A 112,323-nucleotide genomic window follows, 5' to 3' on the forward strand; every position below is an offset into this window, starting at 1 on the left:
GATCAAACTCTCCGTCAAAGAACACGCCAACCAGGAACCCCAGGAAAATGAGGCACACCCGGCCAGCAGAAAATGATCCGGCATCAAACACCCACCACTGTGCACGGGGGTGCACAGCAACAGGCACATTTGACAACCATAAAAAATGGCATCAACAAACTTGGCACACTATTGAGTTCTCAAACAACACGCCGCACCCGGTAACAACCAGAACGAGTCAGGCCCTCCCGGAGCAACTTCTCAAACCTACCAGAGCGTCTTTCCCGGCGCAAATCCGTGTATTTCGGATTCTCTTCGTGGAAAGCCACCCGAACCGCGTTTCCGGCCGCGACTCATCGCTTCCGTTTCCGGTTCGTCTGGTGGGGTTTGGCCGTCTGTGTCCTCCGCGTTTCCGCGGCAACCCCCGACGACTTCGAAAACATTACCGGTGGGGCAGGTGCCGGGCAAATCGGCTGCATCCCGGGCGTGTCGCACCAGCCTCCCGCAGGCACCCCCGGGGCCGGCGGCCCACTCCCCTCCCCCAAGGCGGCATCCAACGGCGCCCCAGCCTCCCGTGACCGACCCCGGGAACGCCGAAGGGCGGCACCCACGCGGGGTGCCGCCCTTCGGACGGGTCTGGTACTTCGCCGGAAACGGCGCAGTACCTACCAGGACGACTTGGTAACGCCCGGAAGCTCGCCCTTGTGGGCCATCTCGCGGAAGCGGACGCGCGAGATGCCGAACTTCTGGAACGTGCCGCGGGGGCGGCCGTCGATCTGGTCGCGGTTGCGCAGGCGCACCGGCGAGGCGTTGCGCGGGAGCTTCTGCAGACCGAGGCGAGCGGCCTCGCGGGCCTCGTCGGTGGCGTTCTCGTCGACGAGGGTCTTCTTCAGCTCGGCGCGCTTCGCGGCGTAGTGCTCAACGATGGCCTTGCGCTGCTCGTTGCGGGCAATCTTGGACTTCTTGGCCATGTTTAGCGCTCCTCTCGGAAGTCAACGTGCTTGCGGACAACCGGGTCGTACTTCTTCATGACCAGGCGATCGGGGTCGTTCCGGCGGTTCTTGCGGGTCACGTAGGTGTACCCGGTGCCCGCCGTGGACTTGAGCTTGATGATGGGACGAGCGTCCTTGTCCTTCTTGGCCATCAGAGCTTCACACCCTTCGCAAGCAGCTCGGAGACAACCGCGTCAATGCCGCGGACGTCGATGGTCTTGATGCCACGGGCCGACACCGTCAGGGTGACGTTGCGGCGCAGGGACGGGACCCAGTAGCGCTTCTTCTGGATGTTGGGGTCGAACCGACGCTTGGTGCGGCGGTGCGAGTGGGAAATGCTGTGACCGAACGAGGGCGATGCCCCGGTCACCTGGCAATGCGCTGCCATGTTCGCTCCTCCAAGGTGTAGTCAAACAGTTGCAGTAAAAATGGCGTTCCGCATGAGCGTCCCGCCACCTCGATGCACCGTTCGCCTGCAGCTTTCCGGAGGGTGAACCAGGCGGGGTGAGAGCCAGCCGAAGTTCCCTCGCCGCGGTTTGACGGTGACTTCAGTGCCGATAGTGGAAACCACTGCATACGACAGCGTTAAATACTAGGCGGCGCGCCCGGGTGCCGCAAATCAGCGCGCCCCGCCCACCGTCTCCTTGAGCCTGGCGAGGATGCGGCCACCCCAGCCGCCGCCCATGATCGTACGCGCCATCTGGTCTCCCGGGTGGTCCGGGCGGTAGCCCGCCTGGACGATCGTGAGGCGCGTGCCGCCGTCGTGCGCCTCGAGGCGGAAGGCGACGGTCGTGTCCATGTCGTTCCCCTCCCCGTCGTCCGCCCAGGAGATGACGAGCAGGTCCGGCTCGCGGAGCTCGAGGACCTCGCACGCGATGACCCCGGAGAAGCGCGCGGCCGGGATCGGCTCGGTGCGGAAGTGGAAGCGGTGGCCCACCACGGGGGCGAAGTCGTTGGGCATGAGCCACTGGGCGAGCAGCTCGGGCGTGGTGAGCGCGTGCCACACCGCGGCCGGCGGCTGCGGCAGGAAGTCCTCGACGCGGGCGGCGGTCCGGTCCTCGGTGGTGTCGGTCATGGTTCCTCTTTCTCCAGCAGTGCGGCGAGCCGCGGGACGCGGCCTCGCCAGAAGTCCTCGTACGGCTCGAGCCAGGCCCGCAGCAGCGCGAGGGGCTCCGGCGTGAGCGAGTAGTAGCGGTTCCGTCCCGCCTGGCGCTCGGCGACGAGGCCGACGCCGCGCAGCACCTTGAGGTGCTCGGCGACGCTGGGCCGGGCCATCTCGTAGCGGTCGGCGAGCGCCTGCGCCGTCTGCGCGCCCTCGAGGAGCGCCGCGAGGAGGTCCCTCCGGACCGGGTGGGCGAGGGCCGCGAACACGTGGTCGGTGGTGGTTTCCCGGCGCTGACGGGGCATGCGGACAGTTTACGTAGGAAATTTCCTACGCGTCAACCAGCGCGAAGGGGCGGGAATGGATTTGGCACGACTTTAGTTGTAGCTTCAAGTAAGGCCCTGGAGCACACAGCCTTACCCACACAGAAGGAAGACCATCATGAGCGACATCACCATCATCGGAACCGGCAGCATGGCGCGCGGCATCGCCTCCCGCGCGGTCGCCGCGGGCAGGACCGTCCAGCTCCTCGCCCACGAGGACCGCGCGAAGGCAGAGGCGCTCGCCGCGGAGCTCGGCGGGACGGTCACCGCGGGCGTGCTCGGCGACGACATCACGGGCGCCATGGTGGTCCCCGCCGTGTACTTCGACGCCTCGAAGGCCATCGCCTCCCAGTACGGCGACGCCCTCGCCGGCAAGGTCTACGTGGACATCACCAACCCGGTCGACTTCTCCACCTTCGACGGCCTCGCCGTCGCGGCGGGCACCTCCGCGGCCGAGGAGATCCAGAAGCTGACCTCGGCCAAGGTCGTCAAGGCGTTCAACACGACCTTCGGCGGAACGCTCGTCTCCGGCGCGGTGTCGGGCCAGGAGCTCGACGTGCTGATCGCGGGCGACGACGAGGCCGCCGTGCGGTCCGTCGCGGACTTCGTCTCCGCCGCGAGCCTCAACGCCGTGGTAGTCGGGCCGCTGCGCCGCGCCCAGCAGCTCGAGCAGACCGGCTTCCTGAACATCCTGCTCTCGGCCAACGACTCGCTCCCCGAGTACCAGTGGAACTCGGCGCTGAAGTTCCTCCCGGCCGTCTGAGGCGCGCCCGCAGCTCGCGCAGGGGACCGCACCGGGTGTGGTCCCCTGCGCCGCTCCCGCGCGGTGGCCCCTAGCGGCCCTCGGCGAGCGCGGCCAGCCGGTCCACGGAGGCCCGGAGCTTCTCCGGCGTGGTGGCGCGGGCCCGGGGAAGGCGCTGCGGGTCCTCGAGCCGGGTCCAGTCGTAGGTGTGCCGCACGAGCGTGCGCCCCTGCCCCTGCGGCTCGAGCTCCCAGCGCCACAGCTGGCCGATCGGCGCCTTGCCCTCCTCGGCCGGCATCCACGCGATGCGGCGGCCCTCCTCGAACTCGACGACGTGGTTCTCGCGGACCGCTCCCTTGGTCAGGGTCATCCGGAAGACGTCGCCCACGCCCGTGACGCGCTGCCCGGCGGCGGCCTCGCCGAGGTTGTCGTTGCCGTCCCACCGCGGCTGGGCGGCCGGGTCGGCGATGAGGTCGAAGATGGCGGTGTCCGGCGCCTCGATGACGCGCTCGGCGCTCACCACGCGGGACTCTGCGGAGGGGGATTCAGTCATACCGCCAGTCAACCAGCCTGCGCGGACCCGCGGAAGGCGGCGCGGACGACGCCGGCCCCGCGCCTTTCGCTCGCAAGGAGCCGAGGGCGCGGGGCCGGCGTCGTGCATCGAGGGGGAACGGGACTAGGCGCAGACCGGACGGTAGGAGGGGTCCGCGGGACCGGCCTGCAGGAGGGCATTGGAGACGAGGGCCCAGACGTTCGGGTCGTTGGGCGACTGGTCGTGCTCGATGGTGTCGAGCGGGCAGTAGTCCTGGAGCACGAGGTTGGTGACCTGCTTGGACGAGCCTGCCAGCGCCTGGGACGTGTACGGGGTGACCACCTCGTCGTAGCGCGTGGAGATGACGGTGTACGCCGGCCCCGCCACGGTGTCGCCGATGGAGTTGAGCTGGGCCATGAAGGCCGAGCCGGCGTACTGGTCGGCACACGCCTGGCACGCCGTGCTCGTGGCGGTCGTGTCGAGGACCATGCCGGCCGGCGACGGGGCGATGAGTCCCTGCGTCCCGTGGTTTGACGGGGCGATGCCGATCAGCTGGTGCACGTACTTGGCCCCGCCGAGGAAGCCCATGTAGTAGCGCGGCATCATGCCGCCCTGGCTGTGCCCCACGAGGTCGACCTGCTTGGCGCCGGTCGCGCCGAGCACGGACTGCACGAACTGCCCGAGCTGGGCTGCGGAGTCCGTGACGGGGCCGCTCGCGGGCACGCCGTTGACCACGCCGTAGTTGAGGGAGAACACGCAGTAGCCCTGGTCCTTGAGGACCGGCGAGAGCAGGGCCCAGTTCTTGTACATCGTCTCGAACGTGCCGGGGACGAGGACCACCGGGTAGGGGTGCACGGCGGAGGGCTTGCACGTGAAGTCGTTCGCGCCCGGCGGGTCGGGTGAGACCGAGTCTGCCTGGGCGGCGGGCGCCGCGACGAGGCCGAGGGCCAGCAGGGCGGCGGAGAGCAGGGCGGTGAGGTGGATTCGGCGCATCGGCGACCTCCAGTGTCTCGGGCCGCGGGCTCCGTTGCCCGCGGACTGCAAGTTACCCTCCAGTAGGTCCCGCTCGGGCCGCAAGGGTGATCCACGTCATATGCACGGATGTGCAGGAGCCGCCGAGAGCCCAGTCCCAGTTTCCCGCCGCAGCTGCCGGATTCCTGCACATCCTCGCGCCCCCGAGCCGCGCACCCTGGGACCTTCGGCCCCCTTACCCGCGAGTAGCTCCGCGGCGTACCATGGGTCAACAGCTGAAGGGTCACCGGCCCACGGCGGCCCCTGGACGCTAGGGGAACCGCCATGAGCACGGACATCGACCCTGCCAGCGCCGAAGCAGCCAGCACCGAAGCAGCCGGTACCGAGGCGGCCAGTGCTGAAGCGGCCCGCATCTCGGCGGCCAGCGCGGCCGAGGGGAAGGCCCCGGGCTGGGAGGAGTCCCGCGCGGTCGCCGAGGCCAGCCGGCAGACGGCATGGGAGCGGCCGAGCTTCGCCAAGGCCCTCTACCTGGGCGACTTCCAGTGGGACCTCATGCACCCTGTCCCCGAGTCCTCGTCCGAGGACTCCGAGCGCGGGGAAGCGTTCCTCGCCCGGCTCCGCGGGGTGCTGGCGGGGATGGACGGCGGCCGCATCGAGGCCGAGGACCGCGTCCCGGACGAGTACCTCCGCTCCCTCGCGGACATCGGCGCCTTCGGGATGAAGATCCCCACCGAGTACGGCGGCCTCGGCCTCTCCCTCGCCTACTACGGGCGGGCGCTCATGCTCATCGGTTCCCTCCACCCCTCGCTCGGCGCGCTCCTGTCCGCGCACCAGTCCATCGGCGTGCCCGAGCCGGTGAAGATGTTCGGCTCGGCGGAGCAGAAGCGGCAGTTCCTCCCGCGCTGCACGGCGGGTGCCGTGACCGCCTTCCTCCTCACGGAACCGGACGTCGGCTCAGACCCGGCCCGGCTCACCACCACGGCACGGCTCTCCGAGGACGGCCTCAGCTACGTCCTGGACGGGTCCAAGCTGTGGACCACCAACGGCGTGATCGCCGAGCTCGTGGTCATCATGGCCACGGTCCTCCCCCACGGATCCGCCAGCACGGCGGGAGGGGAAGCCGTCCCGGCCGGCAAGGGCGGGATCACGGCGTTCGTCGTGGAGATGGACACCCCCGGGATCACCGTGGAGAACCGCAACTCCTTCATGGGGCTCAAGGGCCTGGAGAACGGCGTGACCCGGTTCGACGGCGTCCGGGTGCCCGCCGCGAACCGCGTGGGCCGGGAGGGGCAGGGCCTCAAGATCGCGCTCACCACCCTCAACACCGGCCGGCTCTCGATCCCGGCCATGTGCGCCGGGGGCGCGAAGTGGTCCCTCAAGATCGCCCGCGGCTGGTCCTCGGCCCGCGTCCAGTGGGGCCGCCCGATCGGCGAGCACGAGGCCGTCGCCACGAAGATCGCCTTCATGGCCGCAACCACGTTCGCGCTTGAGGCCGTCTTCGAGGTCTCCGCCGCGCTCGCCGACGCGGGCATGAAGGACGTCCGGATCGAGGCGGCGCTGGCCAAGCTGTGGTCCTCGGAGATGGCGTACACCGTCGCCGACGAGCTCGTGCAGATCCGTGGCGGCCGCGGCTACGAGACCGCCGAGTCGCTGAGGGCCCGGGGAGAGCGGGCGGTGCCGGCCGAGCAGCTGCTGCGCGACCTGCGCATCAACCGCATCTTCGAGGGCTCCACCGAGATCATGCGCCTGCTGATCGCCCGCGAGGCGGTCGACGCCCACCTCGCCGCCGCCGGCGACCTCGCCCGCGCCGACGCGACCCTCTCCGAGAAGGCCCGCGCCGCCAAGGACGCCTCGGGCTTCTACATGAAGTGGCTCCCCCGGCTCCTGGCGGGCGAGGGCAACGACCCGCGCGCCTACCGTGAGTTCGGCACCCTCGCCAAGCACCTGCGCTATGTGGAGCGGGCCTCCCGCCGCCTGGCCCGGCACACGTTCGTGGGCATGGGCCGCTGGCAGGCCGCCCTCGAGCACCGGCAGGCATTCCTCGGACGGATCGTGGACATCGGCGCCGAGCTGTTCGCCATGGCGGCCACGTGCGCGTGGTCCGAGCACCTCCGCTCGGCCGGGGCCAACGGGGCGGAGAGCGCCCGTGACCTCGCCGAGGCCTTCTGCGAGCAGTCTCGGCACCGGGTCGAGGCGCTCTTCGCGGCGCTGTGGGACAACACGGACGACGCCGACCGGCGCCTCGCGCGCCGCGTCCTCGCCGGCGGGTTCACGTGGCTCGAGGACGGTGTGCTCGATCCGTCCGAGGGCACCGGGCCGTGGATCGCGCCGCGCGGCGATGGTGCGGCCACGCGGCCGGACCTGCACCGCGACGTGCGGTGAGCCGGACGCGCCCGGCGCACGGCCGGCGTCGTGCGCCCGGCCTTCACCCCGCGTCGGCGAGGATGAGCTCCAGAAGGGCGCCCATGAGCCCCTCGTCGAGCCCCAGGCCCGCGAGCGCGGCCACGACCGCGGCGGGCGGGGCGCCTGAGGCGACGAGCGCGTAGACCTTGCCCTTGACGGCGAACTCCGCGTGCACGTCGGTCAGGAGCCGCTCGACGGCGGGGACGGTCTGGTTGGGCGCGAGGCCGAAGCCGTCGCCTGCCGTGACGGTGAGGGCCTCGGAGGCGTCGATGCCCTCGGCCGCCACGCGCAGGGTCGCGGCCTGATCGTCGTACTCGGCCACGGCGTCCAGCTCCCTGCCGCCCGCCGTGACGCGCACGGCACCGGGCCGGCTGATCCCCTCGATCGCGATCTCCCAGGCCCGGGTGCGCGGCACGCCGTCGGCGCTCCCGTGCGCGGGCCCCACCCGCAGGCTGCCGGCGTCCCAGTCGAACACGATGGGCGTCCGCACCTGGTGCTCGCGCCGCCCGGCGGCGCCGCTGCCGTCGTCCTCGACCAGCTCGAACGTGCCGGAGGCGCCCCCGAAGACGCGCACCGCGATCCGCTCGGGGCAGGCGGCCCCGTTCGCGGGCGGCCCTGCGGCCAGCGGCAGGATCGCCCCGGCCCGGGCCAGGACGGGGATCGACTCGAGCGTGCGGAACATCTGCACCCGGCGGCCGCCCCGGTAGCGCGTCCCGGTGAAGACGTCGAACCAGTCGCCGGGCGGGAGCCAGGCCGTGACGCTCGCGCGGTGGAGCGCCCGGTCCCGGGGCGAGACGATCGGGGCGACCATGAGCTCGGACCCGAAGAGGAACTGGTTCGGGACCTCGTACGCCTCGGCGGCCTCGGGATGCTCGTAGTACAGGGGCTCAACGAGGGGCCGGCCCTCGCCGGCGGCCCGGTGGTTCATCGTGTGGAGGTAGGGCACGAGCCGGTGCCGCAGCCGCAGGAACTCCTCCATCGCCGCCTCCGCGTCGGGCCGGAACCGCCAGGGCTCCTTCCCCGTGAACGGCATCGACGAGCTGTGCAGGCGCGTGATCGGCGAGAAGACCCCGAGCTGGACCCACCGGGCCGCGAGGTCGTCGTCCTTGTAGCCGCCCATGTGGCCGCCGATGTCGTGGCTCCACCAGCCGTACCCGACGTTCGAGGCGGTCGCCGTGAAGTAGGGCTGGAACGCGAGGGACTCCCACGTGACGATCGTGTCTCCGGAGAACCCGATCGGATACCGGTGGCTGCCGGGGCCGGCGTACCGGGAGAAGGTGAGGGGCAGGCGCCCCCCGCGGGCCGAATCGAGGAAGTGCACATGGTTGAGCACCCACAGCGGGTCGAGGCCGCGCAGGCGCGAGTACGGTCCTGACTGCCAGTCGAGCCACCAGAAGTCCACCCCCGCCTCCTCGAGCGGGTGGTGGACCTCGCGCAGGTAGGCGCTGAGGAACTCCGGGTCTGCGGGGTCGAACGCGATCGCCTCCCCGGCCGCAGGGTCGAGGCCGAGGGCGAGCGCGGCGCGCTCGTACGCCTCCTCATGGGCGGCGATCCCGTCCGCGGGGTGGACGTTGAGGGTCAGCGCGAGGCCCCGCCCGTGGAGCCACCGGGCGAAGCCCTCCGGGTCGGGGAAGAGCTCGCGGTTCCAGGTGTAGCCCGTCCAGCCGGACCCGTGCGCGGGATCGATCTCCGTGAGGTGCCAGTCCATGTCCAGGACGGCGACGGAGAGGGGGACCTCCGCCGCCGCGAACCGCTCGATCACGCCCCGGTACTCCTCCTCGGAGTACCGGTGGTACCGGCTCCACCAGTTCCCGAGGGCGAAGCGGGGCACGAGCGGGGTGGGGCCGGAGATGCGGTAGAAGTCGCGCAGGCAGGCACGGTAGTCGCGCCCGTAGCCGAAGAAGTAGAGGTCCACCCGCCCTCCGGCGTTGCCGTCGGAGCCCGGGCGGCTCCGGGGGGCGAGCCAGCCGTCGTCGTCGAAGACGAGCGTGCCGCTGTCGTCGAGGACCGAGAAGCCGTAGCGGGACATCAGTCCCGGCTCGAGCGCGCACGCGCCGTCCACCCCGTCGAGGGTGCGCGCCGTCCCGCCCAGGTTCCGCTCGCCCTCCTCGCCGTAGTGCCACACGCTGTGGTAGTTGCTCACCCCGCCCAGGACCTTCACCGAGAGCCCGTGCGGGGCGAACTCGCCCCGGTCGTAGACGAGGTGGAGGTGCTCGGTGAGGATCTCGAGCCGGCCCTCCGAGTCGAGGACCCTGAACTCCGGCGGCTCCAGGTCGCGGTGCAGGACCGCCTGGGAGGCACGGTCCTCGAAGTCCCCGTCGGGAGAGTACTCGAGGCGCAGCAGGCGCGAGGTCAGCACGGTGATCCTGTAGTGGGGACCGCGCACGACGGCGGCGGGCCGGGCGCAGGGCGAGGTCACCGGGCGGAGGTGGTCGGGCAGGCGGACGGTCCTCGTGGTCTCGGTCACGTGCTGGAGCCTACCCGCGGAGGGCGGGGCCGAACCGCTGGGCACGACGGCGGCGGGCGCTGTGCCCTGGCCTGGACTGCGACGTGAGGTGGGCCGGGCTCGGCAGGCGGGCGGCCGGCGTCGTGCGCGGCGAGCGCGGTCAGCGGTCCAGCGTGACGGTGCGCAGGTCGAGGCGCCGCAGCACGCGGTCGACCAGCTCGGGGTCGTTGCCCGGCTCGTTGCGCGCGGCGAGCATCTCCCGCCGGGCCGCGGCCAGGGCATCGCGCTGGGCGCGCTCCATCGCGGCGAGCACGGCCTGGATCCGGCGCATCTTCTCGGGATCCTCGGCGTAGTCCGCCTGGAGGATGGTGTGCAGCGAGGACATGCGCCGGGCCAGTGCCCGGCGGCGCCCCTCCGGGAGCTTCTGCGCCGCCGGCGAGGTGCGCAGGGCCTCGAGCGCCACCCGCTCGGCGCGGCGTGCGAGGGCCCGCTGGGCGCGCTGCTCGGCAGCGCGGTCGTCGGGCAGGTGCAGCATGCGCATGAGCCACGGCAGGGTCAGGCCGGGCAGCACGAGCGTGACCACGAGCACCGAGGCCGCCGCCGCGACGGCGAAGTTGCGCCCCGGCGTCGGGGAGCCGTCCGCGAGCGTGGTCGGCAGGGCCAGTGCGAGCGCGAGGGTGGCCAGGCCGCGCATGCCGCACCAGGTCAGGACCACCACCTCCCTGAGCGAGCCGGGCGTCTTCTCCCGCCGCTCGGCCCCGCCGATCCAGTACATCGCGTACATCCACACGAAGCGCACGGCGACGGCGGTCGCGCAGATTCCGGCGATCCCGGGGACGAACGTCAGCAGGTTGGCTCCCTCGGCCTCGACGACCGAGCGCATCTCGATGCCCACGAGCCCGAAGGCCACCCCGGTGGTCAGCAGCTCGAGGACGTCCCAGAAGGCCGACCGGGTGAGCCGCTCCCCCGAGTCCTGGGGCCGCGCGCGCCGCCCGAGCTCGACTGCCGTCACGACCACCGCGACGACACCGGAGCAGTGGACCACCTCGGCGAGCAGGTACACGGCGTACGGCGCCACGAGGGACGCCGCGCTGCGGGCCACGAGGTCCGGGACGAAGCGGGTGAGCGCCCCGACGACCCACGCCATCGCGAAACCGAGCAGCGCTGCGCCGGCGGCTCCGACGAGGAACTGCGGGACGACGCTCCAGCCCACCCGGCCATGGCTGACCGTCGCGGACACCGCGGCCTGGAAGATCACGATGGCCATCGCGTCGTTGAACAGGCCCTCGGTCTGGAGCACCGTGAGCAGCCGGCGCTGCATGCTGACCTTGCCGGCGATCGCCTCGACGGCCACGGGGTCCGGCGGGGCGACGATGGCTCCGAGGGCAAGGGCGAGCGGAAGCCCGACCGCCGGGACCAGCCACCAGGTGACCGCCGCGACCGCCGCCACGGTCGCGGCGACCAGCAGCACGGCCAGGAGCACGAGGGAGCGCCAGCGCAGCCTGAACACGGACCAGCTCGAGCGCTGGGCCGCGGCGAACAGCAGCGGCGGCAGGAAGAGCGGCAGGATCAGCTCGGGGTCGATGTGGACGTTCGGGACGAACGGCAGCGACGCGGCGAGCGCCGAGAAGACGAGCATGAGGATCGGATAGGGCAGGCGGATCCGCTCCCCGACCCCCACGATGAGGACCGTCCCGAACAGCAGGCCGACCACCAGCAGCAGAAATTCCATGGGCCCCCTTCGCCTCAGGAGCATCTTTCCACGCTGGGGGCCGGCCCCTGCGCCTCAGAGGGGCCGGCCCTCAGAAGGGTCCGCGCCTCAGAGGGGCCGGGCGGGCGACGGCGACCACTCGCCGTCGTGCGCCGGCGCCGCCTCCGCTGCGGCCTCCGCAGCGGCTACGGAACCGCTCCCCGCCGCGGCCTGCGCGGCCATCCGGCCGGAGGCGCGCCGCCGCACGAACGGGTACACGACCAACAGCAGCGCGAGGGCGCCCAGGCTCAGCCAGACCTGCGGAGCGGCGTCCGGGTCGAGGGCCATGAGGACCACGATGAGCACCACCGCCGCCAGGACCACGGCGTTGAGCCACGGGTGCAGCCACATCTTCAGGGCCAGTCCTGCGCGCTCCTGGGCGCTCATCCGGTTGCGGAGGCGCCACTGCGTGAGCGCGACGAACGCGTACACGAACAGCGCGACGCAGCCGGCCGAGTTCATGATGAAGTCGAAGACGTCCTTGGGGGCGGCGTAGTTCGCGGCGATCGCCCCGTAGCCGACCACGGTCGAGAGCAGGATGGCCTTCCACGGAACGCCCGCCCGGTTGCGGTCCTCCACCCAGCGCGGAGCGTAGCCGTGCTTCGAGAGGGCGAAGAGCATCCGCGAGCCCGAGTACAGGCCGGAGTTGAGCACCGAGAGCGCCGCGGTGAGCACCACCGCGTTCATCACCTGCTCGGCGCCGGGGAGCCCGAAGCGGCCGAACGCGAACGCGAACGGGCTGGCCTTCGCGGGAAGCTCGTCCCAGGGGACCACCATGAGCAGGATCGCGACCGAGCCGACGTAGAAGAGCAGGATGCGCCACACCACGGTGTTGGTCGACTTGGCCACCGCGCGGGCGGCCTGGTCCGACTCGGCGGCTGCCATCGTGACGATCTCGGTGCCGAAGTAGCTGAAGATGACCACGGCGACCCCGTTGAAGACGGCCGCCCATCCGTGCGGCATGAAGCCGTGGGCGGTGAGGTTCGCCGCCGAACCGGTCGAGCCAGGGATGACGCCGAGGACGTAGAGGGCGCCGACCCCGAGGAACACCACGATGGTGGTCACCTTGATCGAGGCGAGCCAGAATTCCGTCTCGCCGAAGGAGCGCAGCGACATGAGGTTGGTGACCGTGAACACGAGCATGCCGGCGAGCGCGAACGTCCAGTCGGGCACGGCCGGGAACCACTCGTGGAAGATCCGGCCGACGACGACGGCCTCGAAGGCCACCACCCCGACCCAGAAGTACCAGTAGAGCCAGCCGATCGTGAAGCCCGCCCAGTTGCCGAGCCCGTCCCGGGCGTACTCCATGAAGGAGCCCACCACCGGCCTGTTCGTGGACATCTCGCCCAGCATCCGCATCACCAGGACCACGAGCGCGCCGCCGATCGCGTAGGACAGCAGGGCGGCCGGGCCCACGCTGCGGATCACCGAGCCGGACCCCACGAAGAGGCTCGCGCCGATGATGCCGCCGAGGGCGATCATGGTCAGGTGCCGCGGTTTCAGGCTCGCGCGGTGCGCGGACTCCGTCGTCCTGCTCGCGCCGGCCTCGGCGGCTCGTCGGGTGGGCCCAGCGGGGTTCCCAGGTGCCTGCATGCGGATCTCCGTTCCATCCGGGGGGGCGATCGGCGTGGTGCCGATCACAGTGCCCCGTCAGGATGCGGGATGCAGGTCAGGCCCGGCGATGGTCGGACTGCACCACGTGCGCGGGGATCGCTGGACTGTTCGTCCCGAGAGTGTCCGTCCCGACGGCGCTCAGCCCTTGCCGAGCCACGCGGAGGCCGCGACCACGAGCGCTGCCGTGCCGGTGGTGAGGGTCGGCTGGAGGACCGGGGCGAACATCGGCGAGTGGTTGGCGGGCAGCGCGCTGACCGTGCCGGCGGCCTCCGCCGCGGCGTACACCTCGGGGTCGGTGCCGCCCACGCCCCAGTAGGTGTAGGGCACTCCGAGCGCGGTGGGGACGTCGCTGAAGTCCTCGCTCGCCGTCTGCCGGCCGAAGTCCTGGATGGCGCCGGCGGGGAAGTAGTCCTCGAAGGCCTCGGCGACGTCTGCGGTCGCCTCGGCGCTGTTGTCGGTGAGCGGGTAGCTGTTGTAGACCTCGAACTCGGGCTCCTTGGGCGAGCCGGATGCCGCGGACTCCGCCGTGGCGATGCGCTCGATCGCCGCGAGGAGCTGGTCGCGGATGGGCCTGCTGTACGTGCGGATGTTGAGCTCGAGGACGGCGTGGTCGTCGATGATGTTGCTCTTCGCGCCGACCGCGATCCGGCCGACCGTGAGCACGGCGAACTCTCCGGGCTGGACCTCGCGGGCCACGACGCCCTGGAGGCGCACGACCACCATGGACGCGAGCACGGCCGGGTCGATGGACAGGTGCGGCATCGAGCCGTGGCTCCCGCGCCCGTAGAGGGTGATGCGGACGCTGTCCGCCATCGACAGGAAGGGGCCCGCGTGCGGGCCCACCGTGCCGGCGGGGTGGACCAGCACGTGCTGGGCGAGGGCGACGTCCGGGGTGGGGATCAGGCCCGCCAGCCCGGCGTCGACCATGCCCCTCGCCCCGTCGCCAAGCTCCTCCGCGGGCTGGAACAGGGCGATCAGCGTGCCGGACCAGGCCTCCCGCTGCTCGGCGAACAGCCTCGCCGCGCCGAGGAGCGTGCTGATGTGGACGTCGTGCCCGCACGCGTGCATCACGGCGGTCTGGCTGCCCGCGTCGTCGACCGCGGTGACGGTGCTCGCGTAGTCGAGCCCGGTCGCCTCCCTGACCGGGAGCGCGTCCATGTCCGCGCGGAGCAGGACGGTCGGGCCGTCGCCGTTGGAGAGGAGGCCGACGACGCCGGTGCCGCCGATCCCGGGGTGGACCTCGAAGCCGAACTCCCCCAGCTGGTCCGCGACGACCCCGGCCGTGCGGACTTCCTGATGGCTCAGCTCAGGATTGCGGTGGAAGTCCTTGTAGAGCGACTCCTGCCAGTCCCTGAGGGAATCCTGGCCGGACAGGATCGTGCGTGCGGATCCGGTGGGTGCCATGGCCTGTGTCCTCCTGCGCGGGTGGTCCAGTCGTAGGCTCCCGAGCCTAGTTGCGCCGCCCCGCCGACACACCGGTTGGCGCGGCCGGGCAGCGCAGCCTACGTCCGCAGGGCAAGCCAGAGGTGCGCGGCGACGTCCGGATCGTCGAAGTCGACGCCGAGCAGCTCGCCCGCGCGGGCCATCCGATGCCGTACCGAGTTGCGATGCACGCCGAGGTCCCGCGCGCTCGCCTCCCAGTGGCCGCGATTCTTCAGGTAGGCGCGCACGGTCGGGAGCAGCTCCCCGCCCGCGGCGGCGAGCGCGGCGGCCCACTCGTCTGCTGGCAGCTCGAGTCCGTGGCCCACCCGGACCACCTTCCCGACGGGTGCCTGCCGGGCGGCATCGGCCACCTGGCCCGCGATCTCGCGGACGCGCCGCAGCGGCACCGGACCGCCCCAGGCGCCGTGGGCCCCCGAGGGCAGCCGCGGCCGCGGCGCATCGGCAGGGAGCAGGAGGTGCAGCAGGCTTCCGGACTCGACCGCGAGCGCCGCGGCCGCCCCGTCCGGAAGACCCGGCGTGGCGAGCACCGCGAGGTACACCGACTCGGGCAGCGCCGTGCCCATCTGCCCCGCGAGGAGGCGGGCCGCGTCGTCGTGACCGGCGAGGACCAGCGCCACGAGCATCCCGTCGCCCCGGGCCCGTTCCTCCTCCGCCCGGCGCAGCGCCGCAGCCCGGTGGGCCAGCAGCGTGGACGCCGTGAGGAACAGGTGGCGTTCCGGCGGGGCGAGCTGGCCGCCGCGGCCCACGGCAAGGTAGGCGCGCCCGGCGCCGGACTCCACCGGGTACAGCGCCGCGGGGCCCGCCGAGATCTGGACCGTCGCCGTGGCGCCCCGGCCGGCGGCCCGCAGCGCGGCCGCCTCCCGGCGCAGCTCGTCGAGGAGGCCCGGCGCGGGCACCTCCCCCGCGGGCCCCGCGCACGAGGCCCGCCGCTCGCCTCCCGGGAGGTAGGCCACCCAGGTGCCCAGGGCGTGGGCGAGCTCGCGGACGATGGAGGGCTCGGCGTCGTCCCCCGACGCGGCCCTTGTGAGGGCCACCTGGAGGCCCAGCAGGGCAGTCAGCTCGGCCTCTCCCCCGCGGCGCACCAGCTCCCAGTAGGCGCGGGAGACCGCGAGGAAGGGCGACTCACGAGGGACGGTCAGCAGCGGCAGCCCCGCCTCGGCGCACGCCTCGCGGAGCTCGTCGGGGACCATGCTGTGCCCCGAGCCGAGGCCCAGCCCGAGCGCCGCAACCCGGCCCGCCACGAGCCTGGCCACGTAGGCCCGGGCAGCCTCCGCGCGCTCAGGGCCGTCCCGGCCCGCCAGCTGCATGCCCACCGTGAGGAGCAGCTCCCCGCCGTCGAGGAACACGGTGGGGTCCTCGAGCTCGGACACGTGCACGCCCGTGAGCTCGACCCGCGGCAGCGGGACGGGCCAGTACGGGACCAGGTCTCCGCGGGCGGCCTCGGCGAGCTGGGCGAGCGTGATCATCGCCGGGCCCCACGGCGGCCCGGGCCGGGTGTCCATTCCTGCCCACCTCGTTGTGCAATCAGTCTCATGGGAACCAAGTATGGGCCAGAACGTCCAAAGACTCTGAGCCCCCGGCTCTCTACTGTGGTCGCAACCACACCAGCCCCACGCCGGGAGGACCCATGACCGCCACCACCGTAGCCCCGTCCGCCGATCCGGCCGCCGTGCCGCAGCGCGCCCGCCGCCTGGCCACCGCGCTGCCCGGGCCGCGCTCGCGGGAGCTCGAAGCCGAGCGCCGTCGCCACGTCACCGAGGGCTTCGGCGTCACCCTGCCGGTGTTCATCGACCACGCCGAGGGCCCGCTGCTCGTGGACGTGGACGGCAACCGGATCATCGACTTCGCCTCGGGCATCGCCGTGACCAGCGTCGGCGCCGCGAACCCGCGTGTGGCCGAGCGCGCCGCCGCCCAGCTGGGCCGCTTCACCCACACGTGCTTCATGGTCACCGAGTACTCCTCCTTCGTGGAGGTGTGCCGCTGGCTCAACGAGCACACGCCCGGCGACTTCGACAAGCGCACCGCGCTCTTCTCGACCGGCGCGGAGGCGGTCGAGAACGCCGTCAAGATCGCCCGCTCGGCGACCCGCCGCTCCAACGTCCTCGTGTTCGACGAGGCCTACCACGGCCGCACCCAGCTGACCATGGCCATGACGGCCAAGGAGAACCCGTACCGGCTCAACTTCGGCCCACTCCCGGGCTCGGTGTTCCGCGGCCCGACGGCGCCCGCGCACCTCGCGCCGGCCGATCCGGCCGCGGCCGCGCAGTTCGTGGCCGAGGCGCTCGGCGGCGTCGAGACAGTCCTGGCGGAGGCAGGCCCCGAGACCTTCGCGGCCATGGTGATCGAGCCGATCCAGGGGGAGGGCGGCTTCGTGGTGCACGCGCCCGGCTTCCTCGCGGGGCTGCGGGAGATCGCGACGCGGCACGGGATCGTCCTCGTGGTCGACGAGATCCAGGCCGGCATGGGCCGCACCGGCGCCCTCTTCGCGTCCGAGCACGACGGCGTGGCCGGGGACATCACCCTCTCCGCGAAGGCCCTCGGCGCGGGCCTGCCGCTCTCGGCGGTGACCGGCCGGGCCGAGCTCATGAACGCCGTCCACGCAGGCGGCCTCGGCGGCACCTACGCCGGCAACCCCGTAGCGTGCGAGGCGGCGCTCGCCGTCTTCGAACTCCTCGAGGACGGCTCGCTGCTCGCCGGGGCCCGGGACATCGAGGCGGCGGTCCGCGGGCGCTTCGAGCCGCTCCTCGCGCACGACGGCGTGGCATCCGTTCGCGGCCGCGGCGCCATGATGGCGGTCGAGTTCGGGGACGCCTCCGGCCCACGTGCCGACGTGGCGAAGGCCGCGGCCGCAGCCGCCAACGCCGCCGGGGTCCTGACCCTCACGTGCGGGACCCACGGGAACGTGATCCGGCTCCTGCCGCCCCTCGGCGTCGAGCCCGAGGTCCTCGATGAGGGGCTGGCGGTGCTCGAGGCCGCGATCCGCGGAGCGCTCTCATGACCGCGGCGGAGAATGCCCGCCCTTTCGGACAGGACCCCCGTCTGGGGCGCAGGGCAATGACCGAAGCGCGGGGTGTTTCCGCCGCGACCGCCCCGCTCGACGGCGTTCTGGTGGCCGACTTCTCGCGGGTGCTCGCCGGGCCGCTGGCAACGATGACCCTCGCGGACCTCGGCGCGCGGGTGGTCAAGGTCGAGCGGCCCGGGTGCGGGGACGACACGCGGCACTGGGGACCGCCGTTCTCCGCCACCGGGGCCACCTACTTCGAGAGCGTGAACCGGAACAAGGAATCGGTCGAGCTGGACCTGGCCGATCCGGAGGGGCTCGGACTCGCCCGGGAGCTCGCGCTCCGCGCCGACGTGCTCGTGGAGAACTTCAAGCCCGGCGGCCTCGAGAAGCTCGGGCTCGGGTACGAGGCGCTCGCTGCAGTGAACCCCGGGCTGGTGTACGCCTCGATCTCCGGGTTCGGCTCCACGGGCGGCCGCGACCTGCCGGGCTACGACTTCATCGTGCAGGCGCTCGGCGGCCTCATGTCCATCACCGGGGCCCCGGACGGAGTGCCGGGGGCCGGCCCGATGAAGGCGGGGGTGGCCCTCGTGGACGTGCTCACGGCCAAGGACACGACGATCGGGATCCTCGCCGCCCTCGCCGAGCGGAACCGCACCGGGCGCGGGCGCCGCATCGAGGTGAACCTGCTCTCGTCCCTCCAGGGGGCGCTGGCCAACCAGGCCCAGGCGTACCTGGGGGCGGGGGTGGTGCCGGGGCGGATGGGCAACGACCACCCCTCGATCGTCCCGTACCAGCTGCTCGCGACCGCCGATGCGCCGCTGGCCGTGGCCGCCGGCAATGACTCCCAGTTCGCGCGGCTGTGCGACGCGATCGGGTCCCCGGCCCTGGCCGCGGACCCCCGGTTTGCCACGAACAGGGCCCGCGTCGCGCACCGCGCCGAGCTCGTGGCGCTGCTCGAGCGGGGACTCGCGTCGGCCTCGGCCCAGGTGTGGCAGGACAAGCTCTCCGCCCTCGGCGTCCCGTGCGGGCGGGTGGCCGGGATCGGGGAGGGCCTCGACTACGCCGAGTCGCTCGGGCTCTCGCCCACGGTCGAGGTCCGCGACCGCTCGGGCGCCGTGGTGGCCCGGCAGGTCCGCCACCCCATCACCTGGACCCCGCCGCTGCCGCCCCGCACCCAGGCGCCCCCCGCGCTGGGAGCCGACACGGCCGACGTCGTGCGCTGGCTGCGCACGTGACTCCCCAGCCCCGCGTACGTGACTCCCCAGCCCCGCGTACGTGACTCCCCAGCCCCGCGTGCGTGACTCCCCAGCCCCGCGTACGTGACTCCGCAGCCCCGCGGACGTGCCTCCCCAACCCGACGGAGGTGACTCCTCAACGTTGAGGAGGCACCTCCGCACCGTTGGGGAGGCACCTCCGCAACGTTGGGGAGGCACCTCCGCCCCGCTCCCCCGAATCCTGAGCACCGAAAGGAACACCCTCCCGATGACGACCGCCACCGCTAGCCTTGCGGGCATGGACACCGCCGCAGGCACCCACAGCTCCCCCGACCCCACGGACCTGATCTCGTTCGACTCGCTCCTCTCCGACGAGGAACTCGCTCTGCGGGACCGCGTGCGCGCGTTCGTCCGCGCGGAGGTCAGGCCGAACATTGCCCGCTGGTACGAGGACGCGCACTTCCCGCTCGAGATCGTCCCCGAGCTCGCCAAGCTCGGCCTGCTGGGCATGCACTTGACCGGGTACGGCTGCGCGGGCCGCTCGGCGGTCGAGTACGGCCTCGCCGGCGCCGAGCTCGAGGCCGGCGACTCGGGCCTGCGCACCTTCGTCTCCGTCCAGGGCTCCCTCGCGATGTCCGCGATCCACAAGCACGGCTCCGCGGAGCAGAAGGCCGAGTGGCTGCCGCAGATGGCCGCGGGCGAGGCGATCGGCTGCTTCGGCCTCACCGAGCCCACCGCCGGCTCCGACCCCGGGGCCATGAAGACCTACGCCCGCCGCGACGGCTCCGGCGAGGACGCGGACTGGATCCTCACCGGCACCAAGCGCTGGATCGGCCTCGCCAACGTCGCCAAGGTCGCCGTCATCTGGGCCATGACCGACGCCGGCGTGCGCGGCTTCCTCGTCCCCACCGCGACCCCCGGCTACACCGCCACCCCGATCCAGCCCAAGCTCTCCATGCGCGCCTCGATCCAGTGCGAAATCGAGCTCGATCAGGTCCGCCTCCCCCACGATGCGGTCCTGCCGAACGTCACCGGCCTCAAGGGCCCCTTCTCCTGCCTGAACGAGGCCCGCTACGGCATCATCTGGGGCGCCATGGGCGCCGCCCGCGACGCCTTCGAGGACGCGCTCGCCTACTCCAAGGAGCGGCTCCAGTTCGGCCGCCCGCTTGCCGGCTACCAGCTGACCCAGGCCAAGCTGGTCGACATGGCTCTGGAGATCAACAAGGGCTTCCTCCTCGCCCTCCACCTAGGCCGGCTCAAGGACGCCGGGAAGCTCGCCCACCACCAGATCTCCGTCGGCAAGCTCAACAACTGCCGCGAGGCCATCGAGATCTGCCGCGAGGCCCGCACCATCCTCGGCGGCAACGGCATCACCCTCGAGCACTCCCCCCTGCGGCACGCCAACAACCTCGAATCCGTGCGCACCTACGAGGGCACCGACGAGGTCCACACCCTCATCCTCGGCCAGCAGCTCACCGGAGAGGCGGCCTTCCGGTGACGGCGGGCATGGACACCGCCGCGGCGCACGACGCCGGCCCCGTCACCTCATCCGCACAGGCTCCCGTCCCGCTGCGCCTCCTCATCGGCGGCGAGTGGGTGGCGGGCGACGGCGAGCCGCTCGCCTCCCGCAACCCCGCCCGCCCCGAGCAGGTGGTGGCGGAGGGCACCCAAGCCGTGCCGGCCGACGTCGACCGCGCGATGCACGCCGCCCGCACCGCCCAGCGCGAGTGGGCGCGCACGCCGATCCATGAGCGCGGCGCCGTCCTGGCCCGGGCAGCCGCGGCGCTCGAGGAGCGCGCGGACCAGCATGGGCTCGAACTGGCCCGCGAGGAGGGCAAGAGCCTCGCCGAGGGCACGGGCGAGGTGCTGCGTGCGGCGCAGATCCTGCGCTACTGCGCCGGAGAGGGCGACCGGGCGGCCGGCGAGCACTACGCGTCCCCGCGCCGCGGCGAACGGATCCTCGTCACGCGCAAGCCGCTCGGCGTCGTGGGGGTCGTGACGCCGTTCAACTTCCCGATCGCGATCCCGGCGTGGAAGATCGCGCCCGCGCTCGTGCACGGCAACGCAGTGGTCTGGAAGCCGGCCTCGACCGTGCCGCTGCTGGCGACGCGGCTCGCGGAGGCCCTCGACGGGGCGGGGCTGCCCGCCGGGGTGCTCAACCTGCTCATCGGCCCCGGTGCGCTCGGCACGGAGCTCGTGCGGCACCCCGGGCTCGACGGGCTCTCCTTCACGGGCTCGACCGGGGTGGGCCGGGCGCTCGCCGGCGAAGCCGCCTCCCGAGGGGTGCCGTTCCAGGGCGAGATGGGCGGGAAGAACGCGGCGATCGTGCTCGCGGACGCCAACCTCGACCTCGCCGCCGAGCAGGTGCTCTTCGGCGCGTTCCGCTCGACCGGGCAGAAGTGCACGGCCACGTCACGGCTCGTCGTGGCCGAGGAGGTGGCGGACGCGTTCCTCGCGCGCCTGGCGGCCCGGCTCGACGCGTGGAGGGTGGGCGATCCCAGCGACCCCTCCACGCACATGGGCCCGCTCGTGACGGAGTCCGCGGCGCAGGGCGTGCGGGCCGCGGTCGCCGCTGCCGAGGCCGAGGGCGCCCGTGTGCTCTACCGCGGGCAGGCGCCCGGGGCGGAGGCGCACGACGCCGGTGCCGCGCCTTCCGCCTTCGTCCCGCCGACGGTCCTCGAGGTCGGCCCGGACAGCGTCGCCTGGCGCGAGGAGCTCTTCGGGCCGGTGCTCGCGGTGCGCCGAGCTGCCTCGGTTGAGGAGGCCTTCGCCCTCGCGGAGGACTCGGAGTTCGGGCTCTCCGCGGCCCTCTTCACGCGGGACATCGCCACGGCGCTCGAGGCGGTGGACGCGCTCGATGTCGGCATCCTGCACGTCAACTCCGAGTCGGCGGGCGCGGACCCGCATGTGCCGTTCGGCGGGGCGAAGAAGTCCGGCTACGGCCCCAAGGAGCAGGGCGCCGCGGCGCGCGAGTTCTTCACGCACACCACCACGGTGTACCTGCGGGGGTAGCGGTTCAGGGGCGCGCCGTCCTCCGCCGCCGCCGGAGGACGACGGCGCGCCCGGTCAGGCCGAGGGCGAACATCACCACGCCCGCGACCACGGACTGCCAGGGCAGGGTCGCGACGAGGATGAGGCAGCCGGCGGCTCCGAGCACGTTGAGGGTCCGCGGCCAGCGCCGGTCCGCGGCCGGCTGGGTGAAGGCGGAGGCGTTCGCGACCGCGTAGTACACCAGCACGCCGAAGGACGAGAAGCCGATGACCCCGCGCAGGTCCGTGGTCAGGACGAGGAGGCTGACCACCACGGCGAGGGCCAGCTCGGCGTGGTGCGGGACCCGGTGCACGGGGTGGACCGCGCCGAGCCACGCGGGGAGGTCGCGCTCGCGGGCCATCGCGAGGCTGGTGCGCCCGATCCCGGCGATGAGCGCGAGCAGCGCGCCGAGGCTCGCGACCGCGCCGCCGATGCGCACCACGGGACCGAGCCCGTCCAGGCCCACGGCGTGGGCGGCGTCGGCCAAGGGCGCGGAGGAGCCGGCGAGGACGCCGGGGCCGGCCGCGGCGAGCGCCGTGACGCCGACGATCGCGTAGACCACGACCGCGATCCCCAGCGCGAGCGGAATGGCCCGGGGGATCGTGGTCCTCGGGTCGCGGACCTCCTCCCCCATGGTGGCAATGCGGGCATAGCCGGCGAAGGCGAAGAACAGCAGGCCCGCGGCCTGCAGCACTCCGTAGACCCCGCCGGAGCCCGCGGGCTGCCCCGCCGCGAGGGTTCCCGGGCCCGCGTGGCCGCTGGCCCAGAGCCCGATGACGAGCACCGCCAGGGCAGCGAGGGTGATGGTGACGAGGACGCGTGTGAGCTGGGCGGTCCGGGTCACCCCGCGGTAGTTCAGCCCCGCGAGCGCGAGGACCGCGGCCACCGCGACGAGCCGCTGGATCCACCCGGCCCCGGGGACCGACGCGGGCACCGCGTAGCTCGCGAAGGTCAGGGCCATCGCCGCGCACGAGGCCGTCTTGCCGACCACGAACCCCCACCCGGCGGTGAACCCCCACCACGGGCCGAGTCGCTCGCGGCCGTAGACGTAGGTGCCGCCCGAGGTCGGGTAGGCGGCGGCCAGCTGGGCGGACGCCGTCGCGTTGCAGTACGCGACGAACGCCGCGACCGCGAGGCCCAGGAGCAGCCACGAGCCGGCCGCGCGGGAGGCGGGGCCGAACGCGGCGAACACGCCCGCACCGATCATGGAGCCGAGGCCGATCACCACGGCATCGAACAGCCCGAGCCTGCGGGCGAGCCGGGGATGGGTCACAGCACCACCCTAGCGGGGCCAGGGCGCTGGCAGTCCCTCGCTCCGGGGACGGCCAGCGCCGGCTCGCCGCAGCACTATGCCCCTCGGGTCCTGCCTTGGATCGCCATGGCGCCCGCAAGGGAGAGGACAACGCCGGCGATGGCCACTGCGAGCATCGGGCCGAATCCTCCCGAGGCCTCGATGAGCGTCCCGCTGAGGATCGGGCCGATCGCGAAACCGCCGCCGATCATCAGATTCGTCGTGTTCATGACGTGGCCGCCGCCGCCGAGATCGGAAAGGGAGGAGAGGAGGTACGGAAGGATGAACGTCCAGGCGAACTTGAACACGAAGGCCGCAATCGCGAATTGGACGACACCGGGGCCGCCGAACAGGAGGGCGACGCCGACTGCGAGCGCGATGTACCCGCCCAGCAGGAACCACCGACGGTGAGGGCTGTCGCCCAGGATCGTCGCGATCAGCGGTGAGATGATCCCGGGGATGGTGGCGAGCGCGAGGACGATGCTCGTCGTCGAGAGTCCGATTCCCGAGCCGCCGGCGATCTGGCCCATGAAGGACCACACGCCGCTGAGCCCCACGTAGAAGAGAAGCACCGCGATGAGGCCGACCCCGAACTTCACCTTGTTCACCGGCCGGACCTCGGTCGATGTCGCGTCGCTGCCTGCTCCCTCCGCCTGCTGGGGGCGGCGCAGGGCTTCGCCGTCGATGAGGCGGACGAAGGGCAGGCAGCAGGCGGCGAGTCCTGCGAGCGTCCAGTACATGGCTCCGACCTTCGCAGCGGCGAAGAGGGCCGGGAAGACCGCCAGGATGATGGCACCCATGATGAGCTGGAACACCACGAAGATGCCGAAGGCACGGCTCGGGTTCGAGGTCTTGCCCGAGAGCGTGAGGATGACCACCGTGATGGAGCCCGCCGCCAGTGACGTCACGAAGCGCAGCGCCATCAAGAGAACGAAGCTCGTGGCGAACCCCGAGGCGACATTGCCGGCAATGACGATGCCAGTGAACACGTACACGGCGGTCACCAGATTGACCCGGCGTAACCACAGGTACGCCGGCACGGTGGCGAGGCTGAACGCACCGAGCTCAAGGGAGAAGAGCGATCCGACCTCGGTCGGGGTGAGGCCGAACTGCTGCACGAGTTTGCCGGCGATCACCGGCGCGATGAGCAGCACGGTATAGAGCACGGCGCTGAACACGGCGATGAACGTGTAGATGCCGCGGTCGCTGCCCACTCGTGGGCGCGCAGAAGCAAGGGTTGCCATGGCTGGGCCTTTCCAGGAAGAAGCTGGGGTAGCGGTGGTTCTCGGTGCCGTCAGGCGCGCCTGGCGGCGGTGGCGACTTCGGCGGCGTCGTACACCTTCCGCCCTGCGAACCAGGTCTCGACGGCACGGATGTTGCGGACCTCGTCGAGGGGGATGTCGTGGGGGTTGTCTGTCAGGAGGATGAAGTCTGCGGACTTGCCCGGCGCCAGGGACCCCGCAACGTCGCTGATGCCCATGGCCTCTGCGGAATCAGTGGTGTAGGCGCGGATCGCTTCGTCGAGCGTGATCGCCTGCTCCGGCCAGAGCTCCCCCGGGAACTGGCCGCTCGGGTCCTGACGGGTGACGAGACCGTAGATCGCCTCCCACGCGTTCGGCGAGACGCTGACGGGCCAGTCGGAGCCGCCCGCGAGCCGGGCACCGGCGTCGAGCAGAGTGCGGTTGGGCTGCATCCTCGAGGCCCGCTCCGGGGGAAGGACCGTCGCGATGGCTTCCGAGATCACTCCGGGGAACCACAGCGCGGGCGAGATGTCAGCCGTGACGTCGAGCTCGGCGAAGCGGGCGATGTCGTCCGGGTGGACGAACTGTCCGTGGGCAATGTGATAGCGCGGGTCCCTGAACCCGGCGGCACGCACCTTCGCGACGGTGTCGAGCACCAGACGGACCGATGCATCACCGGTGCAGTGGATCTTCGCCGAGATGCCCCGACGAGCTGTTCCCAGAAGCCACCCCTCCAAGTCCTCGGCAGGCATTGTGGTGGTGCCGCAGTGGCACTCGGGGAAGCCGACGCCGTCGAGATACGGCTCGAGGAACGCGCCCGTGCCCGCTGGGGGCACGCCGTCCAGGAAGATCTTGATGAAGTCCGGGCGATGGTGGGGCGAACGGGTCTCCTCGCGATGCTCGATGATGCCTTCTCCGAGGGGAGTGGTCCCGAAAATGAAGTCGTTGGCCTGCATCGACGTCACCACCCATGCGCGGAGGGCGCCGGCGTCGTCAAGCTCCTTGAGGGCACGCATGGTCTGCAGCGACGCGGCTGCATCCTGGAAGGCAGTGATGCCGTAGGAGTGGAGGATCTCAATGCCCCGCGACGAGGCGCGGGCAAGGTCGGCGGTGGTGGTGGGCTGGAGGCGGGCCAAGGTCTGCTCCGCGATGACGCCGGCCGCCTCGATGAGGACCCCGGTCGGGCGGCCGTCCCCCGAACGTAGGATCTGGCCTCCGTCCGGATCAACGGTGGTCTCACCGATGCCCGAAAGCTCGAGTGCCCTCGAGTTCGCCCACCGGTTGTGCTTCGAGTCGTCCTTGAAAAGGGCCGGACGCCCTCCTGTGGCGGCATCGAGGCGTGCAAGGGCCTCCGGAGTATTGATCTCCTTTAGGAGTCCGGAACCCCAGCTTCCGCCTACCACCCAGCGGTCCGAGGGAAGTCCCGCCGCGTACTCCGAGATAGCGGCGAGGAATTGGTCGAGAGTCAGAGTCGGCGGGGCATCCAGCTCGAAGAGGTCCATGTGGCCGGCGATGAGATGGTGGTTGTGCACGTCGAGCAGACCCGGCATGACGTAGGCGCCTTGAAGGTCGACCACCTCTGTCGCGGGTCCACGCAGCGCCTCGGCCCCTTCTCCCAGTGCCGCGACACGGCCGCCCACGACGGCGAGCGCGTGGGTCCGCCTGACGCTCCCGTCTAACGTCTCAATGGTTCCGTTGACCAGCAGCAGCTCTGCGAACGTGTGTGCCACGGCGACCTCCTCGTCCATGATGTGGATCACACCACGACGATAGATGCGTCAACGGATACGGCCCTTGACCGCCAGCGACCGCTCCTTGTGTTTGCGCGCTCAGTCCCCGCCGAAGGCAGCCTCGACCTCGCGGGGGTCGACGTCCTCGATCCTGGCCGGGTGCCACCGCGGCGCGCCGTCCTTGTCGACCAGGAGCGCCCTGATCCCCTCGCGCATGTCGCCGCGGGCCACGAGCGCTGCACCGAGCCGGAGGTCCTGCGCGAGCACGTCGACCACGTCCATGACGGCCGCGCGCCGCAGCGACTCGAGCGTGACCACGGCCGAGAAGGGGCACACGGACCGGATCGCCTCCTCGGCCGCGCGGGCGCCCTCGTGGCCCTCGGCGGCGAGCTCGACCAGCCGGTCCAGGATCGTCTGGGCGTCATCGCCCGCGTACGCCTCGTCCACCCATTCCCTCTCGGCGGCGAGCGGCGCCTCGGGGGCCGGCAGCGCGAGGGACCGCACGGCGTCGTGCGCGGCCCCCAGCGCCGTCTCCTCGGTCACCTCAGGGGCGCCGAGCCTCGCGCCCAGGAGCTCCACGAGCTCGCCAAGCCGATCCGACGGCACGAGGTGGTCCGCCCAGCCCAGGTACACGGCATCGGCGCCGGTCGCGGTGGAGGATGTGAGCGCGAGGTGCGTGCCGAGCTCGCCCGGGGCACGGGCGAGCAGCGCGGCCATGCCGACGTCCGGGGTGAACCCGATCCGCGTCTCCGGCATCGCGACCGAGGTCCGCTCCGTCACGACGCGCACCGACCCGTGCGCCGAGATGCCGAGGCCGCCGCCCATCGTGATCCCGTCCATGAGCGGCACGTACGGCTTGGGGTAGCCCGCGATCAGGGCGTTGAGGCGGTACTCGTCGGCCCAGAACGCGACCGCGGCCTCGTCGGGGCCGTCCCGCAGGGCACGGACGTCGCCGCCCGCGCACAGCCCGCGGCCTTCCCCGCGCACGACGATGGCGCGCACCTCGGGCTCCTCGGCCCACCGCTCGAGGGCCTCCTCCATGGCCAGGACCATGTCCCGGTCGAGGGAGTTGAGGGCGCGGGGCCGGTCCAGGGTGATGATGCCGAGGGGCCTCCGGGTCTCGGCGCGGACGTGCTGGCTCATCGGGCTGGCTCCTCTTCGCGGACGGTGGGGCTGCTCTGGCGGGTCCGGTCGGCGGCAGCCCCGCGGCAGGCCCCGACGAAGGCGCTCATGATGGCCTCGAGCTGCCCGGGCGCGGCGCCGGCGGTCTGCCGGTCCTCGGGATGCCACTGGACCGCGACGAGCCAGGTCGCCGGGTCGGCGGCCTCGAGCGCCTCGACCACGCCGTCGGGAGCCGTGGCGGCGACGCGCAGGCTCGCGCCGAGCCGGGCCGCCGCCTGGTGGTGGCCCGAGACCACGCGCGCCCGCTCCCCGAGCATGCCGGCCAGGCGGGTTCCGGGCTCGATCGCCACGTCGTGGAGGACCATCGGTCCGGTGGGGTCGACGTGGTTGCGGTGCATGCCCGGCGCGCCGTCCGGCGCGGTGGGGGGAAGGTCCTCGTGCAGGGACCCGCCGAGCACCACGTTGACCAGCTGCAGGCCGCGGCAGATCCCGAGGACGGGACGGGCGCTGGCGAGCGCCGCGCGCACGAGGCGCGCCTCGGCGTCGTCCGCGGCCCGGTCCACCCCGTCGATCGAGGGGTGCGCCGCGTCCCCGCCGTACAGGGCGGGGTCCACGTCGCCGCCGCCCATGACGACGACGCCGTCGAAGTCCTCGGCCGCGGGCAGGGCGCCGGTGGCGGCGTCGAGCACGACCGGTTGCGCCCCCGCGGCCTCGAGCGCGCCAGCCGCGCTCGCGGTGAGGCCCGCGAGTTCGGCGTGGAACCACGGCTCGTGGGAGGGCGCGGTGTCCGCCCAGGTCACGGCGATGCGCGGCGCCGCGCCCGGCGTGCTCATGCGTGCCCGTCCCCGCCGGCAGCCGGATAGAGGGGGTTGTGGCCGGCGGCGATGCGCTCGGCCTCGGGCGGCGGCCCGGGCGGGGTCCCGTCGCCGAACGGCCGGCCGCCGAGTTCCTCGCGGCCGTGCGGGGTGAGCCAGTTCGACAGGTCCGGGCCGTCGGGAACGATGCCGGTGGGATTGATGTCCTCGTGGACGATGTAGTAGTGCCGCTTGATCTGCACGAAGTCGATCGTGTCGCCGAAGCCGGGCGTCTGGAACAGGTCCCGGGCGTAGCCCCACAGGGCCGGCATCTCGCTGAGCTTGTTCCGGTTGCACTTGAAGTGGCCGTGGTAGACCGGGTCGAAGCGCGCGAGCGTGGTGAAGAGGCGCACGTCGGCCTCGGTGATGGTGTCCCCGACGAGGTAGCGCTGGCGGCTGAGGCGGTTCTCGAGCCAGTCCATGGCGTCCCAGAGGCGGGCGTAGGCGCGGCTGTAGGAGGCCTGGGAGCCGGCGAAGCCACAGCGGTAGACGCCGTTGTTGACGTCCGCGAAGACCCTGGCGTTGACCTCGTCGATTTCGGCGCGGAGGGGCTCGGGGTACAGGTCCGGGGCGCCCTCGCGGTGGAAGGCCGTCCACTCGAGCTCGAAGTCGAGGGTGATCTGCGGGTAGTCGTTGGTCACGACGGCGCCGCTGGGCACGTCCACGATCGCGGGGACGGTGATGCCGCGGGGGTAGTCCGGGAAGCGGCGGAAGTAGGACTCCTGGAGCCGCTCGACGCCGAGCACGGGGTCGAGGCCGTCCGGGTCGAGGTCGAAGGTCCACGAGCGCGCATCGTGGGTGGGGCCGGGGAGGCCGAGCGAGAGGGCGTCCTCGAGGCCGAGCAGGCGGCGCACGATCACGGTCCTGTTGGCCCACGGGCACGCGCGGGCGGCGACGAGGCGGTAGCGCCCGCTCTCCGCGGGCCACGCCCTCGCCCCGTCCGGCGCGGGGCTGCCGGGCGGGAACGTGCCGTCCCGCGTGATGCGGTCCTCGATGTAGTTGGTGTCCCGGGTGAACTCCTCGCCCGTGTGGACGTAGGCGCCCTTGGTGCTGAATGCGTCGCTGCCAGCCATGCGGCCAGCCTAGCGGTCCGCCTCAGCCGATGCCCGCCGGTGCCGGTTCCTGCTCCGGCAGCCCGGCCGGCTTCCCCGCGCGGGCCGTGCGCCCGGAGACCCGGCGTTCGAGGTACCGGGCGAAGTGGGAGATGAGGATGTTCGTGACCACGTAGACCGCCGCGATGACGAGGAAGGTCTGGATGAGGTGGTTCGTGTAGGCCGTGAGGTTGTTCGCGGTCTTCATCAGCTCCGGGTAGCTCACGGCGTAGCCGAGCGTCGTGTCCTTCAGGAGCACCACGAGCTGGGCCACCATCGAGGGCACGACGATCCGGACGGCCTGCGGCAGCACGACGAACCGGGTCGCCTGCGACTGCTGCATGCCCAGGCTCAGGGCCGCCTCGGTCTGGCCCGCCGGCAGGGCGAGGATGCCGGCGCGGAAGATCTCCGCCATCACCGCCGAACTGCACAGCGTGATGGGGATGACGAGCTTCCAGAAGATGTCCGGATTGATCCCGTAGGACGGCAGGCCGCTGACGAAGACGTACACCACGAGCAGCAGCGGCACCGAACGGAAGAACTCGATGTAGGCGGTGGCCGGCCAGCGCAGCCAGGGGCGCCGCGAGGTGCGCCCGAGGGCCATGACCAACGCCGTGGGGATCGCGAAGAGCGCCGAGGCGGCCGCCGCGAGCGCCGTGTTGCCGAGCCCCGCGAGCAGGAACTGGATGTAGGGCCACTGGGTGAACTCGGCCCAGCGGTCCGCCGCGAGCTGCCCCGCCTGGCCGAAGCGCTGCACGACGAGAAAGGCCACGGCCAGGATGGCGAGGACGCTCAGCGCCGTGACGATCCGGATGGTGCGCCGGCCGCGGGGGCCGACGGCGTCGAAGATGTGCTCCTGGGTGCTCACCGCTGGACCCTCCACCGCTTCTCGAGCCGCGCGCCGACCCCGCCCGCGAGCAGCGAGATGATCACGTAGGCGAAAGCGACGACGACGTACGCCGTGAGGCCGAGCGCCGCCTGGTTGTTGATCTCGGAGACCTGCAGCGTGAGGTCCTTGACGCCGATCACGCCGGCGAGCGAGGAACTCAGCAGGATCCCGATGAACACGTTCACGAGCGGCTGGACCACGCTCCGGTAGGCCTGCGGGAACAGGACGTGGCGGAGCACGCCGGAGAAGTCGAGGCCGATCGAGCGTGCGGCCTCGATCTGCCCGACCGAGACGGCGTTGATGCCGGTGCGGATCGCCTCGCAGGTGAAGGCTCCGCCGAGCAGCGTCATGGACAGGGCCGCGCAGGTGAAGAGGTCGAACGTCAGCCCGATGTCCGGCAGCCCGAACGTCACGACGACCAGGAGGCTGATGAGCGGGATGTTGACGAACAGCTCCACATACACCCGCCCCACCGCGCGCAGCGGCACGATGGGGCTGATGCGGAAGGCTGCCATCACCGTGCCGAGCACGAGCGAGCCCAGGAAGCTCACCGCGGTGAGCCTGAGCGTCATCCACAGCCCGTCGAGCAGCTCCGGGAGGTAGGTGGTGAACAGCTCCTGCATGGCGGCCGGGTCAGGAGGCGATGGCCGGCGGCTTGGGCGGATCCGTCTTGACGACCTGGCCCACGGTGGCCTTCCAGAGCGCGGCCCAGGTGCCGTCCTCCTCGATGGACTTGAGCCAGGCGTTGACGAACGCTAGCGCGTCGCTGCCCTTGTGCAGCCCGATGCCGTACGGGTCGGAGTTGCCGAACGGGTCGCCGACGATCTTGACGTCCTTGTTCTTGGCCACGTCCGAGAGCAGGATCGACTGGTCGATCACGTAGGCGTCCACGCGGCCCTGCTGGACGGCGGCGAGGCACTTGGGGTTGTCGTCGAAGGTCTGCACGTTCGCCTTCGGCGCGTACTTCTGCAGGAGGGCGACGCCGGTGCTCGCGGCCTGGGTTGCGACGTTCTTGCCGGCGAGGTCGTCGACAGAGTTGATGCTCGAGTTCGTCGACTTCACGAGGATGGCCGACTTCGACTCGTAGTACGGCCCGGCGAAGTCGACCTTCTGCTGCCGCGCCGGCGTGATGGAGTAGGTGGCGATGACCAGGTCCACGGACTGGTTCTGCAGCAGGGTCTCGCGGGTGTCCACCGTGACCTGGCTGAGGTTCTCCTTGGGCTGGCCGGTGATGTACTTCGCGAGCAGCTGGGAGATGCCGGCGTCGAAGCCCGCCACCTTCCCGGTGGCCGGATCCCGCAGGGAGAACAGCGAGGACGTGTCGGTGCCGCCGCGGTTGATCGCGCCGCGGGCCTTGATGGCCTTGGCCCACGCGTTCCCGTCCACGAGGGAGGCGTCGGCGACCTTGCCCTTGGACAGGACCGCGTCGTACGCCGCGAGGTCGATCACGGACCCGGAGGCGCCCGCCGAGCCCGAGCCGGACGGCGCCGGGAGCGAGGGGCTGCTCGAGCATGCTGCCAGGGCGCCCGCGCCCAGCGTTCCCAGGCCGATGCCGAGGAGCTTCCTCCTGCTGAGCTGGAGCCCGGCGATCTCGATCCGTTCCATGGCTGTACCTCCACGACGTCTGGCCCGCGAGCGCGGGCCGTCCAATAGCGGGGCCGGCGCCCCTCGACGATCTACGATTCGCAAGTCTAAGCATGATTTCCGTCACGCACGCGGGTGCACCGCGGGAAACGTGGGACTACTGTGAAATTCCCGAGACCCTCCGAACGCTAGGACGTGGACGTGGACCTGGACGTTGAAGCGACCGAACCGGCCGTCTCGAAGGAGACGATGGCGTGGATCACGCGGCTGATCGGGCTCGACACCACGAGCCGGGACACGAACCTGCCGCTCATCGACCTCGTCGCCGCTCAGGTGCGCCGCCACGGCGTCGAACCCGTCCTCGTCCCGAATGCGGACGGGAGCAAGGCCAACCTCATCGCCACCTTCCCGGCCACGGACGGCTCCGTCCACGGCGGGATCGTCCTCTCGGGCCACACGGACGTGGTCCCCGTGGACGGCCAGGAATGGTCGAGCGCCCCGTTCACGCCCGAGGTCCGCGAGGGGCGGCTGTACGGCCGGGGCGCGTGCGACATGAAGGGGTTCGTGGGCGCCGTCGTCGCCCGGATCGGGCAGATCGCCGCCGCAGACCTGCGGGAACCGCTCCACCTCGCGTTCTCCTACGACGAGGAGATCGGCTGCCTCGGCGCGGAGGACCTCGTCAAGGACATGGTGGGCCGGGGGCTCAGGCCGAGGGCGTGCATTGTCGGCGAGCCCACCGGCATGCGGGTGATCCGCGGCCACAAGTCCATCAACCTCGTCCGCGTGGACTTCCGCGGGGTCGCCGCGCACTCCTCGCTCACGCCGAACGGCGTCAACGCCATCGAGCACGCCGCGGCGTTCGCCCGCTTCGTGCGCTCGGTCGCGGACGAGTTCCGCGAGCAGGGCCCGTACGACGACGCATTCGACGTCCCGTACACGACCTGCACCGTGAACCTCATCGAGGGCGGGATCGCCGTCAACACGATCCCGGCGGACTGCAGCCTCCACTTCGAGTTCCGCTCCATCGGCGGGGTCGATTCCCGCGCCCTCCTCGAGCGCTTCCGGACCGAGCTCGCGCGGATCGAGGGCGAGATGAAGGCGGAGCACCCGCAGGCGGGCCTCGACGTGACCATCGTCGCCGCCGCACCCGGTCTCGAGACCGCCGTGGACGCCGAGGTGGTCCGCCTGGCCGCGGCGTGGGGCGGGGAGCCGAGCACGGAGAAGGTCGCCTACGGCACGGAGGCGGGCCTGTTCGACCAGGGCGGCATCCCCACGGTGGTGTGCGGCCCGGGGGACATCGCCCAGGCCCACTCCGCCGACGAGTACGTCGACCTGGACCAGCTGGCACGCTGCGAGGCGTTCCTCGACCGCGTCATCGCCCATCTGACCACCTGAGAGGCCCGGACCCACCCGAAGGAGCGCCATGCCAGCCACCCCCGCCACCGCCGCGGTCACCCCGGAACGGCTCGCCGCGGCCCGCAGGGCCGTCGTCAGCAGCTCGATCGGCGCCGCCCTCGAATGGTTCGACATCATCGTCTACGCCTCGTTCGCGATCGTCATCGCCGAGAACTTCTTCCCCGAGGGGGACAGCACCCTCGGGCTCATCCTCACCTTCGCGACGTTCGCCATCTCCTACCTCGTCCGGCCGCTCGGCGGGATGTTCCTCGGCTCGTACGGCGACCGCCACGGCCGCAAGAAGGCCCTGACCGTGACGCTCGCGCTCATGATGGTCGGAACCCTCATCATGGCCATCGCCCCGACCCACGCGCTCGTCGGGGCATGGGCGGGGATCATCATCCTCGTCTCGCGGCTCGTCCAGGGCTTCTCCGCCGGCGGCGAGTTCGGCACGGCCACGACCTTCCTCGTCGAGACCGCCCCGCACCGGAAGGCCTACTACGCCTCGTGGCAGGTCGCGGCCCAAGGCATCTCGATGTTCCTGGCCTCCGCGTTCGGGTTCGCCCTGTTCAGCTGGCTCTCCAAGGACCAGCTGTACTCGTGGGGCTGGCGCATCCCCTTCATCCTGGGGATCTTCATCGGCCCGGTGGGCCTCTACATCCGCTCGCGCCTGACCGAGACGGAGGAGTTCGAGCGGAGCGAGAAGCACGCCGCGCCGATCCGCGCCGTCTTCTCCACGCACCTCGGCCGCCTCCTCACCGCCTCGGCGAGCATCGGCGTCGCGACGATCTCGATCTACCTCATCCTCTACATGCCCACGTTCGCGGTGAAGAGCCTGCACGTGCCGGCGAGCGCCGCGTACCTCGGCGGCGTGGTCGCGGGGCTCGTGATCCTCGCCGGGACGCCGTTCGTCGGCAGCCTCGCGGACCGGGTGGGGCCGGCGCGGCTCATGCTCTGGGCCGCCGTGGCGGCCCTGGTGCTCGCGTGGCCGCTGTTCCAGCTCCTCATCAGCGCGCCCACCCTGCCGGTCTTCATCCTCGTCATCACGGTCCTCGGCGTCCTGTGCGCGCTCTACTTCGGCCCGCTGCCCACCCTGCTCACCGAGATCTTCCCCATCAACGTGCGCACCACGGGGGTCGGCGTGGCCTACAACGTGGGCGTCACCGTGATGGGCGGCCTCGCACCCCTCGTGCTCACGTGGCTCCTGGGCATCACCCACGCGCTCAGCGCGCCGAGCTTCTACTACATGGCGGTCGCCGTGATCTCCCTGATCGGGCTCGCCGTCGCGAAGCGCCGCTACCACGCACGGTGAGACTGGGTTTCACCACCGCGCCCGAGACCGCTAGCGTGGGTGGCGGAACACACCATCGACGGCGAGGACGTGACCCATGGCCCCCACCAGCAGCGATCCGGGCAGCACTGATCTGGGCAGCTACGCAACGCTCGAGCTCGACCTCACGGACGGCATCCTGACCCTCACCGTGAACCGCCCCGAGGCCCTCAATGCGCTCTCGCAGCAGGTCATCTCGGACCTGTGGAAGGCCTTCACGGCGATCGAGGACTCCTGCACGCACGACGCCGGGTGGCCGGTGCGCGGCGTGATCCTCACCGGGGCGGGGGGCAAGGCCTTCGTGGCGGGCGCGGACATCCGGGAGATGGCGTCGATGGAGCCCGACGACGCGGCGGAGTACGCGCGCTCTGCCCAGGGCGTGACGCTCCTGATCGAGAAGGTGCCCGTGCCGGTCATCGCGGCCGTGGACGGGTTCGCCCTCGGCGGCGGCTGCGAGCTGGCGCTCGCGTGCGACTTCATCTACGCCTCCGAGGCGGCCCAGTTCGGCCAGCCCGAGGTGAACCTCGGCCTCGTGCCCGGCTTCGGCGGGTCCGTCCGCCTCCCCCAGCGCGTGGGACTGGGTCCCGCGCGCGAGCTGATCTACACGGGCCGCCGGATCGACGCGGCCGAGGCGCTGCGCCTCGGCCTCGTCAACCGCGTCCTTCCGACCCGCCAGGAGCTCCTCGCGGCGGCGCGTGCCACCCTCGGCGAGATCGCCCCGAAGGCCCCGCTCGCCGTCGGCCTCGCCAAGCAGTCGATCACGGGCGCCTACGGGCTGCACACGGGCCAGGGCCTCGAGATCGAGGCCGGGCTGTTCCGGGAGGCGTTCACCACCGAGGACATGCGCGAGGGCACCACCGCGTTCCTCGAGAAGCGCAAGGCCTCGTTCTCCGGGAAGTAGGGCGCGCGCTGTGGCCCGGGGCACAGCCGGTTGAGATTTCAACCAACGCACGGCTGAGGGCAAGGACCGCCACAGCAAAACGACAGGGTGCGCCGCGATGGTTGAACCATGACGGCGACACTCCCCACTCCCCAGCCTCGCACCGAGGCGCTGCCCCGGGTGACCCGGCGCGCGGCCCTGAGCCGTGAGCTCAGGGCCCGCGGCCGGCGACGCCTCGCCGGCGCGGATCTGCTCACCGTGGCCGCGTGGGGCTCGGCGGCCGCCGCCGTGGCCCTGTACCTCGCGGACGGGGCGGCCGGCCAGTTCGGCTCCGTGGCCTCGGCGCTCACGGCGATCGGCATCATCGCCGGGCTCATCGGCACGGACCTCGTGCTCGTGATGCTCCTCCTGGCGGCTCGGCTGCCTTGGATCGACCGGGCGATCGGCCACGACCGGGCCATGGCCGTCCACGGCAGCCTCGGCAAGCCCTCGCTCTACCTGCTCCTGGCCCACATGGTCTTCCTCCTGCTCGGCTACGGCGCCTCCGAGGGCCTCAACCCGATCGCCGAGGCCGTGAGCCTGTGGAACCTCGTGCCGGACATGTGGCTCGCGTTCGTCTCGATCGCGCTGTTCATCGCCGTGGTCGTGACCTCCCTCGTGGCGGTGCGGCGCAAGATGCCGTACGAGTTCTGGCACGCCATCCACCTGCTCTCCTACGCCGCTGTCCTCACGGCCATCCCCCACCAGTTCAGCGTCGGCTCGCTCTTCGCCGAGGGGCACTGGCAGCGGCTCTACTGGGAGGTCTTCTACTGGGGCGTGGTCGTGTCCCTCGTCTGGTTCCGCGTGGTCACCCCGGTGGTGCGCACGTGGCGCCACCAGCTCACGGTGAGCCGCGTGGTGCAGGAGGGGAACGGCGTCGTGAGCATCGAGATGACGGGCCTGCGCCTGCACGAGCTCACCGGGGAGGGCGGCCGGTTCTTCGTCTGGCGCTTCCTCGCCCCCGGCCTGTGGTGGCACGCCCACCCGTTCAGCCTCTCCGCCGAGCCGCACGGCGAAGCCCTGCGCATCACCGTCCGCAACCTCGGCCGCGGCAGCGCCGCCCTCGCCCGGCTCCGCCCGGGCACCAAGGTGGCCCTCGCGGGGCCCTACGGCAACTTCGCCCACAGCTCCCGCACCCGCCCCGGCTTGGTCCTCGTGGGCTCGGGCATCGGCATCACCCCGATCCGCGCCCTGCTCGAGCGGGCCGAGTTCGCCCCGGGCGACGCGACCGTGATCCTGCGGGCCAGCGCCCCGCACCAGCTCTACCTGCGCGAGGAGATCGCCGCCCTGTGCCGGGCCCGCGGCGCAGTGCTGTACGAGCTCGTGGGCCGGCGCGCCCGCGGCAGCTCCTGGCTCCCCCGGCACCAGACGGGGCTGCACCTGACCGACTACCTCCCCGCCAGCGCCCCCACGCTGGCCGACTCGGACGTCTACGTCTGCGGGCCCCGCGAGTGGTCCGACGCCGTCCTCGCCGACGCGAAGGCCGCCGGCGCCCGGGACGAGACCCTCCATCGCGAAAGGTTCGACTGGTGAGAAAACGCGCAGCACTCTCCGCCTCCGTCGCCTCCCTCGGAATCCTCGCCATCGGCTGGCAGGCCGGCGCGCACGCCCTCGAGGCCAGCCAGCCCACGGCCGCCGGCACCACCGGGACCGCGGGCACCACCGGCACGGGAAGCACGACGGCGGGCTCCGCCTCGGGCGCGTCCGGCACCTCGGGCGGCACGGCCTCGGGCTCGGGCACCGCGTCCCAGGCGACCGCCGGAGCCCAGGCCAAGGCCCAGGCCACGTACGCGGGACAGGCCGTCTCGACCCGCTACGGCGACGTCCAGGTCCAGATCACCGTGCAGAACGGCAAGATCACCGACGTGACGGCCCTGCACCTGACCGACGCCGAGATGCGCTCCCAGATGATCAGCGCCAACGCGGCGCCGATCCTGCGCTCCGAGGTCCTGCAGGCCCAGTCGGCCAACGTCCAGACCGTCAGCGGCGCCACGATCACCTCCGACGCCTACCTCCAGTCCCTCCAGGCGGCCCTCGATGCAGCCCATCTCTGATCCGATCCCCGCCCTCCCTGCGCCCGGTACCGCGGCGCCTGGCACCCCGGCGTCCGGCGCTCCGGCCCTGCGCGCCCGGACGTTCGTCTGCATGGGCACCGTGGTCAGCCTCACGGTCCCCGTGCGTCCCGGCGACGGGCTGCAGGCCGACCTCGACCGGCTCGAGGCCGCGACCGCCGTGGTGGAGGACCAGTTCGCGGCCCTCGACGCCCAGTTCAGCCTCTACCGGCCGGACTCAGAGGCCAGCCGGATCGCCCGCGGCGAGCTGACCCTCCTGCAGGCCAGCCCGCTCATGCGGGACCTGTACGCGGACGCGGTTCGGTGGCGCCGCCGCACCGAGGGCGCCTTCACCCCCGAGCGCCCGGACGGGCTCCTGGACCTGAGCGGGCTCGTCAAGGGCTACGCCATCGCCGAGGCGGGCCGATCGCTCGCCGCGCTCGGGCTGCACGATTGGTGCCTCAATGCCGGGGGCGACGTGCTCGTCTCCGGTTCGCCGGCGCCGTCGCCCGCAGGTGCGTCCCCGTGGCTCGCCGGGATCGTGGATCCCGCCGACCGGCGGACCCTGCTGGGCGCCTACCCGCTCGGCGCGCAGGCCCCCGCCCAGCTCGCGCAGCCCCTCGCCCGGCTCGCGCAGCCCCCCGCCCGGCTCGCGCTGGCCACCTCCGGCTCGGCCGAGCGCGGCGACCACATCTGGACCGTCGGGCTGCGCGGGCCGTCCGGCCCCCGCCGTGCCGAGTTCACCCAGGTGAGCGTGGCCGCCCAGGACATCGTCACCGCGGACGTCCTGGCGACGGCGATCGTGGCCGGCGGCCGGCCTGCCCTCGATGCGGTCACCGCCCGCTGGGACGTGGACGTGCTCGCGGTGGCACGCGACGGCGGGCTGCTCGCCACGCCCGGGTTCCGCGCCCCGAGCGCCGCGTAGCGTCGCCCGGCTTCGGCCTCAGAGGCGGGTGGGCTCCGGGTACTTGGGGCTCAGGCCGTCGCCCGAGGACCGGCCGGTGATGCGCCGCACGACCCAGGGCCACGCGTACTCCCGGGTCCACGCGGCATTCGCGCGGAACTGCTCCACGCGGCTCATCTTCGGCAGCGGCACGGCGTCGGGGACCTCGGCGAGCCCCTCGTGCTCGAGCAGCTCGAGGACGCGGTTGGCCATGGTCGCGTGCCCGAGGGCGGACATGTGCATCCGGTCCACGTCCCACATGCGCCAGTCCTGGAACTCGTGGAAGCGCCAGTAGTCCACGAGGGTGGCGCCGTGGCGGTCCGCGATCCAGCGGACCTGCTCGTTGTAGATGGCGGTGCGGCCGCGCATCGTGCCGAACACCTTGGAGGAGCCGGCGTCGAACCCGGTGAAGAGCAGGACGCGCGCGCCCGCGCCCGCGAGTCGGGCCACCGCGGCGTCGTACCCCTCCATGAGCGCATCGATGTCCACCGTGGGCCGGAGGATGTCGTTGGCCCCGGCGTAGAGGGTCACGATCGTGGGGCGCAGCGCGAGCGCCGGCTCGATCTGCTCGGCGAGGATCTGGCGGATCTTGCGGCCGCGGATCGCGAGGTTGGCGTAGCCCAGGTCCGGATCGGCCCTCTGGAGCTGCTCGGCCACGCGGTCCGCCCAGCCGCGCACGCCGTTGGGACGGGCCGGGTCCGGATCGCCGACGCCCTCCGTGAAGGAGTCGCCCAAGGCCACGAAGCGGGAGGTGAAGGACTCGCTCACGGTGCCACCTCGCCGTCGTGCGCCGGGCCGAGGAGCCCCTCACGGGACGGGTCCCGGAAGATCCAGCTCTCCGGCTGCAGCCTGCCGACGACCTTCTCGCCGATGTCCGCCAGCCGGGCCACATCCTCCGCGCCGAGGGCATCGAACACGAGCTGCCGCACGCGCCCCACGTGCTCGGGGGCGAGGTCCACGATCGTCTCCCAGCCGGCGTCGGTGAGGTGCGCGGTGGTGACGCGGGCGTCGTCCGGAGAAGGGCGCCGGTCGATCCAGCCGCGTGCCTGGAGCTTCGTCACCACGTGCGAGAGGCGCGAGAGCGAGGCCGAGGTGCGGGAGGCGAGCTCCTTCATGGGGAGCATGCGGCCCTCGGCCTCGGAGAGCATCGCGAGCACGTTGTAGTCGAAGAGGGACAGCTTGTTCAGCTGGGTCAGGTGCGCGTCGAGGGCGGCCGGCAGGAGCGTGGTCACGCTCAGCAGGGCAAGCCACGCCCGGCGCTCCTGGGCGTCAAGCCAGCGGGATTCCGTCACGGGTACCAAGCATAGGCTGTAGGGATGCTCATCGTTTCGCTCACCTACAGGGTGCCCATGGATGTCGTCGAGGCCCATCTCGAGGCGCACCGGAGCTGGCTCCGCGACGCGGTGGACCGCGGGCTCGTGGTCGCCGCGGGGCGCAAGAACCCGCGCACCGGCGGCATCCTCCTCTCCCTCGCGGAGCGAGGTGCGCTCGAGGCCGCGATCGCCGAGGACCCGTTCTCGGTGCACGGGGTGGCCGACTTCGAGGTGACCGAGGCGGACATGACCACCGCGGCCGCGGGGTTCGAGGCGCTGCTCGCCTGAGGGCGCTCCGGACTGTTCCCTCCGGCCCCGCTGTTCCCTCCCGCCCCGGGGCGCCATAGCCTGTGCCCATTGGGCTCCGGGCGTCCCCACGGCGTACCCCGGCGTTATCCCAGCGGAGGGAAGGCCATGGCTGACGGACTCGCAGGAATCGATCACATCGTGGTGCTCATGCTCGAGAACCGCTCGTTCGACCATGTGCTCGGGTACCTCTACCACGCCGCGGGGAACGTGTCGCCGAGCGGGGCGCCGTTCGAGGGCCTCACAGGCACCGAAAGCTGCCCGGGCCCCGATGGCAAGCCCGTGGCGGTCTACCCCATCACTCCGACGACCCCCGACGCCTACTTCATGCCTGGGGCCGACCCGGGTGAGGGCTTCCCGCGGGCCAACGCCCAGCTCTTCGGGACCACGAAGCCCGCTCCGGGAGCGGTGCCCACCATGACCGGGTTCGTGTCCGACTACGCGCAGGCCATCAAGGACAACCAGGCGAAGAAGTGGTACGTGGTCCCCGGCACGGCGCCGGGCTGGATCATGGGCTGCTTCGCCCCGGAGACGCTCCCCGTGCTCAGCGGGCTCGCGCGCGGGTTCGCCGTGTGCGACCACTGGTTCAGCTCCGTGCCCACAGAGACCATGCCCAACCGGGCCTTCACGTGCGCCGGGACGAGCCAGGGCCACATGGACGACGTCACGAAGTCGTTCACCGTGCCGAGCATCTTCGGGCTCCTCGGCCAGCACGGCGTGCCGTGGAAGATCTACGGCTACAGCAAGCCGCCGCTGACCCGCCTCAACTTTCCGGACACGCAGAAGGCCCCGGCGGCGAACATCGGCCTGTTCAAGGACTTCCGCGCCGACGCCGCAGCAGGGAGCCTGCCCGCGTTCGCCTTCGTGGAGCCGGCCTGGAGTTCCACCGGCAACAGCCAGCACCCCAACTACAGCATGGCCGCAGGGGAGCAGCTCATCCTCGACACCTACAGCGCACTCCGCGCCGGACCGGCCTGGGCAAGGACGCTCCTGATCGTGACCTATGACGAGCACGGCGGATGCTACGACCACGTCCCGCCGCCAGGCGGGGCGGTCCGGCCGGACGACTCGCCGGGAGAGTTCGGATTCGACTTCACGCGCTTCGGCCCCCGGGTCCCCACGGTCCTCGTGAGCCCGCTCATCCCGCCCGGCACGGTGTTCCGCGTGCCCGCGGGATCCACGCCCCTCGACCACACGAGCATCCTGGCCACCGTGGAACACCGGTTCGGGCTGCCGCCGCTCACCCGCAGGGACGCGGCCGCGCCGGACGTCGGGGCCGTCCTCACGCTCGCCACACCCCGGAGCGACGACCCCCTGGCCGGGGTCTCGGCGCCGCCGCAGCCTCCCGTCCCCGCAGCCCTGGCGGCCACGCCCGCGCATCTGGCGGACGTCCGGGACGAGCTCATGGCGCGCTTCACGCCGGGGGACGTGGTGGGCTGACCCTCGGGCGCAGGCTGGGGCGTGCCATTCTGCTCACCAATCCTCGGCGCCCCGGCGTGTCCTTGAGCGACACGCCGCGTAGAGGCCCCTCCGCCGCCCAGCGCGAGCAGGAACGCACGCGCCCGGGAATTCCCCATGATGGTTGAATGTTCAAGCAAATATGGACTTCGGCATCTTCACTTTCGGCGAGCTCACGCGCGGCCCTTCCGGCAGCGCGCGCAGCGCCGCCCAGCGCATCGACGAGACCCTCCGGCTCGCCACCCTCGCGGACGAGGCGGGCCTGGACGTGATCGGCCTCGGCGAGCACCACCGGCATGACTTCGCGTTCTCGGCGCCCGAGATCGTGCTCGCGGCGATCGCCCGCGAGACCCGGCGCATCCGCCTCACCACTGCCGTCACCGTCCTCTCGACCGCGGACCCGGCGAGGGTGTTCGAGCAGTTCGCCACCCTCGACCTCGTCTCCGGCGGCCGCGCCGAGATCCTCGCCGGGCGCGGGGTGTTCCCGGAGTCGTTCCCGCTCTTCGGCTACGACCCGGCCCAGTACGACGCCCTCTTCGAGGACAAGCTCGAGCTCCTGCTGCAGATGCGCGACCACGCCGACGTCACCTGGCCTCCCCCGGGCGCGGCAGACGGTGTGCGGCCGCGCGCGCACCACGCCCTCCGCCACGCGGCGATCGCGCCCCGGCCGGTCCAGGAGCGGCTTCCCATCTGGCGCGGCGTGGGCGGGACGCCCTCGAGCTTCGCCCGGGCGGGCCAGGCGGGGGTGCCGCTGTTCCTCGCGCTCCTCTCTGGCCACCAGCACTTCGTGCGGCTCGTCGAGCTCTACCGGACCGCCGGCGCGCAGGCCGGGCACGCGGCGTCGTCCCTCGCGGTCGGCACGGGGAGCCACTTCTACGCCGCGCGCACCTCGCGCCAGGCCCGCACCACGTTCTACCCGCACTACGCCGCGTACATCGAGCAGAACATGCCCCGGCCTGCCGGGACGTTCCCGCGGGACCAGTTCGACGCATGGGCCGGCCCGGGCGGCGGGCTGCTCGTGGGCAGTCCTGCCGAGATCACCGAACGGATCCTCGCCACCCACGAGGCGCTCGGCACGAGCCGGTTCATGGCGCAGGTGGGCCTGGGGACGCTGCCGTTCGCCGAGACGGCGGCGTCCGTCGAGCTGCTGGCCACCGAGATCGTTCCCGCGGTGAAGAGGGCCCTCGGCCAGGACTGAGGCGCCCCGCCCGCCGCCAGCTCAGGCGAGGTACTCGCCCAGCGCCCCCGCCATCCCCCGCTCGAAGATCAGCTCGACAGCCCGCGCGGTCTCCGCGGAGAGCCGGGCGAGGACCGCGGCATCGACGGGACCGGGCAGCAGGAGACGTCCGACGGCGCCCCTCACCCAGGCCGGGACGTCTCGCCGATCGAAGGTGGTGCGCAGGAACTCCACCTCCCGCTCGTCGTCCCTGGGCTGGAAGTCGGGGTTCCCGGAGTGCCCGCTGTAGAGCACCAGCAGGGCGGCGAGTGACAGGATCGTCAGCGGCGCCTCGGCCGATTCCGCCCACCTGTCGAGGACCACCGGAAGGTTGCGGGTGGTCCACTTCGAGAGGGCGTTGAGCGAGATGTCGGTGAGCGCGTGCTGCAGGAAGGGGTTGTAGAAGCGCTCGAGGATCTGCTGGGCGAAGGCCTCGAGGTCGCTGCGGTCCCCCGGGATGGTGGGCAGCACCTCCTGGGCCACCATGCGGGTGATGTACGCCTCGACCTGCGGGTCCGCGAAGGCGTCCCGCACGGTGCCGCAGCCCATGTGGAGCCCGACGGCGGACATGGCGGTGTGCGAGCCGTTCAGGATGCGGACCTTCTTGGCACGGAAGGGACGGATGTCCTCCATGAAGAGCACGTTGAGGCCGGCCTGGTCCAGCGGCAGGTCCTCGCGGATGCGCGGGTCGCCCGCGATCGCCCAGACGTAGAAGTGCTCGGCCTTCACCACGAGCTCGTCGGCGAAGCCGATCTCGGCCTGAACCTGGCCGATCTCCTCCTGGGGGAACCCGGGCACGATGCGGTCCACGAGCGTGTCGTAAAAGCGGCACGCGGTGCGGACCCAGTCCTCGAACGCCGCGCCGAGGCCGTTCTCGGCGGCGTGGCGGAGCACGTACTCCCGCAGCGTCGAGCCATTGTCCTCGATGAGCTCGCAGCACAGGAAGGAGAGCCCCGCGTCGGGGCTGCCGCCGAAGTGCGCGAAGCGCCGGTGGAGGAGGGCGGTGACCTTCGCGGGGAACGACCGCGGCGGACGCGCGGCCAGGTCATCCCCGTGGACGTACTCGATGCCGGCCTCGGTCGTGTTGGAGACCACGACCTTGAGGTCGGGGCTGACGACGAGCCTCTCGTACTCCTCGACGTCGCGGTGGGCGCTGAGCACCGCGCGCACCGAGGTGACGAGATCGACCTCCTTGACGGGCTGCCGGTCACGGATCCCCTCGAGGTAGACGTGGAACAGGCCATCCTGGTCTGCGAGCTGGTCCAGGGCACGCGAGGGGCGGTCGGTCACCTGCACGACGGCGATGCCGTCCCGCGTGACCCCGTCCTCGTTGGCCCGGCTGACCATCCAGTCGACGAACGCGCGCAGGAAGTTCCCCGCGCCGAACTGGAGGATGGTGATCGGCAGGTCGGGCCGCGCCACGGTGGTCGCCGTGAGCTTCCCGATCGAGGGCGCCCTCACGTCACTGCCCCCAGCTGCCACGGGACGAACTCGTCCTGGCCGAGGTCCAGCTGCTCCGAGACGGGGCGCTCGCCCGACGCCACGGCGATGACCTTCTCGAAGATCTCCTGCCCGACGCTCTCGACCGAGGCCGTGCCGTCGACGATCCCTCCCGCGTTGAGGTCCATGTCCTCGCGCATCCGCTCGAAGGTCGCGGTGTTGGTGGCGACCTTGATCGAGGGCGTGGGCTTGCATCCGAGCACGGAGCCGCGCCCCGTGGTGAAGACGACCACCGTGGCGCCGCCCGCGACGATTCCCGTGACGGACACCGGGTCGTAGCCCGGCGTGTCCATGAAGGTGAAGCCGCGGGAGGTCACGCGCTCCCCGTACTCGTAGACCGCGGAGAGCTCGGCCGTGCCACCCTTGGCGACGGCGCCGAGGGACTTCTCCAGAATGGTCGTCAGGCCACCGGCCTTGTTGCCCGGCGAGGGGTTGTTGTCCAGGGAGCCGCCACCGGAGGCGGTGTAGTCCTTCCACCACTCGATGCGCTCGAGGAGCTTGCGGCCCACCTGCTCCGACACGGCCCGCCGCGTCAGGAGGTGCTCTGCTCCGAAGACCTCGGGGGTCTCGGCCAGGATCGTGGTGGCGCCGTGGGCCACGAGGAGGTCAGAGGCCACCCCGAGGGCAGGGTTCGCGGTGATCCCCGAGTACCCGTCGGACCCGCCGCAGTTCATTCCCAGGACCAGCTCCGAGATGGGGGCCGGCTGTCGCTGCATCGTCTCGAGGACGGGGATCAGCTCGTTGACCGCGTCCACGCCCGCCCGCACGGTCGCCCGGATCCCGCCGTTCTCCTGGATGACGAGCGTGCGCACCTGCTTGTCGGCCGGGAGGTCCAGGCCGTCCAGCAGCGACGTCGCGGGCAGCATCTCGCAGCCGAGGCCCACCACGAGCAGGCCGGCGATGTTCGGGTGGGCGGCGTAGCTGCGCAGGGTGCGCCGGGTCAGCTCGGCCCCTTCGCTGCCGGCCACGAGGCCGCACCCCGAGTTGTGGGTGAGCGCGATGACCCCGTCGACGTTCTCATAGGCCTCGAGCACCGGACCGGCGAACTGCGCCGCGATCATCCTCGCGGTCGAGGCCGAGCAGTTCACGGCGGTCAGGATGCCGATGAAGTTGCGGGTGCCGACCCGGCCGTCGGCGCGGTGGTAGCCCTGGAAGAAGCGCGTCGGCCCGCTCGGGGCGGCAGGCCTGACGCGGGTGGTGGAGAACTCGTGGGCCCGGTCCGCCTCGTCCATCCCCAGGTTGTGGGTGTGCACGTGGTCGCCGACGGCGATGGCGCGCGTGGCCCGGCCAATGGACTGGCCGTACTTGTGGACCTGCTCCCCGGCCTCGACGGGCCGGATGGCCAGCTTGTGCCCCCGCGGCACCGCCTGCTTGACGCGGACGGGGCCATGGGCGGACATGAACTCCGCCCCGCCGGGCACGTCGGTGATCGTGACCGCCACATCGTCGGCCGGCCGCAGCACCAGCGCGACTTCGGCCAGGTCAGGGACTGTGGGAACGCTCGTCATCGCGCATCCTTTGTCGGTGGGAACTCAATGAAACGGTTTTCATTGTAGTCCGCACCGGGGTCCCCGACCAGCCCCCTTGGCGGGGACGGGGACCGCGGCTCAGTCGCCGGCCGGAGGAGCCGAGGGCGCACGCACCGAAGTGCCGCGGAAGACGAGCTTCGTCGGCAGCCGCGCGGGTGGCTCCGGGGCCGGCCCGCTCGAGCCCATGAGCGCGTGCAGGTAGCTCATCGCCAGGGCTCCGGCATGCTCGCGCGGGATGCGGACCGTGGTCAGCGGCGGATTCGACATGGAGGCGAACTCGATGTCGTCGTACCCCACGACGCTGATGTCGTTCGGGACCGAGATCCCGTACCGGGTCAGCTGGTTGACCAGGCCGAGCGCCATGACGTCGTTGTAGACCATGACGGCGGTGACGTCGGCGAGGAGGACCTTCTCGGCGGCGCTGCGGCCGCCGTCGAAGGAGGGTGCGAAGCTGCCGATCGGCACCTCCACCAGCCCCTCCCGGGCCAGCTCGGCCGTGGCGGCGGCCTGGCGCACGCGGCTCGAGTAGCTCGTGCTGGGCCCCGCCACGTATCCGATGCGCCGGTGGCCCAGGGCCTTCAGGTGCACGACCTCCTGCGCAATGCCACCCTCGTTGTCGAAGGTGACGGCCGCGACCCCCGGCACCTGGCGGTTGATGAGCACGAGCGGACGCTGCTCGCGGAGGGCCACCAGGTCCTCGTCCGCCATGCGCGCCGAGCACAGCACGAGCCCGTCGACCTGGCGGGACAGCGCGGCGACGAGCTCGGACTCGCGCTTGAGGTCCTCGTCGGTGTCGACCAGGAGGGCGGAGTAGCCGAGCTCCTCGGCGCGGCCCTGGATGCCCTTGACCACGCTGGGGAAGAACGGGTTCGCGAGGTCCGGGACGACGATCCCGATGTTGCCGGTGAGGCCGGTGATGAGCGACTGCGCCGCCCGGTTGGGGCGGTAGTCCAGCCGGGCGGCGGCATCGAGGATCCGCTCGCGCGTGGCCGGGTCCACCTTCTCGGGGCGCAGGAACGTCCGGGACACCGTGGCGGGAGAGACTTCGGCGGCCCGCGCAACGTCCCGGATCGTGACAGGACCCGACATCAGAATCACCGTTCCTTGGCTGTGCAGAGAATCCTCTCCACCGTAGTCGGCCCGAGCGGCGCGGGCCGACGGCCCTTCTCCCAGAACGTGAGCTTGATCTCATCGCCTGCTGCCGCTACGGTCATAATAACGTTTTCATCGATCGGCCGATCTGGCCCGTCGATACGTCAGAAAGAGGCGAGGATGCCCACACCCCTGGAACTGGAGCTGGAGGTCGACGCGGCCACGTCCAGCCCGCGCCGGCTGAGCCTGCACCCCGATCGCGCGCTGCCCGCGGACGGGCGCCAGCGCGCCGTCGCCCGCGAGATCTACGGCCAGACGGCGGAGCTGCCGCTGATCTGCATGCACGGCCACGTCGAGGCCGAGGTCTTCGCCGCCAACCAGCCGTTCGCGGATCCGGCGCAGCTGCTGGTGGTGCCGGACCACTACGTGACCCGCATGCTGGTCTCGCAAGGGATCGACCCCGCCTCGCTGGGGGTCCCCCGTGTCGACGGCGGCCCGGTCGAGACGGATTCGCGGGCGATCTGGCGGACCTTCTGCCGCAACTGGAGGCTGTTCCGCGGCACGCCGTCGCGCTACTGGATGGAGCACGAGCTCGCGGAGGTCTTCGGCGTCGACCTCGTGCCCAGCGCCGAGACGGCCGACGCCATCTACGACCAGATCGAGGCGCGCATCGCCGAACCGGGCTTCCGCCCGCTGCAGCTCCTCGACCGGTTCTCGATCGAGCTGATCTCGACGACGGACTCCGCCACCAGCGGACTGGAGCACCATGCGCAGCTGGCAGGCGAGGGGTACGGGGAGCGGATCATCCCCACGTTCCGCCCGGATGCGGCCGTGCACCTGGACCGGCGTGGATGGCGGGCGGAGGTGGCCGCCCTCGCCGAGGTGTCCGGCGAGGACACCTCCAGCTACGAGGGCTTCCTCGGCGCCCTGCGCGAGCGCCGGCGCGCGTTCGTCGAGGCCGGCGGCCTCGCCACGGACCACGGCCACCTCACGGCGGACACCACCCCGATGGACCGGGGCGCCGCCGCGCGGCTGTACGCCCGCGCCCTCGCAGGCGGCCAGGTCAGCGAGCAGGAGGCCCAGGCCTTCGCCGCCCACATGCTCTTCGTGAACGCCGAGATGTCCTGCCAGGACGGGCTGGTCATGCAGATCCACCCTGGGGTCCTGCGCGACCACCACCGGGGGACCTTCGAACGGCACGGGCAGGACAAGGGCTTCGACATCCCGGTCGCCGCCGAATTCACCCGGTCCCTCCGCCCCGTCCTGGAGCGGTTCGGCCACGACCCCCGGTTCCGGGCCATCCTCTTCACCGTCGACGAGACGGTGTACAGCCGGGAGCTCGCGCCGCTCGCCGGCGCCTACCCCTCGCTGCGGCTGGGCGCGCCGTGGTGGTTCCTCGACTCCCCGGAGGGCATGCGCCGGTTCCGCGAGACCGCGACCGAGACCGCAGGCTTCTACAACACCTCCGGCTTCGTGGACGACACCCGGGCGTTCGCCTCGATCCCCGCGCGCCACGACCTCTTCCGCCGGATCGACGCCGGCTACCTCGCGCGGCTGGTCCTCGAACACCGGCTCAGCCTCGAGGAAGCGGTGGAGACCGCCGTCGACCTCGCCTACACCCTGCCGAAGACCGCCTACTCCAGGCGTTCCGCCTGATCCGCCGCTCAGCCCGGTTGCAAAGGAGCACCATCATGGCAAGCATCATCCCGTCGCCCTCCACGACGGCCACGGCCCGCCGGACACTGTCCCTGAAGGAGAAGATCGCCTACGGCATGGGCGATCTCGGCAATGGCTTCATGTTCGACCTCGGACAGGCCTACCTGCTGAAGTTCTACACCGACGTTGCCGGGCTGCCAGCCGCGGCGGCCGCCACCGTCTTCGTCGTCACGAAGCTCTTCGACGCGTTCATGGACCCCCTCGCCGGCGTAGTGATCGACGGGCGCCGCACCGTGTCCCGCTTCGGGCGGTTCCGCGGCGTCATGTTCTACTCGAGCATCGCGCTCGGCATCCTGACCGTCTTCTCCTTCGTCACCCCCGGCCTCTCCCAGGGCGTCAACCTGGCGTACGCCTACGCCTCCTACATGGCGTGGGGCGTGCTGTACTCCTTCACGAACATCCCCTACGGCTCCCTTGCCTCGGTGATGACGCAGGAGCCGGTGGAGCGCGCCAAGCTCGCCTCGTTCCGCCAGGCCGGATCGGTGCTGGCCCTGCTCATCACCGGCGTGGCGTTCATGCCGATCGTGCTCGCGGTCGGCTCCGACCGGGTGGGCTACGGCGTCGCGGCCGCGGCCATGGCCGTGGCGGGGGTCCTCTGCTTCTTCGCCACCTTCCGCTACACCCGGGAAAGCGTGCCCGTGGTGCGCACCGGGGAGAAGCTCACGGCCAAGAGCTTCATCACCACGGTGGTCACGAATCGGCCGCTGCTGGCGCTGGTCATCATGACGGTCTTCTCGATCTCGGCCTACAACGTGAAGACCTCGATGATCGTGTACTTCACCCAGTACTACCTCGGCGACGTGCGCCTCCTGCCCTACGTGAACGTGATCAGCATCGGCTCCTCGATCATCGGCATCCTCCTCATCCCCTTCCTCACGCGCCTCATCGGGAAGAAGCGCACGGCGCTCTACGGATTCCTGCTCGCCGTCGTGGCGGACGCGCTGAACTTCATCCTCCCGACCAACACCGTCCTGTTCACCGCCCTCTTCAGCCTCTCCTTCATCGGCGTCGCCCTCCCCAACGGCATCACCTGGGCCCTGGTCTGCGACGTGATCGACTTCGGGCACTGGCGCACCGGGGTGCGCCGCGAGGGCATTACCTACTCCGTCTTCAACTTCTCCCGCAAGATTGCCCAGTCGGTGGCGGGCGGCCTGGCCGGCTTCGGGCTGAGCGCGATCGGCTACATCCCCAAGGTGCAGCAGACCTCCGGGGTGCTGGCTGGCATGAAGGGCCTCCAGACGCTCTACCCGTGTGTGGCCCTTGCCGTGGCAGCGCTCGTGCTCGCCGTGATGTACCCGCTGACCGACCGGAAGATGGAAGAACTCGTCTTCGAGACCCACGCGGCCGAAGGCACCGACCCTGCGGGCCCGGCGCCCCAGGACTGACACCGCACCGCACCCTCCCCCCTGAAAGGAAGAACAGTCTCCATGTCGCCCCTGACCGACCATGAGCTCACCGAGCTGCTGGCAGCGGACCGTACCCTCGCCGTCGTCCGCGCGGCATCGATCCCGGACGCCGCCGCGCTCGCCGCAGCCCTCCGCGCGGGCGGGGTGCGCTCGCTCGAGCTGACCTTCACGACGCCGGATGTCCTCACCTACGTGCGCCGCGCCGTCGAAGGCGGCGACGGCACCGTGGTGGGCGTCGGCACCGTGATGACCGGGGACCAGGCACGGGCGGCCCTCGACGCCGGCGCCCAGTTCCTCGTCACCCCGGGGATCCGGGCCGAGGTGGCGCGGGTCGCCGTGGAGGCCGGCGTCCCGGTCTGCCTCGGCGCTATGACGCCCTCCGAGGTCGCGCAGGCCCTCGACCTCGGATCCTCGGTGGTGAAGGTCTTCCCGGCGCGGCAGGTCGGGCCGGCGTTCCTGAAGGACCTGCAGGGGCCGTTCCCGGGCATCAGGCTCCTGCCGTCAGGGGGCATCGATGCCTCCAATGCCCGCAGCTATCTCGACGCCGGCGCCCTCGCGGTGTGCTGCGGGACCTCCGTCGTGCCGCCGGCGGCCGTCGAGGGCGGGGAGTGGGAGGACATCGCGGCCCGTGCCGCGGCCTTCACCGCAGCCCTGCCGGCCGCCCAGGTCGTCGGATCCTGACCGCGGACGGGGAGCCCACCATGTCCATGACAGCCGTGTGCCTGGGCGAGACCATGGCCATGCTCACGCCGGGACCGGGCACGTCGCTGGCCGACGCCGGGCGGCTCGAGCTCGGCAGCGGCGGGGCCGAGTCCAATGTCGCCCTCGGGCTGGCCGCGATGGGCGTCGGCACGCACTGGGTCAGCCGGGTGGGCCGCGACGGCTTCGGAGCCCGCATCCTCACCGAGCTCACTCAGGGCGGGGTCGGCGTGGAGGGCGTCGAGGCGGACCCGTCTCGGCCCACCGGCCTCTACGTGAAGGTCCCGGCCCACGGCGGGTCCCCGGCATCCGTCCTCTACTACCGGCGCGGCTCCGCGGCCTCCGCCATGGGCCCGGACCTCCTGGGCCGGCCGGCGGTCGCGGGCCTCCTCGCACGCGCCGACCTCGTCCACCTCAGCGGCATCACCGCGGCCCTCTCCGACGAATGCCTTGCCCTGCTCGAAGCCCTCCTGGGCCGCCCGCGCGGCAGCCAGAGGGTCAGCTTCGACGTCAACTGGCGCGCCCCCCTGTGGGCCGGGAAGGACCGCAGCGTCCTGCGGGAACTGGCGAACCGAGCCGACATCGTGCTCGTGGGGCGCGACGAGGCCGAGCACGCCTTCGGTACCGGGGACGAGGCCGAGATCAGGGCCCTCCTGCCCGACCCGGCTGCCATCGTCATCAAGAACGAGGCCGTCAGCGCCATCGCCCTCGAGCGCGACGGCCCGCGCTCCGAGGTCCGCGCGCTGGCCGTGGAGGTCGTGGAACCGGTGGGCGCCGGCGACTCCTTCGCCGCCGGCTACCTCAGCGGCGTCCTCATGGGCCTCGACCAGAGGACCAGCCTCCGCCGCGGGCACATCGCCGCAGCCTGTACCCTCACGGTCAGCGGGGACCGCGGCGCCCTTCCGCCGCCCCCCGTCCTCGACCGCGTCCTGGCGTACTCCGACGAGGGCTGGAAGCGGACCACCGTCACGAGCGCCGGCTTCTCCACGGCCCTGCCGCATCAGGGCCCTGCTCTGGCCGGGCGGCGGTAAGGGCGGCTGCCGCCGAGGGGCGTGCCTCGGCGGCCGCGCCCGCTAGCGTAGACGGCATGACTCCCGGTGCCGGACGCTTCGCTCCCAGCCCCTCCGGCGAACTGCACCTCGGGAACCTCCGCACGGCGCTGCTCGCGTGGCTCTTCGCCCGGTCCGGGGGGCGGCGGTTCCTCCTGCGGGTCGAGGATCTGGACCGGGCCCGCGCGGGAGCCGAGGAGGTCCAGCTGAGGGACCTCGCCGCCGTCGGCCTCGACTGGGACGGCGAGGTGGTCCGCCAGACGGAGCGGGGAGCGCTCTACGAGGAGGCGATCGCGCGCCTGACCGCAGCGGGCCTCACCTACGAGTGCTACTGCACCCGGCGCGAGATCCAGGAGGCGCCCAGTGCCCCGCACGCGCCGCAGGGCGCGTACCCCGGCACGTGCCGCGACCTCACCGAGGCGCAGCGCTCACGACGCCGCGCGGAGCGTCCCGCCGCGATCCGCCTCCGCGCCTCGGTCACCGACTGGGCCGTGACTGACGTGCTGCACGGGCGGTACTCGGGGCTCGTGGACGACTTCGTCCTGCGGCGCAACGACGGGGTCGTGGCCTACAACCTCGCCGTCGTCGTGGACGACGCCGCCCAGGGCGTCGGCCAGGTGGTCCGCGGCGACGACCTGCTCCCCTCCGCCCCGCGGCAGGCCTACCTCGCCGGGCTACTCGGGGTGCCCGTCCCCGAGTACGCCCATGTGCCGCTCGTGCTCAACCCCGCCGGTCGCCGGCTGGCCAAGCGCGACGGCGCGGTGACCCTCAGCGCGCTGGCGGCGGCCGGCGTCGGACCCGAGGAGGTGACGGGGCTGCTCCTGGGATCCCTCGGGCTGCCCGCCACGCTCCCGGAGGCGCTCACCGCGTTCGATCCTGCCGCGCTCCCCCGCGACCCGTGGATCCTGGACCCGCAGGACTTGACCCCCAGGAGGTGACTTCCAGAAGGTGGCCTTCAGAAGGTGACTTCCAGGCTGGATCTGAGGGGCACCTTCTGAAGGTCAGGTCCTGAAGGGCACCTTCTGCGGGTCGGCGCGTCGGCCAGCGCGGGCGCGGGGCGCCGGATCAGCCCTGCATCGTGAAGCGCGCGGCGGTCCGCTCGGCGAGCCACGGGACGCGGTAGAGCGCGCGGAAGGCGGTGTTGCGGGCGGCCATGGCGCCCGGGGGGAGCGCACGGCCGAGCGCCATGTTGACCCTCGCCTGCCGGGCCGCGGACCACGCGGCGCGGAGTCGCTCTGCCTCGGTCGCCGCCCACAGCTCGTCCCACGCCGGGCCCGGGGCGTCCCGGCGCGCCCGGACGTCCGCGGCGATGAGCGGCACGAAGCCCTCGGCGTCCAGCCAGCCGAGGTTCATCCCCTGCCCGCCGATCGGACTCACCTCGTGGGCGGCATCGCCGGCGAGGAGGACCCTCCCGGAGCGCAGCCGGGCAGCGAGCCGCTCGGTGACCGTGAAGGCGCTCAGCATGGTGCACGTGGACGGATCCGGCCGCACCCCGGTCCGCTCCCCCACGATCCGGGCTAGGTCGCGGGCCGACGGGTCCAGGGCCGGCTCGGGCACGTGCGCGACCCAGCGCCGCACGCCCCCGGGCAGCGGGAACGACTCGACGATCCCCGCGGCCTCGAGGTGCAGCACCGCCCGTTCCCCGTCGCCCGTCGCGTCCGCGAAGTCGCCCATCAGGTAGGCATCGGGCAGCGCTCTGGTGCGTACCGGGATGCCGAGGCCCGCGCGCAGGGGCGAGCGGGCGCCGTCGGCCGCGATGACCCAGCGGGCCGCCACGGACTCGCCGTCCTCGCAGCGGACGACGGCGCCGCCCTCCTGCTGCTCGGCCCGCACCGCCCGCACGCCGCGGCGCAGGGCCCCCGGCGCGAGCACGGCAAGCCGGTCCTCGAGCGCCTGCTCGGTGGCCCACTGGGGCACGGCGAGCACGGGCGGCCGGAACGCGATCCGCGCCACGGTGCGGGTGGCGCCGGAGTCGCGGGTACGGGCGGCGCCCTCGCGAAGGGGTACGCCGGCGGCCGCGACCGTCTCCGCCACGCCGGCCCGCGCGAGGACCCGCAGGCCCGGCGGGTGGATGCCGATCGCCCGGGTGTGCCGGCTGCGTTGGGGCCGGGCCTCGAGGACTGCGACGTCGAGGCCGAGGTCCGCCAGGAGCACCGCGAAGCAGAGCCCCACCGGGCCCGCGCCCACCACGGCGACGTCGTGCCGCGCGCCCATCCTCAGGCGCCCAGGGCCGCCCGGCCCGTCCCCGGACGTCCCGGGTCGCGGGCGTCCCGGCTCACGGGAGCCTGCGGGTCATGAGGGCCGTCTCGACGGTCAGCCCCGGGCCGAAGGCCATCGCGCAGATCCGCTCTGCCCCGGGCGAGTCGGGCCCCGCCTCCGGTGAGCCGGACGCGCGCGGCGGGGACCCGGCGTCGTCCGCCTCCGCCTCCGGAAGGGCGAGGATCCGCTCGAGGACGAACATGATGGTGGCGCTGGACATGTTGCCGAACTCGCGCAGGGTCTCGTAGGCGGGGGCGCCCTGGCGCTCGGAGAGGCCGAGGCGGGCCACGACCTTGTCCACGATGCTCCGGCCGCCGGGGTGGATGGCCCAGTGCTCGATCTCGGCGTGCGGGCGGCCCACGAGGGAGGGGTCGCGGGCGAGGAGGGGTTCGAGGGCGCCGGTGATGTGCTCGTCGATGATGTGGGGGACGTAGGTGCCGAGGACCATCTCGAAGCCCTGGTCGCCGATGTTCCAGGCCATGTTCTCCTCGCCGACGGGGGTGAGCGTGGTCTCGAAGGCGTCGAGGCTCACGGCCGGTCGGGTCAGGGGCAGGTCGCGGGCCGTGACCACCGCGGCGGCCGCGCCGTCGGCGAACAGGGAGGCGCCGAGGATCGTGTCCGGGTCGTTGGAGCTGCGGACGTGGAGGGTGCACAGCTCGACGAGCGCCACGAGGACCACGGCGTTCGGGTCCGCGTCGCAGAACGCCTTGGCCATGCGCAGGGCGGGGAACGCGGCATAGCAGCCCATGAAGCCGAGGTGGAAGCGCTGCACCGACGGGCTCAGGCCGAGGTCCCGCACGATCCGGTAGTCGGGGCCCGGGTTGAAGAAGCCGGTGCACGAGACGGTCACCACGTGCGTGACGTCCGCCGGAGCGATCCCGTCCGCGTTGTCGAGCGCGCGGCGGGCCGTGTCGGTGAACAGGGGCGTGGCCTCGCGGACGAACACGTCGTTGCGCGTCTTGGTGCTCGGAGTCAGGAGCCGGCCCGTGGACGGGTCGAAGAAGTCCGGATCGTGGTCCGGCCGATCCCACGAGAACTCCGCGAGGGCCGAGTAGCGGGTGTCGATCGCGGCGGCGTCGAAGCACGTCGTGACGAGGCGCCGGCCGAGGCGGGTGAGGCCCTCCTGCGCGGCGAACACGTCGCGGGCCTCGGGCTGCTTGAGCACGGTGGACGGGACAGCGGTCTCGAGGGACCTCACCAGGACGGTCATGGGCCATTCTTCCCCCGGGGCGGGGGGCGAAGACAAGGGGTGGGGCGGTCACCCGCAGCAGGTGACCTTCAGCAGGTGACCTTCAGGAGGTGACTTTCAGACGGGAGGGGTGGGGTCAGAGCACCCCGGCGGACTCGAGCTGCTGGGCCAGCCCCGCGCCGTCGGGCGCCGAGGCCCAGGTGAGGCCGGGGCGGGAGGCGCCCCCCGCGGCGTCGTGCGTGGTGCCGCCCGAGAAGACGGCCTGGCCGGGCGAGAGCTCGCGGATCGCCACGGCAGCGACGGAGTCGGGGTGCTCGGCGGCGAACTCGGCGTAGATGGACTCGTCGTGCTGGCCGTTGTCGCCCACGAGGAGCCAGCGGATGCCGGGGAACTCGGCGGCGAGGCGCTCGAGGTTCTCCCGCTTGTGGTCCCGGCCCGAGCGGAACCAGCGCTCCGGGGTCATGCCCCAGTCCGTGAGCAGGAGCGGACCCGCCGGGTACAGGTTGCGTCCCAGGAACCGCTGGAGCGTCGGCGCCGCGTTCCATGGCCCGGTCGAGAGGTACACGATCGGCGCCTCCGGGTGCTCGGTCGCGAGCCGGTCCAGCAGCACCGCCATGCCCGGCGTGGGGGTACGGGCCCGCTCGCTGAGCACGAACGTGTTCCACAGCGCGAGGAACGGGCGCGGGAGGGCGGTGACCATGACCGTGTCGTCGATGTCGGAGACGATCCCGAACGCCGCCCCTGGCTCGACGACGAGCACCTGCGCGGAATCCGGCTCGGCGCCGTCGGCGCTCATCCGCGCCTCGTGCCAGCCCGGCTCGAGCTCCACGTCCACGAGCGCGTCAACCACCCCGCCGGCATCGGCACGCACGACGGCGCGCGTCGCCCCGATCTCGACCGTCACCTCGGCGTGCTGGATCGGCACCGAGGTGAACGAGACCCAGCCGCGGAAGTTGTTGAAGGCGTCCGACTCGCCGTGCAGGCCGGGCCGGGCGTACATGACGCGGCCGAGCACGCGCACCCGCCGCGTGGACCCGTAGCCGCGGTACGCGACCACCTGCGCCACGTAGTCCCCGCGCCTGGCCTGCCGGGTGCGCAGGTCGTTCCAGGACTGCGCGACGCGCTGTGCCACATGGAACAGCGGCTTGAGCCGGGGGGAAGCGCCGGCGAACCCGGACTCGGGCGGGGAGGCGAGTGCTGTCGCGGTGCCTGCGGCGGACGCCTCGCCGCCGGGGTCGGCGCCGGCGGTGCGGGGGCCGTCGGGGCCAGAGACGGCGTGGGGGTGCTGCGCGGTCATGGTCCCACTGTCCCACGGGGAAGGGGCCCGCATCACATCGGGCGGCCGTCCGCGGGCCTTTTCCCGGGCATTTCCCCCTGCAGGCGTCCGGGGCAGCGGGGCCGGAACTGCCTCAGACCCGCGCGAGCTGCTCGATGTCCTCGAGGAACGCGGCGGCGACCTCGTCGCTCACGGTCGTCTTGGTCTCCGCAATGGCCTCGAGGTAGTCCTGCGTGCTGGGCCCCCGCCGCGCACCGGCGTCCGCCGCGCGGGTGCCGTCCGGGCCTGTGTGCACCGGCTCCCGGGCCGCGTCGGAGCCGCCGGTGAGGGCCGCGCCGCCGGCGCCCGGGCCGGCGTCGTGCGCGAGGTCCCCGGCATCGCGGTGGACGGCACCGCCCGCCGCGGGCGAGTCCGCCATCCCCGGCACCGCGACCGGCTCCGCGGCGTACACCGCCTTCTCGAGCGCCCGCTGCGAGGCCGACCGGGCGGCGAACTCGATGTCCGCCGGCGAGAAGCCCTCGGTGCGCTCCACCAGCTGCTCCACCTCCACGTCCGGCAGGACCGACTCGGGGATGAAGCGCTGCCACATGGCCCGGCGTGCCTCGGCATCCGGGAGGCCGATGGGGATGACGTAGTCGAAGCGGCCGTGGCGCAGGAAGGCGGAGTCGAGGGCACGGATGAAGTTGGTCGCGCACACGAGCAGCCGCCCGGGCTGCTCGCGGAACGCCGGGATGATCTTGAGCAGCTCGTTCGTGACGCCCTGGTTGGGGCTGGGCGGATCGCCCGCGCGGTGCGAGGCGATCTCCTCGACCTCATCCAGGAACACGACCGCGTGCTCGAGCTCCGAGATCTCGAGGAAGGTGCTGCGGAGCGCGCCTGCGAGGCCCTCGGGCCCGGCGGCGAGGCGGGACGGGAACACCTCCACGAACGGCCACTCGAGGCGGGAGGCGATCGCCTTCGCGAACGTCGTCTTCCCGGTCCCCGGCGGCCCGAAGAGCACGACGGCGCGCGGCGGCACCACCCCGAACTCGTCCGCGAGCTCGGCCTGGGCCAGGGGGAGCACGAGCCGGCGCTCGAGGAGCTGCTTCTCCCGCTTCATGCCGGCCACCTTGTCCCACAGGTCGCGCGGGAGGACCCGGCCGCCGAGCTGGGCGAGGGGCTCGAGCTCGGTGCGCTGGACGGGGATCTGCCGCTCGAAGAAGCGCAGGTTCTGCACGTCCTTGAACCCGCGGGAGAGGAAGGCCTCGAGGCGGGTCTCGGTGTCCGGCATGAGCGCGGAGAGCTTGGTGAGGCCGAGGGGTGCCATGCGGTTCTCGAGGGCCGCGAGGAGCGCGGTGCCGATCCCGCGGGAGCGCCACTCCGGGAGGGTCGCGAGGAACACGATCCAGCCCTGCTCGTGGGCCGCGCGGCCCACGGCGGCGCCGACCACGTCGTCGCCCTGGAGCGCCACGACCGCCACGTCCTTCTGGCAGCTCGCGAGGACCTCGGAGAGCGAGTACACCGGTTCGATCCCCGAGGCCGTCATCGCGCTCCACAGGTGCAGGATCCCGTCCAGGTCCGAGGGGTGGAAGTCCCTGATCCGCCAAGTGGTCATCGCCGGTGCTCCTTCGCTCCGTGGGCCCCTTTGCGGCCACTGAGGCGAGTCTATCGACGGCAGGTGGCGGTGGGGTTGCGCGGGCGGCGTCCGCTCCTGCCCGCTTTGGCCCCGCGGCCTATGTGGGCAGGAAGGGACGCACGCACCCGCGTCTGGGCGGGACCGGCATCCAGTGTGCGGCCAGCCTGCTCTGACAGGATTCCTGCATGAGTATCGTGAAGATCAACGCCATCACCGTTCCCGCCGACTCCGGGGATGAGCTTGCCCGCCGCTTCGCCGCCCGCGCCGGGGCCGTGGACGGCCAGCCCGGCTTCGAGGGCTTCGAACTGCTCCAGCCCACCGACGGCCGCAACGTCTGGCTCGTCGTGACCCGGTGGGCCGACGAGGAGAGCTTCGAGGCCTGGAAGAACTCGGCCTCGTTCGGGCGCGGGCACGGCCGGCCCGACGGCGCAGCTGCCGAGGGGACAGAGGGCGGCCAGCCCGGGGGCGCAGGTGCCGAGGGCGCCGGAGCCGGGGGCGGCGAGCGCCAGCGCCCGGTAGGCATGTCCGCCGAACTGTGGAGCTTCGTGCCCGCGGACCTCGGCCGGTAGGCCGGACAGACAGGCCGGACAGACAGCCCGGCTGAGGAACGCGTCACCCGCCGCGGCGCCCTCCGCACCGCTCCACCGAGCAGTGGCTCGGGAAGACCCTGCGCTTCGGTCGGAGCCCCCGTCTTCAGCCGGAGGTTCTGACCGAAGGGCAGGGCGCTTTCCTTCAGCCGGCCGGCCGGCCGCGAGCCCCGCGCCAACGGCTTTCAGCCCGGCAGCCCGGCCGGGCCCCGGGGGCGCCCCGCTCAGCCGTGCCGGCGGCGCAGCACGAGGGCGAGCACCGCGGCCACCGCGGCCGCGACGGTCATGATCACCGCCATGGGCACGGCAGTGCGGTCCCCCGCGAGCCCGGAGAGCGGGGAGACGATCGCGCCGAACACGAACTGGGTGGCCCCGAGCACGGCGGACCCGCTGCCCGAGACGTGCCGCACGGCGCCGAGTGCCAGGGCGGACGAGTTGCCCATGAGGAAGCCCACGCTCGTCACCGCGCACCAGATCGGGATCGCGAGGAGCCAGCGCGGCACGGGTGCGAGCGCGAGCGCCAGGATGGCCGCGCAGAAGACCAGCAGCAGCGGAGCCGCCACCGCCACGATCCGCTGGGCCGGGATGCGCTTGACCAGCCGGGACGAGATGTACCCGGCGATGATGAGCCCCGCGGCGTTGAGCCCGAACAGGGCGCCGTACGCGAGCGGAGGCAGCCCCATGACCACCTGGTACACGAACGGCGAGGCGGGGATGTAGGACATCATCGCGGCGAACGAGGTCGCGAAGAGCCCCGCGTACCCGAGGTACCGGGGCACCCTGAACAGCTGCGCGAGGCCGCCGAGGATGCCGTGCTCCCCACGGGACTCGGGCGGGAGCGTCTCCCGGAAGACGGAGGAGACGCTGAGCATCATGAGCGCGAACAGGCCCGCGAGGGTCCACATGATCCCGCGCCACCCGATCGGCCCCTCGAGCAGCGCGCCGAGCGAGGGCGCCACGGCCGGGGCCACGCCGTTGACGGTCATGAGGAGGCTGAGGGTGCGGGCGGTCTCCGAGCCGCGCGTGAGGTCCACGATGATGGCCCGCGCGATCACGATCCCGGCCGCCCCGAACAGCCCCTGCCCGAGCCGGGCGGCCACGAGCACCTCGAGGTTGGGCGCGAGCGCTGCCGCGACCGAGGAGAGGATCGCGCCGACGTTCCCGATGAGCAGCGGCCTCAGCCGGCCGAACTTGTCCGAGATCGCGCCGAAGGCGAGCTGGCCCGCGGCCATCCCGAGGAGGAAGCCCGTGAGCGTCAACTGCACGCCGGAGGCGGTCGCTGCGAACTCCTGCTGCACGCGCGGGAAGCTCGGCAGGTACAGGTCGGTGGACAGTGGCGCCGTCATGGACAGGAACGCCAGGACCAGCAGCCACGCCGCGCTGAGGCCCCCGCTGCGGTTCAGCGGCTTCGCGGGCATGGCAAGGCGTTGGTTGAGGCGTCAGGCACCCGCCCAGACTACTCGGCCGCGGCGCACGACGCCGCGCGGCACCTCCCGCGTGACGGCGCCTCCCGCGCGGGTCTCCCACAGGTGCTAGAGCAGCCTCCGGGCCCAGTCCGGGGTCCCCGCGAGGACCTCGGGATGCTCCTCGGCGTACCGGCGGAGGCCGCCCTTGCGCGGCACCTTCACGGGTTCGGGCCACCGCGGAGACAGGCCATCGCCAAGGGTGACGCCGCGGATCTTCCGGCCGATCAGGGGCACGACCCAGTCGCCGACCCACGTCCTCTGTGCTGCGACCCACTCGCGGGGGCCCCGCCGTGTCCGCGGCTCCCGCCCGCGCTGCTTGACGCGCTGCGGATACCCGAGCTGGTCGAGCACCTGGCGGGCGAGGAACTTGTGGCCCGCCTTGGACATGTGGAGGCGGTCTGCGTCCCACATCCGCCGGTCGGCGTACTCGTCGAAGCACCAGTAGTCCACGAGCACGGCGCCGAGCTCGCGCGCGAGGCCCCGGACGCGCTCGTTGTACTGCCAGTTGCGGTGCTTGAGCGGCTCGAGCAGGCGGTTGACCTTCACGTCGTACCCCGTGAAGAGGACGAGGGTTGCACCGGTCTCCGTGAGCCGGCGCGCGAGGTCCTCGTACTGCCCGAGCAGCAGGTCCATGTCGGTCCCGAGGTCGAGGATGTCGTTCCCGCCCGCATAGAGGGTCACGAGCGTGGGCTCCATGGCCAGCGCCGGCTCGAGCTGGTCCGCGACGATCTGGCGCAGCCGTTTGGAGCGGACCGCGAGGTTCGCGTACTCCCAGCCCTTCTCGGCCTTGGCGAGCTTCTCGGCCACCCGGTCTGCCCACCCGCGGACGCCGTTGGGCAGCGCGGGGCTCCAGTCCCCCACGCCCTCGGTGAAGGAGTCGCCCAGGGCGACGAACCTCTTCCGGGTCCCGCGCACGCTGCCTGCCACCCGGCGAGCCTAGGCCCGGCGGGCTACCGGCGGCCGAAGGGAGGGTGAACGCCAGGCAACGGCCACGGAGGTGACTCCGCAACCCGACGGAGGTGACTCCTCAACCCGACGGAAGTGACTCCGCAACCCGACGGAAGTGACTCCTCAACGCGACGGAAGTGACTCCTCAAGGACTACTTGACGCAGGGGACGCCGCCGCCCACGAGGGCGTCGGACCAGTCCCCGGCGTTGAACGTCGAGGACGGCGAGGGCGACGGCGCTGCGGCAGCCGGAGGCGCCTGGCCCGGCCCGGCCGCCTGCCCATCGGAACCCTGCGCCCCCGACCCGGCCGCCTGCCCATCGGAACCCTGCGCCGCCGGAGCCGCCGGCGCTGCCTGCGCCGGGGCGGCCGGCGCAGCCTGTGCCGGGGCCGAGGAGGCCGGTGCGGGCTTGGGGTTCAGCAGGTCCTCGACCTGGGCCCGGATGGCCTGCTTGTCCACGATGTTCACGGATTCGCCGGTGTCGCTCGTGCCGAACTGGACGATCGGCAGGGTCACGAACTTCGTCTTGTTCTCGGTCAGCTGCTTGGCCTTGAGCCCGAAGTCGATGAGGTTCAGCCCCTGGTCCACGGCGATCTTGTCCTTGAGGGCGTCTAGGATCCCGGTGACCTTGCCGAGGTCCGTGAACGTGCCCCTCTGCTTGAGCTGGGTCGCGAGCGAGGAGATGAAGGCCTGCTGGCGGCGCGAGCGGTCGAGGTCGCTCAGCGCCACCCCGGACCCGGAGGTGTCGCGCCGCTGCCGGACGAACGCCACCGCCTGCTGGGCGTTGATCTGCTGCACGCCGGCCTTGAAGTCGGCCCCCGAGTAGGAGTCCTGGGTGGCCTCCTGCAGGCACACCGTGATGGGCGCGACCGCCTTGGCGACGGAGAGGAACGCGGCCATCGTGACCTCGGCGAAGTGGTCGATCTTGATGCCGAGGAAGTTCTCGACCGTGGCGATCTCGGCCTTGCGGCCCGCGTCACGGGCGGCCTGGTAGATCTCGTCCTGGCTCTTCCCGCCGGGGTTGGCCGCGAGAGTGTGCATGGCCTGGTCCATCGCGTAGCCGTAGGCCTGCTTGACCTTGCCCTGCTGGATCCCGTCCGGCGCGCCCGCGAGGTCCACATAGTCGTCGCGCGGGACCGAGATGATCGTGGCCCGGCTGCCGTCCTTGGGCACGTGCAGCACCATGAGGACGTTGCTGTTGTACCCGCCGTCGTCCGAGCTGCCCGAGTGGAGCGCGTCGTACTCCTCCTGGCTCAGCGGCTTCCCGTTCTCGTCGAGGCGCGAGTCGAGGCCCATGAGGAGGATGTTGACGTCCTGGTCCAGCCCCTTGCCGCCGGTCAGCGCGTCCGAGCGCCGGATCCCGTTCTCGAAGCCGAAGTACGTGGCCGCCGCCCACACACCCGCCCCGAGGACGAGCGCCACGGTGACGACCCCCGCGAGGACGGCCGCCCGGCGTCGGCGGTAGACCCACCGGCGGTCGTAGGCGAGGGACTTCTGGTACAGGTTGCGGAAGGGCGCGTCCTCGGGTCGGCGCATGCGGGTACCTCTCAGTGGACTCGGGGCGCGCCCGGGGTGGGGCGCGCCCCCACGGTAGCGCCGGAGCCTCGGTGAGAGCTGGACGCGCGCCGGACGAGGGGCCTCCGCGCCGTCAGCGCAGCACGATGTCGACCGGGTTCGCCTGCGAGACCGGTCCCCCGGGCACCGCCGGGCCCTCGATGAGCCCGGACCGGTTGGTCCGCTTGTCCCGGAGGATCTCCGTCACGGACCCGAGGTAGCGCGAGAGGTCGATCACGTTCTCCGGGGCGGCGAGCAGCAGCTGGAAGCCGAACTCGTGCAGCGCCGCGATGCCCTGGCCGGCGAACTCCTCGGACGCGAGCACGAACGCCTCGTCCATCATGACGGTCCCGTAGCCGGTGAAGCCGTGCTCGGCGATGCCCAGCTGGTAGCTCAGGGCTGCGGCCATGATGAACGCGGTGAAGCGCTGCCGCTCGCCGCCGGACATCGAGCCGGTGTCCGCGTGCACGAACACCTCGTCCCGCGCCGCGCCCGCGGGGTCCCGGGACACGCGGTGCTCCTTGCAGGAGATGAACACGTGGGCGCGCGTGTCGAGCACCTCGGCCCGCCACCGCCGGTCCTCGGGCGTCTGGGAGGCGAGCCGCTTCACGAGCGCCTCGAGCGTCTTGTAGCGGACGGTGAGCTGGTCCTCGCCGGCGCCGCCCCCGGCGGTGCCGCTCCCGGCGGCGGAGGGGCCGGCGTCGTGCGCCGCTGCGGCGGACGACGGCGCGTGGCGCGCCCTGAGCGCGGAGACGATCGCATCCTTGAACTGCTTTGCGGACGCCGGGACCGTCTGGCGGATGTCCAGCTCGAGGTACGAGCCGTCGTGGAAGTCCACGCCGGCGAGGATCGAGTTCAGCGGCAGGATGCGGGCCGCGATGCCCCGGCGCTCCTCGTCGAGCAGGTGCAGCAGGGTCGAGAACGACTCGTGGGTGCGCTGGGCGAAGAACTCCCGGAACTGCGCCTCCTGCGCGGGCAGGCCCTCCGAGACGATCTGGCGGTAGCGGGCCTCGAACGCGGGCGCGGCGCCGATGGAGACGCCGTGGTCCGCCGCGACGACGGGGCCCCAGTCGCGCTGGAACTGCTCGAAGATGCGGGTGAGGCGCTCGGCGGCGCCCTGCGCGCGGCTCTCCGCCGCGTGGACGCGGGCGGCGAGCCGGCCGTGGACCTCGGCGGCGATCCGCTCGAGGTCGTGCTGGTCCTCGGCCTGGCCGAACTCGTCGAAGAGCGGGCCGAGCGTTCCGGTCGCCGCGGCCGACGGCGGGGCGTCGGCGAGGCGGGCGCGCGCGGCCTCGAGGAGGCGGTCGGCGGTGACGAGCTGGGAGTCGAGCTGGCGGTACTCGCTCTGGAGCACGGCCGCGGCCTCGGTGGAGGCCTGGTGCTCGGCGCGGGCCGCCTCGACCTTGGCGCGCAGCGGCTCGAGGTCGCCCTGGGCCGCGAGCGCGTCCTCGAGGCGGGTGCCGATGCGGCGCAGCTCGTCCTCGGCCGCCGCGGAGGAGACCTCCTCCCACGCCCGCTCGTCCCGGGCCACGCGCCGCAGCGCCTCGAGGCGGCGGGAGAGGCCCTGGTGGGAGTCCTCGCTGGCCTGGGCGGCCTCGGCCGCGGCGGCGAGGGAGGCCTCGAGCTCGAGGACCCGGGCGGCGAGGAGCTCGACCTTGGCCGCGTTGTCGAAGCCGAGGACGAAGTCCGCGCGCGCGGCGAAGCGGTCGTCCTTCTCCACGGTGCCGCGGCCGCGCTTGACCACGCCGCCGAGGCTCAGGCCGCGCTCCACGCCCGCGAGCTCGTCCGGGTCCTCGACGCACGTGTAGACGAAGTCCACCGCGATGCGCTCGCGGAGGTAGTGGCCGGCGGGGCCGGGGGCCACCTCGAGCTTCGCGAGCAGGTCCCGCTCCCCCACCGAATCGAGGGCGAGCTCCGCGCCGGGGACGCGGCTGGAGAGGTCGACGGCGCGCAGCGCCCCGCGCACCGGGTTCGCGTCGAGCCACCGGGTCACCGCGGCGAAGTGCTGCCCCGGGACGAGCAGGGTCGTGGCCAGCGAGCGCAGGGCACGCTCGGCAGCCGGGCGCCACCGCTCCTGGTCCTCGGCGAGGTCGATCAGCTCGCCGCCGAACGGCATCTCGTCCTCGTCGAGACCGAGCGCCGCGGCGATCGCCGCACGGTTCTCGACCGCGTGCTGGGGCAGGAGGCTCTTGCTCTGAGCGAGGGCCGCGAGCTCGGAGCGTGCCTCGGCGAGCTCGCGCTTCGCGGTCCCGTGGGCCTCGAACGCGTCGAAGCGGGCCTCCCGCAGCGCCGCGGTGTCCCCCTCGAGCCCGGCGAGGGCCTCGGCGGCCTGGCGGTGCGCGGCCTCCCAGCCCTCCGCCGAGAACGCGAGGTCGAGGCCGGCGTCGTGCATCCCCGCCTTCGCGGCGGCCTCGACCTCACGGCGCAGGCGCAGCGCCACGGTCGCGTTGTCGCGGGCCTGCTCGAGCGCGGAGATCTGGTTGCCGCCGGCGCTGTTGTACTCGGCCTCGAGGGAGCGCAGCTCGGCGGCCAGGGCGTCGCGGCGGTGGCGCTCGGCGGAGAGCTCCTTCGCCTTGGCCTGGGCACGCTCGCGGATGCCGGCGATGAGCCGCTCCTGGACGGCGACCGCGTGGGACTGGCGGACGGCGTCGAAGGGCTCGTCGGCGAGCTCGCGCAGGCGCGCGGCCTCGGCCAGGGCCGCCTCGTACTCCTGGTTCAGGGCGGGGATGGGGGCGAGCTGGTCGCGCTGGAGCCGGATGTCCTCGAGCCGGGCCCGGATGGACATGAGGTTGCTGAACTCCTCGACCACCTCGTCGGCGGCCGCGAGCGTGGCGGGCGGGTCGAGGACCTGGTCCCGGAAGAAGCTGTTGACGCTGCCCCCGAGGCCCTTGCCCGCCTGGATGACGCGCAGGAGCGGGAGCGCCTGGTCGCTCGAGATGCCCAGGAGCCGGCGGAAGCGCTCGGCGAAGTTCTTGTGGACGTCGAAGACCTGCGCCTCGGGGAAGACGGCCTCGAGTCCGCTGCGGGTGAAGCGCCTGCCGGGGGTCTGCCCGATGATCCCCTCGACCGCGGCCACATCGAGCGGCACCGAGTCGATGAGGTAGAAGCGGCCCAGGCTGGACTCCGTGCCGTTCTTGGGCAGGTCGAACAGCGCCGTGAGCGTGTAGGCGGTGCCCGCGGCGTTGTCGAAGGTGAGGGCGACGGCGCTCCAGGTGGCCCCCGGGCGCTGGAACGCGCTCGCGCGGCCCTCCCCCACGGCCACGTCGCCGACCTTGCCGCGCATGTAGGTGTAGGTAGTGCGGCGGTCCTCGCTGTGCCCCGCGCGGGCCGCGGCGGCCTCATTGGAGCGCGGGCGCGCGTCGAACACGCGGGCGATCGCGTCGAACAGCGTCGACTTGCCCACGCCCGAGTTGCCCGTGAGCATGGTGCCCGCCCGGTCCACGTGCATCGTGTGGGCGCCGTGGAAGGTGCCCCAGTTGACCACCTGCACGAGGCTGAGCCGGTACTGGCCGGGGTTGACGGCCGTGCCGAGGGGGAGCATGGTCGCGACGCTCACAGGAGCCCCTCCGTCTCGTCCGATCCGCTGAGGCCACCCGGCGGGACCGCGACGTCATCCCCTGGGACCGCGGCGTCAGGGTCTGGGTCGTCGTCGAGAGGGTCGGCCCCGTCGGGGCGGTCCCGGCCCCCGGGCTCGCCCGCTCCCTCCCCGCCCACGGCGAGGTCCACGCCCAGGGCGCCCTGGCCGGCGTCGTCCGCCGGACCGCCGTCCCGCGAGGGCCCCGCCGCGGCGACGGCCTCGAGGTGCCGGGTGACGTCGCCGATGTTCTCGAACGGCAGGGCGAGCGGCAGGGCGTTGGAGATGAGGTACACGTCCTCGAGCGGGGTGGGGATGAGGAGGCGGCGGGCCTGGAGCTTGGCGACCGCACGGTTGACGGTGTCCGCATCGCGGAGCGCGTCCTGCTCCTCGGCGGGCTGGTAGTGGGCCACGACGTCGGCGAGCTCCTCGAGCGTGACCGTCGGCTCGGTCTGGGCCGTGGCATGCCGGTCGAGGAGCAGCCGGAGCCGCAGCAGCAGGATGGTCTCGACGCGGCTGAGCACGCGCTGCTGCCGCAGGACCGTGGCGCGCGACGCCGTGCCCAGCAGCTCGGGGTCCACCGGCCGCAGCACGGCGATCGTGCGCTCGTGGTCGATCTGGAGGCGGAGGAACAGCTCGGACAGCCGCGAGCGCAGCACGTCCTCATGGTCCAGGAGCGTGGTCCAGGCCTTCTCGTCGCGGCCGCCGTCGAGGTACGGACCCTTCAGGAGGCGGACCAGGACGTGGCGGACCCGCAGCGGGAGGACGCCCGTGTCGCCGTCGTACAGGGCGGTTCCCGGCACGAATGGCTCCTCCGGCATGACCTCGGCGTCCTCCGCGGTGACCTCGGCGTCCCGCGGCGTGACCTCGGCGGCTGTCTCCATCAGTTCTCCTCCCCGGAGGGCCCCGAGGCCTCCACGGTCACTTCCGCCTGTGGGACGAAGGCCATGCGCCGCGTCCCGTCGACCTGTTCGAACTCCAGCGGCGCCCAGGCGTCCCGGCCGAAGCCCACCCCCCGGTTGAGCAGATGGGCGAGGAGCGCGCGGATCGAGTTGATGTGCTGCTCCTCGGCGGGCAGCTGGGACCAGATGTCGCCCAGCTGCGCCCGGCCTCCCCCGGCCTCGAGGGCCACGTCCACCGCCTCGCGCAGGGCTGCGGCCCGCGCCTTGGCGGTGCGGGCGGACCGGACGCGGTCCTCCCGGCCGAAGGAGATGGGATCCGCGAGCCGGGGCGGGGGCGCGAGCTCGTCCGGGTCGAAGAGCTTGACCATGGACAGGGACTCGAACTCGGCGCCGAACAGCTCGGGGGCGGGCGCGAACCCCGACTCCTCGCGGAGGTACGGAAGCTGGCGGACCGCCTGCTCCGCGCGGCGGATCGCGTCGCGCAGGCGGACGGACTGGCGGTAGTCGTCGCTCTGGACGTAGGTGTTCAGGCTCTCCGAGAGCTTGCCGTAGATGCGCTGGATCTGGGCATTGGCCTCGCGCAGCTCCGCGACGAGGTGGCGCAGGGTCTCGCGCTCCTCGTGGCCGAGCCCGTCCGCGAAGTCGCGCGAGAGCACCTCGGAGATCGCCGCCCGGAAGCGCATCTGCTGCTCTGGGTCGTCCAGGAACGCCGTGAACGAGCGGAAGGTGCGGCCCTCGCTGGAGGCGCGCAGGCGCCGGTCCGCCTCGAGGACCTGGGCCATCGTGGCGCCCTTGGTCAGCGACTCCTCGATGATCTGGTTGCGCAGCTGGCCCACCGAGTCCTCGATGCGGTCCCGCATGCGCTTGAAGTCGGCCGGGACGCCGGCGGCAAGGTCGAGGATGTTCTCGGCGGCCTCCAAGGCCGTCTCGTCGTCGAGGCTTCCGGTCTGCTCCCCGGCGCGCATGGCCCGCACGAGCTCGAGCCGCTCCTCGATCTCGGCCTCGAGGGCCTCGATCCTCGCGGTCGTGTCCGGGTTGGTCTCGCGGGCGAGCCTCTCCACGTCGCCGAGGAGCGTGCCGAGGCGCGAACCGGTCAGCGTCGACCGTTCGGAGGAGAGCGAGTCGAGGAACGCGAGCACGCGGGCCGCGGCCTCGGTGAGCTCGTACACGATCCGTCCGCCGTGCGAGCGGCGGGCGAGGAAGCGGCGGCGGGTCCAGTCGTCGGCCACGGAGCGGCCGGTCGCCGCGCCGGCGGTGGGGGCAGCCCCCGACGCGGCATCGTGCGCCCGGAGGTCCTCGAGGAAGGCGTCGAGCTCCTCGTGGAACTGCTCGAGCTCCACCTGCGGGCGGTTGCGCGAGAACGCGGTCTGCAGCGCCGCGATGGTCCACGGGGCCGAGCGGGTGAGGGCCCAGGCGGGCCCCCGGTGGAGCGACTCGAGCTCGGCGAGGCGAACCAGCATGGCGGACGACGGCGCTCCCGCCGGTGCGGGTCCCTCGCCGCGCGCCGGGGTACCCGCGGGCGGTGAGGCCTGCAGCGGTCGCGGAGAGGGTTCTGGCACGGCTGACCACTCTACCGGCCCTCCACCGGGCACCGCAGGAACCCGCCCGGCCGTTCCCCCGTTGGAACACGAGAGAGACTGCTCAGGCTGGGGATACAGAACTGTCGGTGGCCCGGGACATAATGGGCCTTGGCTGGTCTGGGGGGGAACCGCTCCTAGGTCGCGCAGCCCGCTGATTGCCGCCCGGCACCCCGGGCCTGAACGAGGAGCTCTGCGCCCCACGTGTTTCTGAAGACGTTCGGTTGGTCCTTCGGCGTGAGCGCTGTGGCGCTTGTCGTGGCCTTCCTCTACGGGGGGCCGCAGGCCCTCTTCCTCGCGCTCGTCCTCGGCATCCTCGAGGTGAGCCTGAGCTTCGACAACGCGGTGGTCAATGCCCGGATCCTCGAGCGCATGAACCCCTTCTGGCAGCGGATGTTCCTCACCGTCGGCGTCATCATCGCCGTGTTCGGCATGCGGGTGCTGTTCCCGCTGCTCATCGTCGGAGTCACGGCCAAGCTCAACCCGGTCGAGGCGGTCCAGCTCGCCCTCGCCAAGGGTCCGATCGACGAGCCGGGCACCTACGCCTACATCCTCCACCAGGCCCACCCGCAGATCGCGGCCTTCGGCGGCATCTTCCTGCTCATGATCTTCCTCGACTTCATGTTCGAGGACCGCGAGCTCAAGTGGCTGCACTGGTTCGAGGCGCCGCTGGCGAAGATCGGCAGGATGAACGGGGCCTCGCTCGTGGTGGGGCTCTTCGCCCTAGGCCTCATCGGCCAGCTCTCCGGCCCCGATCTGCAGGGCAGCGTCCTCATGGCCGGGATCTTCGGCATGGTGACCTACTTCCTCGTCCAGGGCCTCGGCGACCTCTTCGACACCGGCGAGGAGGAGGACGACGCCGAGGCGCCCGAGCCGGCGTCGGCGGCGAGGACGCGTCCCACCACGGCGGTCCAGGTGGCCGGCAGGGCAGCGTTCATGCTCTTCCTCTACCTCGAGGTCATCGACGCGTCGTTCTCGTTCGACGGCGTCATCGGCGCGTTCGCCATCACCTCGGACCCGATCATCATCGCCCTCGGCCTCGGCCTGATCGGTGCGATGTTCGTCCGCTCGCTCACGGTCTACCTCGTCCGCCAGGGCACCCTCGACGAATTCGAGTACCTCGACCACGGCGCCCACTGGGCCATCGGCGCCCTCGCCGTCATCCTCCTGATCACGATCCGGACCGAGGTCAGCGAGGTCATCACCGGCCTCATCGGCGTGGTCTTCATCGGGGCCGCCTTCCTGGGCTCCCTCCTGCGCAACCGGCGCAAGGCCCTCGAGCCCGAGCACGCCAGAACCGCCTGAGACACCGACCGCACCCTGTAGAGACGACGTAAGGAGCACACCGTGGGACTGAGCTTGCAGAAGGGGCAGGGCCTCTCGCTGACCAAGAAGGACGGGTCCGGCATGACGCAGGTCCGGCTCGGGCTGGGATGGGACGCCGTGGAGCAGCCCCGCAAGGGACTGTTCGGGAGCCTCTTCGGCGGCGGCGCGGCCGAGATCGACCTCGACGCCTCGGCCATCCTCTACAACGCCGGCCGCCAGCCGCTCGACACGGTCTTCTTCAACCAGCTCACGAGCAAGGACGGCTCCATCCGCCACACCGGGGACAACCTCACCGGTGCCGGCGAGGGCGACGACGAGACCATCATGGTCAACCTGCCCACCGTCAACGCCGCGGTCGAGCACATCGTCTTCGTCATCACCAGCTACTCCCAGCAGACCTTCAACGAAGTGCAGAACGCCTTCTGCCGGGTCGTGGACGACTCCGCCGCCGGAAGCCCCGAGGTGGCCCGCTACACCCTCACCGAGCAGGGGCCCACCACCGGCATGATCATGGCCAAGCTCTCCCGCGAGGGTGCAGGCTGGAAGTTCACGGCGATCGGGCAGCCGGCCAACGGCCGCACGGTGGGCGATCTCGTGGGCCCGTCCGCCGCCGTCCTGTAGACCACCGAACAACAGCACAGCACAAGGAGCACCGTGGCAAGCCTCACCCTCAGCAAGGGCAGCAACCTCTCCCTGACCAAGGCCGACCCCGGCCTCACCCGCGCCATGGTGGGGCTCGGCTGGGACCCGCGCACCACAGCCGGGGAGATGTTCGACCTCGACGCGAGCGCCCTGCTCGTCTCGGCGCGCGGCAAGGTCCGCAGCAACGACGACTTCATCTTCTACAACCAGCTCGAGGCCAAGGACGGCTCGGTGGTCCACCAGGGCGACAACCGCACCGGCGAGGGCGAGGGCGACGACGAGCAGATCCTCATCGACCTGACCAAGGTGGCCGCCGACGTGGACAAGGTGGTCATCGTCGTCTCGATCGACCAGGCCGAGGCGCGGCGCCAGAACTTCGGCATGGTCCGCGGCGCGTTCTGCCGGGTGGTCAACGACGTCACCGGGCAGGAGGTGGTCCGCTACGACCTCACCGAGGACGCCGCGAGCGAGACCTGCATGATCTTCGCCGAGATCTACCGGCACGGTGGCGAATGGAAGTTCCGAGCGGTCGGCCAGGGCTACGCGAGCGGGTTGGCCGGCCTGGCGACCGACTTCGGCGTCGTCCTCGACTGACACCGCAACCACGACGGAAGAAGGAGCACTCCACATGGCGGGACTGACCCTGAGCAAGGGCGGCAACCTCTCCCTGACCAAGACCGACCCCGGCCTCACCAAGGCCATCGTGGGGCTCGGCTGGGATCCGCGCACGACGACGGGCGACGCCTTCGACCTCGACGCGTCGGCGCTGCTCGTGGGAGCCAACGGGAAGGTCCGCTCCGACGCGGACTTCATCTTCTACAACCAGAAGCAGACCCCGGACGGGTCGGTGACCCATCTGGGCGACAACCGGACCGGCGAGGGCGAGGGCGACGACGAGCAGATCCAGGTCGAGCTGACCAAGGTGGCGGCCGACGTCGAGCGCATCGTCGTGGTGGTGAGCATCGACCAGGCCGAGAGCCGCCGGCAGAACTTCGGCATGGTCCGCTCGGCCTACTGCCGAATCGTCAACGAGGGCACGAACGCCGAGGTGGTCCGCTACGACCTCTCCGAGGACGCCGCGAGCGAGACCTGCATGATCTTCGCCGAGCTCTACCGCAACGCCAGCGAATGGAAGTTCAAGGCTGTCGGCCAGGGCTACGCGAGCGGCCTCGCCGGCGTCGCCACCGACTTCGGCGTGAACCTCGGCTGACGCAGCCCTCCCACCACTGTCCCAAGGAGCACCGCGATGTCCATCTCCCTGACCCCGCCGGACCCCACCGAGTCCGAGAACGCGCTCGTGCTGCAGGCGCCCGAGCCCGCCCCCGTCATCCAGGAGGAGCAGGCGCCGGGCATGGTCCCCGTCCCGGCCGAGCGCCAGAACGAGATTGCCACCCAGGCGAAGGCCTATGTGGCCGAGATCGCCGCGATGGACTCGCGCAGCCCGGAGTTCCAGCAGAAGGTCGAGGGCCTCAACCGGTTCGCCGGTCGGGAGATGGTCGCGTCCTCGGACGCCTCGAGCCGGATGCTCGAGCGCTCCAGCACCTCCCTCGCGAGCGCCAAGAAGTCGAACAACAGCGCGCAGATGTACGTCGCGTCCACGCTCGGCGAGCTGCGCACCACGGTCGAGGACCTCACTCCGAACCAGGAGCTGAGCACGGGCCGGAAGATCCTCGGCTTCGTGCCGGGCGGGAACAGGCTCGCCCGGTACTTCCAGCGCTACGAGTCCGCCCAGACCCAGCTGGACAAGATCATCAAGTCGCTCATGGCCGGCCAGGACGCGCTCATGAAGGACAACGCCTCGCTCGCCCAGGAGAAGACGAACCTCTGGGAGACGATGAAGCAGCTCTCCGAGTACGCGGTCTTCGCCCAGGAGCTGGACCGGGCCACGGTCGAGAAGATCGAGGAGGTCCGGCGCAACGGGCAGGCCGAGCATGCGCAGCAGCTGGAGTCGGACGTGCTCTTCCCGGTGCGCCAGCGCCGGCAGGACATCCTCACCCAGCTCGCGGTCTCGGTGCAGGGCTACCTCGCGATCGACATGATCCGGAAGAACAACACCGAGCTCATCAAGGGCGTGGACCGCGCCCGGACCACGACGATCAGCGCCCTCCGCACCGCCGTGATCGTGGCGCAGGCGCTCGCCAACCAGAAGCTCGTGCTCGACCAGATCGACGCGATCAACACCACGACCAACAACATGATCCTGCGCACCTCCGAGATGCTGAAGGACCAGACCGCCCGCATCCACCAGCAGGCCTCGTCCTCCGGCGTCTCGGTCCAGACGCTCGAGAAGGCGTTCGCGAACATCTACCAGACGATGGACGCGATCGACACCTTCCGCGCGCAGGCGGCCAAGAGCATGGAGAGCACCGTGCAGGCGCTCGAGACGGGCCTCGAGAAGTCGCGGCCGTACATCGAGCGCGTGCGCCGGCAGGAAGGCAACGCGGACTAGACCTGGTCGTCGGCCTCGTCGTCGAAGCCGTCGTCGAATTCCTCCTCGCCCGCGGCCTCCTCCTCGTAGTCCACGACCGCGTCGTAGACCGCGTCGAGGGCCGCCACCGGGACGTTGACCATGCCGTCCGAGGTGTCGAGGAGGCCAAGGGACTCGAGCTCGCGGATCTCGCGCACCAGGGCCTCGGAGAGGCTCTGCAGCTGCTGGGCGGCGCCGGGGCCGAGCTCCTCCTCGTCCTCCTCGGCCTCGCCGTCCTCGGCGAGGCCGGCGCCGAGAGAGGCCACGTCCTCGAGGGGGAACGGCTGCTGGTGGACGGCGGCGGTGAGGATCGTGGTGAGCACGGCGGCGGTCTCGCCGTCGGGGGTCCCGGGCGTGCCGTCCGTGCACGCGGCGACCACGATCTCGGTGCCGAGGAACTGGGCCTCGAGCCGCCCGAGGCCGTCGCCGCCGCCCAGGTCCGCGGCGCCCTCGCCGGGGCGCGCCACGCCGCCGGCGGTGTCGATGAGCTCGGCGTTGACCATGGCCTCCCAGAGCCTGGCGGCGCGCTCCTCGGAGCCGACCAGCTCGGCGGCGGACGCCAGCGCCTCCGCCGGGAGGGTGGCATCCTCGGTGACCTCGCGCTCCGTGCCGAGCCACTCGAGCAGTGCCCGGGCGTGCCGCACGAACGGCGCCCCGGAGGCGAAGGCGGCGGCCTCCTCCTCGCTGGCCTGGGGCAGGGCCGCCCGGGGTCCCTCGTCGACGATCCCGCCGAGCGCCTCGGCCTGCGCGTCGAGCACCTCGGCGACGGCCTCGAGCTCCTCGGCCGTGCCCTCCCAGCGCGCGGACTCCTCGAGGAAGGTGAGCCAGTCGATCAGGGTGCCGATGACGTACCGCTGGTCGTCGACCGACTGGTCCTCGTTCTCCGCCGCGGCCGCGACGTCCTCGAGGAACGGCGGGAGGAAGCCGGCCACATGGTCGGGGTCGAGCCGGAGGGAGGGCGTGCCCTTGGCGAGGCTCGAGACGATCATGAGGAACATCTTCACGACGGTGAGCTGGCCGGCCGCGAAGCCCGCGAGGTCGGCCTCCTCCCGCGAGGCCCACGCGACGTACTCGGGGGTGAGGCGGTCGATCATGAGGTCGATGCTGCGGCGCCGGCGCTCGTAGTCGCTCCTCGAGGTCGTGGTGCGCGGGCGGGTGTTCTTCGGCTTGCGCGTGCGGCTCTTCGGCATGAGAAGAGCGTACGCTGCCCGCGCACGACGGCGGGTCCCCGGCCACCGATCCCCGAGCCTGATCACAGCCCGAGCCGCTAAGGTGAATCCATGGTCGGGAAGTTCTTCGGATCGCTGTTCGGTGGGGCCGGGCGCGAGCCCGAGCATGGCCTCGACGAGCAGCTGCCCCTCACCCAGGCCCAGGAGCTCGAGCAGACGCGCGAGGCCCTCGGGGCGCTGCGCAGCGCGATCCGCCGCGCGGGCGCCGTGCTGCCCACCCTCGCGTCCTCCCGGGTCCGGCAGACCGATGATCTCCTGGCCGGGCTCATCGACTACATCGCCGAGCACGGCGCCTCCACCGAGCAGCGGGTCCTGCTCAACGCGATCGTCACCGACTACCTGCCCACGTCGCTGCGGGTGTACCGCGCCCTGCCGCCGTCGACGCACACGGACTCGAGCCCCGAGTCGGAGAAGCTGCTCGAGCAGCTCGACATCCTGCACTCCACCGCCCTGGATCTGGACAACCAGGTCCGCACCGGAGCCCTCGCCGAGCTGAGCGTCCACGGGCGCTTCCTGCAGGACAAGTTCGACGTCGGGGGCATCCGCCTCACCGCTCCGCAACCCCGAGAAGGAGACGCACTCTGATGGCCACGATGGTCGCAGGCAGCAATGCCGCGCTGACGGCGGAGAACCCCGGGCTCGGCGGGGTGATGGTGGCGATGGGCTGGCAGATCGTGCCCAGCAACGGCCCGCAGTCCGAGCTCACGTCGCTCGCGATCGTCTGCGGCGAGGACGGGCGTGCCCTCTCCCCCGAGCACCTCGTCTTCTTCAACCAGCTCACGACGGCGGGCGGCGGCGTCCGCTTCACCGGCGGCGAGGAGGGGGCCCCCGGGGCGACGCACGACCAGGAGCAGATCGACGTCGAGTTCGGCCTCATCCCGGCCGAGGTCGCCAAGATCGCGTTCCTGGCCTACGTGGACCCCGAGGTGCGCGGCCCCGGGACCTTCGGCGCCGTGCGCAGTGCCTACATCCGGGTCGCCCGGCCCGACGGCTCGGAGCTCCTGCGCTTCGACGTCCCGGAGCTGCACGGGGACCGGATCAAGGCCATGATGTTCGGCGAGCTCTACCGGCACCGCGACGACTGGAAGTTCCGGGCCCTCGGCCAGGGCTACGAGAACGGCCTCGCCGGCGTCTCGCGCGACTTCGGGCTCGACCTCTGATGAAGGGCCTGGCGGGCTCGGACGTGCCGTTCATGACCCGGCGGGTCAAGGCGCCGGTCCCGGCGCCTGCGCCGTCACCGGCTGAGCGACCGGCGCCCGCGCGCCGGGACCCCCTCGACCTCGGGGAGCCCACGGTCCCGGCGCCGCCGCCCGGCCGCGCGCCCTCCACCGGCCTCGACCTCGCCCCGGCGGCCGGGCGCGCAGCTGCCGAGCGCCCAGTACCCGGGCTGGCAGTATCCGGGCGCGCGGTATCCGGGCTCCCGGCAGGTGCGCACGGCCAGAGGCCGGCCCCCGCCACGCCCGAGTCGCGACTGTACCCGGCCCCCGCGTTCGGCAGGCTCCACCAGCTCGCGGAGGGCAACGCCGTCGTGCGCCTGAATCCCCGGCAGTCCGGGATCGGGTCCCTCTTCGTCACGGGCGCGCGCGGCACGGCGTGGGAGGGCGAGGACCGCACCACCGGGGCGCAGAGCGTGCACCGGGAGCAGATTGGCACCCCCATCCCGACCCCGGGGAACCGGCCACTGGTCGGCTTCGTTAATCGGGACGCCGTCGTGGTGCTGCGCCATGTGCGCAGGCTCCGCCGGGCCCTGTTCATCGGGGCCGGGGGAACCATGACGGTCCAGACCTTCGACGGCTCGGCCATCGCGGTCCAGGGCACTCTGGGCCCTGGACAGCGCACGGTGCTGACCGCGACCCGGATCGGCGCGCTCCTCGAGCTGCGCGCCGAATCGGTCCCCGAGGACTGGGACGACGGGGAGATCTGGCGCGAGTTCGCGTTCACGATGACCGTGGGACTGGGAGGCCTGCGGCGCTAGCCAGGCCCGTCCGCGCACCCGGCCGGCCCGACCACCGGCCCCGCCGCGCCCGGGGACGGACACGCACCGTTCTTGCACGCACCGACACCTGGGGGACCCCGTGCTGCACTACTCGTACCTCACCGCGAGCACCCGCGAGCGGCTCTTCGCCCGCCGGCCCCGCGAGCTCGGCCCCGACAGCGGCGCGGAGGCCCTCGCCGTCGGCCTCGGCGCCACGCTCTACACGCCCGGCACCCGGCCGGGCCTCGCCGAGGGAATCCTGCGCCGCGCCCGCTCCGGCTGCACGAGCACCGTGCTGTGCCTCGAGGACGCCGTTCCCGACTCGGCCGTGGAGAGCGCCGAGGACAACGTGGCCGGGGCCCTCGTTGAGCTCGCCGCACTCGACGCGCCGGCCCGGGCGCGGACGCTGCCGCTGCTGTTCGTGCGGCCCCGCTCGCCCGAACAGCTGCTCGCCCTCGGCCGGCGGCTCGGGGACGCGGCGTGCGTCCTCACGGGCTTCGTGCTGCCCAAGTTCGAGAACGCCTCGGGCCGCGCGGAGCGTTTCCTCGAAGCCCTCGAGCAGCTCAACGCCGAGCTCTCGCTGCAGGCGCCCCTGCGGGCCATGCCCATCATCGAGCATCCCGTGACCACGCACCGCGAGAGCCGGCCGGAGGCCCTGATCGCGGTCCGCGACCTGCTCGAGGCCCACCGTGAGCTCATCCTGTCGGTGCGGATCGGGGCGACGGACATCGCCTCCGCCTACGGGCTGCGCCGCTCGCGCGACCTGACCATCTACCACGTGGCCGTGGTCGCGGAGGTGATCGCCGACGTCGTGGGCATCCTCGGCCGGGCCGACGGCGGGTGGGTCATCTCGGGCCCCGTCTGGGAGCACTACACCAACACCGAGCGGATCCTGCGGCCGCTCCTGCGCGCGACCCCCTTCGACGCGGCCAACTCGGGCGTCCTGCGCGAGCAGCTCCTCGGCGCGAACCTCGACGGGCTCCTGCGGGAGATCGAGCTCGACCTCGCCAACGGCCTGCTCGGCAAGACCGTGATCCACCCCTCCCACGTCCCGCTCGTGCACGCGCTCCACGTCGTGGCGCACGACGAGTACCTCGATGCCGTGGACATCATGGCCGCCGAGGGCGGCGGGGCGGTGGCGTCCCGCTCGGGCGTGCGGATGAACGAGGCCAAGCCCCACCGGGCCTGGGCGCGCCGCACCCTCCTGCGCGCCGACGCATTCGGCGTCGCCCGCCCGGACGTGACCTTCGTGGACCTGCTGGAAGCGAGCATGAAATGACGGACACCGCCGAGGTCACCCCCCTGGACCGCGACGTCACCCCGCCGGAGCGCGAGTGGCCCGGGACCGTGGTCCGCGACCGGCTCGGGATCACCCTGACGACCGCGCCCGCCAGCCTCCTGCCCGTCGACGCGCTCGTGGGCCTCGCGGTGCGGCGCAATCCTAAGCGCGCCCAGCTGCTCGTCTCGCGCGTCCTGGCCAAGCACGTGCCCACTCCGCCGGCGGTCGCGCTCGGCGCCGCGCGGCTCCTCGGCGCGGCCGTGGCCCGCGAGCTGGGGCTCGGCCCCGCCGGCGGCGCCGCCCCCGGCCCCCCGCTGGAGGAGGCCGCCCGGGCGCTCCTGGCCCGCCTTGCCGGGGACGCGCCGTCGGGCGCGCAGCCCCTCCCCCTGCCGGCGCGGCCCGCCGGCAGCGAGCAGATCGTGACCCTCGGCTACGCCGAGACAGCCACCGGCCTGGGGCACGCCGTCGCCGAGCACCTCGGCTCGTACTACCTCCACTCCACCCGGCTGAGCACCCCCGTGCGTCCCTTCGGCGGCTTCGAGGAGGAGCACTCGCACGCGACCGGGCACACCCTCGTGCCCAGCGACCCCACCCGGCTCGCCCGCGCCGCCACGGTGGTGCTGGTCGACGACGAGCTCTCCACCGGCCGCACGGTCCTCAACACGGTGCGGGAGCTGCACGCCGCGTGGCGCCCGCAGACAACGCACGACGCCGGCCCCTCCGGCGCGGCGCCGCCCCGCCGGCGGTACGTGGTCGCCACCCTGGTCGACCTCCGCGGCGCCGAGGACCGCGCCGAGTTCGAGCGGCTCGCCGGGGAGCTCGGATGCGGGCTGACGGTCGTGGCGCTCGGGGAGGGCTCGGTCTCGCTGCCTGCCGACGTCCTCGCCAGGGCCGCGCACTGGCTGGCCGAGTCCCCCGGCCCCGACCTCGCGCGCCCACGGGCTGACCTCACGCGCCCACAGGGGCACCTCGCGCACCCATGGGGTCACCTCGGCGCGGTGCGGAGCGCCCGGTTCGGCGTCGACACGGCGGGCCCGCACGGGGTCCGGCTCGCCGACCTGGCCGCCCCCGCCGCGCGCGCCGCGGCCGCCGCCCTTGCCGGGAAGGGGCTCCCGCGGACGGCCCGGGTCCTGGTCCTCGGCGCGGAGGAGCACCTCGCGCTGCCCCTCGCCGTCGCCGACGCCCTCACCGCCGACTTCCCGGGCACCCTCTTCTCCTCGACCACCCGCTCCCCGGTACACGTCCACGACGAGCCGGGCTACGCGGTCCGCTCGACGCTCACGTTCTCCTCCCACGACCACGCCCTCGACGGCGCCCCGGGCACCGGCCGCCGCCACGCGTACAACGTCGTGACCGCCGGCGAGCGCTTCGACGCGATCGTCTACGTGCCCGAGCCCGGCACGGCGCCCGAGGACCTCTCCGTCGCGGGCCTGCCCGGCACCGGGGCCCACGGCGAGCCCAGCGTCACCGAGGCCCTCGCGCGGGCGGCGGGCACCGTCGTCGTGCTCCACCTCGGGGCCGAGCCGCCGTACCCGGAGCCGCTGCGCGGCGGCACGCACCCAGGGGCGTTCGGCTCGTACCCGCCCGAGGACGTCGGCTGGCTGCTCAAGGACCTCTCCGGCGCGCGCCTCGAGGCGCCGGCCCACGAGCGCGAGGCCGCGATCCAGTCCGGCCGGGCGAGCTACGCGGAGTCCCTGCCGCAGGAGTACGAGCCGAGCCCCGAGTACCAGGCCCTCTTCCGCGAGGCGCTCGCGGCGTCCGGCGCGCGGATCGCGCAGGCGGTCGCCGACGTCACCGAGCAGGTCCTCGCCCTGCGCGGGCGGGAGCCGGTGCTCGTCTCGCTCGCCCGGGCCGGGACCCCCGTCGGGGTGCTCATGCGCCGGTGGGCCGCGCACGCCCACGGCCTCGACGTGCCGCACTACACGATGAGCATCGTGCGCGGACTCGGGATCGACGCGAACGCGCTGCGCTGGCTGCTCACCCGCCACCGGCCCGAGCAGATCATGTTCGTGGACGGGTGGACGGGCAAGGGCGCGATCACGCGGGAGCTCGCCGCGGCGCTCGAGGACTTCGCCGGCTCGGACGGCGTGCGTCTCTCCCCCGAGCTCGCCGTCCTGGCCGACCCCGGGCGGTGCGTGCGCGTGTTCGGCACGCGGGACGACTTCCTCATCCCCTCCGCGTGCCTGAACTCGACCGTCTCGGGCCTCGTCTCCCGCACGGTGTTCAACCGCGCGCTGATCGGCCCGCACGAGACGCACGGGGCCAAGTTCTACCGCGAGCTCGCGCCGCGGGACGTCTCGAACGAGTTCGTCGATGCGGTGGCGGCGCGCTTCCCCGACATCCGCTCGGGGCTGCCCGGGCCCCCCGCGGAGCCGACGTGGGCGGGGTGGGCCGCCGTGGAGCGCATCGCCGCCGAGCAGGGCCTCGGGCCCCTCCGCAGCGCCGTGAACCTCGTCAAGCCCGGCGTCGGGGAGACCACCCGCGTGCTGCTGCGCCGCGTGCCCTGGAAGGTGCTCGCCCGCCCGGAGCTGCTCGCCACGGACGACGCCGGCCGCCTCCTGTGCGGGGACCTCGCCCACGTGCTGCTGCTCGCCGCCCAGCGGGGGGTGCCGGTGGAGCCGGCGGAGGGGCTGCCGTACAGCTGCGTGGGGCTCATCCACCCGCGCTTCACGCCCGGTGCGACCGGCGCCGACGGGAAGGCGGTGGCCGATGTCTAGGACGGTGGTGGCGTGCGACCTCGACCGCACCCTCATCTACTCCGCCCGCGCCCTCCACCTCGAGGGCCCTGACCGGGACGCGCCCCGGCTCGTGGTGAGCGAGGTCTACGAGAACGCCCCACTGAGCTACATGACCCGGGCGGCCGAGGACCTCCTGCACGAGCTGCTCGGCCGCGCCGTCCTCGTCCCCGTGACCACCAGGACCCAGGCCCAGTTCGCCCGCGTCCAGCTGCCGGCGACCCCCTACGCGATCACCACCAACGGCGGGGTCCTCCTGCACGGCGGGACGCCCGACGGCGCGTGGTCCGCCCGGGTGCGCGGCGCCGTCGCCCGCGGGTCCGCACCCATCGGCGAGGTTCTGGCACGGATGTGCGAGAACGCTCCCCCCTGGGTGGACCGGGTCCGGACGGCCGAGGACCTGTTCGCCTACGCGATCGTGGACCGGGCCGCGCTGCCGGCGGGATGGCTGGCGGACCTCTCCGGCTGGTGCGCCGGGCGCGGCTGGGTCGTCTCGCTCCAGGGCCGCAAGCTCTACTGCGTCCCCTCGGCCGTGACCAAGGAGTCCGCCGTCGCCGAGGTCATGGAGCGCGTCGGGGCGAGCGAGCTCGTCGCGGCCGGGGACTCGCTCCTGGACCGGGGCCTGCTCGAGCTGGCCGACCTCCCGCTGCGCCCCCGGCACGGCGAGCTCGAGGACGCCGGCTACACCCGGCCGGGGCTGCGGGTGACGGAGAGCGCCGGGGTCCTGGCAGGCGAGGAGATTCTCCGGGCGGCGCTGGAGGCGGCCACGGTCCCCTCGGGCCCTCAGGCGGCGGGGGCCGAGGCGTCCTTGGCCCACTCCTCGGCCATGAGGCGGTAGGAGCGCTCGCGCATCGCGGGATCGTGGGCGTAGCCGGTGAGGATGATCTCGTCGATCCCGTACGAGGCCGCGAAGACCCGCAGGAACTCTGCCGCCTTGCCGGGGGTGCCGACGGCGGAGAAGCGCAGCGCCGAGGTGGCCATCTGCTCCTCGTGCGGGGCCCAGTCCATCTCGCGGACCGGCGGACGCAGCGGCCCGCGGGTGCCCCGCCGGATCGCCACGAACATCTGCTGGTGGGTGGTGAAGAGGAACTCCGCCTCCTCGCGGGTGGGGGCAACCATGAGGTTCGCGCCGGCCATGACGTACGGCTCGGAGATCTGCGCGGTCGGGGCAGAGGGGTTGAACATCTGCCGGTACGTCCAGATCGCCTCCGAGAGCTGGAACGGGGCGAAGTGGCTGGCCGCCGCGAACGGCAGGCCGAGCTGGCCCGCAATGGCCGCGCCCGCCGTCGAGCTTCCGAGGACCCACAGCGGGACGTGGGTGCCTCGGGCCACAGCGGCGTGGACTCCTTGGGACAGCTGCACGCTCTCGGCGTCGTCCTCCTGCTCGCCGAAGAACCAGGCGAGGAGCCGGATGTTGGCGGCGAAGGCGCCCTCGCCGTCGTCCCGGGCGCCGCGGCGCAGGAGCGCCGCCGTGCGAGGGTCCGTCCCGGGCGCGCGCCCGAGGCCGAGGTCGATCCGGTCGCCGTACAGGTTCGCGAGCGTGCCGAACGCCTCGGCGACGGCGAGGGGCGCGTGGTTCGGGAGCATGATGCCGCCGGAGCCGACGCGCAGGGTGGACGTGTTCGCGGCCGCGTTGGCGATCAGCAGCGCGGTGGCGCTCGAGGCGAGGGCGTCCGTGTTGTGATGTTCGGCGTACCAGAGCCGCCGGTAGCCGGTCTCCTCTGCGAGGCGTGCGAGCCTGGTCGCGGCAGCCAGCGCGCCGGCCACGTCGGAGCCCTCCACGACGGGAGCGAGGTCAAGGATGGAAAGTGCGGTCACAAGGGCGGCAACCGGCCCGCGGACCGAGATGTTCCCGAGACAAGTGTGAGCCTGATGTCACGTTGGGTAACAGGTCCATTGCGTTTCAGCAACGTCCTCGATTCCGGGTGTTACTGGCGGGGCGCGCGGGAAAGAATGAAGGGGTTGTGGCCGGTGCCGGGGACACCCGAGCTCGTGGGAGGAGCTGCTGTGGACGATGCGTTGATGGTGACGAACCTTGTGTACTTCGGGACGCTCATGATCGGGGGCGCGCTCCTGCTGTTCCTCACCGTGGCCACCGTCATCACGCTGATGATCGCCGGCGCTGGCCAGGGGGTCGCATCGGTGAGCATGGCCGTGCTGCGGGCTGCGCGCGGACTCGTCGATCGGGTGCTCGCCCAGCGCGCGGCCGCGGTCGAGGGCCCTGCCGCAGAGACCGAGGACGCCCGCGCCGAGTACGCGCGCCGGGCGGTGATCGCCAAGGCGGACGCGCTCCTCGCCGCGAAGCAGGCCTCCGCCACGGCCGCCTCCGCCTCCGCCGCGGAATCCCGTGGCCCGCGGGCCATCGACGCCGAGGACGCGCAGCCCGCCGACGAGGAGGTCGCGATACCGGCTCTCGCGCCCGCCCTGGCCGTCGCCCAGGCTCCTGCCCCGATCGAAGACCACCCAGCGCCGGCGCGCCCGAGCGAGCCCGCCGCCGTCGCCCGCATGCGCCCCGCCCGTCCGCTCCCCGCCCGGCCCGGGCCGCACACGGGGACCCAGCCGGTCCTCGTGGTCAGCCGGGCGAGCTGACTGGGCAGTCACAGCCCCTGGGGCCCGGTGCCGCGCGAGCCGCGGTGCCGGGCCCCTTTCCGTGTGGAGTTCTCCCCATCGCGGCGGGCGCTGGGCGGCGTATAGCGTGGAGCCAAGTCCACGGGGGAAGCCCGAGGGGCAGGACGGAAGGAAAGACCATGGCTATTCAGCAGGGCGCCAACGTTGCCGAGCTCCGCGGTGTCGCGAAGCAGTTCGATGCGAAGGCCAACGAGGTGGACCAGATCAAGAACAACCTCAATGCGCTGATCAACAACAACATCCCGGCCAACTGGGCCGGCCGCGACGCCGAGCAGTTCAAGGGCGAGTGGCAGTCCACGGGCATGAAGTCCCTGGCCAAGCTCGTCGAGCAGCTGCGCGACGCCTCGCGCACCATGAACACCAACGCCACGGCCCAGGAGCAGACCTCCAGCAGCCTGCACTAGCAGCCCACCGCGGCCCCCGTGCCGCCGCGCTCACCGAGCGCTGACCGGGCGCTGACCGCGAGAGGCCCCACGGCACCAGCCGTGGGGCCTCTCCCGCTGTCCGGCTCCCTTGCTGGAGTCCCGGGGGTCCTGCTGCGGCCGGGCCTGGTGGGGCCGCTCGGGCCTGTGCGGTGGGTGTCCCGCGCTGGCCGTCGCCGCGCCGTCCGGGCCGGTGGGTCCGTCGGGCTGACTGCTACCATCAGAGCAACCGGCGAGCACCAGTGACAACAGGGACGCCCGCTGATGGTCAATCTGACCAGCCCCGAACCGTTTCAGCCGCGGAGAGTGATCAGAACGCAGCAGCTTGACCGCACCGACCGCCGCATCCTCCTCGCGCTGGACGAGGACCCGCGCGCGCCCATCATGGTGCTCGCCCAGCGCCTGGGCCTCGCGCGCGGGACCGTGCAGTCCCGGCTCGAGCGCATGGCCGCGAGCGGCGTGCTCCGCGCCAGCAGCACGCGGGTGCACCCCGAGGGGCTGGGCCGCGGCGTCCTCGCCGAGGTCAGCGCCGAGCTGGACCAGAGCCACATCAACGAGGCCGTCGCCGCGCTGCGCCGGATCCCCGAGGTCCTCGAGTGCCTGGCGCCGGCCGGGGACACCGACCTCCTCATCCGCGCCGTCGCCACGAGCCCCGACGACCTCTACCGCGTGTCCGAGGAGATCCGGCTGTGCCCGGGCATCCGGCGCACGTCGACCCGCATGATCCTGCGCACGGTCATCCCGTACCGGACCACCGCGCTCCTCGAGGCGGAGGACGGCGGGGACGGGGCGCCGTCGCCCGCCGCCCCGGCCCCGCGCAGGCACCCCCTCCCCTGACCGTTTCGGGTACGCATCTCGTCGCCCTTTCACCGTTTCGGGTACGCATCTCGTCGCCCTTCGGCCGTCTCGGGCACGCCGAGGTTCGTACCCGGAAGCGGGTGGCGGGGGACACCCGGGTGGGCGCACGACGCCGGGCGCGCACCCGCCGTCGTCCGCGCGCGGGGCGCTCGGCTACTCCCCTGCCCCGCGCTCGAGGTCCTCGAAGTCCTTCAGCCACAGCTCGCGGGCCGCGGTGTCCCGCGCGCGCCGGGCCTGGGTGAGCGCTCGCAGCTCGTCGAACGCGGAGGAAGGCGCGGAGGCCGCCCCGCGCCGGCGCCTGCCCACGCCCAGCATGAGCAGCGCCCGCTCGGTGGCGGCGGAGTTCTTGACCGCGAACGCGGTGCGGCGGCGCCGGAGGGCCTCGCGGACGGCGGCGAGGGCGTCGGCGCGGCGTCCGAGCTCGCGCAGGGCCCGGGCGCGCAGCACGAGGAGGGCCGCGGCGAGGTCGCTCGCGTTGGCCAGGCCCTCGGTCCAGGCCACGACGTCGTGCGGGCGGCCCAGCACCTCGGCGAGGTGGCACGAGGCGAGGGCGGTGGGCATCGAGGGCGGCAGCGGGGCGAGGACGGCGAGCGCCTCGTCCGGGCGGCCGACCTCCCGGAGGCTGTGGGCGAGGGCGAGGCACACGGCCTCCTCGCTGAAGAGGACCTCGACTTCAACCCCGTCCGAGACCTCGATCCAGTGCCGCACCGCGCCGAGGTACTGGATGGCGAACGCGGCAGCGGCGGGCTCGCTCGTGCCCGCGAGCCCGCGGGCGAGGAGCTCGGCGGCCTGGGAGTGATGGTGGGACCGGTACGCCTGGAGGCCGGCCATGACATAGCAGAGGCCGGACCAGCTGGGGTAGGCGCGGGCGATCACCACGAGCCGCTCCGGCTCCGCGTGGGCGAACACGGCCGCGTGGACCTGCTTCTCCACCTTGGACGCGAACGGCCTCAGCCGCGGCGCCCGGGTCCTGCCGGTGACCCGCTGGGCCAGGCGACGCCCGATGCCGCGCACGGGGGCGTAGACCTGCGCGCCGCGGAAGGGCGTGAGGTCGCGCGTGTCGTGGAACGAGGGGCGGCCGCCCAGTTCGCGGGAAGGCATGCCCCCCATGCTAGCGAGACCGGCACCCGCACCCCCAGCCCAGTTCCGGGTACGCATCTCGTCGCCCTTTTGGCGTTCCGGGTACACTTGCTGGCCCCCGGCCCCGAGGGAAGCCCGGGGGGGGGGGACGGACGACGCCGGCGCCGCGCGGCGTCGTGCGCGGAAGGTCGCCGCAGGTGCGGCGCCGTGCAGAAGCGGGGTGTACCCGAAAGCCCGAAAAGGCGACGAGATGCGTACCCGAAACGGGGGAAACCGGGGGGGAAAGGGGGGAAACGGGCGGCAACGGAGAGAGGCCCGGGAGGGTCAGCGGGCCGCGAAGTGCACCCAGGCCCCGATGACCCAGACCGTCGCGGCCACGGCCGCGAACGCGAACTCGGCGAGGCGCCCCAGCCCCAGAGCCTTCAGCGCAGCCCACGAGGACGCCCCAGCCGCCCGGAGATCGCGCGTCCTCACCCATTCGCTCCCGAGCAGCCCCACCGCGAATCCCACGAACAGCCCGATGACCGGCACCGTGAACATGCCGATGACGGCGACAACGGTGGCCGCGAGGATGGAGCCGTTGGGCACCTGGCGGGCAGCGAGCCTGCGCCCGGTGAGGACATAGGAGGCACCCATCCCGGCGGTGAACAGCACCGTGCCGATGGCGAACACCGCCCATCCGCCGGCCCCGGCCCCGCCGAAGAGCGCCCACTCGAGCAGGGCGAGAATCCCGAGGACGCTCCCCGGGAGTATCGGAAGGATCGTGCCGAGCACCGACACGGCGAGGGCGAGGCCGCACAGGAGGGCCGCGAGGAGGCTGGTATCCACGCGGCCATCCTGCCACGGCCGGCGTGGGGGATGTCGGGAGGGCGGCGCCTACTCCCCCGGGACGACGGCGGCGGCGACCGCTGCGGTGACGGCGGGGGCCACGCGGGGGTCGAGGGGGCTGGGGACGATGTAGTCGGCGGAGAGCCCGTCGAGGGCGAGCCCGGCGATCGCGCGGGCGGCGGCGAGCTTCATCGCCGGCGTGATCCGCCGGGCTCCGGCATCGAGGGCACCGCGGAAGATCCCCGGGAAGGCCAGGACGTTGTTGATCTGGTTCGGGAAGTCGCTGCGGCCGGTGGCCACCACGGCAGCGTGGCGGGCGGCGACGTCCGGGGCGACCTCGGGGTCCGGGTTGGACAGGGCGAACACGATCGCGCCCTCGGCCATCCCGGCCAGGTCCTCCTCCGGCACGGTCGAGGAGGAGACGCCGATGAAGACGTCCGCCCCCGCGAGGGCCTCGGCGGTCCCGCCCTCGACCCGGCGCGGGTTGGTCCGGGCCGCGTACTCGGCCTTGAGCCCGGACAGGCCGGGCCGGCCGGCGTGGATGGCGCCCTTGGAGTCGAGCAGGACCACATCGGTCAGGCCCGAGGCGAGCAGGATCTCGGCGATCGCGATCCCGGCCGCCCCGGCACCGGCGATCACGGCCCGCATCGAGGACAGCTCCTTGCCCACCACCGTGGCGGCATTCGTCAGCGCCGCCAGGACCACCACGGCAGTGCCGTGCTGGTCATCGTGCATCACCGGCATGTCCAGGGCCTCGATCAGCCGGGCCTCGAGCTCGAAGCAGCGCGGCGCCGCCACGTCCTCGAGGTTCACCGCCCCGAACGAGGGCGCGATCCGCACCAGCGTCTGGACGATCTCGTCCACGTCCGTCGTGTCCAGCACGATCGGGATCGAGTCCAGGCCGCCGAAGGTCTTGAACAGCGCGCTCTTGCCCTCCATCACCGGCAGCGATGCGGACGGCCCGATGTCCCCGAGCCCGAGCACCGCCGTCCCGTCGGAGACGACGGCCACGAGCCGCGAGGCCCAGGTGTGGGTCCGGGCCAGGGCCGGGTCCGCCGCGATCGCGCGGCTCACCTGCGCGACCCCGGGCGTGTACGCGATCGAGAGGTCCCGCTTCGTCGCCAGCGGGCGCTCCACCGCGACGCAGAGCTTCCCGCCCTCGTGCGCGGCGAAGATCTCCTCGGCGCTGATCGGCTCGGCAAGCGACTCGGAAGAAGGGGCAAAGGTATCAGTGGGAGCAGTCACGGCAGTGTCTCCTGGGTCAGGTGCCGCCGCGCTCGCGGCTCGGGCCGCGGGTAGTGAAGGGCGCACGACGGCGTGGCGGGCCTCGCGCGGGAGGACGGCCGACCGCTTTGTCGGCACAGCTCTCCAGCGCGCGGCCTTGAGGGGGATCCGGGGTGATTGCCGGGTTCGGCACTTCCGGGAGCCGGCTCATGCGCGGGGATGACCGTGCGAGCACCGGCCTCGGGAAAGAGGTAGGGACATCATAGGTCGATGGAGGCGTCCTTCCGCAAGGCGGAAGCGGACGGCGTCGGCCACCCGGGCGCTGCTGGGCCGCTGGCGTATAGTTGGACAGTCCCCCGGTCCCCTCTCTGTCCGCGTGCCGAACGGCCCCCCAGCGTCCGGAAAGAGGTTGCTTCGCAGTGCTCGAATTGCCCCACGATCTGGTGACCCCTGCTCCACCTCCGGCGACCCCGCGCATGGCGGCCCGGTACGAGCAGCTCCTGGATACGGCGGCGCAGTTCGCGACGCGCGAGTATCCCGACGTGGACGTCACCGAGGTGGCCCACGAGGCCGGGGTCTCCTCGAGCACCGCATACCGGTACTTCCCCTCGTCCGCGCACCTGCTCCTGGGCCTGCACCGTCGCCAGCTCCTGGAACTGAGGAACCGGGTCGAGGACCGGGTGGCCGCGTCGCGGACCGATGCGCAGCGGGCCAGCGCCCTGGCCGGCGCCGCGGTGGAGCTGTTCGCGATGCGGCTGGCCCAGCCGGCCGTCAATTCGTGCCTCGACGAGCTCGTGGTGCCGGCGGACCATGAGCTCTCCGCGCTCATCGGCGAGGTGGACGAGCTGTCCTGGTCGGTCCTGGGGCGCCTGGCCGGCGATGCGGAGCGGGGGCGCAGCATCGTGCTCGTCGTCTCGGGGCTCGTCTCCGCGGTGCGGACGGGCCGGCTCATGCCCTATGAGGCGGAGCAGCAGCTCAAGGCGGCGTGCGAGATCGTCGCACGACGGCGGGTGGCCCGCGCCCGCTGAGGCCCCGCCTGCCGCCTGCGGTGCGGCGTCAGGCGACGCTGCGGATGCGGGTGACGAACACCGCCCCGAGCAGGCCGATCACGGCCGCGGCGATGTAGAGCGAGACGTACCCGCCGAGGAACGCGACGAACGGGTAGGCGATCGCCGGGGCGATGACCTGCGGCAGCGAGTTGGCGACGTTGATGACCCCGAGGTCCTTGCCGCGGTCCTCGGCGCGCGGGAGGACCTGCGTGACGAGCGCGAAGTCGACGGCCTGGTAGGCCCCGTACCCGATGCCGAGCACGCTCGCGCCCGCGATGGCCCCGGCCCAGGTCGGGAACAGCCCGATCGTCAGCGACGCCGCGGCGATGACGCACGAGGAGAGGATCACGAGCGGCTTCCGCCGGCCCATGCGGTCGCTGAGCCGGCCCCCGACCACGCTCGTCACGATGACGAGCACCGCGTAGATGCCGGTGAGGATGAGCACGCCGGTGGCCGGGGCGATCCCGGTGGTCTGCTCGATCCGCACCTCGTCCGTCAGGAAGTAGACGAGGTAGAGCAGGATCATGTGGTTCCCCACGTTCACGAGCAGCTTGGTGAACCACGCCCACGCGAAGTCCGGGTGCCGCCGGGGACTGATCCAGAACGAGCCGAGGAACGCCGGGAGGGAGAATCGGCGGAACGCGCCGCGCGGGAGGGCAGCGTCCCCGGCGGAGACGAGGTACACCACGGTCCCGAGGACGAGCACCGCCGCGCACACCACGTAGCCGAGCGAGAAGCTGCCGGCGACGACGGCCGCCACCACCGCGCCGAGCAGGATGCCCACCGTGATGCCCATGGAGGCGAGGCCGCCGACGGTGCCGCGCTGGGTCACCGGCACCTTGTCCGGGATGGCGGCGGTGATCGCAGCGTAGGCGGCATTGCAGCCGGCCTGCACGAGGCACCACAGGGCCGTCATGACGGCCACGTCCGGCGCGCCCGCGAGCGCCACGAGCCCGATCGCCCCGCCCACGGCGCCGAAGAGCACCCAGGGGCGCCGCCGGCCGAACCGGCCCGGGGTCCTGTCGGAGAGGGCGCCGGCCAGCGGGTTGCCGATCATGGACACGGCCGCGCCCGCGCCGGTGACCAGCGCGAAGATGGCCTCCTTCCGGCCCGGATCGAAGGCCGCAGCCTGCTGCGCCAGGAGCACCTGGAGCGGGCCGAAGAACGCGACGTTGATCCCCACGTTGACCAGGACCACGCCCAGGATCCAGGGGAACCGCACCGGGGTGGTGGGCTCGGCGGGGACGGCCGTGCCGGGCTGGGCGGCGGCGGGGCGGTGGGGCACGGCCACGGGGACCTCCGGCTGGGCTGGACTGGTGTCCTCAGGGTACGGCAGAACGGTGCCGTCGGACCCTGCATGACGCCGCGCCCGCGCGCGGGAGCGTACCGGATCAGCGGGTATCGTCGCCTGCGTGGAGAACGTGGAGTACGCAGAGAACGCGGCGGCCGCTGGAACAGCGCCGGACGCCGGAACAGTGCCGGACGAGGCGATGGCCGCCCAGGTCTACCAGCAGATCATCAACTCGATCGTGTCCGGCCAGCTCGAGCCGGGCCAGCGCCTGCGCGAGCGCGAGCTCTCCGAGCAGTACGGGGTCTCCCGCATCCCGGTGCGCGAGGCCATCCACCGGCTCGAGCAGGACGGCTTCCTGGTCACAGCCCCGCGCCGCGGGGCGGTGGTGCGGAAGCTGACGCTCAAGGACGTGGACGAGCTGTTCGACCTGCGGGTGCTGCTCGAGTCCTTCGCCGCTGCCCGCGCGGCGGAGCGCGTCGCCGAGGGCCGCGCGGATGCCTCGGTCCTCAGGGACACGCTGGCCGCCGCGCAGGCGGCCCTCGCCGCCGGCGATGCCGAGCTCGCCTCGGACCTCAACGCCTCGTTCCACGACCAGATCATCGCGCTCACGGACAACGCGCTCCTCGAGCGGTCCATCAGGCCGCTGCGCGGGCTGAACCGCTGGGTCTTCGGCCTCTCGGTCAACCGGCCCCTCGAGGTCAGCGCCCGCGAGCACGAGGGCCTCGCCGACGCCATCATCACCGGCCAGCCCCACCTCGCCCAGGCGCTGTCCGAGGCCCATGTCGAGGCGGGGCGCGGGCCGGTCCAGGAGGGGCTGGCGGAGCAGCTGGGCGAGCAGGTCCGGTAGCGCCGCCGCGCGGGGCAGTCCCGGTAGGCTCGTTCCATGGCCGCGAGTCCCTGGACCACCCATGCACGGCGCTACCGCGAGATCGCGGACGTGCTGGCCCGTCACGGGCTGAGCCAGGTGCTCGCCCGGGCCGGATTCGGCCGGCTGGTCCCGCGCGGCCGCGGCGGCGCGGCGATGCCCGGCAGCCCCGTCGGCGGCCCGGTGCACGTGCGCCTGGCCCTCGAGGAGCTCGGCCCCACGTTCATGAAGCTCGGCCAGATCCTCTCCACCCGGCCCGACCTGATTCCCGAGGCCTACCAGGCGGAGCTCGCGAAGCTGCAGGACGCGGCGCCGCCGGTCCCCGCGGAGGCGATCCGCGCCGTCGTCCGCGAGGAGCTCGGCGGGGACGCCTTCGCGGCGTTCTCGGCGTTCGACGACGCCCCGCTCGCGAGCGCGTCGATCGGGCAGGTCCACGGCGCGCGGCTCGCGGACGGGACGAAGGTGGTGGTCAAGGTCCGCAAGCCGGGCGCGGTCGAGCGGATCCGGGAGGACCTCGAGATCCTCCACAACGTCGCGGTCAGGGCGAGCCGGGCGTGGCCGGTGCTGGACGAGTACAACGTGGTGGGGCTCGTGGGCGAGTTCTCCCGCACGCTCACCAAGGAGCTGGACTACCTCGAGGAGGGCCGCAACGCCGAGCGGTTCGCGTCGAACTTCGCCGGGGACGAGCGCTTCCGCTTCCCGCGGGTCTTCTGGCAGACGACGACGTCCCGCGTGCTGACCCTCGAGTTCATGGAGGGCCTCAAGATCAACGACGTCAAGGCTCTCGACGCCGCGGGGCTGGACCGGCGGGCCCTCGCGGACCATTCGGCGGCGGCCCTCGCGCAGATGATCTTCGAGGATGGCTTCTTCCACGCGGACCCGCACCCGGGGAACATGTTCGTGGAACCGGACGGGCGGATCTCGATCATCGACTTCGGGATGGTCGGAGAGATCGACGACAAGCTGCGCGACAACCTCGGCCGCCTCCTCATCGCGCTCGCCCGCAAGGACGCCCGGCGGCTCGCGCGGGCGCTCGAGGCGATGTCGCTGACCGGCCCCGTGACCGACCGCGCCCGCCTCGCGGCGGACGTCGCCGAGTTCATCCAGCTGTACGACGGCGTGGACCTCGCCGACGTGAACATCGCCCGGCTGGCCCAGAAGCTCCTGGGGGTGGTGCGGCGCCACCGCCTGCTCATGCCGGCCGAGGCGGCGATCGTCATCAAGATGATGGTCATGGCCGAGGGCCTGGGCCGGGTCCTGGACCCGGGGTTCCGCCTCTCCCGCGTCCTCGAGCCGCACGTGCGCCGCCTGCTGATCGAGCAGTACTCGCCCGCCGCGCTCCTGCGGGGCCTGCGCGCCGCGGGCCTGACGGCCCTCGACCTCGCCTCGGACGTCCCGGACCTCGTGGACAGCCTGAACCGGGTCCTGGACTCGGGGGGCTTCGAGGTGCACCTGCGGGCCTCGGAGCTCGAGCCCCTCGTGGCCCGCGCGGAGCGGATCGGGAACAAGGTGCTCGCCGGCGTGATTGCGGCAGCGTTCATCCGCGGGGTGGGCGAGGTCGTCGCCTCCGACAAGCGCTGGCGCGGGTGGCGCGAGCCGCTCGTGCGGACGGGTCTCGCTGGGCTCGGCGGCCTCACCGGCTACCTCGCCGTGACCACGTTCGGACGCCGCCGACGGCGGTAGGCCGCGCGCGGGGCCGGCCGGGCGGGGGCCCTGGCGGGGGGCCGCGCACAATACCCCTCCGGGGTATGATGGGCGGGACGGGGCGGATGCATCGAAGGAGGCGGGGCATGGAGCGACGCTGGGGCGTCCGCGATCCGCTGCACGCCGGCCTCTTCGGCCTCGTGGCCGCGGTCCTGGTGATCGTGGGCCTGCTCGGGATGCATGCGCTCGCCTCCGGTGGCTCGTCCCCGCACGCGGCCCACACCTCGGCGTCGGCCGCCATGCCATGCGCCGCGACGGCATGCGCCGGGCCGGTGCCCTGCGCCGACGGGGCCCATGCCGGCATGTGCACGCCGCTGCCGCCCGAGGACGGCCCGGCCCTCGCACTTCCGACCGCGTCTGGCGCCGCCCTCGGCCTCCCCGCGGCAGCGGAACGCGCCGAGGCGCACCGCGCCCCGCCGCCGACACCGCCCTCCCTCCACGAGCTCTCGATCCTTCGCATCTAGGCAGCGGCAGCCAGGCAGCAGCCGCTCGGCCCGGTCCCGGGCCTGGGCTGCGCCCTGTGCGCCGGCCCGACGCCCCCGTCTGCCCGGGGCGCGGCCGGCCTCCGCCCCCTCCACTGCCGCCGGCACCCGTCTGCCCGCGGCGCGCCACCACAGCAAAGGACCTTCCATGAGCGCGACGCTCTCCCCTCTCACTCCCGACCCCCAGCCGGTTCCCAGCCCCTTCAGCGCGGCAATGACGCGCCGCAGGCTCCTGGGCCTTTCCCTCGCAGGCGCCTCGGCCGCACTCCTTGCGGCGTGCGGCGCCCCCTCGGGCAGCGGAGGCACCCGGGTCCTGCCCACCGACGCCGCGGTCCAGGCCGCCGAGCAGTCACGCGCCTCGACCGGGCGCACCGTGAGGGCCTCGCTCTCGGCGGCACCCCTCACGGCCACGCTCGACGGCAGGCGCGTCCCCACCTGGGGCTACGACGGCGCGGTCAACGGCCCCCTGCTCCGCGGCACGGTCGGCGACCGCCTCGAGGTCGCCCTCCACAACGCGCTGCCCCAGGAGACCACCGTCCACTGGCACGGCCTCGCGATCGAGAACAGCCAGGACGGCGTGCAGGGCGTGACCCAGAAGGCCGTGGCCGCGGGGGCCGACTACTCCTACGGCTTCCGCCTGGCGCATCCGGGAACGTACTGGTACCACTCCCACGTGGAGCTCCAGCGCGACCGCGGGCTCTACGGGCCGCTCATCGTGGATGACCCGGAAGAGGCCAAGGACTACGACCACGAGTGGGTCATCCTCCTGGACGACTGGCTCGACGGCGTCACGGGGACCCCGGACGATGTCCTCGCCGAGCTCTCCCGGGGCATGGGCGGCATGCAGGGCATGGACATGGGCGCAGCACCAAGCGGCGGCCCGGGCACGGGCATGGGCATGGGCTCCGGAGGCAGGTACATGTCCATGGGCTCCACGAGCGACTTCCTCGGCGGCGACGCCGGCGACGTGAAGTACCCCCTGCACCTCTTCAATGGGCGCACCCCCTCGGATCCGGACTCGATCACGGCCAGGCCGGGCGAGCGGGTCCGGCTGCGGATCATCAACGCCGGCGCCGACACCGCGTACCGGGTCGGAGCCCCCGGAGTGAAGCTCACGCTGACCCACACGGACGGGTTCCCGGTCGAACGGAAGGAGGTCGACGCCGTCGTCCTCGGGATGGGAGAGCGGATCGACGCCCTCCTGACCGTGCCGGCCGGCTGGACGCCGCTCATGGCCCGCCCGGAGGGCAAGATGGGCCTGGCGCTGGGCCTGATCAGCACCGGGACCGGCAAGCGGCCCCTCCCCGCCGCGCTGCCCTCGACGCTGGGCGGAACCGTGGTCGACGGCGGCCAGCTCACCTCCGCGGCGGCCGTCCGGCTTGCGGAGAAGCCCCCCGCGGTGAGGCACACGGTCAGGCTCACCGGGTCGATGATGGCCTACGACTGGGGCATCAACGGGCGCCGCTTCTCGATGGACGATCCGTACGCGGGGGCGCTCGAGGTGCGTCAGGGCCAGCGGGTCCAGATCGACTTCGTGAACACCACCATGATGTGGCACCCGATGCACCTGCACGGCCACACCTTCCAGGTGGGTGCCACGGGTGCGCGGAAGGACACGGTCATCGTCCGCCCCGGGCAGACGGTCTCCGTGGTCTTCGACGCCGACAACCCGGGCCAGTGGCTCTACCACTGCCACAACGCCTACCACGCGGACCGGGGCATGATGGGCGTGCTCAGCTACATCAGGTGACGGTGAGCTCGGCGAACATCCCGGCGAGGTAGCGGCCGGGGAGGTTGCAGAGGAGCTCGTAGTGGCCCGCGGGGAGGGTGAGGGTGACCCAGGAGGCGGCCCCTGGGGCGATGCCCTCGCCCGTCCCCGCGGCGCAGGATGCCGAGGCCTCCCCGAGGCTCCCCGTCTCGTCGACGGTCCCGTCGGCTCCCACCGCCCGGGCGCCGAGGGTCTGGCCCTGGGGCAGGGGCACGACCAGCAGCTCGTGCGGGACGCTGCCCAGATTGGTCGCGACGAGGGACACCTGCCCGTGGGGAACGGAGGCCCTGTCCACGGAGAGCCGCATGCCCCGCCGCATCGCGGACCGCCCCATCATGCCGGCGCCCATGTCCGCCTCGGTGACCCTCACGGTGGTTCCCGGGAGGCTGGGGGCGCTGCACGCTGGCGCCGCTCCCGTCACGGCGGCGGGCGGTCCCAGCAGGGCCAGGGCGAGCAGGGACGCGGCGGTCATCAGGAGCGCCGCGAGCGCGGCGATGAGGACGGTGGGCAGGCCCCGCCTCGTCACGGCCTGCGCCTGAGGGCGTCGAGGCGGGCCCTGTACTCCGTCTCGTCGATCTCGCCGCGGGCGAACCGCTGGGCCAGGATCCGCTCAGGGTCGTCGTGGGGCGCCCCGGGCGGGTAGTGGGCCGCCCCGCCGCGGGAACCGCGGACAAGGAGGACGACGACGGCCGCCACGCCTCCCCAGAACAGGAGCATGACGATGCCCATCACCACCCAGGCCCAGACGCCCCCGCCGCCGTACCAGCCGTACATCATCGCGTCCTCCTTCGACACCACCGAGCATGGTCCCTGCCGGCCCGGCGGCGACAGGGCCCTCGGGCCCGAAGCCGAGGACGCGCGGGCCTACCCGGCGCCCTGCGCGGTCACGGCGATGGTGACGTCCTCGAGATTGGGCAGGGCGTGCCCGAGCCGGTGCGCCCCGGCGGCCCGCAGCTCATCCGTCTGGGCGGCCGTGGTGAGCGGGTCGACCCGGACCGTGGCGGAGCCGTGGAGACGGTGGCCGATCCAGCGCAGCTGGACCCGTTCGACGGCCAGCACCCCGGGGGTATGGGCCAGGGCGTGCTCGGCCCGATCGACGAGGTCGGGCTCGATGCCGTCGAGCAGCCGGCGGCCGAGGCTGCGGACCGTCCCCCACAGGAGCACGAAGATCGCGACGCTGATCAGCAGGCCCACGATCGGGTCGGCCAGCGGGAAGCCGAGCATGACGCCGACCGCGCCGGCGACGACGGCGAGGGAGGTGAATCCGTCGGTGCGTGCGTGGACGCCGTCGGCCACGAGGGCCGCCGAGCCGATCCTCCGCCCCACGCGGATGCGGTAGACGGCCACGGCCTCGTTGCCGGCGAAGCCGATCACCCCTGCCGCGGCGACCCACCAGAGGTTCTCCAGCGGCTGGGGATGGAAGAGCCTGTCGATCGACTGCCACGCTGCCACGACCGCGGAGAGGGCCACGACCGCGATGATGAACAGGCCGGAGAGGTCCTCGGCCTTCCCGAGCCCGTAGGTGTAGCGGCGGGTGGCGGGGCGGCGGGCCAGGAGGAACGCGACCCAGAGCGGGACGGCCGTGAGCGCGTCGGAGAAGTTGTGCACGGTGTCGGCCAGGAGCGCCACCGAGCCGCTGACCAGGACCACGAGGAACTGCAGGACGGTGGTGCCCAGCAGGACGAAGAGGCTGATCTTCAGGGCCCGGACGCCCTCCGCGCTCGCCTCGAGGGCGTCGTCGATCGAGTCCGAGGAATCGTGGGTGTGCGGGACGAAGAACTCCTTGAGCGTTCCGAGGAAGCCGTGGTGGTGGTCGTGCCCGTGGTCATGCGCGTGGCCGTGCCCGTGGTCGTGGTCATGCGCGTGGTCGTGGTCATGCGCGTGGTCGTGGTCATGGCCGTGGTCGTGGCCGTGGCCGTGCCCGTGGTCGTGATCATGGCCGTGGTCGTGGTCGTGGTGCTCGTCCGCTTCCGTGGAGTGCGGGGCGTGCTCGGCGCTCATGCGCTCTCCTTCTCCTTCTGGCCGGCGTCGGCCTGCACGTGGTGGTGGCGCGGGACTCCTCCGAGGGAGTGCTCCGCCTGGAAGATCGCATCGGAGACCATCTGCGAGGCGTGCTCGTTCGCCAGCCGGTAGAAGGCCCTCGTCCCCTCCTGGCGGGCGGTGACGATCCGGGCCAGGCGGAGCTTGGCCAGGTGCTGCGACACGCCCGCCGGCGCCTTGCCCACCGATTCCGCGAGCTCGTTCACGGACAGCTCTCCCTGGGCGCGCAGCGCAAGGATGATCCGCACCCGGGTCGCGTCGGCGAGCATCGAGAAGACCTCTACCGCAAGGTCCACGTACTGGGAGTCGGGGTCGAGTCCGCAGATCTTCTTATCTGCATTCATACGCAGATAATGGCAGCTGGAGTGGCCCTGGTGCAAAGCGCGGCGAGCGGGTCAGTGGTGCAGGTGCTCCTGGTCGCGGTGGGCGGCGTTCTCGAGCTGGAACGTGGAATGCTCGACGGGGACGTCGAAGTGCTCGGCGACGCATTCCTGGAGCTGGACGAGGATCTGCTGGGAGTGGCCGTTGACGAGGCACTCGTCCTTGAGGGTCACGTGGCCCGTGATCACCGGGGTGCCGGTGCCGATGAGCGTCGCGTGCAGATCGTGGACGTCGAGCACGTGCGGCAGGGCGAGCATGTGCTCCCGCACGGCGCGCAGGTCAAGGCCCTTCGGGGTGGAGGCGAGGAGGACATCGGTGGTCTCCTTCAGCAGCCGCAGGGTCCGGGGCACGATCAGGGCGCCGATGAGGAGCGAGACCAGGGCATCGGCACGGGTGAAGCCGGTCACCGCGATCACGATCGCCGCGACGATCACGGCGGCGGAACCGAGCGCGTCGTTGAGCACCTCGAGGAACGCCGCGCGGAGGTTGAAGCTGCTGTGCCGCCCGCCGGCGAGGACCACCAGGGCGATCGCGTTGCCGCACAGCCCGATCACGCCGAACCAGAGCATCGCGGACGAGCCGACTGCGGGCGGTTCGACCAGGCGTCGGATGGCCTCCACGAGGACGAGGGTGCCGACCACGAGCAGCAGTCCCGCCTGGAGCGCGGCCGCGAGCACCTCGGCGCGCCGGTAGCCCCACGTGCGTTCGGGGGTGCGGGGCCGCATCGCGAGCGAGGCGGCGATCAGTGCGATGACGAGCCCGGACGCGTCGGTGAACATGTGCCCGGCGTCGGCGAGGAGCGCGAGCGAGCCGGACAGGAGCGCGCCGACGATCTCCGCCGCGAGGATCAGCACGGTCACGCACAGGGCGGCAAACAGCCGCGCACGGTCCTGCGTCGCGTCGGCATAGGAGTGGTCGTGCCCGCTCATCGCCGGCCCCTCTCCGCTTCCCGGTGCGATGCCCGGTGCGATGCCCGGTCCGATGCCTGAGCCGGATACAGGGTGATCTGGAGCCCACTGGCCCGCCCGTTGGCCGCAGAAGGCGAGCAGCAGTCGCAGGCTTCCTCCGTGCCGGCCCCGGCCCCGCAGGCGTCCGCACGTCCGGCGTCCGGGCCGAACGAGGGGGCGCAGCAGACGTCCCCCCGGGCGGCCTCGATGCCCTCCTTCACGGCCACCGCCGCGATGGCCAGGGCCGCGAGCGGGTCGGCCCACCACCAGCCGAAGAGGGCGTTCACCGCGAGTCCCACGAGGACCACGGCCGAGAGGTAGGTGCACAGCAGGGTCTGCTTGGAGTCCGCCACCGCGCTGCGGGAGCCGAGCTCCCTGCCCGCGCGCCGCTGGCCGTAGGAGAGCAGCGGCATGACGAGGAGGCTCACCGCGGTGAGGACCATGCCGGCCGGCGACTCGACAGGTTCCTCGGCGCCGAACAGCTTCAGCGCCGAGGTCACCACGAGGTAGGCGGCCAGCACGAAGAACAGCCACGCGACAACCCGGAGGGCCGCCTTCTCCCGACGCTCGTGGTCGTCGCCGGCGAACTGCCAGAAGATCGCCGCGGCCGAGGCCACCTCGACCACGGAGTCGAGGCCGAACCCGATCAGCGCGACGGACCCCGCCGCGATGCCCGCCACGAGCGCCACGACGGCTTCGAGGACGTTGTAGCCGATGACCGCGAGGGAGAACTGCCGGATCCGCCGGGTGAGGACGCGCCGGCCGTCGGTCGGAAGCGCGGCCGTCACGGCGCGCACTCCGGCACGCCGCAGGTGCAGACCGGCTCGACGGCGAGGATCACTCCGAGGAGGTCCGCGAGCGCATGGGCGAGCTTCGGGTCGGAGAGCTCGTAGCGGACGCGCCGGCCTTCCGGCTCCGCGACCACCAGGCCGCAGTCGCGCAGGCACGCGAGATGGTTCGAGAGTGCCTGCCGGCTCACCCCGATCCGCTCGGCGAGGTCGCCCGAGAAAGCGGGGCCGTCCTTGAGCTGCATCAGCACGGCGGCCCGCGTCGGGTCAGCCAGGGCCTTCCCGAATCGGGCCAGGACGGCATGGGTCGTCAGTGTCTGCACCCCTCAACGCTACAGAAGATCCTGTATCGACGAAACCGGGCCCGGTCCTCGGCGGAGCCGGCCTAGTCCGCCCCGACAGCGGCGAGGGCCGCGCGCAGCCGAGTGCCGGCGTCGTCCGCCACTTCACGGACCCGCTCGCTCGAGCTGAGCTGGATCATGGTCTGCGGGTCGATCGCCTCGACGGTCGTGGTGTCCGCGTCCGGGCCCCGGCGCACCACCACGTTGCAGGGCAGCAGCGCCCCCATCTCGGGCTCCGTGGCCAGCGCGCGGCTGGCGAGGTGCGGGTTGCAGGCACCGAGGATCACGTAGTCGCCCACAGCGGTGGCCGCGTCGGGCCCGAGCTTGGCCGCGAAGGTGGTCCGGATGTCGATCTCGGTCAGGACGCCGAAGCCCTGGTCCTTGAGCGCCGAGCGCACGGCCTCGACCGCCTCGGCGTAGGGAAGCTGGACATGGGTGGTGAGTGTGTAGGCCATGCCCCGAGGCTCCCAGCCCGGCGGCGCCGGATCAAGGGCAGGCTGATCCGGCGCCGCGAGGGCAAGCGGGGACGCAGTGAGCGAGCAGGCTCAGAGGCTGTTCAGGAGGTCCTTCATGGACGCGACCTCCTTGGCCTGGGAGTCCACGATCGAGCCGGCCATCGCCACCGCGTCGGGGTGCGCGCCGCCGGCCTTCTCCGTCCGGGCCATCGCGATGGCGCCCTCGTGGTGGGCGATCATCTGGCTCAGGAACAGACGGGAGGCAGCGCCGGAGTCGGCGGCCCGCAGCTTCCCCAGGTCCTCGGCGCTGAGCATGCCCTCCATGCCGTGGCCGGCATCGCCGGGCATGGCACTGGGCTGGTTCCAGGCGCCCAGCCAGCCCTTGAGCGTCGCGATCTCCGGCGCCTGCGCGCCCTTGATCTGCTGGGCGAGGGCGCTGACCCGGCCGTCGAGGCCAGGCTTGGCCAGCACGATCTCGCTCATCTCCACCGCCTGCTCGTGGTGGGGCACCATCATCTGCGCGAACATGACGTCCTGGGCGTTGAAGGCCGCGCCGGCGGTGCTGGGGGCCGAGGACATGGGCATCGTGTGGCCGTCGTGGGCGGTGCCGGCCGCGGGGGCGGACTGAGCCGTGGCCCCGCAGCCGGCGAGGGCCAGGGCGAGGAGGGCGGCGGCGGGCAGGGCAAAGGTCTTCGCGTTCACAAGTGTCTTCCAATCAGGTGGGCGTGGGTGTGGGCGGGCGCTGGCCCGCCCTCACGTCCGGCTGATCGAGAGTTCTGCGAGGTCCGGCGCGGGCGCCCGGGGCCGCACGGCGGCCGGCACCGCGGCCCGGGGCGCGCGCTGCAGCGCGTCCGACCGCCCGAGCACAACGTCGCCGGGCGGCGCCGGGGGCAGGGCCCCGGGCGCCGGGGTGCAGTGGACCATCGCGCCGCCGGGGCCCGGCTGCGCATGGGCGCAGGCACCGAGGGAACCGGCGTGCTGCGCGGGGTCCATGTGCTGCGCGGGGTCCATGTGCTGCGCGGGGGCGGCGTGCTGCCCAGGGCCGGCGGCCTGCATGAGTCCGGCGGGGTGGGCGCCGGCTGCCGGGGCCACGGGCCCGGCGTGGTCGCCGAGCACGTGCATGCCCAGCAGGCCGGCCACGACGGCCGCCACGAGGAGCAGAGTCCGGGCATATCGCCACAGTTCACGGCGCCGAAACCGCCGGACGGCCCCGAGGAAGGCCCGGGCTGTGTCGATCTGCACGCTCCCCATCGTCCTATCCGACGGTCCGCGGATCCAAGTCGAGCCGCCGCAGGAGCTGGGCGTTGAGCGCCACGACGATCGTGGAGAGGGACATGAGCACAGCGCCCACGGCGGGAGAGAGCATGATTCCGGCGAACGCGAGGACGCCGGCTGCGAGGGGAACGGTGATCACGTTGTACCCCGTGGCCCACACGAGGTTCTCCCACATCTTGCGGTAGCTGGCCCGGGACAGCTCGACCACGGAGACCACCGAGCGGGGGTCGTTGCCCGCGAGGACGACGCCGGCGGACTCGATCGCGACGTCCGTGCCGGCGCCGATCGCGATGCCCACGTCCGCGCGGGCGAGCGCGGGCGCGTCGTTGACGCCGTCGCCGACCATGGCCACCGAATAGCCGCGGCCCTGGAGCTCGGCAACCTTGCGGTCCTTGTCCTGCGGGAGGACCTGCGCGAACACCTCGTCGATGCCGAGGTCCTTGGCGACGGCGTCGGCCACCTGCTGGGCGTCGCCGGTGATCATCGCGACCCTGATGCCCCGCTCCTGCAGCGCGGCGACGGCCGTGCGGGACTCCTCGCGGACGGAATCCTCGAGGGCGACCGCGCCGATCACCTCGTCGTCGCGGAGGACGTGGAGGATCGAGGCGCCGCGGCCCTTCCATCGGCTGACGGCGTCGTCCAGCTCGGCAGGGCTCTCGACGCCGCGCTCGGCCAGCAGGGCCGGGCCGCCGATCTGGACGAGGACCTCCCCCGCGGAGTCCTGGACGCGGGCCTGGACGCCGCGTCCAGGCTGGACCTGGCTGTCCCGTGCGGCAGGCACGCCGAGGCCACGCTCGGCGGCGGCACGCACGATCGCGCGGGCCAGAGGGTGCTCGCTCTCGGACTCGGCGGCTGCCGCGAGGGCGAGCACGCGGGCCTCGTCCGGGCCCACGGAGGCAAGGCCCACCAGCTCGGGTTCACCCTTGGTCAGGGTGCCGGTCTTGTCGAAGAGGACGGCGGTCACGGTGCGCATGCGCTCGAGGGCCATGCGGTCCTTGACGAGGACGCCGCCCTTCGCCGCGCGCTCGGTCGAGATGGCGATGACAAGGGGGATCGCGAGGCCGAGGGCGTGGGGGCAGGCGATCACGAGGACGGTGACCGTGGCGGTCACCGCCGTGGGCAGCTGGCCGAGGAACGTCCACGCGATGAACGTGAGGATTCCCGCGCCGGCGGCGAAGTAGAAGAGGAAGGCGGCCGCGCGATCGGCGAGGGCCTGGGCGCGGCTCGAGGAGGCCTGCGCGTCGGCGACCATGCGCTGGATCCCCGCGAGCGCGGTGGACTCCCCCACGGCCTCGACCCGGACCCGCAGGCTCGTGTCCGTCGCGACGGTCCCCGCGACCACGGGGTCTCCGGGGCCCCGGCTGACGGTCTTGGACTCACCGGTGATCATCGACTCGTCGAGCTCGGCCGTGCCGGACTCGATCCGCCCGTCGGCAGGCAGCCGGCCGCCCGCGCGGACGAGCACGAGGTCCCCGGGCGCGATCTCGGCCGCGGGGACGATCTGGGTTCCGCCGCCGTCCGGCAGGACGCGCTCCGCCTCGTCGGGAAGGAGCGCGGCGAGGGCCTCGAGCGCGCCCCGCGAGGCGCCGAGGGCCCGCATCTCGAGCCAATGGCCGAGCAGCATGATCGTCACGAGGAGCGCGAGCTCCCACCAGAAGTCCAGGTCGAAGCCCCCGATGCCGAGGCTCGTGGCCCAGGAGGCGAGGAACGCGACCGTGATGGCCATGGCGATCAGCAGCATCATCCCCGGCGTGCGCGACCGGAGCTCGCCGAGGCCGCCCTTCAGGAAGGGCATGCCGCCGTAGACGAAGATGACCGTGCCGAGGAGCGGGCTGATCCACTCGCTGCCCACGAACATGGGGGGCATGGCTCCGAAGAGGTGCCAGAACATGGGGCTGAAGGCCACGACGACGACCGAGAGCGCCAGCGTCAGCCAGAACCTGTCGCGGAACATCGCCACCGAGTGGCCGGCATGCTCCCCGTGGGTATGCATCATGTGCGGGTCGCTGTGCCCCGCGTGGAGCCGGGCAGTCATGTCCTGGGGGTGCTCGCCCTGGGCGCCGTGGTCGTGCTGGACCATCGGGCCCGGCCCGTGCCCGTGATCGTGCGTGTGCTGGTTCACCGTTCTACCCGTTCTTTCCGCAGTGGGGTCAGTTCGGGCTGTGGGGCGATCGGCGGTAGCGGGCTCTCCCGGACCGCGTCCATCGCTGACAGCGCACTCTCAACATACCCCCTAGGGGTATGTCGGTCAAGACGTCAGGGCGCCGCGGGGACCGCCACGCCGGCCTCCGCCTCCGGAGCGAGCGCGCCGAGCACGGCGCGGACGTGCCGCTCCGCCAGCGGCGCCGTCGCGGCGAAGAGGGCCACGTACGACTCGCGCGCGCGCAGGAGCGGCCAGTCCGCCGGCAGCAGCTCGTACGGCATGCCCGGATCGTCCCAGGGGAACGCTCGCCACGTGTCGACGGCCTCGACGCGCAGGCGGAACCCCTCGGCCGGGTCAAGTCCGCCGGCGCGCAGCCGCTCGAGCCGGGCCGCGTTGGCGTCGGCGAACTCGGCGTAGCGCCGCGGGGGCTCGGCCGTGTCGACGATCGCGGGGCGCCGGCCCTCGAACCCGCCGTCCTCGACGCGGAAGGCCATGTAGTCCTCCACCCCGTACGCCTCGGCGATCTCGCGCACCTGCTCCATCCGGTCCCGGGGGCAGAACCACAGGGCGCCGTAGACGGGCGCGAACCCCAGCCACTTCAGCCGGGCGCGGAAGGCCTCGCGGATCTCGCGCTCCGACTCGGGCACAGAGAACGCCACGGCCGTCCACCGCCTGTCCCACCGGACGGCGGGGTCTCCGAACCGGGCCACCTCCTGGGTTCCGATCGCGAGCCGGGCGCGCGCCGCGGCCGTGAACCGGTAGCGCGAGGCGCGGCCCCCGCCGTCGTTCTCGAGGACCCCGCGGGCGGCGAGCCGGCTCAGCGCGGTAGTGACGGCGGACCGGCTCAGCCCCACATCCTCGGCCAGCCGGACGATCGCCCGCGCCGGAAGCCACAGGTCGGTGTGCCGCCAGAACTCGCCGAGCATGGTCACGAGCAGGTGCTGGCTCGTGCCCCCTCGCTGGGGCCTGGGGAAGTCCACCATGGCGGCGCTCGGCCGCACCTGTCCTTCGTAGCGCACCCCCTCATCCTTCCAGCCGGCGACAAACTTTGCAGTTTTATTGACGGACGTGAGTTTTAACGCAACGATAGTTGCAGGTGACGCGCACCACATTCCTGACAACGTCGTCCTCCAGGAGATCCGCCATGACCGCCGGTCCAACCTCCGCCACGAGCGCCGTGGCAGCCCACGCCCCGGGCCAGCACGCGCGCAAGGCCGCCCTCGCGAGCTTCGCCGGAAGCACGCTCGAGTACTACGACTTCTTCATCTACGGCTCCGCCTCGGCCCTGATCTTCAACAGGATCTTCTTCCCGGGGATCGACCCGCTGCTCGGACAGTTCCTCTCGATGGCCACCCTGGGCATCGGCTACGTGGTCCGGCCCCTCGCGGCCGCCCTCATCGGGCACTTCGGCGACCGGATCGGCCGCAAGCAGATGCTCGTCTTCACCCTCGTCTCGATGGGCCTGGCGACCTTCCTCATCGGCTGCCTCCCGCCCACGGCCGCGATCGGCGCCGCCGCGCCGGTCCTGCTCGTGCTGCTGCGCGTGGTGCAGGGCATCTCCGCCGCGGGCGAGTCCGTCGGCGCCGTCACACTCTCCCTCGAGCACGCCCCCGCCGGCCGGCGCGCGTTCTTCGCGAGCTGGGTCAACACCGGCGCCGCGGCAGGGATCATGCTCGCCTCGCTCGCCTTCCTCTTCGTCTCCTTCATGCCGCAGGCGGACCTCATCGCATGGGGCTGGCGCCTGCCCTTCCTCGCGAGCATCTTCGTCGCCGTGGCCGGATTCGTGATCCGCCGCCGCATCCCCGAGGCCGAGGTGTTCGAGGAGGCGCGGGAGGCCGGGGAGACCGAGCGGGAGCTGCCCCTCAAGGTCGTGCTGCGCGACTACTGGCCCACGGTCATCAAGGTCATCCTCTTCGGGGTATGGGCCGTCGTGTCCACGATCGTCTCCGCCTTCGGCCTCTCCTACGCCACGAACGGCCACCTCGTCCCGAGCAGCGCCATGCTCGGCAGCATCATCGTGACCGCGGCCCTCGGCATCATCGCCCAGCCCCTCTTCGGCATCCTCGCGGACCGGATCGGGCGCAAGCCGGTCTTCATCGCCGGCAACCTGATCTGCGCGGCCTCGATCTTCGCCTACTTCTGGTCGATCTCGCAGAAGGACGTCCCGCTCGTGTTCGCCACCTCGATCCTGGTCATGGTGGTGGGCTACGGCATGGTGAACCCGCTGGGCCCCGCGATCGTCGCGGAGATGTTCCCGACCCGCATCCGCTACTCCGGCGCCGCGATCTCCTCCCAGCTCGGGCTCATCCTCACCGGCTTCGCCCCCACGATCGCCGCCGCCGTGGTGCGCCCCGGCCCCGACGGCTGGGTCCCGGTCGCGGTCTTCACCGCCGCCTGCTGCTGCCTCTCGGCGCTCGTGACCCTCGTGTGGGTCCGCGAGACCTACAAGGTGGACACCCACGAGCTCGGCGCGCGGGCGGGGGCCTGAGGCATGGCGTACACCGTGATCATCGAGAACGACGTCGAGACCCTGCTCAGCGACGGGACCGTGCTCCGCTCCACCGTCTACCGTCCTGCGGCCGAGGGCGAGCGCTTCCCCGTGCTCATGACCCGCACCCCCTACGGGCGCGACCTGTCGGTCAACTCGGCCTACTTCAACCCCGCCACGGTCGCGGCGGAGGGCTTCGTGGTGGTCCTTCAGGACGTGCGCGGCAGGTTCGGCTCGGACGGCGAGTTCGCCCCGGGCGAGCAGGAGGCGGACGACGGCGCCGAGGCCGTCGCGTGGGCAGCGCGCCTGCCGTACTCCTCGGGCAGGGTGGGGATGTGGGGCCGCTCGTACTTCGCCGAGTCCCAGTGGCGGGCAGCCCGCAGGGCGCCCCAGGGCCTCGCCGCCCTGGCCCCGGGCGTGTGCGCCGCGGGCAACGCGGACAACGGGGCGCTCTTCCGCGGCGGCGCGGTCGAGCTCGGGTCCCGCCTGAGCTGGGGCCACGGCTCGATCTCGCTCGAGACGATCCGCCGTGAGTTCGCCTCCGACCCCGCACGCCTGGAGCGCGAGCTCGAGGCGTGGCGGGAGCTGGACGCCGCGTTCGCGGACGGCTCGGCGTACGGCACCCTGCCGCTGAACGACCTCAAGTCCCGCGCGTGCACCTTCATGCAGTCCGCCATCATCCCCTCCGCCGGCGCGGACCCCGGCGCCGAGGCGTCGGAGGCGTGGGACTGGCCGGCCTCCGAGCCGGTGCCGCTCGCCACCCTCCACCTCGGCGGCTGGTTCGACATCTTCCTGCCGAACACCCTCGACCAGTACCGCCGCCAGCTCGAGGCCTCCCGGCGCGACCCCGCGGTGCCCCGCCCCCGCCTGATCCTCGGCCCCTGGAGCCACGCGAGCTTCACCGGTCTCTTCCCTGACGCCGCGTTCCCGGGCGGCTCGGCGGCCGCCCTCGGCCCCTACGGAGACCTCTCCTCGGTCCACGCCCAGTGGTTCCGGCACGTCCTCGCGGACGGCCCCGAGCCCGCGGCGCCGCCCGTGCTCGTCTATGTCCTCGGCGAGAACCGGTGGCGCGGCTTCGACGAGCTGCCCGCACCCACGGGCCGCCGCGAGCTCTTCCTCGGCGCCGGCGGGACCCTCGCCGGCGGGCCGGGCGAGGACGCGGCAGTGGCCTACGACTACGACCCGCTCGACCCTGTCCCGTCCACCGGCGGCGCCACGATGCACCTGGGCGCCGACTTCCCCGGGCCGGCGGAGCAGTCGCGCGTCGAGGCCCGCGCGGACGTCCTCACCTTCACCACCGAGCCCCTCGCGGAGCCGCTCACCGTCTTCGGCGAGGTGACGGCGCGGCTGTTCGCGTCGTCGTCGGCCGTCGACACCGACTTCGTGGTGCGGTTGTGCCGGGTCACCCCGGACGGGCGCTCGCTGGCCCTCGCGGACGGGATCGTGCGCGCGTCGTGGCGGGACGCGTGCGCGGACGGCGGCGCCTTCCGCGCCGGGGTGCCGCGGCGTCCCCTCACGCCGGGGGCGGTCGAGGAGTTCGCGGTGAGCCTGTGGAGCACGGCGTGCACGTTCGCGGCGGGCGAGCGCCTCCGGGTGCAGGTCACCTCGAGCTGCCACCCCCGCTGGGACAGGAACCTCAACACGGGGGCGAGGGCCTCTGGCTCCTCGGACACGGTGGTGGCCCACCAGCGGGTGCATCTGGGCGAGGGCACGCCGAGCCGGATCACCTTCGGGGTGCTCGGCTGAGCCGGGTACTGTCCCAGCCATGACGCAGATGCCGCAGCCGCCCGCCCTGGAGTACGCCGGGACCCTCTCGGTCCTCATCGGCGACCCGATCGACGTGGGCCCCACGCCGGAGGGCCACCGCAGGATCATCCCCATCACCGGGGGCACCGTGTCCGGGCCGCGCCTGAACGGGCGCGTGCTCCCGGGCGGCGCGGACTTCCAGATCCTCCACACTCCGGAGCTCTCCCAGCTCGACGCGCGCTACGCGGTCCAGACCGAGGACGGCGCGGTCATCTCGGTGGACAACGCCGCGATCCGGTCCGGCTCCGCCGAGGCGCTGGGCCGGATCGCGCGCGGCGAGCCGGTGGACCCCGCGGACATCTACTTCCGCTGTGCGCCGCGGCTGCGGTCCTCGGCGCCGCGCTGGGACTGGGTGAACCGCACCCTGTTCGTGGGAACCGGGGAGCGGTACCCGGACCGCGTCGTCGTGCACGTCTTCGCGGTGGGCTGAGATCCGGCGCGCGGGGCGAGCCGCGCCCTTGCCCTGCCGCCGCGCGCGCATAGGGTGAAGCCATGGCGGATGCAGTGGGGCTCCTGCGCGAGCTGGCCGAACAGCACCAGGTGGCGACCTCCTACGCGGGGTGGGACGGCACCCGGCAGGAGGTCTCAGCGGAGACGCTGAGGTCCGTGCTCGGCGCCCTCGGGGTGCCGACCGACTCGGCGGAGGCGATGCGCGCGGCCCTGGCAGAGGCGGAGACCGGGCCCTGGCGCCGGCTGCTGCCGCCCGTCGCGGTGGTCCGCCAGGGCGCGGGCGCGACCGTCGATGCCCACGTCCCGCACGGCACGGCCGTCACGCTCTGGGTCACGGCCGAGGACGGCACGGAGTACGCGGCCGAGCAGGCCGAGAACTGGGTCGAGCCGCGCAGGGTCGACGGCGTCCTGATGGGGCGGGCGTCCTTCCTCCTGCCGCCGGACCTCCCCCTCGGGTGGCACACCCTGCACGCCCGCAACGAGGACCGCAGCGCCGAGGCGGTGCTCGTGGTCACCCCGGACCGCCTCGCCACCACGGGCCGGCTCTCGGACCGCCAGCGATGGGGGCTCATGGCGCAGCTCTACTCCGTGCGGTCCCGGCGTTCGTGGGGCATCGGCGACTTCGCCGACCTCGCCGACCTCGCGGCCCTCGGCGCCGGGGAGGGCGCGAGCTTCGTGCTCGTCAACCCCCTGCACGCCTCCGGGCCGGTGCCTCCCCTGGAGGATTCCCCCTACCTGCCCTCGACGCGGCGCTTCGTGAACCCGCTCTACCTGCGCATCGAGGACATCCCCGAGTACGGCTACCTTCCCGCCGAGGACCGCGCCCGCATCGAGGAGCTCGCCCGCGGCCGCCGGTCCGCCAACAGTTCCGCGGCGCTGCTCGACCGGGACGCCTCCTACGCCGCAAAGCTCGCCGCGCTGGACCTCGTGTGGCGCGTGCCGCGGAGCCCGGCCCGCGAGCAGGCCTACGCGCGGTTCTGCGCCGGGGCGGGGCAGGGGCTGGCGGACTTCGCGCTGTGGTCCGCGCTCACCGAGCGCGCCGCCTCCTCCGCGGCAGAGGCTTCGGCGGCCGACGGCGCGTCCCCGGCTCCGGAGCTCCCGGCACCTGCGGAGGCCGGCCGCCTGCGCGAGGAGCACGTCGAGCGGATCGACTTCTACCGCTGGCTCCAGTGGGTCTGCGACGGGCAGCTCGAGGCCGCGCAGCGCACCGCGCTGGCCGGGGGCATGGAGATCGGGCTGCTCCACGACCTCGCCGTGGGCGTGCGCCCGGACGGCGCCGACGCGTGGACCCTCTCCGAGGTCCTCGCCGCCGGCGTCTCGGTGGGCGCGCCGCCGGACATGTTCAACCAGCAGGGGCAGAACTGGAGCCAGCCGCCCTGGCACCCCACCCGCCTCGCCGAGTCCGGCTACGCGGCGTACCGCGACATGCTCCGCACCATCCTCCGGCACGCCGGCGGCATCCGCGTGGACCACATCCTAGGCCTGTTCCGGCTCTGGTGGATCCCGGAGGGCTCCTCCTCGCCCGCGGAGGGCACGTACGTGCACTACGACCACGAAGCCCTCGTGGGCATCCTCGCGCTCGAGGCCCAGCGGGCGGGCGCGATCGTGATCGGCGAGGACCTCGGCACCTTCGAGCCCTGGGTGCGGGACTACCTCGCCGAGCGGGGCGTCTTCGGCACCTCGATCCTCTGGTTCGAGTACGACGACGCCGGCGCTCCGCTCGCGCCCGAGAAGTACCGGCAGGCGTGCCTCACCAGCGTCAACACCCATGACCTCCCGCCCACCGCGGGCTACCTCGCGGGCGAGCACGTGCGGCTGCGCGAGTCCCTCGGCCTGCTCGAGCGCCCCGTCGAGGAGGAGCTCGAGGCAGCCCGCGCGGAGATCGCCGGCGTCCTGGACCTCGCCCGCGAGCGCGGGCTCCTCCCGGCCTCCCCTGCGGACGGGGCCGAGGGCGGAGCGGACGAGCAGCGCGTCATCGAGGCCCTCTACGAGCTCACGGCCCTGGCCCCCTCGAGCCTGCTCGGCGTCGCCCTCGTCGACGCCGTCGGGGACCGCCGCACCCAGAACCAGCCCGGCACGCACCGCGAATACCCCAATTGGCGGATCCCGCTCACGGGGCCGGACGGGGCCGCGGTCCTGCTCGAGGACCTGCCCGCCACCGCACGGTTCGCCTCCCTCGTCGCCGCGATGCGCGAGGCGGTGGACGGCGCCGACCGGGCCGGAGGATGATGAGCATCACGGCTGCGGCCGGCTGAGTCGGCGCGTCGGCTTTGGGAAGATCGCCCGGCCGGTGCCAGACTAGGCGGGCGCTCGCGGGGCCCACCGGCGCCGGGGGCCGATTCTCCCAACCGACGCACGAGCAGGAGCCACCGTGGCGAACAATCCAGCCAGAACCCCGGGCGACACCCAGCCCCCGCAGAGGAAGTCCGCGGCCAAAGTCGCCGGCCTGGCCGTCGCGGCGGCAGTGGGCGGCTTCCTCTTCGGATTCGACTCCTCCGTGGTCAACGGAGCGGTCGACTCGATCCAGGCGGCGTTCGGCCTCTCGCACGCGGTGACCGGGCTCGCCGTCGCGATCGCGCTCATCGGGTGCGCCATCGGCGCGTGGCTCGCCGGCAGCCTCGCCGACCGCTACGGCCGCATCCCGGCGATGAAGCTCGGCGCGCTGCTGTTCCTCGTGAGCGCGATCGGCGCCGGGTTCGCCGTGGGCCTCTGGGACCTCATCCTGTGGCGGCTCGTCGGCGGGCTGGGGATCGGCCTCGCCTCCGTCGTGGCCCCGGCCTACATCGCCGAGATCTCCCCGCGCCGGGTCCGCGGGCGCCTCGCGTCCTTCCAGCAGCTCGCCATCACCCTCGGCATCTTCGCCGCCCTCCTCAGCGACGCGGCACTGGCCTCATTCGCCGGCGGCGCGAGCCACGCGCTCTTCTTCGGCGTCGAGGCGTGGCGCTGGATGTTCATCGCCGGCGCCATCCCCGCGGCCGTGTACGGGTGGATCGCCTTCACCCTCCCCGAGTCCCCCCGCTTCCTCGTCCTCAAGGGGGACGAGGCCGGCGCCCGGCGCGTCTTCGAGACCACGGCGCCCTTCGAGAGCATCGACCGGGCCCTGAAGGAGATCCACGAGGCGATCGAGGCGGACAAGCTCTCCGAGCGCAAGGGCGCGCTGCGCGGCACCGCCTTCGGCCTCAAGCCCGTCCTGTGGATCGGCATCGCCCTGTCCGTGTTCCAGCAGTTCGTGGGCATCAACGTGATCTTCTACTACTCGACCACGCTGTGGAAGTCGGTCGGCTTCGGCGAGGAGTTCTCGCTCCAGATCTCCGTGATCACCTCGGTGACCAACGTCCTCGTCACCCTCATCGCGATCGCCCTCGTCGACAGGGTGGGGCGCAAGCCGATCCTGCTCGTGGGGTCGGCCGGCATGGCCGTGTCCCTCGCCGCCATGGCCGTGGCGTTCTCGACGGCGACCCTCGTCAACGGCGAGCCGTCCCTCAGCGGTGTGTGGGGCCCGATCGCGCTCGTCGCGGCGAACGTCTTCGTGGTGTGCTTCGGCGCCTCGTGGGGTCCGGTGGTGTGGGTCCTGCTCGGCGAGATCTTCCCGCCGTCCATCCGCGCCCGCGGACTGGGCATCGCGGCGGCGGCCCAGTGGATCGCGAACTTCCTGATCACGGTCTCGTTCCCGCCGATGGCGGCCTGGTCGCTGACCCTCACGTACGGGATGTACGCCGCGTTCGCGGCGCTCTCGTTCGTGTTCGTGCTCGCGAAGGTCCCGGAGACCAACGGGATGTCCCTCGAGCAGGCCGAGACGCTGTTCGTCCGCCCCGCCAAGGGCGCCCCGAAGGGGGCCCAGCACTAGGGGACGGACCCGCGGGGGCGGCCACCCGGCGTCGTGCGCCGGCCGCCCCCGCCCGGCCCGTCAGGCGCCGATCAGGCGCAGCGCTGCTGCGTGATGCCGAAGGGGACGCTCTCGTCGAGGGCGACCCGGTACTCCCCCGCCGCCTCGCGGGTGACGAGGATGCCGCAGCAGGGGTGGGCGACCGCGTGCTGCTGGAGGGTGCCGATGGCGCTGCTGAGCGCGGAGTCGAGCTCGCGTGCGGAGTCGACGTGGACGGTCAGCGACCGGTGGGCGTGATTGCCGTGGAACATGGGATCTCCTGGCCAAAGGGTGGAACGAGAGGATCTTAGAGCGATCCGGTTTGACTGGACAAAACGGAGATTTTCTGCAACCGCGTCCGGTCACGCGACATCTGTCGCACGTCTGCTGTGATCATCCAGACACTCTGTATGGTCAGGACCACATCTGGTGCGCGGTAGGCTGGAAAGGCCCTGTTGCAGGGGTCACATTTGAAGCCATTACTGCGAAGGTCTGCGCATTATGACAACGCCCAATCCGTCGAGGCACCCGTCGGGCTCAGCGTCGAGCCACTCCGTGGAGCCGCATCTCTCCCGCGGCCTCTCCAACCGCCACATCCAGCTCCTGGCCATCGGCGGCGCCATCGGCACCGGCCTGTTCATGGGCTCCGGCAAGACGATCTCGGTCGCCGGCCCCTCGGTGATCTTCGTCTACATGATCATCGGCTTCATGCTCTTCTTCGTCATGCGCGCCATGGGCGAGCTGCTGCTGAGCAACCTCAACTACAAGTCCTTCTCCGACTTCGCCGGGGACCTCCTCGGGCCGTGGGCCGGCTTCTTCACCGGCTGGACCTACTGGTTCTGCTGGGTCGTCACCGGAGTGGCCGACGTCGTCGCGATCGCCGGGTACGCCAACGAGCTCTGGCCCGGCATCCCGCTGTGGATCCCCGGGATCGCCACGATCCTGATCCTGCTGGCCCTCAACCTGCCCACCGTGAAGGCCTTCGGCGAGGTCGAGTTCTGGTTCGCGCTCATCAAGATCGTCGCGATCCTGGCCCTCATCGTCACCGGCCTGTACATGATCTTCACCGGCTTCTCCTCCAACGCCGGCACCGCCTCCTTCGCGAACCTGTGGCAGTTCGGCGGGTTCTTCCCCAAGGAGTTCATGGGCTTCGTGGCGGGCTTCCAGATCGCCGTGTTCGCGTTCGTCGGGATCGAGCTGGTGGGCACCGCCGCCGCCGAGACCAAGAGCCCCGAGCACAACCTGCCCCGCGCCATCAACGCCATCCCCGTCCGCG

The 112,323-nt window shown here is 72.6% G+C and carries 101 protein-coding genes (1 of these 101 only partly in view); 46 read left to right on the forward strand and 55 right to left on the reverse strand.

All coding sequences use genetic code 11. The features are described 5' to 3' along the window. Positions 1-644: 644 nt before the first annotated feature. From rpsN to ACVWWH_RS02685, 5 genes are all read right to left on the reverse strand, one after another. A complete protein-coding gene (rpsN, locus tag ACVWWH_RS02665; protein WP_066500625.1) occupies positions 645-950 on the reverse strand; it encodes a 30S ribosomal protein S14 in 306 nt (101 codons plus the stop codon). Between the two features lie 2 nt (positions 951-952). After that, on the reverse strand, positions 953-1,123 hold the full coding sequence (gene rpmG / locus ACVWWH_RS02670) for a 50S ribosomal protein L33 (RefSeq protein WP_043122011.1): 171 nt from the start codon (positions 1,121-1,123) through the stop codon (positions 953-955). Further along, a complete protein-coding gene (gene rpmB / locus ACVWWH_RS02675; RefSeq protein WP_066500630.1) occupies positions 1,123-1,359 on the reverse strand; it encodes a 50S ribosomal protein L28 in 237 nt (78 codons plus the stop codon). Before rpmB ends, rpmG begins: the two co-directional genes overlap by 1 nt. 231 nt (positions 1,360-1,590) lie before the next feature. Further along, positions 1,591-2,046, reverse strand: a complete 456-nt coding sequence (locus ACVWWH_RS02680; RefSeq protein WP_457315526.1) for an SRPBCC family protein — start codon at positions 2,044-2,046, stop codon at positions 1,591-1,593. Then, the gene (locus ACVWWH_RS02685) at positions 2,043-2,378 is read right to left on the reverse strand and encodes an ArsR/SmtB family transcription factor (RefSeq protein ID WP_457315527.1); all 336 of its coding nucleotides are present in this window, start codon (positions 2,376-2,378) and stop codon (positions 2,043-2,045) included. Before ACVWWH_RS02685 ends, ACVWWH_RS02680 begins: the two co-directional genes overlap by 4 nt. A gap of 136 nt (positions 2,379-2,514) precedes the next feature. Here ACVWWH_RS02685 and ACVWWH_RS02690 point away from each other — a divergent pair, with 136 nt between their 5' ends. Further along, entirely contained in the window at positions 2,515-3,159 is a 645-nt protein-coding gene (locus tag ACVWWH_RS02690; RefSeq protein ID WP_457315528.1) for an NADPH-dependent F420 reductase, read from the forward strand. A gap of 70 nt (positions 3,160-3,229) precedes the next feature. Here the strand turns inward: ACVWWH_RS02690 and ACVWWH_RS02695 are convergent, their stop codons facing one another. Further along, positions 3,230-3,691 carry an SRPBCC family protein gene (locus tag ACVWWH_RS02695; RefSeq protein WP_457315529.1) on the reverse strand — a complete coding sequence of 154 codons (462 nt, stop codon included), beginning with the start codon at positions 3,689-3,691 and terminating at the stop codon, positions 3,230-3,232. A gap of 123 nt (positions 3,692-3,814) precedes the next feature. Beyond that, positions 3,815-4,663, reverse strand: coding sequence for an esterase/lipase family protein (locus ACVWWH_RS02700; protein WP_457315530.1), 849 nt, complete (start codon positions 4,661-4,663; stop codon positions 3,815-3,817). Between the two features lie 303 nt (positions 4,664-4,966). On the opposite strand from ACVWWH_RS02700, the gene ACVWWH_RS02705 reads away from it, so the two are divergent. After that, the gene (locus tag ACVWWH_RS02705) at positions 4,967-7,024 is read left to right on the forward strand and encodes an acyl-CoA dehydrogenase family protein (RefSeq protein ID WP_457315531.1); all 2,058 of its coding nucleotides are present in this window, start codon (positions 4,967-4,969) and stop codon (positions 7,022-7,024) included. 43 nt (positions 7,025-7,067) lie between these two features. On the opposite strand, the gene ACVWWH_RS02710 is transcribed toward ACVWWH_RS02705, so the two are convergent. From ACVWWH_RS02710 to ACVWWH_RS02730, 5 genes are all read right to left on the reverse strand, one after another. Next, entirely contained in the window at positions 7,068-9,512 is a 2,445-nt protein-coding gene (locus ACVWWH_RS02710) for a TIM-barrel domain-containing protein (RefSeq protein ID WP_457315532.1), read from the reverse strand. 139 nt (positions 9,513-9,651) lie between these two features. Next, positions 9,652-11,223 (reverse strand): cation:proton antiporter, encoded by a 1,572-nt coding sequence (locus ACVWWH_RS02715; protein ID WP_066500649.1) that lies wholly within the window; start codon positions 11,221-11,223, stop codon positions 9,652-9,654. 87 nt (positions 11,224-11,310) lie between these two features. Next, positions 11,311-12,834 (reverse strand): amino acid permease, encoded by a 1,524-nt coding sequence (locus ACVWWH_RS02720; protein WP_457315533.1) that lies wholly within the window; start codon positions 12,832-12,834, stop codon positions 11,311-11,313. Between the two features lie 159 nt (positions 12,835-12,993). Further along, complete coding sequence (locus tag ACVWWH_RS02725) at positions 12,994-14,259, reverse strand: amidohydrolase (protein ID WP_457315534.1); 1,266 nt, start codon at positions 14,257-14,259, stop codon at positions 12,994-12,996. A gap of 98 nt (positions 14,260-14,357) precedes the next feature. Next, positions 14,358-15,800, reverse strand: coding sequence for a PucR family transcriptional regulator (locus ACVWWH_RS02730; protein WP_457315535.1), 1,443 nt, complete (start codon positions 15,798-15,800; stop codon positions 14,358-14,360). A gap of 125 nt (positions 15,801-15,925) precedes the next feature. On the opposite strand from ACVWWH_RS02730, the gene ACVWWH_RS02735 reads away from it, so the two are divergent. The 4 genes from ACVWWH_RS02735 to ACVWWH_RS02750 all read left to right on the forward strand — a co-directional run bounded on the left by ACVWWH_RS02735 (position 15,926) and on the right by ACVWWH_RS02750 (position 21,528). Next, complete coding sequence (locus ACVWWH_RS02735; RefSeq protein ID WP_457315536.1) at positions 15,926-17,296, forward strand: aminotransferase class III-fold pyridoxal phosphate-dependent enzyme; 1,371 nt, start codon at positions 15,926-15,928, stop codon at positions 17,294-17,296. Between the two features lie 56 nt (positions 17,297-17,352). Further along, the gene (locus ACVWWH_RS02740; protein ID WP_457315537.1) at positions 17,353-18,537 is read left to right on the forward strand and encodes a CaiB/BaiF CoA transferase family protein; all 1,185 of its coding nucleotides are present in this window, start codon (positions 17,353-17,355) and stop codon (positions 18,535-18,537) included. 277 nt (positions 18,538-18,814) lie between these two features. Next, the gene (locus ACVWWH_RS02745; protein WP_457315538.1) at positions 18,815-20,014 is read left to right on the forward strand and encodes an acyl-CoA dehydrogenase family protein; all 1,200 of its coding nucleotides are present in this window, start codon (positions 18,815-18,817) and stop codon (positions 20,012-20,014) included. Positions 20,015-20,022: 8 nt separating this feature from the next. Next, on the forward strand, positions 20,023-21,528 hold the full coding sequence (locus tag ACVWWH_RS02750) for an aldehyde dehydrogenase family protein (RefSeq protein WP_457315539.1): 1,506 nt from the start codon (positions 20,023-20,025) through the stop codon (positions 21,526-21,528). Positions 21,529-21,532: 4 nt separating this feature from the next. Here the strand turns inward: ACVWWH_RS02750 and ACVWWH_RS02755 are convergent, their stop codons facing one another. From ACVWWH_RS02755 to ACVWWH_RS02795, 9 genes are all read right to left on the reverse strand, one after another. Then, positions 21,533-22,819 (reverse strand): APC family permease, encoded by a 1,287-nt coding sequence (locus tag ACVWWH_RS02755; RefSeq protein WP_457315540.1) that lies wholly within the window; start codon positions 22,817-22,819, stop codon positions 21,533-21,535. A 74-nt stretch (positions 22,820-22,893) separates the two neighbouring features. Further along, positions 22,894-24,081, reverse strand: a complete 1,188-nt coding sequence (locus ACVWWH_RS02760) for an MFS transporter (RefSeq protein ID WP_457315541.1) — start codon at positions 24,079-24,081, stop codon at positions 22,894-22,896. Between the two features lie 50 nt (positions 24,082-24,131). Beyond that, entirely contained in the window at positions 24,132-25,838 is a 1,707-nt protein-coding gene (locus ACVWWH_RS02765; protein WP_457315542.1) for an amidohydrolase, read from the reverse strand. Positions 25,839-25,907: 69 nt separating this feature from the next. After that, positions 25,908-26,951 (reverse strand): enoyl-CoA hydratase/isomerase family protein, encoded by a 1,044-nt coding sequence (locus ACVWWH_RS02770; protein WP_457315543.1) that lies wholly within the window; start codon positions 26,949-26,951, stop codon positions 25,908-25,910. Further along, a complete protein-coding gene (locus tag ACVWWH_RS02775; protein ID WP_457315544.1) occupies positions 26,948-27,763 on the reverse strand; it encodes a gamma-glutamyl-gamma-aminobutyrate hydrolase family protein in 816 nt (271 codons plus the stop codon). Before ACVWWH_RS02775 ends, ACVWWH_RS02770 begins: the two co-directional genes overlap by 4 nt. Beyond that, complete coding sequence (locus ACVWWH_RS02780) at positions 27,760-28,857, reverse strand: glutathione S-transferase family protein (RefSeq protein WP_457315545.1); 1,098 nt, start codon at positions 28,855-28,857, stop codon at positions 27,760-27,762. Before ACVWWH_RS02780 ends, ACVWWH_RS02775 begins: the two co-directional genes overlap by 4 nt. A 22-nt stretch (positions 28,858-28,879) precedes the next feature. After that, the gene (locus ACVWWH_RS02785; RefSeq protein WP_084249619.1) at positions 28,880-29,743 is read right to left on the reverse strand and encodes an amino acid ABC transporter permease; all 864 of its coding nucleotides are present in this window, start codon (positions 29,741-29,743) and stop codon (positions 28,880-28,882) included. Beyond that, the gene (locus ACVWWH_RS02790) at positions 29,740-30,387 is read right to left on the reverse strand and encodes an amino acid ABC transporter permease (RefSeq protein WP_066500668.1); all 648 of its coding nucleotides are present in this window, start codon (positions 30,385-30,387) and stop codon (positions 29,740-29,742) included. Before ACVWWH_RS02790 ends, ACVWWH_RS02785 begins: the two co-directional genes overlap by 4 nt. Positions 30,388-30,397: 10 nt before the next feature. Next, positions 30,398-31,369 (reverse strand): glutamate ABC transporter substrate-binding protein, encoded by a 972-nt coding sequence (locus ACVWWH_RS02795; protein WP_084249620.1) that lies wholly within the window; start codon positions 31,367-31,369, stop codon positions 30,398-30,400. Between the two features lie 180 nt (positions 31,370-31,549). Between ACVWWH_RS02795 and argE the strand changes: the two genes are divergently transcribed. From argE to ACVWWH_RS02825, 6 genes are all read left to right on the forward strand, one after another. Further along, positions 31,550-32,743: an acetylornithine deacetylase gene (argE, locus tag ACVWWH_RS02800; RefSeq protein ID WP_457315546.1), complete on the forward strand. Its 1,194-nt coding sequence runs from the start codon at positions 31,550-31,552 to the stop codon at positions 32,741-32,743. Between the two features lie 28 nt (positions 32,744-32,771). Further along, positions 32,772-34,055: an MFS transporter gene (locus ACVWWH_RS02805; protein ID WP_457315547.1), complete on the forward strand. Its 1,284-nt coding sequence runs from the start codon at positions 32,772-32,774 to the stop codon at positions 34,053-34,055. 76 nt (positions 34,056-34,131) lie between these two features. Beyond that, on the forward strand, positions 34,132-34,974 hold the full coding sequence (locus tag ACVWWH_RS02810) for an enoyl-CoA hydratase/isomerase family protein (RefSeq protein WP_457315548.1): 843 nt from the start codon (positions 34,132-34,134) through the stop codon (positions 34,972-34,974). A gap of 108 nt (positions 34,975-35,082) precedes the next feature. After that, a complete protein-coding gene (locus ACVWWH_RS02815; RefSeq protein WP_457315549.1) occupies positions 35,083-36,525 on the forward strand; it encodes a ferredoxin reductase family protein in 1,443 nt (480 codons plus the stop codon). Beyond that, positions 36,522-37,046, forward strand: a complete 525-nt coding sequence (locus ACVWWH_RS02820) for an FMN-binding protein (protein WP_457315550.1) — start codon at positions 36,522-36,524, stop codon at positions 37,044-37,046. Before ACVWWH_RS02815 ends, ACVWWH_RS02820 begins: the two co-directional genes overlap by 4 nt. Positions 37,047-37,137: 91 nt before the next feature. Continuing rightward, entirely contained in the window at positions 37,138-37,968 is an 831-nt protein-coding gene (locus ACVWWH_RS02825; RefSeq protein WP_457315830.1) for an FAD:protein FMN transferase, read from the forward strand. 18 nt (positions 37,969-37,986) lie between these two features. Here ACVWWH_RS02825 and ACVWWH_RS02830 read toward each other — a convergent pair whose 3' ends face one another. Further along, complete coding sequence (locus tag ACVWWH_RS02830; protein ID WP_066500683.1) at positions 37,987-38,754, reverse strand: SGNH/GDSL hydrolase family protein; 768 nt, start codon at positions 38,752-38,754, stop codon at positions 37,987-37,989. Continuing rightward, the gene (locus ACVWWH_RS02835; RefSeq protein ID WP_066500684.1) at positions 38,751-39,278 is read right to left on the reverse strand and encodes a MarR family winged helix-turn-helix transcriptional regulator; all 528 of its coding nucleotides are present in this window, start codon (positions 39,276-39,278) and stop codon (positions 38,751-38,753) included. The genes ACVWWH_RS02830 and ACVWWH_RS02835 overlap by 4 nt, the downstream gene beginning before the upstream one ends. A gap of 24 nt (positions 39,279-39,302) precedes the next feature. Here ACVWWH_RS02835 and ACVWWH_RS02840 point away from each other — a divergent pair, with 24 nt between their 5' ends. From ACVWWH_RS02840 to ACVWWH_RS02850, 3 genes are all read left to right on the forward strand, one after another. Beyond that, positions 39,303-39,587 carry a YciI family protein gene (locus ACVWWH_RS02840; RefSeq protein ID WP_457315551.1) on the forward strand — a complete coding sequence of 95 codons (285 nt, stop codon included), beginning with the start codon at positions 39,303-39,305 and terminating at the stop codon, positions 39,585-39,587. A gap of 126 nt (positions 39,588-39,713) precedes the next feature. Continuing rightward, positions 39,714-41,045: an alkaline phosphatase family protein gene (locus ACVWWH_RS02845; protein ID WP_457315552.1), complete on the forward strand. Its 1,332-nt coding sequence runs from the start codon at positions 39,714-39,716 to the stop codon at positions 41,043-41,045. A gap of 160 nt (positions 41,046-41,205) precedes the next feature. Next, complete coding sequence (locus ACVWWH_RS02850) at positions 41,206-42,261, forward strand: LLM class flavin-dependent oxidoreductase (protein WP_457315553.1); 1,056 nt, start codon at positions 41,206-41,208, stop codon at positions 42,259-42,261. 21 nt (positions 42,262-42,282) lie between these two features. Here the strand turns inward: ACVWWH_RS02850 and ACVWWH_RS02855 are convergent, their stop codons facing one another. From ACVWWH_RS02855 to ACVWWH_RS02865, 3 genes are all read right to left on the reverse strand, one after another. Next, on the reverse strand, positions 42,283-43,740 hold the full coding sequence (locus ACVWWH_RS02855) for a tagaturonate reductase (protein ID WP_457315554.1): 1,458 nt from the start codon (positions 43,738-43,740) through the stop codon (positions 42,283-42,285). Then, a complete protein-coding gene (locus ACVWWH_RS02860; RefSeq protein ID WP_457315555.1) occupies positions 43,737-45,287 on the reverse strand; it encodes a UxaA family hydrolase in 1,551 nt (516 codons plus the stop codon). The genes ACVWWH_RS02855 and ACVWWH_RS02860 overlap by 4 nt, the downstream gene beginning before the upstream one ends. A 99-nt stretch (positions 45,288-45,386) precedes the next feature. Next, entirely contained in the window at positions 45,387-46,397 is a 1,011-nt protein-coding gene (locus tag ACVWWH_RS02865; protein WP_066500705.1) for a LacI family DNA-binding transcriptional regulator, read from the reverse strand. A 183-nt stretch (positions 46,398-46,580) separates the two neighbouring features. Here ACVWWH_RS02865 and uxaC point away from each other — a divergent pair, with 183 nt between their 5' ends. The 5 genes from uxaC to gluQRS are packed head-to-tail and all read left to right on the forward strand — an operon-like array spanning position 46,581 to position 52,208. Next, complete coding sequence (uxaC, locus tag ACVWWH_RS02870) at positions 46,581-48,056, forward strand: glucuronate isomerase (RefSeq protein ID WP_066500707.1); 1,476 nt, start codon at positions 46,581-46,583, stop codon at positions 48,054-48,056. Between the two features lie 35 nt (positions 48,057-48,091). Next, positions 48,092-49,501, forward strand: coding sequence for an MFS transporter (locus ACVWWH_RS02875; RefSeq protein WP_066500708.1), 1,410 nt, complete (start codon positions 48,092-48,094; stop codon positions 49,499-49,501). Positions 49,502-49,543: 42 nt separating this feature from the next. After that, the gene (locus ACVWWH_RS02880) at positions 49,544-50,203 is read left to right on the forward strand and encodes a bifunctional 4-hydroxy-2-oxoglutarate aldolase/2-dehydro-3-deoxy-phosphogluconate aldolase (protein ID WP_066500709.1); all 660 of its coding nucleotides are present in this window, start codon (positions 49,544-49,546) and stop codon (positions 50,201-50,203) included. A gap of 20 nt (positions 50,204-50,223) precedes the next feature. Continuing rightward, complete coding sequence (locus ACVWWH_RS02885) at positions 50,224-51,252, forward strand: sugar kinase (RefSeq protein ID WP_457315556.1); 1,029 nt, start codon at positions 50,224-50,226, stop codon at positions 51,250-51,252. A gap of 56 nt (positions 51,253-51,308) precedes the next feature. After that, positions 51,309-52,208, forward strand: coding sequence for a tRNA glutamyl-Q(34) synthetase GluQRS (gene gluQRS / locus ACVWWH_RS02890; protein WP_457315557.1), 900 nt, complete (start codon positions 51,309-51,311; stop codon positions 52,206-52,208). A 127-nt stretch (positions 52,209-52,335) separates the two neighbouring features. On the opposite strand, the gene ACVWWH_RS02895 is transcribed toward gluQRS, so the two are convergent. From ACVWWH_RS02895 to ACVWWH_RS02910, 4 genes are all read right to left on the reverse strand, one after another. Then, a complete protein-coding gene (locus ACVWWH_RS02895; RefSeq protein ID WP_457315558.1) occupies positions 52,336-53,484 on the reverse strand; it encodes an FAD-dependent oxidoreductase in 1,149 nt (382 codons plus the stop codon). Between the two features lie 61 nt (positions 53,485-53,545). After that, the gene (locus ACVWWH_RS02900; protein ID WP_066500720.1) at positions 53,546-54,739 is read right to left on the reverse strand and encodes a type III polyketide synthase; all 1,194 of its coding nucleotides are present in this window, start codon (positions 54,737-54,739) and stop codon (positions 53,546-53,548) included. A 115-nt stretch (positions 54,740-54,854) separates the two neighbouring features. Further along, on the reverse strand, positions 54,855-56,015 hold the full coding sequence (locus tag ACVWWH_RS02905; RefSeq protein WP_457315559.1) for an App1 family protein: 1,161 nt from the start codon (positions 56,013-56,015) through the stop codon (positions 54,855-54,857). Positions 56,016-56,127: 112 nt separating this feature from the next. After that, a complete protein-coding gene (locus tag ACVWWH_RS02910; RefSeq protein WP_457315560.1) occupies positions 56,128-57,588 on the reverse strand; it encodes an ATP-binding protein in 1,461 nt (486 codons plus the stop codon). A 206-nt stretch (positions 57,589-57,794) separates the two neighbouring features. Here ACVWWH_RS02910 and ACVWWH_RS02915 point away from each other — a divergent pair, with 206 nt between their 5' ends. Beyond that, on the forward strand, positions 57,795-58,178 hold the full coding sequence (locus ACVWWH_RS02915; protein ID WP_066500724.1) for an antibiotic biosynthesis monooxygenase family protein: 384 nt from the start codon (positions 57,795-57,797) through the stop codon (positions 58,176-58,178). 242 nt (positions 58,179-58,420) lie between these two features. Here ACVWWH_RS02915 and ACVWWH_RS02920 read toward each other — a convergent pair whose 3' ends face one another. The 6 genes from ACVWWH_RS02920 to ACVWWH_RS02945 all read right to left on the reverse strand — a co-directional run bounded on the left by ACVWWH_RS02920 (position 58,421) and on the right by ACVWWH_RS02945 (position 68,099). Continuing rightward, positions 58,421-59,614: a multidrug effflux MFS transporter gene (locus tag ACVWWH_RS02920; protein WP_457315561.1), complete on the reverse strand. Its 1,194-nt coding sequence runs from the start codon at positions 59,612-59,614 to the stop codon at positions 58,421-58,423. Positions 59,615-59,728: 114 nt separating this feature from the next. Further along, positions 59,729-60,589: an SGNH/GDSL hydrolase family protein gene (locus ACVWWH_RS02925; protein WP_457315562.1), complete on the reverse strand. Its 861-nt coding sequence runs from the start codon at positions 60,587-60,589 to the stop codon at positions 59,729-59,731. 173 nt (positions 60,590-60,762) lie between these two features. Beyond that, on the reverse strand, positions 60,763-62,145 hold the full coding sequence (locus ACVWWH_RS02930; RefSeq protein WP_457315563.1) for an LCP family protein: 1,383 nt from the start codon (positions 62,143-62,145) through the stop codon (positions 60,763-60,765). Positions 62,146-62,257: 112 nt separating this feature from the next. Beyond that, positions 62,258-65,719, reverse strand: coding sequence for an ATP-binding protein (locus ACVWWH_RS02935; protein ID WP_457315564.1), 3,462 nt, complete (start codon positions 65,717-65,719; stop codon positions 62,258-62,260). Further along, the gene (locus ACVWWH_RS02940) at positions 65,716-66,621 is read right to left on the reverse strand and encodes a DUF4194 domain-containing protein (protein ID WP_457315565.1); all 906 of its coding nucleotides are present in this window, start codon (positions 66,619-66,621) and stop codon (positions 65,716-65,718) included. The genes ACVWWH_RS02935 and ACVWWH_RS02940 overlap by 4 nt, the downstream gene beginning before the upstream one ends. Beyond that, on the reverse strand, positions 66,621-68,099 hold the full coding sequence (locus ACVWWH_RS02945) for a DUF3375 family protein (protein WP_457315566.1): 1,479 nt from the start codon (positions 68,097-68,099) through the stop codon (positions 66,621-66,623). The genes ACVWWH_RS02940 and ACVWWH_RS02945 overlap by 1 nt, the downstream gene beginning before the upstream one ends. Before the next feature lie 321 nt (positions 68,100-68,420). On the opposite strand from ACVWWH_RS02945, the gene ACVWWH_RS02950 reads away from it, so the two are divergent. The 5 genes from ACVWWH_RS02950 to ACVWWH_RS02970 are packed head-to-tail and all read left to right on the forward strand — an operon-like array spanning position 68,421 to position 72,633. Further along, positions 68,421-69,521 (forward strand): DUF475 domain-containing protein, encoded by a 1,101-nt coding sequence (locus ACVWWH_RS02950; RefSeq protein WP_457315567.1) that lies wholly within the window; start codon positions 68,421-68,423, stop codon positions 69,519-69,521. Positions 69,522-69,563: 42 nt separating this feature from the next. Beyond that, positions 69,564-70,163, forward strand: a complete 600-nt coding sequence (locus ACVWWH_RS02955) for a TerD family protein (RefSeq protein WP_066500739.1) — start codon at positions 69,564-69,566, stop codon at positions 70,161-70,163. A gap of 33 nt (positions 70,164-70,196) precedes the next feature. Beyond that, a complete protein-coding gene (locus tag ACVWWH_RS02960; protein ID WP_066500740.1) occupies positions 70,197-70,778 on the forward strand; it encodes a TerD family protein in 582 nt (193 codons plus the stop codon). 34 nt (positions 70,779-70,812) lie between these two features. Next, the gene (locus ACVWWH_RS02965; protein WP_457315568.1) at positions 70,813-71,394 is read left to right on the forward strand and encodes a TerD family protein; all 582 of its coding nucleotides are present in this window, start codon (positions 70,813-70,815) and stop codon (positions 71,392-71,394) included. A gap of 36 nt (positions 71,395-71,430) precedes the next feature. Further along, positions 71,431-72,633: a toxic anion resistance protein gene (locus ACVWWH_RS02970; protein WP_457315569.1), complete on the forward strand. Its 1,203-nt coding sequence runs from the start codon at positions 71,431-71,433 to the stop codon at positions 72,631-72,633. Here ACVWWH_RS02970 and ACVWWH_RS02975 read toward each other — a convergent pair. Beyond that, complete coding sequence (locus ACVWWH_RS02975; RefSeq protein WP_457315570.1) at positions 72,630-73,841, reverse strand: hypothetical protein; 1,212 nt, start codon at positions 73,839-73,841, stop codon at positions 72,630-72,632. The genes ACVWWH_RS02970 and ACVWWH_RS02975 overlap by 4 nt on opposite strands. 90 nt (positions 73,842-73,931) lie before the next feature. On the opposite strand from ACVWWH_RS02975, the gene ACVWWH_RS02980 reads away from it, so the two are divergent. The 6 genes from ACVWWH_RS02980 (at position 73,932) to ACVWWH_RS03005 (ending at position 80,707) form a co-directional block, all read left to right on the forward strand. Continuing rightward, a complete protein-coding gene (locus ACVWWH_RS02980; RefSeq protein WP_066500751.1) occupies positions 73,932-74,465 on the forward strand; it encodes a hypothetical protein in 534 nt (177 codons plus the stop codon). Then, positions 74,465-75,040: a TerD family protein gene (locus tag ACVWWH_RS02985; protein WP_457315571.1), complete on the forward strand. Its 576-nt coding sequence runs from the start codon at positions 74,465-74,467 to the stop codon at positions 75,038-75,040. The genes ACVWWH_RS02980 and ACVWWH_RS02985 overlap by 1 nt, the downstream gene beginning before the upstream one ends. Next, complete coding sequence (locus ACVWWH_RS02990; protein ID WP_457315572.1) at positions 75,040-75,855, forward strand: hypothetical protein; 816 nt, start codon at positions 75,040-75,042, stop codon at positions 75,853-75,855. The genes ACVWWH_RS02985 and ACVWWH_RS02990 overlap by 1 nt, the downstream gene beginning before the upstream one ends. 100 nt (positions 75,856-75,955) lie before the next feature. Further along, positions 75,956-77,134 (forward strand): HpcH/HpaI aldolase/citrate lyase family protein, encoded by a 1,179-nt coding sequence (locus ACVWWH_RS02995; RefSeq protein WP_457315573.1) that lies wholly within the window; start codon positions 75,956-75,958, stop codon positions 77,132-77,134. Next, complete coding sequence (locus ACVWWH_RS03000; RefSeq protein WP_457315574.1) at positions 77,131-79,851, forward strand: phosphoribosyltransferase domain-containing protein; 2,721 nt, start codon at positions 77,131-77,133, stop codon at positions 79,849-79,851. The genes ACVWWH_RS02995 and ACVWWH_RS03000 overlap by 4 nt, the downstream gene beginning before the upstream one ends. After that, positions 79,844-80,707: an HAD family hydrolase gene (locus tag ACVWWH_RS03005; protein WP_457315575.1), complete on the forward strand. Its 864-nt coding sequence runs from the start codon at positions 79,844-79,846 to the stop codon at positions 80,705-80,707. The genes ACVWWH_RS03000 and ACVWWH_RS03005 overlap by 8 nt, the downstream gene beginning before the upstream one ends. Here ACVWWH_RS03005 and ACVWWH_RS03010 read toward each other — a convergent pair. Continuing rightward, positions 80,653-81,687: an LLM class flavin-dependent oxidoreductase gene (locus ACVWWH_RS03010; RefSeq protein ID WP_457315576.1), complete on the reverse strand. Its 1,035-nt coding sequence runs from the start codon at positions 81,685-81,687 to the stop codon at positions 80,653-80,655. The two genes, ACVWWH_RS03005 and ACVWWH_RS03010, sit on opposite strands and share 55 nt — an antisense overlap. A 189-nt stretch (positions 81,688-81,876) precedes the next feature. Between ACVWWH_RS03010 and ACVWWH_RS03015 the strand changes: the two genes are divergently transcribed. From ACVWWH_RS03015 to ACVWWH_RS03025, 3 genes are all read left to right on the forward strand, one after another. Then, complete coding sequence (locus tag ACVWWH_RS03015; RefSeq protein WP_457315577.1) at positions 81,877-82,458, forward strand: hypothetical protein; 582 nt, start codon at positions 81,877-81,879, stop codon at positions 82,456-82,458. Positions 82,459-82,616: 158 nt separating this feature from the next. Further along, positions 82,617-82,901 carry a WXG100 family type VII secretion target gene (locus ACVWWH_RS03020; RefSeq protein WP_307006054.1) on the forward strand — a complete coding sequence of 95 codons (285 nt, stop codon included), beginning with the start codon at positions 82,617-82,619 and terminating at the stop codon, positions 82,899-82,901. A gap of 282 nt (positions 82,902-83,183) precedes the next feature. Then, complete coding sequence (locus ACVWWH_RS03025) at positions 83,184-83,756, forward strand: Lrp/AsnC family transcriptional regulator (RefSeq protein ID WP_457315578.1); 573 nt, start codon at positions 83,184-83,186, stop codon at positions 83,754-83,756. A gap of 174 nt (positions 83,757-83,930) precedes the next feature. Here ACVWWH_RS03025 and ACVWWH_RS03030 read toward each other — a convergent pair whose 3' ends face one another. The 3 genes from ACVWWH_RS03030 to ACVWWH_RS03040 form a co-directional block, all read right to left on the reverse strand. Further along, positions 83,931-84,878, reverse strand: coding sequence for a hypothetical protein (locus ACVWWH_RS03030; protein ID WP_066500778.1), 948 nt, complete (start codon positions 84,876-84,878; stop codon positions 83,931-83,933). 303 nt (positions 84,879-85,181) lie between these two features. Beyond that, complete coding sequence (locus ACVWWH_RS03035; protein WP_066500785.1) at positions 85,182-85,685, reverse strand: DUF456 domain-containing protein; 504 nt, start codon at positions 85,683-85,685, stop codon at positions 85,182-85,184. A gap of 48 nt (positions 85,686-85,733) precedes the next feature. Then, on the reverse strand, positions 85,734-86,876 hold the full coding sequence (locus ACVWWH_RS03040; protein WP_457315831.1) for an NAD(P)-dependent malic enzyme: 1,143 nt from the start codon (positions 86,874-86,876) through the stop codon (positions 85,734-85,736). Positions 86,877-87,352: 476 nt separating this feature from the next. On the opposite strand from ACVWWH_RS03040, the gene ACVWWH_RS03045 reads away from it, so the two are divergent. Continuing rightward, positions 87,353-87,937 (forward strand): TetR/AcrR family transcriptional regulator, encoded by a 585-nt coding sequence (locus tag ACVWWH_RS03045; protein WP_457315579.1) that lies wholly within the window; start codon positions 87,353-87,355, stop codon positions 87,935-87,937. 28 nt (positions 87,938-87,965) lie between these two features. Here the strand turns inward: ACVWWH_RS03045 and ACVWWH_RS03050 are convergent, their stop codons facing one another. Continuing rightward, positions 87,966-89,249, reverse strand: coding sequence for an MFS transporter (locus ACVWWH_RS03050; protein WP_229710984.1), 1,284 nt, complete (start codon positions 89,247-89,249; stop codon positions 87,966-87,968). Positions 89,250-89,370: 121 nt separating this feature from the next. Between ACVWWH_RS03050 and ACVWWH_RS03055 the strand changes: the two genes are divergently transcribed. From ACVWWH_RS03055 to ACVWWH_RS03070, 4 genes are all read left to right on the forward strand, one after another. Beyond that, positions 89,371-90,096, forward strand: coding sequence for a GntR family transcriptional regulator (locus ACVWWH_RS03055; protein WP_457315580.1), 726 nt, complete (start codon positions 89,371-89,373; stop codon positions 90,094-90,096). 36 nt (positions 90,097-90,132) lie between these two features. Next, on the forward strand, positions 90,133-91,797 hold the full coding sequence (locus ACVWWH_RS03060) for an ABC1 kinase family protein (protein ID WP_457315581.1): 1,665 nt from the start codon (positions 90,133-90,135) through the stop codon (positions 91,795-91,797). 107 nt (positions 91,798-91,904) lie between these two features. Further along, entirely contained in the window at positions 91,905-92,282 is a 378-nt protein-coding gene (locus ACVWWH_RS03065) for a DUF6153 family protein (RefSeq protein WP_457315582.1), read from the forward strand. Between the two features lie 166 nt (positions 92,283-92,448). Continuing rightward, a complete protein-coding gene (locus ACVWWH_RS03070) occupies positions 92,449-94,050 on the forward strand; it encodes a multicopper oxidase family protein (protein ID WP_457315583.1) in 1,602 nt (533 codons plus the stop codon). Here the strand turns inward: ACVWWH_RS03070 and ACVWWH_RS03075 are convergent. The 12 genes from ACVWWH_RS03075 to ACVWWH_RS03130 all read right to left on the reverse strand — a co-directional run bounded on the left by ACVWWH_RS03075 (position 94,043) and on the right by ACVWWH_RS03130 (position 103,457). Further along, entirely contained in the window at positions 94,043-94,594 is a 552-nt protein-coding gene (locus ACVWWH_RS03075; RefSeq protein WP_457315584.1) for a sulfocyanin-like copper-binding protein, read from the reverse strand. The two genes, ACVWWH_RS03070 and ACVWWH_RS03075, sit on opposite strands and share 8 nt — an antisense overlap. Further along, complete coding sequence (locus ACVWWH_RS03080) at positions 94,591-94,863, reverse strand: SHOCT domain-containing protein (RefSeq protein WP_457315585.1); 273 nt, start codon at positions 94,861-94,863, stop codon at positions 94,591-94,593. Before ACVWWH_RS03080 ends, ACVWWH_RS03075 begins: the two co-directional genes overlap by 4 nt. Before the next feature lie 69 nt (positions 94,864-94,932). Next, positions 94,933-96,069: a cation diffusion facilitator family transporter gene (locus ACVWWH_RS03085; RefSeq protein WP_457315586.1), complete on the reverse strand. Its 1,137-nt coding sequence runs from the start codon at positions 96,067-96,069 to the stop codon at positions 94,933-94,935. After that, positions 96,066-96,452, reverse strand: coding sequence for an ArsR/SmtB family transcription factor (locus tag ACVWWH_RS03090; RefSeq protein WP_066500806.1), 387 nt, complete (start codon positions 96,450-96,452; stop codon positions 96,066-96,068). Before ACVWWH_RS03090 ends, ACVWWH_RS03085 begins: the two co-directional genes overlap by 4 nt. A gap of 51 nt (positions 96,453-96,503) precedes the next feature. After that, positions 96,504-97,418, reverse strand: coding sequence for a cation diffusion facilitator family transporter (locus ACVWWH_RS03095; protein ID WP_457315587.1), 915 nt, complete (start codon positions 97,416-97,418; stop codon positions 96,504-96,506). Further along, positions 97,415-98,233 (reverse strand): cation diffusion facilitator family transporter, encoded by an 819-nt coding sequence (locus ACVWWH_RS03100; protein ID WP_457315588.1) that lies wholly within the window; start codon positions 98,231-98,233, stop codon positions 97,415-97,417. The genes ACVWWH_RS03095 and ACVWWH_RS03100 overlap by 4 nt, the downstream gene beginning before the upstream one ends. Next, positions 98,221-98,547: an ArsR/SmtB family transcription factor gene (locus tag ACVWWH_RS03105; RefSeq protein ID WP_066500810.1), complete on the reverse strand. Its 327-nt coding sequence runs from the start codon at positions 98,545-98,547 to the stop codon at positions 98,221-98,223. The genes ACVWWH_RS03100 and ACVWWH_RS03105 overlap by 13 nt, the downstream gene beginning before the upstream one ends. A gap of 62 nt (positions 98,548-98,609) precedes the next feature. Beyond that, positions 98,610-99,020, reverse strand: a complete 411-nt coding sequence (locus ACVWWH_RS03110) for a DUF302 domain-containing protein (RefSeq protein ID WP_457315589.1) — start codon at positions 99,018-99,020, stop codon at positions 98,610-98,612. Positions 99,021-99,110: 90 nt separating this feature from the next. Further along, the gene (locus tag ACVWWH_RS03115; RefSeq protein ID WP_457315590.1) at positions 99,111-99,722 is read right to left on the reverse strand and encodes a DUF305 domain-containing protein; all 612 of its coding nucleotides are present in this window, start codon (positions 99,720-99,722) and stop codon (positions 99,111-99,113) included. Between the two features lie 51 nt (positions 99,723-99,773). Further along, on the reverse strand, positions 99,774-100,262 hold the full coding sequence (locus ACVWWH_RS03120; protein ID WP_457315591.1) for a DUF6153 family protein: 489 nt from the start codon (positions 100,260-100,262) through the stop codon (positions 99,774-99,776). Between the two features lie 13 nt (positions 100,263-100,275). Beyond that, the gene (locus ACVWWH_RS03125; RefSeq protein WP_066502819.1) at positions 100,276-102,375 is read right to left on the reverse strand and encodes a heavy metal translocating P-type ATPase; all 2,100 of its coding nucleotides are present in this window, start codon (positions 102,373-102,375) and stop codon (positions 100,276-100,278) included. A gap of 176 nt (positions 102,376-102,551) precedes the next feature. Then, entirely contained in the window at positions 102,552-103,457 is a 906-nt protein-coding gene (locus ACVWWH_RS03130) for a PaaX family transcriptional regulator (RefSeq protein WP_066500821.1), read from the reverse strand. Between the two features lie 125 nt (positions 103,458-103,582). Here ACVWWH_RS03130 and ACVWWH_RS03135 point away from each other — a divergent pair, with 125 nt between their 5' ends. The 5 genes from ACVWWH_RS03135 to ACVWWH_RS03155 all read left to right on the forward strand — a co-directional run bounded on the left by ACVWWH_RS03135 (position 103,583) and on the right by ACVWWH_RS03155 (position 111,029). Next, positions 103,583-104,926 (forward strand): MFS transporter, encoded by a 1,344-nt coding sequence (locus ACVWWH_RS03135; protein ID WP_457315592.1) that lies wholly within the window; start codon positions 103,583-103,585, stop codon positions 104,924-104,926. A 3-nt stretch (positions 104,927-104,929) separates the two neighbouring features. Next, on the forward strand, positions 104,930-106,672 hold the full coding sequence (locus tag ACVWWH_RS03140) for a CocE/NonD family hydrolase (protein WP_457315593.1): 1,743 nt from the start codon (positions 104,930-104,932) through the stop codon (positions 106,670-106,672). 19 nt (positions 106,673-106,691) lie between these two features. Continuing rightward, entirely contained in the window at positions 106,692-107,162 is a 471-nt protein-coding gene (locus ACVWWH_RS03145; RefSeq protein WP_457315594.1) for a DUF3237 domain-containing protein, read from the forward strand. Between the two features lie 62 nt (positions 107,163-107,224). Beyond that, on the forward strand, positions 107,225-109,411 hold the full coding sequence (gene malQ / locus ACVWWH_RS03150; protein WP_457315595.1) for a 4-alpha-glucanotransferase: 2,187 nt from the start codon (positions 107,225-107,227) through the stop codon (positions 109,409-109,411). 142 nt (positions 109,412-109,553) lie between these two features. Further along, on the forward strand, positions 109,554-111,029 hold the full coding sequence (locus tag ACVWWH_RS03155; RefSeq protein ID WP_084249627.1) for a sugar porter family MFS transporter: 1,476 nt from the start codon (positions 109,554-109,556) through the stop codon (positions 111,027-111,029). 71 nt (positions 111,030-111,100) lie between these two features. Here the strand turns inward: ACVWWH_RS03155 and ACVWWH_RS03160 are convergent, their stop codons facing one another. Beyond that, positions 111,101-111,319, reverse strand: a complete 219-nt coding sequence (locus tag ACVWWH_RS03160) for a hypothetical protein (RefSeq protein ID WP_066500831.1) — start codon at positions 111,317-111,319, stop codon at positions 111,101-111,103. Positions 111,320-111,548: 229 nt separating this feature from the next. On the opposite strand from ACVWWH_RS03160, the gene ACVWWH_RS03165 reads away from it, so the two are divergent. After that, positions 111,549-112,323 carry the 5' portion of an amino acid permease gene (locus tag ACVWWH_RS03165; protein ID WP_066500834.1) on the forward strand. Its footprint extends 692 nt past the window's final position, so only the first 775 of its 1,467 coding nucleotides appear in the window; the start codon lies at positions 111,549-111,551; the stop codon falls past the right edge of the window.

The organism is Sinomonas sp. RB5 (assembly GCF_054063535.1).

What these genes read in the sequence shown, in the direction of transcription:
- rpsN (WP_066500625.1), bottom strand. Translation starts at nt 950, where the DNA reads ATGGCCAAGAAGTCCAAGATTGCCCGCAACGAGCAGCGCAAGGCCATC.
- rpmG (WP_043122011.1), bottom strand. Translation starts at nt 1,123, where the DNA reads ATGGCCAAGAAGGACAAGGACGCTCGTCCCATCATCAAGCTCAAGTCC.
- rpmB (WP_066500630.1), bottom strand. Translation starts at nt 1,359, where the DNA reads ATGGCAGCGCATTGCCAGGTGACCGGGGCATCGCCCTCGTTCGGTCAC.
- ACVWWH_RS02680 (WP_457315526.1), bottom strand. Translation starts at nt 2,046, where the DNA reads ATGACCGACACCACCGAGGACCGGACCGCCGCCCGCGTCGAGGACTTC.
- ACVWWH_RS02685 (WP_457315527.1), bottom strand. Translation starts at nt 2,378, where the DNA reads ATGCCCCGTCAGCGCCGGGAAACCACCACCGACCACGTGTTCGCGGCC.
- ACVWWH_RS02690 (WP_457315528.1), top strand. Translation starts at nt 2,515, where the DNA reads ATGAGCGACATCACCATCATCGGAACCGGCAGCATGGCGCGCGGCATC.
- ACVWWH_RS02695 (WP_457315529.1), bottom strand. Translation starts at nt 3,691, where the DNA reads ATGACTGAATCCCCCTCCGCAGAGTCCCGCGTGGTGAGCGCCGAGCGC.
- ACVWWH_RS02700 (WP_457315530.1), bottom strand. Translation starts at nt 4,663, where the DNA reads ATGCGCCGAATCCACCTCACCGCCCTGCTCTCCGCCGCCCTGCTGGCC.
- ACVWWH_RS02705 (WP_457315531.1), top strand. Translation starts at nt 4,967, where the DNA reads ATGAGCACGGACATCGACCCTGCCAGCGCCGAAGCAGCCAGCACCGAA.
- ACVWWH_RS02715 (WP_066500649.1), bottom strand. Translation starts at nt 11,223, where the DNA reads ATGGAATTTCTGCTGCTGGTGGTCGGCCTGCTGTTCGGGACGGTCCTC.
- ACVWWH_RS02720 (WP_457315533.1), bottom strand. Translation starts at nt 12,834, where the DNA reads ATGCAGGCACCTGGGAACCCCGCTGGGCCCACCCGACGAGCCGCCGAG.
- ACVWWH_RS02725 (WP_457315534.1), bottom strand. Translation starts at nt 14,259, where the DNA reads ATGGCACCCACCGGATCCGCACGCACGATCCTGTCCGGCCAGGATTCC.
- ACVWWH_RS02730 (WP_457315535.1), bottom strand. Translation starts at nt 15,800, where the DNA reads ATGGACACCCGGCCCGGGCCGCCGTGGGGCCCGGCGATGATCACGCTC.
- ACVWWH_RS02735 (WP_457315536.1), top strand. Translation starts at nt 15,926, where the DNA reads ATGACCGCCACCACCGTAGCCCCGTCCGCCGATCCGGCCGCCGTGCCG.
- ACVWWH_RS02740 (WP_457315537.1), top strand. Translation starts at nt 17,353, where the DNA reads ATGACCGAAGCGCGGGGTGTTTCCGCCGCGACCGCCCCGCTCGACGGC.
- ACVWWH_RS02745 (WP_457315538.1), top strand. Translation starts at nt 18,815, where the DNA reads ATGGACACCGCCGCAGGCACCCACAGCTCCCCCGACCCCACGGACCTG.
- ACVWWH_RS02750 (WP_457315539.1), top strand. Translation starts at nt 20,023, where the DNA reads ATGGACACCGCCGCGGCGCACGACGCCGGCCCCGTCACCTCATCCGCA.
- ACVWWH_RS02760 (WP_457315541.1), bottom strand. Translation starts at nt 24,081, where the DNA reads ATGGCAACCCTTGCTTCTGCGCGCCCACGAGTGGGCAGCGACCGCGGC.
- ACVWWH_RS02770 (WP_457315543.1), bottom strand. Translation starts at nt 26,951, where the DNA reads ATGAGCCAGCACGTCCGCGCCGAGACCCGGAGGCCCCTCGGCATCATC.
- ACVWWH_RS02775 (WP_457315544.1), bottom strand. Translation starts at nt 27,763, where the DNA reads ATGAGCACGCCGGGCGCGGCGCCGCGCATCGCCGTGACCTGGGCGGAC.
- ACVWWH_RS02780 (WP_457315545.1), bottom strand. Translation starts at nt 28,857, where the DNA reads ATGGCTGGCAGCGACGCATTCAGCACCAAGGGCGCCTACGTCCACACG.
- ACVWWH_RS02790 (WP_066500668.1), bottom strand. Translation starts at nt 30,387, where the DNA reads ATGCAGGAGCTGTTCACCACCTACCTCCCGGAGCTGCTCGACGGGCTG.
- ACVWWH_RS02795 (WP_084249620.1), bottom strand. Translation starts at nt 31,369, where the DNA reads ATGGAACGGATCGAGATCGCCGGGCTCCAGCTCAGCAGGAGGAAGCTC.
- ACVWWH_RS02805 (WP_457315547.1), top strand. Translation starts at nt 32,772, where the DNA reads ATGCCAGCCACCCCCGCCACCGCCGCGGTCACCCCGGAACGGCTCGCC.
- ACVWWH_RS02810 (WP_457315548.1), top strand. Translation starts at nt 34,132, where the DNA reads ATGGCCCCCACCAGCAGCGATCCGGGCAGCACTGATCTGGGCAGCTAC.
- ACVWWH_RS02815 (WP_457315549.1), top strand. Translation starts at nt 35,083, where the DNA reads ATGACGGCGACACTCCCCACTCCCCAGCCTCGCACCGAGGCGCTGCCC.
- ACVWWH_RS02825 (WP_457315830.1), top strand. Translation starts at nt 37,138, where the DNA reads ATGGGCACCGTGGTCAGCCTCACGGTCCCCGTGCGTCCCGGCGACGGG.
- ACVWWH_RS02840 (WP_457315551.1), top strand. Translation starts at nt 39,303, where the DNA reads ATGCTCATCGTTTCGCTCACCTACAGGGTGCCCATGGATGTCGTCGAG.
- ACVWWH_RS02845 (WP_457315552.1), top strand. Translation starts at nt 39,714, where the DNA reads ATGGCTGACGGACTCGCAGGAATCGATCACATCGTGGTGCTCATGCTC.
- ACVWWH_RS02850 (WP_457315553.1), top strand. Translation starts at nt 41,206, where the DNA reads ATGGACTTCGGCATCTTCACTTTCGGCGAGCTCACGCGCGGCCCTTCC.
- ACVWWH_RS02860 (WP_457315555.1), bottom strand. Translation starts at nt 45,287, where the DNA reads ATGACGAGCGTTCCCACAGTCCCTGACCTGGCCGAAGTCGCGCTGGTG.
- ACVWWH_RS02865 (WP_066500705.1), bottom strand. Translation starts at nt 46,397, where the DNA reads ATGTCGGGTCCTGTCACGATCCGGGACGTTGCGCGGGCCGCCGAAGTC.
- uxaC (WP_066500707.1), top strand. Translation starts at nt 46,581, where the DNA reads ATGCCCACACCCCTGGAACTGGAGCTGGAGGTCGACGCGGCCACGTCC.
- ACVWWH_RS02875 (WP_066500708.1), top strand. Translation starts at nt 48,092, where the DNA reads ATGGCAAGCATCATCCCGTCGCCCTCCACGACGGCCACGGCCCGCCGG.
- ACVWWH_RS02880 (WP_066500709.1), top strand. Translation starts at nt 49,544, where the DNA reads ATGTCGCCCCTGACCGACCATGAGCTCACCGAGCTGCTGGCAGCGGAC.
- ACVWWH_RS02885 (WP_457315556.1), top strand. Translation starts at nt 50,224, where the DNA reads ATGTCCATGACAGCCGTGTGCCTGGGCGAGACCATGGCCATGCTCACG.
- gluQRS (WP_457315557.1), top strand. Translation starts at nt 51,309, where the DNA reads ATGACTCCCGGTGCCGGACGCTTCGCTCCCAGCCCCTCCGGCGAACTG.
- ACVWWH_RS02895 (WP_457315558.1), bottom strand. Translation starts at nt 53,484, where the DNA reads ATGGGCGCGCGGCACGACGTCGCCGTGGTGGGCGCGGGCCCGGTGGGG.
- ACVWWH_RS02900 (WP_066500720.1), bottom strand. Translation starts at nt 54,739, where the DNA reads ATGACCGTCCTGGTGAGGTCCCTCGAGACCGCTGTCCCGTCCACCGTG.
- ACVWWH_RS02905 (WP_457315559.1), bottom strand. Translation starts at nt 56,015, where the DNA reads ATGACCGCGCAGCACCCCCACGCCGTCTCTGGCCCCGACGGCCCCCGC.
- ACVWWH_RS02910 (WP_457315560.1), bottom strand. Translation starts at nt 57,588, where the DNA reads ATGACCACTTGGCGGATCAGGGACTTCCACCCCTCGGACCTGGACGGG.
- ACVWWH_RS02915 (WP_066500724.1), top strand. Translation starts at nt 57,795, where the DNA reads ATGAGTATCGTGAAGATCAACGCCATCACCGTTCCCGCCGACTCCGGG.
- ACVWWH_RS02920 (WP_457315561.1), bottom strand. Translation starts at nt 59,614, where the DNA reads ATGCCCGCGAAGCCGCTGAACCGCAGCGGGGGCCTCAGCGCGGCGTGG.
- ACVWWH_RS02930 (WP_457315563.1), bottom strand. Translation starts at nt 62,145, where the DNA reads ATGCGCCGACCCGAGGACGCGCCCTTCCGCAACCTGTACCAGAAGTCC.
- ACVWWH_RS02940 (WP_457315565.1), bottom strand. Translation starts at nt 66,621, where the DNA reads ATGGAGACAGCCGCCGAGGTCACGCCGCGGGACGCCGAGGTCACCGCG.
- ACVWWH_RS02945 (WP_457315566.1), bottom strand. Translation starts at nt 68,099, where the DNA reads ATGCTGGTTCGCCTCGCCGAGCTCGAGTCGCTCCACCGGGGGCCCGCC.
- ACVWWH_RS02965 (WP_457315568.1), top strand. Translation starts at nt 70,813, where the DNA reads ATGGCGGGACTGACCCTGAGCAAGGGCGGCAACCTCTCCCTGACCAAG.
- ACVWWH_RS02970 (WP_457315569.1), top strand. Translation starts at nt 71,431, where the DNA reads ATGTCCATCTCCCTGACCCCGCCGGACCCCACCGAGTCCGAGAACGCG.
- ACVWWH_RS02975 (WP_457315570.1), bottom strand. Translation starts at nt 73,841, where the DNA reads ATGCCGAAGAGCCGCACGCGCAAGCCGAAGAACACCCGCCCGCGCACC.
- ACVWWH_RS02980 (WP_066500751.1), top strand. Translation starts at nt 73,932, where the DNA reads ATGGTCGGGAAGTTCTTCGGATCGCTGTTCGGTGGGGCCGGGCGCGAG.
- ACVWWH_RS02985 (WP_457315571.1), top strand. Translation starts at nt 74,465, where the DNA reads ATGGCCACGATGGTCGCAGGCAGCAATGCCGCGCTGACGGCGGAGAAC.
- ACVWWH_RS02990 (WP_457315572.1), top strand. Translation starts at nt 75,040, where the DNA reads ATGAAGGGCCTGGCGGGCTCGGACGTGCCGTTCATGACCCGGCGGGTC.
- ACVWWH_RS03000 (WP_457315574.1), top strand. Translation starts at nt 77,131, where the DNA reads ATGACGGACACCGCCGAGGTCACCCCCCTGGACCGCGACGTCACCCCG.
- ACVWWH_RS03005 (WP_457315575.1), top strand. Translation starts at nt 79,844, where the DNA reads ATGTCTAGGACGGTGGTGGCGTGCGACCTCGACCGCACCCTCATCTAC.
- ACVWWH_RS03020 (WP_307006054.1), top strand. Translation starts at nt 82,617, where the DNA reads ATGGCTATTCAGCAGGGCGCCAACGTTGCCGAGCTCCGCGGTGTCGCG.
- ACVWWH_RS03025 (WP_457315578.1), top strand. Translation starts at nt 83,184, where the DNA reads ATGGTCAATCTGACCAGCCCCGAACCGTTTCAGCCGCGGAGAGTGATC.
- ACVWWH_RS03030 (WP_066500778.1), bottom strand. Translation starts at nt 84,878, where the DNA reads ATGCCTTCCCGCGAACTGGGCGGCCGCCCCTCGTTCCACGACACGCGC.
- ACVWWH_RS03060 (WP_457315581.1), top strand. Translation starts at nt 90,133, where the DNA reads ATGGCCGCGAGTCCCTGGACCACCCATGCACGGCGCTACCGCGAGATC.
- ACVWWH_RS03065 (WP_457315582.1), top strand. Translation starts at nt 91,905, where the DNA reads ATGGAGCGACGCTGGGGCGTCCGCGATCCGCTGCACGCCGGCCTCTTC.
- ACVWWH_RS03070 (WP_457315583.1), top strand. Translation starts at nt 92,449, where the DNA reads ATGAGCGCGACGCTCTCCCCTCTCACTCCCGACCCCCAGCCGGTTCCC.
- ACVWWH_RS03085 (WP_457315586.1), bottom strand. Translation starts at nt 96,069, where the DNA reads ATGAGCGCCGAGCACGCCCCGCACTCCACGGAAGCGGACGAGCACCAC.
- ACVWWH_RS03090 (WP_066500806.1), bottom strand. Translation starts at nt 96,452, where the DNA reads ATGAATGCAGATAAGAAGATCTGCGGACTCGACCCCGACTCCCAGTAC.
- ACVWWH_RS03095 (WP_457315587.1), bottom strand. Translation starts at nt 97,418, where the DNA reads ATGAGCGGGCACGACCACTCCTATGCCGACGCGACGCAGGACCGTGCG.
- ACVWWH_RS03110 (WP_457315589.1), bottom strand. Translation starts at nt 99,020, where the DNA reads ATGGCCTACACACTCACCACCCATGTCCAGCTTCCCTACGCCGAGGCG.
- ACVWWH_RS03125 (WP_066502819.1), bottom strand. Translation starts at nt 102,375, where the DNA reads ATGGTCCAGCACGACCACGGCGCCCAGGGCGAGCACCCCCAGGACATG.
- ACVWWH_RS03135 (WP_457315592.1), top strand. Translation starts at nt 103,583, where the DNA reads ATGACCGCCGGTCCAACCTCCGCCACGAGCGCCGTGGCAGCCCACGCC.
- ACVWWH_RS03140 (WP_457315593.1), top strand. Translation starts at nt 104,930, where the DNA reads ATGGCGTACACCGTGATCATCGAGAACGACGTCGAGACCCTGCTCAGC.
- ACVWWH_RS03145 (WP_457315594.1), top strand. Translation starts at nt 106,692, where the DNA reads ATGACGCAGATGCCGCAGCCGCCCGCCCTGGAGTACGCCGGGACCCTC.
- malQ (WP_457315595.1), top strand. Translation starts at nt 107,225, where the DNA reads ATGGCGGATGCAGTGGGGCTCCTGCGCGAGCTGGCCGAACAGCACCAG.
- ACVWWH_RS03160 (WP_066500831.1), bottom strand. Translation starts at nt 111,319, where the DNA reads ATGTTCCACGGCAATCACGCCCACCGGTCGCTGACCGTCCACGTCGAC.